Origin of the sequence: Nocardiopsis sp. NPDC006198, assembly GCF_040613895.1 — a bacterium.
GTDB lineage: Bacteria > Actinomycetota > Actinomycetes > Streptosporangiales > Streptosporangiaceae > Nocardiopsis > Nocardiopsis tropica.
The window spans coordinates 55143-166913 of record NZ_JBEXSY010000001.1 but is presented as its reverse complement, the minus strand read 5'-3'; the positions used below and the strand labels follow the sequence as shown (position 1 = coordinate 166913).

Genomic DNA, 111771 nt, shown 5'->3' with positions numbered 1-111771 from the left:
AACGATCACGGGCCCCTACAACGAGGACGGGCTGCCCGCCGCGGCGCTGGCCATCCTGCAGGCACTGCCGCTGACGGGGGCGCTGGGCGTGCTGATGGTGCTCGTGGCGCTGATCTTCCTGGCCTCCACGCTCGACTCGATGTCCTACGCCATCTCGGTCTCCAGCATGCACGCGGGCGAGCCCTCCGGCCTGGTCCGGGCGTTCTGGTGCGTGGGCATGGGCCTGGCCGCGGTCGCGCTGCTCCTGGTGGGGGACGGCGGCATCCAGGCCCTGCAGTCCTTCATCGTGGTGACCGCGGTCCCCGTGGGCCTGGTCATGCTGCCGACGCTGTGGACCACGCACCCGCTGCTGCGCGAGATGGCGGTCGAGCAGGGCATCGTCGCCCCGAGCCGCCCCCCGGGCAAGGACGGGGACGGCGCCGTCCGGGAGCGCGACGAGGAGCCGGTGGCCTGACCGGTCCCGGGTTCGCGGGGGCAGGGGGTGCGCCCCTCCCCCGCGGGCCCGACACGCCGCCCGTGGCCCGTTCCCTGCCGGGGGGGACACCGCGACCGCACCGCGGCACGCCCCCGGAGCGGGCGGGTACTCCGATACGGCGTCCGCCGTCCTTCGCACGCCCGCCCTCGCAGGCCCGGCGCCGTCACCGGCGGGGCGGTGTGCCGGACCGGACCAGGGCTCGCGCGAGGTCGACGGTCTGCGCCAGGGCGTCGATCGGGAGCGGCTGTACGGCGAGGGCGCCCTCGTGCAGCACGAGCAGCCGGGTGGCGAGGGCGGCGGGGTCGGGGCGATCGGCCGCGGCGGCGAGTTCCTCGAACAGGCTCAGCAGCCACAGCTTCTGGTCCGCGGCGATGCGGTGCGCGGGATGCGCGGGATCGGGGAGTTCGGCCAGTGCGTTGATGAACGCGCATCCGCGCGTGTTGGCCCCGCTCCAGGTCCGCAGGGCCTCGAAGGGCGCCGTGACGGCTTCGAGGGGGTCCTCGCGGGCGTCGACGGCGGCGCGGACGAGGGAGCGCCAGCGCCGGTCGCGTTCTGCGAGGTAGACCGCCACGAGGCGGTCCTTCGAGCCGAACTGGTTGTACAGGGTCCGCTTGGTCACACCCGAGCGCTCGGCGATCAGGTCCACCCCGACCGCCGTGATCCCGCGGTTGTAGAACAGCTCCTCTGCCGCCGCAGCGATACGGCGGCCCGCCGGTGACATGGGTTGTGCTTCCTGCATCGGACACCCTCTCTGTTCGGTACGCCGTGACAGGAGTTTACAGATCGGTGTACCGTGGTAGAAGTTCACCGATCGGTATACCCACGAGGAGGTTCAGACGATGGACGTGTCCGAGACCATGCGCGCGGTACGGATCACGGAGCACGGAGGGCCGGAGGTCCTCGAGCTGGCGGAGGTGGCCGTGCCCGCCCCGCGGGAGGGAGAGGTGCTGGTCCGGGTCGGCTCGGTGGCACTGAACAACACCGACCTGTGGACCCGGGAGGGCGCCTACGGCCGCCCGGGGAACCCGGAGGCGCTGTCGGGCTGGCGGGGCCCGATCGGCTTCCCGCGCATCCAGGGAGCCGACGTGGCCGGCCGGGTCGCGGCGGTGGGCGCCGGCGTGGACGAGGCCCTCGTCGGCCGCCGGGTGGTCGTCGATCCGGCGATCTACGACACCGGGGGGCCGGACGCGAACCCGGTCGGCCTGATGGGGAGCGAGCGCGACGGGGGCTACGCCGAGTACGTGACCGCACCTGCGGAGCAGGCCCACGACGTGACGGAGTCCCCGCTCACGGACGACCAGCTCGCGGCGCTGCCGACCGCCTACGGCACGGCCCTGGGCATGATCGAGCGGGGCCGGATGCGGAAGGGGGAGACCGTCCTGGTGTCGGGGGCCTCCGGCGGCGTCGGTCTCGCACTGATCCAGATCGCCCGGGCGCGCGGCGCGAGGGTGGTCGCCGTCAGCAGCGGGTCCAAGATCGACGCGGTGCGCGAGGCGGGCGCGCACGAGGTCGTCGACCGCGCCCGGGACGTCGTCGGGCAGGTCCGCACCGCCGCCCCGGAGGGCATCGACGTCGCACTCGACGTGGTCGCCGGGGACCTGCTGAACGAGGGGCTTCCTCTGCTGCGCGAGGGCGGCCGGTGGGTCGTCGCCGGGGCGCTCGGCGGGTACCACGCGTCCTTCGACGTGCGCCGCCTCTACCTGCACAACGCGCAGCTGATCGGCTCGGCCATGCATACGCCCACGCACTTCGACCTCCTCATGGACCTGGCCCGCCGGGCCGCGATCCGACCCGTGATCGCCGCGGCGTTCCCGCTGGATCAGGCCGCCCGCGCCCAGGAGGAACTCGCCCGCCGGGGGCACGTGGGGAAGATCGTCCTGCACCCCTGAGGGGGCGCCCGCCCCGGCCGGCCAGGCGTTCCGGGCCCACCGGCCGGCGCTTCTGCGGCGTCTGCGCCCGCCTCGGAAGGCGCCGGAACCGGCCCCGGGGCGAACCGGGAGACCACCACGCCGACCACACGCCGGGACGACGGAACCCCTCCCGGGGACCCGCGCCCCGGCGCCCTTCCGGGCGTGACGCGCCGGGAGTGTCCCGTTGCAGCCCTCGGCCGCGTGGCCGGGGGCTGCCGTCGTCCGGAGGTGCCCGTGGAGCTGTTCGACGATCCGGCGACCGGGTCCACCCCGCGTGGGCGCACGGTCCCTCCCCCGCCGGAGCGGAAGGGTTTCTCGCCGTGTGCCGGAAGGGACGTGTTTGCTCCCTGGTTCTCGTGGCAGGGGATGAGGGACGGCGCGCGACGCCGTCGCCGGGAGCGGGAAGCCGCCGACGTGCCCTCGCAGGCCCGGGGGAGCGCCTCGGGCGCGTCGGCCACCCGCCCCTAGGACCTCTGCGCCAAATGTCTTATTTATGGCAATTTAACGCTAAAAGTTACCTCTATGCATTTTAGTCACCTTCCTGAGGGAAGGATGGAGACGGCACTCGAAATGCCGGTGCTCTGCCGTCGTGGCAGTGACATACAAGGCGAACTTTCAGGGGGACCCTCTTGTCCGTCACCGATACCGACGCGCTCCCAGCCCGCTCCTCCTCCGACAACAGACCCCTGATCCCGGCGCCGCGCCGACCGGGACCGGGCGAACAGGACCCGGGCGAAGCCCTCCTGCGACAGCTCAAGGCCCTCGACGAGGACGACCCCGGGGCGTGCGCGCTCAGGGAGCGGGTCGTGTCCCACTACGCGCCGGCCATGAAGCGGATCGCACACCGCTACGGGGGCCGCGGGGAACCGGTGGAGGACCTGTACCAGACCGCGATGGTGGGGCTGTGCAAGGCCATCCGCGGCTTCGACCCAGCACGGGGCGTGCCCTTTCTGGGCTACCTGATGCCGACCGCTTCCGGCGAGGTCAAGCGCCACTTCCGCGACCACACCTGGGCCGTGCGGGTGCCCCGGTCGGCCCAGGAGAACCGGATCCGCCTGCACCAGGCCCGGCAGGAGATGACCCAGGCACTGGGGCGCACGCCCACCGGCGACGAACTCGGGCACAAGCTCGGCATGACCCGCGAGCAGCTGGACGAGGTCCGCCAGGTCTCCGACCTCTACCGGGCCCTGTCGCTGGACGCCCCCGACGGCTCCGAGTCCGACGGGGAGGTCACGCCCTCCCTGGAGGAGCACCTGGGCTGCGAGGACCACCTCCTGGACCTGGTGGTGGACCGCGAGGCCCTCAAACCGGCCCTGGCACGCCTTCCCGAGCGCGAACGACACATCCTCATGCTGCGCTACTTCCACGACCACACCCAGACCGAGATCGCCGAACGGCTGGGCTACTCCCAGATGCACATCTCCCGCCTCCTGCGGACGACCCTGGACCAGCTGCGCAAGGACCTGGGCATGGACACGGCCGCCTGAGGACCGACACGGGAAGAGGCGGGGCGGGACCCACAGCGCCCGCGCCTCCCGGCCGGGAGGCACCGCTGCACAGGACACGCCTCCCCCGACGGGAGACACACGCCGGGAAACCCCGGCGATCGTCTCCGACCCCGTCGGCGTGGAGACGGAGCCGCCACGACGGGAACCGACCCGGCGCGGTTCCGGGGCCGCCGTTCGGCTGCCGCCCCTCATCGGCTCCGCCTTCGAGGGGGTTTCCGCAGCCGCGTCCGGACCTGTACGCACCGAAGCAGGGCGGGGGCGGGGTTCCGCGGTCGTCGCGCACGGCGGTGTGTACCTCCCGGGGGGCCAGGGCAGTGGGGTCCTGGCCGAAGAAACCGCGAGACCGAGGAGGTTGTCATGGCCGAGCCGGAGAGCCCGCTCAAGGACAAGAACTACAACCTGGTCTGGGCCGTGCACCAGTCGCTGGAGAACGTGTGGCGCCTGGACGGCTACATCAAGGACGCCGAGCGCCAGGGCGACGAGGAGCTCGCCCGCTGGTTCCGGAGGATCCAGGAGAACAACCAGAAGGCCGGCGACCAGGGCAAGAGGTTGCTCGTCGAACGCATCACCAAGGAGAACGGCTGAGCCTTCGCCCACGGCCGCACCCGGACACGGGAGGGCGCCCCCGGTCCCGACCGGGGGCGCCCTCCCCTCTTCTGCGTCCCGGCTCCACGGAACCTGGAGCGCCAGGTTCCGTGGAGCCGGACACGTGGCTCGCGGCCCGAGGTGACCGGTCGCCCCTTTCCGGGCTCCACGGGCGCCGGCCCCTCGATCGCAGGCCGGGCAGCCGTCAGGACAGGCCGGGCCCCGAACACGACCGCGAGGCCGCCCACGCCGCTCCGTACTGCCGGGGTGAACCCCGACCCCTTTTCTTGAACGTACGATCCAGATAGGTTACGGTGAGGCCATGGCAAGAACCCGTGAGTTCGACACCGAGGCGGTCGTGGGCCGCGCCATGGAGCTGTTCTGGACGCGCGGCTACGAGGCGACCTCGGTACGCGACCTGACCCGGCACCTGGGGGTCGGCCAGGGATCCCTGTACGCCGCGTTCGGCGACAAGCACGGCCTGTACCGGGCCGCACTGGAGCACTACCGCTCCACCCTCGCGGCGGCCGCCCTGCGCAGCCTGGAGGAGGGGTCGGACGTCCGCTCGGCGGTCCGGGGGCTGCTGGCGGAACGGGTGCGCATCGCCGTGGAGCACGACGGCAGGGGCTGCCTGATGGTCAACGCCGCCTGCGAGCGCCTGCCCGAGGAGCCGTCCGTCCGGCGCATCGTGCGGGACGTGCAGGACGCGAGCCGGGAGGCGCTGGCCGAGGTGCTGGCGGTCGCGGCGGAGCGGGGCGAGATCTCGGCGCGGCACGACCCGCACACCCTCGCCGCCTTCCTCATCACCTTCCTCAACGGACTGCTGGTCTCCGCCAAGGTCACGCCGGACGCCGGCGCCCTCGAGCCCCTCGTGGAGGTCGCACTGGCCTCCCTCGACTGACTGCTTCATGCCCTGAATCTGTATCGGACGGTCAAGAAAGGCGCCGGAGGCCGCGAGCGCGCGACCGCCGATCCCGCGCCACCGACAACCGAGGAGGACCCATGTCCCCTGCCCCCACCCCGAGCGTTCCCCCTCTCGGCGGCAGCCGCTGGAACACCTTTCCCGCGGACGGCGCCGCCCTAACCGCCCGTGACTTCCTCACCGCCACCGAACCGCTGCTGCAGGGCGTCATCGACGCTGGCGACCTCACCGGAGCCGACCGCCCGGTCCTGGAGGCCCAGATCCGTGCGACGCTCGCCCTCGGCACCAGAGAGGCCTCCCTACCGCTGGTCGTCGGCCCGGACAGCGCCCCGGCAGTACGTGAACTGGGAGCCCAGGCCGAGACGATCGGCCGGGAGCTGGCCTCCTGGTCCGCCGCGGCCCTGGAGAGGCTGCTCACCGACCCGGTACCGCTGCCCGCCGGACCGCTGGTCGTGCGCAGCCACTGCTACGGCCACCTGCTCACCGCTCCCGCGGCCGACCTCCTGCTCCGCGGCCCGCGCGGCGGGCCCGTCGCCATGCAGCTCTACAACGAGTGGCTGCACCAGGTCGTCCTGCTCCGCGACGCCCTCCTGTCCTTCACCAACTGGCAGGACGTACCGCTCCTGACCACCCCGACCGGACTGCGGCACACCGAACCGGCCCGCGACGCCTTCCTCACCGAACTGCTGGTCCGGCAGATCCGGCACTCCGGCATCGTGGCCTTCGCCCGCCATGCCGTCACCGGCACCGGCGGCCCCGCCGGCTACGGCTTCGAGGCGGGCGGCGGCACCGCCCTGCCCGCCGTCCTCGACCGTCCGCCCCTGACCGCGCCCCGGCACCTGCTGACCTGGCGCTCCTCCCCCGCCGCCGACGAACCCGTCACGTACGTCGCCGAGGAACAGGACTACTACGCCGCACCCCGCACCCTCGTCGAGGACCTGCCGCCCGCAGCCCCCGCGCCGGGGCCGCTCACCGCACGCACCGTCACCGAGCTGCCCGTCGACGGGACCCGCACCGCCCGCATCGAGGTCACCGGCGAAGGCGCCACCGTCCGCGTCGATCTCGGCCAGGCCCTGCGCGGCCACCGCTACGCCCACCGGCCGGCCCCCGCGGCGGGCGACGCGCACCCCGGCACCGGGACCCGCGCCACGGCCGTGTGGTCGGCGCTGAGCGCACCGGGGCTGGTGTGGACGCGAACGGGCGAGACGACCCTGGACGCCGCCGGGCAGAACGACCTCGTCGCCCTGGCACTGCTCGGCCGGCTCTACCCGGAGAACGTCACCCTGCGACCGGTCGTCGGCTCCGCTGCCCGGGGAGCCGGGGTCGGCCCGGGCCGCCTGGTGGTCCTCACCGGCCCTCCCCGGACCAGCTGACACCCGCACCGCGCAGTACACACAGAGAAGGGGAAGAACACGATGTTCGACCATGACGGAACGCACCTGCGCACCGGCCGTGCCGCCGTCAACGGAACGAGCCTGCACTACCGGACGGCCGGGACCGGCCCCGCGGTGGTTCTGCTGCACGGCGTGCCCAAGACGGGCTACCACTGGCGCCACCTCGTCCCGAAACTGACGCCCCACCACACCGTCGTCGTGCCCGACCTGCGCGGTCTCGGCGACTCCGCCCGCCCGGCGGACGGCTACGACTCCGCGACGATGAGCGACGACATCGCCGGACTGATGACCCACCTCGGACACGAGACATACGCGGTGGTGGGAGAGGACTGGGGTGCGGTGATCGGCTACCAGCTCGCCGCGCGCCACCGCGACCGCGTCACCGCTCTGGTGTTCGCCGAGGCCCTGTTCCCCGGCTTCGGCTTCGAGGACCACACAGCGCTCACGCCAGAGAACGTCTCCAGCGGCATGCACCTGTGGCACCTGGGCTTCTACTTCCAGCCCGACGTGCCGGAGATGCTGATCAGCGGGCACGAGCGCGAGCTGATCACCTACATGATCAAGTCCGAGCGCAGCCGCCCCGACACCGCCACCCCCGACGCGGTCGATGAATACGTGCGCTGCTACTCCATGCCCGGCGGCATCCGCGCGATGCTCTCGATCTACCGGGCGATGCTCGTCGACGCCGAACAGAACCGGCAGACCGCACAGAAGAAACTGGACATCCCGGTCCTGGCGCTGGGCGGATCCGCGTTCATCGGCGATCGCAACGAGTCACAGATGCGGCTCATGGCCCACGACGTCACCGGACACGTCTTCGACGCCGGCCACGATCTGGCGGAGGAAGTACCCGACGAAATGGCCGATGTCGTCCTTCCGTTCCTGAGCGCACACGTGTGACCGCGCCCGACCGACGAGCGGCCCTGTCGGCTCCGTGGTCCGTGCCGGCCCGCGCCGGGCGATGGAGAGGAATCAGAAAAAGTTCGGAAGACCGTGTCGAGAACACGTGGCCCGCTCCGTCCCCGTGGTGAACGCGACCACAATGGGTCGCACCAGCACCGAGGAGAAGCACGATGGCCAAGTACCTGCTGCTCAAGCACTACCGTGGCGCCCCGCCCGCGGTCAACGACGTGCCCATGGACCGGTGGACGCCCGAGGAGATCTCGGCCCACATGCAGTACATGCAGGACTTCGCGGACCGGCTCGAGGAGAGCGGCGAGTTCGTGGACGGGCAGGCGCTCGCCCCCGAGGGGACGTTCGTCCGCTACGACGGCGAGGGGCGCCCGCCCGTCACCGACGGCCCGTTCGCGGAGACCAAGGACCTCATCGCCGGCTGGATGGTGATCGACGTCGACAGCTACGAGCGCGCCGTCGAACTGGCCGGGGAGCTGTCGGCCGCCCCCGGGGCGGGCGGGGAGCCGATCCACGAGTGGCTCGAGGTGCGCCCGTTCCTGACCGCCCCGCCCACCATCACGGAGTGACCCTGTGGACGAGCTCCTTCTCCGGAGCCTGACGCCGGGCGTGCTCGGGATCCTCGTCCGCCGCGGAGCCGACTTCGCGGCGGCCGAGGACGCCGTCCAGGACGCGCTGGTCGAGGCGGTCCGCACCTGGCCGTCCGACCCGCCGCGCGACCCCAAGGGGTGGATGGTCACCGTGGCCTGGCGCAGGTTCCTCGACGCGACCCGGACCGACACCGCCCGCCGGAGGCGCGAGGCCCTCCTCGACGAGGAACCGGCCCCGGGACCCGCGCCCGCGGTGGACGACACCCTCCAGCTCTACTTCCTGTGCGCCCACCCGTCGCTGACGCAGGCGTCCGCCGTCGCGCTCACCCTGCGCGCCGTCGGCGGGCTGACCACCCGTCAGATCGCCCGGGCCTACCTGGTGCCGGAGGCGACCATGGCCCAGCGCATCAGCCGGGCCAAGCGCACCGTCTCCGACGTGCGCCTCGACCGCCCCGGCGACGTCGCCACGGTCCTGCGCGTCCTCTACCTGGTCTTCAACGAGGGCTACTCCGGCGACGTCGACCTCGCCGCCGAGGCCATCCGCCTCACACGCCGGCTCGCGGCGGCCGTCGACCACCCGGAGGCGGCGGGACTGCTCGCCCTCATGCTGCTCCACCACGCCCGGCGCGCCGCCCGGACCGCGCCCGACGGCAGTCTGGTGCCGCTCGCCGAGCAGGACCGCGGTTCGTGGGACACCGCCTCGATCACCGAGGGCGTCCGGATCCTGCAGGCGGCCCTGGCCCGCGACCGGCTGGGCGAGTTCCAGGCCCAGGCCGCCATCGCGGCGCTGCACGCCGACGCGCCCACCGCTCAGGAGACCGACTGGGTGCAGATCGTCGAGTGGTACGACGAACTCGTACGTCTGACCGACAGCCCGATCGTGCGGCTCAACCGCGCGGTGGCCGTGGGCGAGGCCGACGGTCCGCGCGCCGGCCTGGCGGCGCTCGCGGACCTGGACGACTCACTGCCCCGCCACGGCGCGGTGGCCGCCTACCTCCACGAGCGAGACGGCGACCCGGCGACAGCGGCACGGCTGTACGCCGAGGCCGCCCTCAAGGCACCCAACCTCGCCGAACGCGACCACCTCATCCGCCGGGCCGCCGGGCTCAACGCCCGAGGGGACGCTGAGGTCGGGCCCGGACCGGGCGCGACGAGCGGTCTGTAGGGTCGCGGTCATGGCTCCCACGGGAAGCGAGCACACACGCCTGGTGGTGATCCGGGGCAACTCCGGCTCGGGCAAGAGCACGATCGCCCGCGGGCTGCGCGCGGCGTACGGTCACGGTTTGGCGCTCATCGAGCAGGACTACGTGCGCCGCACCGTCCTGCGGGAGAAGGACGTCCCCGGGGCGGCCGCCATCGGGCTCGTCGACCTGATGGCCCGCCACGCCCTGGACGCGGGCTTCCACGTGGTGGTCGAGGGGATCCTGTACGCCGACCGCTACGGGCCCGCGCTCACCCGCCTGGTCGACGAGCACCGGGGGCTCTCGCGCTGCTACTACCTGGACGTTCCCTTCGCCACCACGCTGCGGCGGCACGCGACCCGGCCCACGGCTGCCGAGTTCGGAGAGAGCGAGATGCGTGCCTGGTGGCGCCCGCGCGACCTGCTGCCCGGCGGGACGGAGGCGGTGATCGGCGAGCACAGCACCCTCCGGCAGAGCCTGGACCGGATCCTCGCCGAGAGCGGTCCCGGGGAGGGACGGCCGGCAGGCGGGGACGGTCCGGTGTCCCGAAGTTGACACTCTCTCCGGCAGGGATCACGGGCCGGGGTCGGCGGGCCAGTCCAGGCCGTGGTTCTCCTCCGCCTGGTCCCACAGGGCCAGCAGGCGGGTGTGGCGGGTGCGGACCACCCCGTCGGCGGGTGGAAGGGCCGGGTGGGCCAGGAACCGGGGGCCGGGCCCGCCGCGGTGCCCGCGCTCCCACCGGCGGGCATGGTCGGCCAGAAGGGTCACCATGTCGGCGGCGCCGGGCCCGTGGCCGCAGGCGACGAACTCGCACAGAGAGGGGTCCTGGGGCATGGCCGGAGACAACAAGTAGGCGAGAGAAGCGCCGTCCCACATCGCCGGGGTCAGGTCGCGGGTCATGGGCTTGTGGGGGAAGTCGTCGACGGTGCCGGCCAGGGTGGCGAAGTGGGGCAGTCCGGTCGCCATCCACATCTGCAGGGTGCTGAAGGGCTCCGTGCCGCCGATGCGGACCCCGGTGAACCGCTCGTGTGCGGGCAGGGCGAACACCCCGGGCAGGTTCTCCGGCGCGGGCACGGGGTCGGCGTCGGTGGTCAGTTCGACCGTGTCGGTGACCGGCACGGTGGCGGAGGCGGGAGCGCCCAGGCCCTGCATGGGGACGAACCCCGCGTGGTTGCCGGTCTCGCCCAGGAGCAGTCGGCCGTGGCGGGTGAAGGCGTAGATGCGCTGGAAGCCCCGCACCCCCAGCGGGAGTACGATCCGTCCGCCCTCGACGAGCTGGTGGATCCAGGCCGGGGGCAGGTCGGTGGCGGCGACGGTGACGACGATCCGATCGTAGGGAGCGCCGTCGGAGCAGCCGTGTTCGGCGTCCCCGACGACCAGCTCCACCCGGTCCGCGTATCCGGTCCGGGTCAGGTGGGTTCGGGCCCGGTCGATGACCGCGGGGTCGATGTCGATGGAGGTCACCGCCCCGGTGGGGCCGACCATCTCGGCGATGAGCGCGGCGTTGTAGCCGCCGCTGCCCACCTCCAGGACCCGCATGCCGGGCCGGATGGCGGCGCGCTCCAGCATCAGGGTCTGCACCCAGGTCGCCGAGACGGAGCTGGTCGCGGCCCCGTCGTCGGTGAAGCGGGTGCGCAGCACCGTCCTCAGGTCGTACACCTCCCCCAGTGGGAATTCGGGGGCGAACAGGTGGCGTGGCACGGTGCGCACCGCCCGGACCACCGGCTCGGTGCGCAGGGCCTTGACGGCTTGCAGCCGGGTGATCAACCGCTCGCGCATCTCGTCGGCGCGGTCGGTGTCCGGGGCGGGGGCGGAGGTGTCGGAAGTCGTCACACCGGCAGGCTAACCAGCGGTGATCCCCCGCGCGGGGTTTTGGCGATCTTGCGCGTGCGGCACCCGGGAACTCGCGTGCGGGTCCGCCCCCTGCCCCCGGCCGGTTCCGGTCGACGCCCACGGGCCGGGTGGCCGGCGCGCGCGGTGGGGACGATGACGTCATGGATTCTTCATCGGAACACCCGGTGTGGTCGCGGAACCTGCACACCGCCCGCACCGTCCGCGGGTGGAACCCGCTGCGTCTGGCCCAGGAGACGGCGTACGCGGTCGGCCGGGGAGCCGCCGAGACCCCCCGGAGCCTGGTGCGGCGCATCCGCGACTGGGAGGCGGGCCGGTACGGGCCCGGTGAGCGCCACCTGCTGCCGCTGGCCCGGGTGCTGGACGTGCATCCGGAGGATCTGGCCGTCGGCGCACGGGCGAAGCGCGTCGAGGCGGACCGTATCCGGGCGACCAGCGCCCACCTGGTGTCCCTGGACGGGACCCAGGGCGGAACGGACCTGGTCCCCGCAGCGGTGCGCGCGGCGCGCACCGCCCGCACCGCTGCCCGGTCCGGCGCCTCACCGGACGTGGTCTCGGCCGCCGCGGAGGCGTTGCAGGTGGCCGGGTGGCTGGCCTTCGACGCCGAGGAACACGTGCTGGCCCGTAGGTTGACCAGCGCTTCGGTCGTGACCGCACGGGCGGGCGGTGACCGTGGCGGCGAGCTGTTCGCCCTGTCCCAGCTCGCGATGCACGACGCCCACGAACACCGGCCATCCCAGGCGCACCAGGTGTGCGAGCACGTCCTGGACCAGAAGCTCTCCCCTCGGCTGGCCTGCCTGTTCGAGCTGCGTCTGGCGCGGGCCCACGGGCAGAGCAACACACCGGTCCGTGCCCTGGCCACTCTGCGCCGGGCCCGCTCCCGCTTCCAGGAGGGCGCCGGCGACCACGACCCGCCCTGGACATGGTGGATCGTCGACAGTGAGCTGACCTGCCACGAGGCCATGATCCACGTCGACGACGGCCGGTGGGACAGGGCGCAGGAACTGTTCGCGTCGGCTCGGGAGCACTGTCCGCCCCACCATCCGCGGGGACCGCTGATCTACGCGGTCCACCAACTGCACGCCCTGGTGCGCCTGAGGGCATGGGCGGCCGCCCAGGAGGTACTGACCACAGCGGTGGTCCCCCTGGTGGGACAGGTCCGTTCAGGACGTGTCGACGCCGTGCTGGCCCGCACCGCGCGCCTGGGCGCAGAAGCCTCGGCGCCCGCACCGTTCCGGGAGCTGATGCGGGCGGCGGTCGCCGCGGCGCGGTAGAGGTCTCTACGGCACGGACAGGGATCGGGCCAGGTCGACCCAGTCCCGCAGCAGCGTGCCGGCGGCGCCGGAGTCCACGGCCTGGGCGACCGTCGCCAGGGCGTCGGCGAACGCCGCGTCCAGACCGTGCTCCCATCCCCGGTCGGCGGCCAGGGCGCCGGCGGCGTTGGCCAGGACGACGTCCCGGACCGGACCCCGTTCCCCCTCCAGGACCCGCCGCACCACACCGGCGTTGAAGACGGCGTCCCCTCCCCGCAGGGCATCGGGGCCGCAGCGGGCCAGGCCGTGCCCGGCCGTGTCCAGCCGCATCCGCTCCACCCGACCGCTGGCGACCGCCCACACCCGGGTGGTCGCCGCGGTGGTGATCTCGTCCACCCCGTCGTCACCGCGCACCACCAGGGCGGTGGCGCCCCGGTCGGCCAGGACCCGGGCCAGCACGGGGGCCAGGCGGGTGTCGGAGCAGCCCACCAGGGAGGTGGAGGGGAGGGCCGGGTTGGTGAGCGGGGCCAGGTGGTTGACGGCCGTGGGCACCCCCAGCCTCCTGCGCACCGGGGCCGCGTGGTGCAGGCCCCGATGGAAGACGGGGGCGAAGGTGAACCCGATGCCGACCCCGTCGACGCACCGGGCGACCTGGTCGGGGCCCAGGTCCAGCGGGATGCCCAGCGCTTCGAGCACGTCCGCGGAACCCGCCCGGGAGGAGACCGAACGGCCGCCGTGCTTGACCACGCGGACACCGGTCGCGGCGAGCACGATCGCGGCCATGGTGGACACGTTCACGGTGTGGGCCCCGTCGCCGCCGGTGCCGACGATGTCGACGACCGTGGTGCCGTCCACCGGCAGGGGCACGGCACGTTCCATGAGGGCGTCGAGCAGGCCCGCCATCTCGGCGGCGGACTCGCCCTTCGCCCGGAGCGCGACCAGGAACCCGGCCAGCTCGACGGGGTCGGCCGCCTCGTCCATGACCCTGCCCATCGCCCACCGGGTGTCGGCCGCGCTCAGGTCCTGTCCGCGCAGCAGCGCGGACAACAGCTCCGGCCAGGATCGGCTCACGGAATGCTCCCCGGGGCGTGTCGTTCTTCCCCGAGCGCGGTCACCGTCCAGGCCCCGGCGCACCGGCGGTTCGGGGAAGCCGCCCGGAGCACCGCGTGCGCGGGCCCCGCCGCCGGGAGGCGGCGGCCCGTGACGCTCACGGGTGGAACCTCCCCTGGCCGGGCCCGCGGTGGACGCCACCGTCCCCGGGCGCACGAGCCGCTGCGGGCACGCACCCGGCTCACGCCACGGGGCTGACGCCGAGGTCGAGCACCCAGCGTTCGGCCGCCACGCGGGCCAGGTGTGCGACCTGGGGAAGGACCGAAGGCCCCCAGTCGAGCAGCTCCAACGCCTTGTCCAGAGGGAGCAGGTGGCGTTCGTGGATCCGGTTCTTGGCGGGGTCGGGATCGGGTGCGCGCTCGGCCAGGCGGTGCAGGCGGGCGGCCATCCTCACCTGCGCGAAGGGCGCACCGGGCCCGTGCACGCTCTGGTAGCCGAGATAGACCGGGTCGGCCAGGGTGACCTGGACCTCTTCCCACACCTCCCGGCGCAGCGTCGCGGCCAGGTCGCCGCCGTCGCGGAGTTCGGGCTTTCCCCCTGGCAGGTTCCATCTGCCGAGGTCGCGCAGGAGCACCACGCGGGCGCGGGCGTCGAGCACCCATCCGTAGACCTGTCGAACGGGCAGGTCAGCAGGCGGTCGCTCGTCGGAGTGCCAGGTCAGGGACACCTCGTCCGGGCTGTTCATGGGAGAACCTTAGAGGGCTTCGGCCCGCCGGTCCGGTCGTTTCCGCATATTGCCCATGACTCCGGCGCCGGCGTGGGACCGGGAGCGTACCGGAGGCTCCGTCAGTCGATCCGACCCGACGGACCCGCAGCACGTGCGACGCGGGGCCCGACGAGACGTTCGGCCAGTGGGAGGGGGTACCAGTCCGCACCGGTGACCTCGGACTCCTGGACGCGCCCGATCTCGGCACGGGCGGTCGTGAACGCGAAGCCGAAGTCGAGGTGGCAGTGGTCCGGCTCGTCCCTGTCCGGCCGTGCCGGAACCCGGCCGAACTCGACGTAGGCCGGGACCCGCGAGGAGAGGGACACCGTGCCGGCCTCGACGCCGGTCTCCTCCACCAGTTCGCGCAGGGCCGCGCCGGCCAGGGCGGTGTCCCCGGGCTCGAGGTGTCCTCCGGGTTGCAGCAGCAGCCCGTACGCCCGGTGCCGGACGAGCAGGATCCCGGCCTCCCGGTGGACCAGGAGCGCGCCCACGGTGACGTGCATGGGGAAGGTGCGCCGCGAGGCGAAATCCCTGCCCCGGCGCAGCAACCGCACCGGTTCGGCGAGCGTCCCGGCCTCGTCGGGGCGCTGCCCGAGGTAGACGGCCAGCGTGGTCGAGATGAGTTCGTCGGGGATCGTCACCGGTCGGCTCCAGAGAGGGCGCGCGGTTCGCCAGGGGTGTCCGCAGTCTACGAGTCGCACCTGGTCGGTACACACGTATCGCGGGGAAGGGCCGGGGCTTCCACGTCCTCGGTCTCCGGGGACCGCGCGGGCGGCCGGACCGCTGCCCGTCTCCGGGCGGGAGGGGCCGGTTCCCCCACGGCGCACACACCGCGGACCGGCCGCCCAGGACGGTGCGCGAAGGAGGGTTGACGCTGCGGGGGCGCCATCTTACGATGACCGAACAATTACGAAGCGTGTTCGTAACAGCGAACCACATCCACCGACGCCCCCACCGAACCGCCGCCCCCTGCCCGGTGGACCACCGGACCGGGACGGCAGAACCGGATCGGGGTGTGCGGTGTCCGGCGGTCCCCCGCCTCCCGCCCCCACTGACGGACCCCCCATGCACGACGCTTTCGCCATCCGCATTGTTAGCGCTCACATTGTGAACGCTCACATCCTCGGCCCCCCGGGCTCCACCCCTGCGCCCGGGCAGCCGTCCCCCTCCGCGACCTGCGGCGGGCACGGCTCCGCCGCAGCGCGGGCGGGCGACCGCGTCGGCGCCCCCTCCACCCATGTCGGCCAGGACAGGCACCGACACCGAGGAGTCTCCCCCATGAAGGAAAACCCGCTCACCCCTTCCCCGTTCCCCTCCCGCCGCAGAATGCTGGGCACCGCCCTGGCCACGGGAGCGCTGGCAGCGGTCCCGGGCATCGCCGACGCGGCCCTCCCCCGACACGCCGCGGCCGCCGACTACCCCGGTCCCGGCCTCGTGACCGGCGACGTCAGGGTGCACGACCCGTCCTTCGTCAAGCGGCCCGGCGGCGGCTACCTGGTCGCCCACACCGCCCACGGCGTGGGCCTGAAGACCTCGACCGACCGGACCGCCTTCAGCAACGCCGGCGTGGTCTTCCCCTCGGGCGCACCGTGGACCACCCCCTACACGGGCGGCGACCGCAACCTGTGGGCCCCGCACCTGTCCTACGCCAACGGGCGCTACTACCTCTACTACTCCGCCTCGACCTTCGGCTCCAACCGGTCGGCGATCTTCCTGGCGACCAGCACCAGCGGAAACTCCGGAACCTGGAACAACGAGGGCCTGGTCGTGGAGTCGTTCACCTCCGACGACTTCAACGCCATCGACCCCCACCTGCAGGTGGACGCCCAGGGACGCTGGTGGATGGCGTTCGGCTCGTTCTGGTCGGGGCTCAAGATGGTGCGCATCGACCCGGCGACCGGCAAGCGCCACGACGGCACCCTGTACTCGATCGCCGGACGCGGCGGGGGCGCCATCGAGGCCCCGACCATCTTCTACCGCGGCGGCCGGTACTACCTGTTCGTCTCCTTCGACACGTGCTGCCAGGGGGCCGCGAGCACCTACCGGATCATGGTCGGCCGTTCCAGCAGCATCACGGGCCCCTACGTCGACCGCAACGGCACCGCCATGCTCGCGGGCGGGGGCACGGAGGTCCTGTCCGGCCACGGCAGCATCCACGGACCCGGCCACCAGGACGTCTTCGCCGACACCGACAGCGACATCCTGGCCTACCACTACTACGACGACGGCGGCACGGCGCTGCTGGGGCTGAACTGGCTCGGCTGGGACTCCTCCGGATGGCCCTACGTGCACTGATCCGGTCCTCGCGGGGCCCGGCCCCCACGGGCCCCGCACCGGGCGGACCCGGCGCACGCGCGCCGGGTCCGTGTGCGTGGGGAACCGGTGGGACGGGCGCGCGACGGCACGGGTGGAGGGAATGCCGAGGAACCGTGGATCCTGCGTCAACGACAGCCGGCAGCGCAATCGTTGAAGGGAGCCGGACGCCGGGCGCGCAGGGTGCCCGACACACGGACGTCCGCCCGACGACCCCCTGGAGTTCGGGGTGTGGGACCGGGTCCCCCGCTCCGGCGGCCCGGGCGCCGTCCCGTCCCTGACACCGCGTACCGTGGCCCGGGCCCACCACATCTCGGTCGCCTACCTGCACCGGCTCTTCAGCGACGAGGGCGCCGGCGTCGGCGCGTGGATCCGGGAACAGCGCCTGGCGAACGCCCGTGCCGACCTGGAGAACCCGGACCTGGACCCGGTGCCGATCCACCGCATCGCCGAGAAGTGGGGGTTCTCCAGCGCGTCCGTCTTCAGCCGGGCCTACCGTGAGAGCTACGGGGCCTCTCCCCGTGACACCCGTGGCGAACGCCGGACGGTACGGCCCCGGGCTCGCTGAACCCTTCCGGGTCCCTCCTGCTGTTCCCGGACCGGGTGGTCCACCACGTGAAGCCGCGCGGCCGGGGCCGTGCCCGACCGCTGCGTCCCCTCCGGGCCGTGGGGCGGAGGCACAGTGCCGGGACGCCCGTCCTCCGTCGCGTGCCCGCCGCGCCGACCGGGCCGCGCCTGCAAGCGGTAGTCACGCGGGGGAATCCCGTAGGCGGCTCGGAAGGTCCGGCTGAACGCGGCGGCGTGGTCGAAACCCCAGCGCGCCGCGATGCTGTGGATCGGGACCGCCGCCAGGGCGGGGTCGGCCAGGTCCCGGCAGGCGCGTTCCAGGCGCTGTTCCCGGATCCAGGCGGCGACGGTGGTGTCGCCCTCCTGGAAGAGGCGGTGCAGGTAGCTGGTGGAGATGTGGTGCGCGGCGGCGATCGCCGCCGGTGTCAGCCCCGGGTCGTGGAGGTGCTCCAGGACGAAGGCCCGGATGCGCAGCAGCAGGCTCCGGCCGCGGCTCTCCGGGACCAGGGTGTCCTCCGCCTCCAGGGTGTGCGCGAACAGGGCCGACACGAGGTCGCCCAGGATCAGGGCCAATCGGGGATCGTCGCCCGGGGAGTAGGTTCCGGGGTTCTCGGTCAGCTGGTGGACGAAGCCGGTGAGCAGGGCTCCGAACCCCTCCCGTCCCGAGAGCCGGAGCCCGGTGACCCGGTCGGCCCTGCTCCGGGGCAGGGTCAGCAGGTGCTTGGGGATGTCGACGCCCGCGCTCACGACGAGCCCCTTGTCGCCCGGCGCCTGGATGTCGTACGGCGTGGAGGAGTCGTTCACGTGGATCTCGTCGGGGCCGTACGCGGCCCTGCGCCGGTCCCAGTCGCGTTCCATCGTGCCGCTCCGCACCAGGCAGATGTTGTACGCCTCCGGGTCGGAGATCCGGATCAACCGTGCCGTCCTCCGCGCGGTCAGGGCCCGGAACCCCATCTTCCACACGCGTGCGTCCTCCAGGTGCAGGTCCCGCTGGTGGACCCGGAAGTCCGCGATCCGGTCGCTCGTGGCATCCATGGGTGTCGGGGCCGTGGCCATGATCCGGCGCCACGCCTCGAAGCGGTCCGCGTCGGGCAGTTCGTCGGTGTTGAACTCCGACTCGATCACCGTGTCCGTCCTTCGCTCGGCTCCGCCACCGGCCCCGTCAGCCGGTGGCTCCACGTACCTCCAGGGTCACCGACGGTGCTTTCAGCGGGCCTTCACCGCACGTCGCCCCGGGGCCGCCCTTCGGACGCGAACGCCCGGGACGGCCGGCGGACCGGTCGACGCGGAGGCTGCTCACGGCGCGGGCCGTCCGGCAGCGGAGTATTCCGCGGCTCCGTGGCCGACCGTCCCGGCGCCGGGGAACCTGGAATGACCGGGTCCGGTCATCGCCGGGGACCCACGGCGCCCGGCGGGCTACTGTCCTTCGAGGACGCGCGCGAGGAGGTATCACTCGGGCCGCCACTTCGAGCCGGACGGCGAGGGCGGGCGCCCCGTCCCGAAGCGGCGGCAGGCCCTCGGAAGCCCGGCCCCACGGCCACAGGCCCGTGTCCGCCCGTCCGTCCCCCGCCGTTCCGACAGCGAAGGTGAACCGTGACCTCCTCCCCTTCCCCTTCCGGCCCCTACCAGGGGCTCGTCCTGGACTTCGTCGGCGTGCTCACCGCGAACGTGCGCGCGTCCGTGCAGGGCTGGTGCGTGGCCCAGGGGCTGCATCCCCGTGCGTGGGGAACGACGCTGACCCATCACCCCGAGGGCCGTCGGCTCTACCTGGACCTGGAGGCCGGCCGGCTCTCCCAGCACGAGTGGAACCGGCGCACCGCGGCGCTCCTGGGCGTCGCCGATCACGAGGACCTCATGGGACGGGCCTGGGCCGGGGTCGGTTCCGACGCCGCCATGATCGCCCTGGCCCGCACCGCCCGCCGCGCGGGGCTGAAGGTCGCCCTGCTGTCCAACAGCTTCGGTCTGGACCCGTACGACCCCTACGAGACGCTCGGGGTGAACGGGCTGTTCGACGTGACGGTGCTGTCGGAGGTCGAGGGGGTCGCCAAGCCCGACCCCGAGATCTACCGGCGCACGTTGGAGCGCCTGGGCCTGGACGGCAGCGCGTGCGTGTTCGTGGACGACAACCCCGACAACCTGCCTCCGGCCCGGGAGCTGGGCATCACGACGGTCCACGCCGACGGCGGGCCGGACCTCGCCGCCAGGGTCGCCGCCCTGCTGGGCCTCCCCCTCCGGGAAGCGGACGGGATGAGCCGGGAGGGGGCGACGGAGGTCTTCACGCGGAGCCCGGGAGCGGTCTGACGCACTGCTCACCGGTTTCGCCGACTCGCGTGGGGCGTCCTGACCTCGCGGCGCCTGCACCGGCCCGGCCCGGGTCGGCCCGGGCCTGGCCGGACGAGGGGAACCGCGACCGGGAGCGGGACCGGCGGGCCCCGGGCCGGCCCCTTCCCGACACCCCCGGTCCCGGTTCGGCGACCTCCGGCACCGTTCCGGCGAGGAAAGCGCCTCGCCCTCCCCCGGACCCGTCCCGGAACAGTCGACCGAGGATCAAGAAGACGGCGACTCGGGGCCAACGACAGTTCCGGGGAGGCTTGCCATGCTCGAAGGGACCTGTTGACCCGTCCTGGGAGACACACATGATCCGCCGACTGATCGCCACCGCAGCCCTCGCCGCCGCCACCGCCCTCGTGCTCGGAGCCCCCGCGCACGCCGACGACCACCACGCCAGCAGTGTCGTGGCGGGCGACCACTTCGCCAGCTGACCCGGCCCCTCCACCAGCGGTGACCCCCCTCGCACGCGTGCCACGTCGCACCGGCGTCACGCGTGCGAGGAGGACCGGCCCTCCCGAAGCCGCTCAGGAGGCGGACAGAGCCTGCGGTCCCGCGTCCATCCGGTCCCGCAGCCGCCGCTGGAGCGCTTCGAGCCGGCTGTCGTCCGCCCGGACGGCGGCGTGGAGTTCGAGGGTCTCGCCCTCGTACCGGGGAATGACGTGGAAGTGCAGATGGAACACGGTCTGTCCGGCCGCGGCCTCGTTGAACTGGATGATCTGGATGCCGTCGGGTTCGAGCTCGTCGGCGATCGCCCGCGCGACCCGCTGCACCTTCTGGATGAGCGTGGCGAGTTGTGCCGGCGTGGCGTCCAGGAGGGTCCGGGGCTGCCCGGTCTTCGGGATCACGAGGGCGTGGCCGTAGGACTGGGGGAACACGTCGAGGAAGGCGAGGACTTCGTCGTCCTCATGGATCGTGTAGGCGGGCGCCTCGCCGCGGATGATCTTCGCGAAGACGTTCTGGGGATCGTACGGGTCGGTCATCGTGCGTCAGGCTCTCCGTCGCGTCCTTCTGAGGCAGCCTCGATCGGCTCTGGTCCGACCGCCACGATAGCGGTGGGGTCGAACGGACACAGGGGTCACGGCCCCGCGTTCCCGGCCGTGCCGGGTCGGTCGCCGTGCCGGGTGCTGTAGTCGCGGCGGTACTCCGAGGGTGTCATCCCGAAGGAGGTCCGGAAGTGCTTCCGGAACGTGGCCGCGTTGCGCAGTCCGCACTTGGCGGCGGCTTGTTCGACCGGCAGGTCGGTGGTCTCCAGAAGACGGCGGGCTTCGTTGAGGCGTTGTTCCCGGAGCCAGGCGGCCGGGGTCGTGCCATTGGCGGCGGTGAAGGCGCGGATGAAGGTGCGCCTGCTCATACGTGCGACGCCGGCGAGGGTGTTGACGTCGATCGGTTCCGCGAGGTGTTCGAGCGCCCATTCGAGGACCTGGGAGATCGGTTCGGCAGCGGTCCGCGAAGGGCGGGGGCCGTCGATGTACTGCGCCTGGCCACCGCTGCGGTGAGGGGCCACGACGAGTTCCTTGGCGACCTGGCCTGCGGTGTGCGATCCGAGTCGGGTCCGGACCAGGTGGAGGCAGGCGTCCAGGCCCGCGGCGGTGCCGGCGGAGGTGAGGACGTCACCGTGGTCGATGTACAGCACGGTCTTGTCCAGGGCGACACCCGGGTGCCGCGTGCGAAAGGTCTCGAACGCCTTCCAGTGCGTGACCGCAGCCCGCCCGTCCAGCAACCCGGCGTCCGCCACGGCGATCGCCCCCAGGCAGAGGCCGACCACGGTCGCTCCCCGCTCGTGCGCGCGGCGGAGCGCGGCGACCAGGGCCGGGCTCGGCCTTCGGAAGTCCGTGTGCCACGAGGGGATCACCACCGCGTCGGCGTCCTCGAGGGCGGTGAGATCCGCGAGCCCGCCGAGCTGGTACCCCTCCGTCGTGCGTACACGACCCCTCGCCTCGGAGAACAGCGTCGACGACCAGTCCGCGAACCCCTGCCGGGCGACTTCGTCGAAGACGAGTGTCGGCGTGGACAGGTGGAACATCGTGACGTCGTCGAACGCATAGACCGCGATCCGCACCATCCTCCCACTATGGCACGCATGCATCGAAGGATTGCACTCGTGCCACTGGTGGCCGTTCGCCGTGTTCGCCAGGCTTGTCCCAGCGGCGCTGCACGCGGGCGAGGATGCCCGCGGTGGTCAGGAGCGCCGCCACCGACCCGAGGAGGAACCCATGGCACAGTCGCGTGCACTGGTGGTTGTCGATGTCCAGCAGGAGTACTTCACCGGTCTGCTGCCGATTCAGTACCCGCCGCGTGACGAGTCCGTGCTGAAGGTCGCGAACGCGATCGACGCCGCCGCCGGAGCCGGGATCCCGGTGGTCGTGGTCCAGCACTCGGCCGGGGACCGGTCCCCCGTGTTCAACCCGACGCTGCCGACCTACGAGCTCCACCCCGCCGTCGAGGAGCGCCGCAGCGACGCGTGGAAGCCCCTGGTCAAGCAGCACGGTTCGGTGTTCGCCGGCACCGACCTGGAGGACTGGCTGCGCGGTCGGGGCATCGACACCGTCACGCTGGTGGGATACATGACGAATAACTGCATCCTCGCCTCCTCCGTGGAGGCGGAGGCCCGCGGGCTCCGGGCGGAGGTGCTCTCCGACGCGACCGGCGCCGTCGACATCGCCAACGCGGCCGGTTCGGTTCGCGCGAAGACCGTGCACGAGACCCTGATGGCGATGCTCAACTCGAACTTCGCCGCCGTGGCGACGACCGACGAGTGGGTCGGGGCCGTGGCCTCCGGAGCCGGGCTGCCCAAGAGCAATCTCGTCGAGTCGGCCGCCGCCGGCCGGGACCGGTGACACCTGCCGGTGTCCCGTCCGTGGCGGGGAGCCTGCCGAAGCGCCCCGGCGGGCGCGGCGGCCCCCACCGGTTCCGTCACCCGGCGGGCGGGTGGACGGAACCGGTGGGACGGGGCGTCACGCGGTCGTCCAGGCCTCCAGCTCCCGACCGCGGGGGTCCTCCACGCGGGACCACTCGGCGTCGATGCGCATGGTGACCCGGTTCCCGTCGTCGTACGGGTCCCATCCGGGGTCGCCGGTCCTGGCGAACCGGACCCAGGCCCCGTGCATGCGCGCGGCGAGACGGGCGGGCGGCTCCTCGGGGCCGAGCAGGGCGGCCGGACCCCGCAGCCGGGAGAGGTGGGCCAGGTCGAAGACGAAGGGCAGCTCCACCCCGTGGGCGGCGCCGAGCTCTCCGCCCAGGGCGCGGGAGCGCCAGGCGAACTCGTAGCCGTAGGTGGCGGCCCGCGGCAGGGCAGCATGGGCGTCGGCCAGGGCCCGGGTGCCCGCACCGAACAGCGCGTCGCCCATGACCGCGGAGCGCAGTTCACCGAAGGACGCCCTGGGGCGTGACGTGCGGTAGGCCGCGACGAGACGGGCGGGATCCGGGTGAGAGCGCGCCGCGGCGCCGTCGACGTCCTCGGCGGTCGAGGCGGAGTACCGGTCCACGGGGACCAGGTAGAGGTTGCCCTCCTCGGTGTTGGTCCCGATGAGCAGGTCGGCGTCGGCTCCGGGGCCGGCGGCGAGGGATGCGGCGGGCTGGGTGTCGAGGACCAGGCTGAAGGGGCTGAGCCCGATCAGCGGGTCGCGGTGCGTCCCGGTCCGCAGGTCGATGCCCGAGAGCCGGGAGGACGTCTCGACCAGGCGGTCGTCGGAGAGGCCGGCGAAGGCGTCGGCGTGGGGCTCGACCCCCAGGTCCCGTGCCGCCGCCTCGGTGACGCGTGCGGCCTGCTCGGGCGTGAACGCGCCCAGGCCGCTGCCGCTCTGGACGATCGCCCGGCGCAGGAGGCCCACGGCCCCGGGGGAGGCGAGGACGCCGCCGACGACGGTCGCCCCGGCCGACTGGCCGAAGAGGGTGACGTTGCGCGGGTCGCCGCCGAAGGCGGCGATGTTCTCGCGGACCCAGCGCAGCGCGGCGACGACGTCGAGCAGGCCGCGGTTGGCGGGCGCCCCGGGCAGGTCCAGGAACCCGGCGATGCCGAGCCGGTAGTTGAGGGTGACGAGGACGACTCCGTCGCGGGCGAAGGCCGAGCCGTCGTAGAGCGCGGACCGCGTCGAGCCGGCGACGAACCCGCCGCCGTGGACGAACACCATGACGGGCAGGCCGTCGCCGCCTCCGGCGGGCGCCCAGACGTTGACGGTGAGGTAGTCCTCCCCTCGGCTCCAGCCGGTTCCGAAGTAGGGGGACATGTCCACGCTGCCGAGCCTGCGCTCGGCCTGGGGCGCGTTGGGGCCCGGCGCGGTGGCGTCCCGGACGCCGTCCCAGGACTCGTGCGGCCGGGGCGGGGCGAAGCGGCCGGCGCCGCGGGGCGGCGCCGCGTAGGGGATGTTCAGGTAGGCGTCGGTGTCGCCCCGGCGCAGGCCGCGGACCGCGCCCCGGGCGGTGGTGACGACGGGTCCGGTGTGGTGGTTCATGGTGATGCCTTTCCGCGGGCCTCAGCCCTGCTCGGTGTACGGGGCGAAGGGGGCCCAGCCCTTGACGGCGAACTTGTCCCCCGCGCGCGACACCTCGGCGGCGCCGTGGCCGCCCAGGTGCGCGGGGACGACGAGCGCGTTGTTGTCGGCCGCCCAGCCCAGGACCTTGCGGCGGGTGGCGCGGGCGCCCGCGGGGTCCTCGCAGAAGCAGCTGTTGGAGTCGGGTTCGAGGATCTGCACCGGGCTGTGCAGCATGTCGCCGACGAACACCGCGCGGTCCGTCCCGGAGGTGAGGGTCAGCACGGAGGAGCCGGGGGTGTGTCCGGGAGCCGCGTCCAGGCGCAGGCCGGCGTCGATCCGGTGGCTGTTCTCCCACAGCAGTGTCAGACCGGCCCGGTGGACCGGGGCCACGCTGTCCTCGAAGACGTTCTGGTTGCCCCGGCCGAGGTTCGGCTCGTGCCCGTTCTCGGGGTTCCAGAAGTCGAAGTCGTCCTTGGGCATGAGATAGGTGGCGTTGGGAAACGTGGGTACCCAGTTCCGCCCGTCCAGGTAGGTGTTCCAGCCGACATGGTCGACGTGCAGGTGCGTGTTGATCACGATGTCCACGTCCTCGGGCTCGACGCCGGCGCGCGCGAGATTGGCGAGGAAGTCTGTTTCGAGGCGGCTCCAGACCGGCGAGTACGGGCGCTCCTTGTGGTTGCCCACACCGGTGTCGACGAGGATGGTCCTGCCCTCGCTGCGCAGCAGCCAGGTCTGGATCGCGGAATTCACGGTATTGGTCCCGGAATCCAGGAAATGCGGGTCCAGCCAGGAGGCGCCGTCGTTCCAGGCCTCCTTCGGGGTCTCCGGGAAGAAGGCGTCGGTCGTCATGTCGACGGTTCCGTAGTATTCCCGGACCCGGTCGATGGTGACGTTTCCGAGCGTGATCTGTTCCATGGGGCGTCCTCGTGTGTTCGGCGGGTTCTGGGGAACCGTACGGGCGGCCCGGGCGGGCCCGGTATCCGTCACGTGACTGCACCTGCGCGCGGGGCCGGGCGGCTTGTAGCCTGCCGGGGCCGGGGCAGGACGGCACCGGGTCGAAGAGCCATGTTTGCGGGGGGGCTTCCGTGGGTGAGCACACAGGCGGCGTCGGCGCGGCCGCGGGGCCGGAACCGGAGGCCGGGGGGCCGTTCGTCGGCCGGGAAGCGGAGTGGACGCGCCTCCTGCGTGCGGTGGAGCCGGAATCGGCGGACCCGGTGGTGGTGCTGCTGGGGGACGCGGGCACGGGGAAGAGCGCGCTCCTGGACCGCGCTGCGCGCCGGGCCGGGGCCGACGGCGCGCGCGTGCTGCGCGCCGCGGGGAGCGAGTCGGAGTCCGGGCTGGCGTTCTCCTCCCTGCACCAGCTGCTGCGGCCGTTGCACGACGAGGTGGACGAACTGCCGGACGGACAGCGCGCCGCCCTGCGGGAGGCCTTCGGCGCGGGGCGCGCCGTCGCTCGCGAGGGAGCGCCCGACCCCCTCCTGCTCGGGATCGCCGTCCTGGGCCTGCTGTCGGCCATGGGCGAGCGGCAGCCCGTGCTCGTGGCACTGGACGACGCGCAGTGGTTCGACCGCGCCTCCCTGGACGCCCTGGCCTTCGCCGCCAGGCGGCTGGCGGGGGAACCGGTCACCGTGCTGGTCGCGGCCCGCGAGGGCCACCGCCTCCCGGGGTTCGACCGCCACGTGCCCACGCTCACCCTGGGCCCGCTCGACGGCGCCGCGGCCGGCCGGCTCCTGGACCTGCAGCCGGCGGCTCCCACCGGACGCACCAGGGCGCGGATCACCGAGCAGGCCGCCGGCAACCCGCTGGCGCTGGTGGAACTGGCGAGGGCGGCCGCCTCCCGCGACACGGCCGCGGGGCTGCCCGACGCGGGCCCGCTCCCGCTCACCGGGCACCTGGAGCGGGTCTTCGCCGCACGCCTGGACGGCCTTCCCGCGGCGACGGGGCGGGCCCTGCTGCTCCTGGCCGCCATGGACAGCGCCGACTCCGACGTCGCCGCCGCGGCCGGACTGCCCGGCGCCGGGGACGCCGTCTGGCCGCCCGCGGAGGAGGCCGGGCTGGTCCGGCGGACCGGCCCGGTCCCCCGGTTCGGCCACCCGCTCGTGCGGTCCGCCGTGTACCACGCCGCACCCCCGGAGGCACGGCGCGAGGCCCACCTCGCGCTCGCCGGACTGCTGCGGGACGAACCGGACCGGCGCGCCTGGCACCTGGCCGCCGCCTGCACGCGCCCCGACGCGGCCGTGTCCGCGGAGCTGGAGCGGACCGCCGACCGGGCCCTCCGGCGCGGCAGCCACGCGGCGGCGGCCGAGGCCCTCCGGCGCGCCGCGGAGCTGGCGCCGCGGCGCGAGGACGGCGCCCGGCTGCTGGTCGGGGCCGCTTCTGCGGCCGTGTTCACCGGGGACCTCGCCCGGGTCGAGGAGCTGGCCGCCGCGGCACGCGCGCGCACGGACGACGCGTCGCTGCTGGCGTCCGTCGCCGTGCAGGCCGGACGGCTGGCGGTTTTGACCGGGCGCCACACCGCGGTCTTCTCCCGGCTGGCCGACGCCGCCGAGGGCTCGGCGGCCTCCCGGCCCGCCGCCGCCCTGGACCTTCTGGCCGAGGCCGCCGTGGTGCGGTTCTACTCCGGGGAGGACGCCCAGCGCCACCGCGTCCACGACCTCCTGGGGCGCCTCCCCGAGGGGGCCGCGGACGCCGCCCTGCGCGCCTGGGTGAGGACCGTGTCGGACCCCCTCGCCGCCAGGGACGAGGTCCTCCCCCTGCTCCCGCGGCTGGCCGCCGAGGCGCGGGACCGGCCGGAGCGGCTCACCGCCGTCGGGATCTTGGCGTGGCTCCTGGACGAGACCCCGCGGGCCGTCCGCGCCTTCGACGAGGCGTTCGACCGCTGGCAGGTGCGGGGAACCCTGCCGGAGGGGCTGGGCGGCGCCGTCGCCTGGGCCTATGTGGACCGGGGAAGGTGGGACCAGGCCCGGGAGGCCTGCGCCCGCACCACGGCGGTCGGCCGGCTGGTCGGCCTCGACCACGCCGTGGCCTGCGCGGCAGCCGTGGACGCCGTCGTGCTGGCCCACCGGGGTGACGCGGTCGCGGCCCGCGGCCGGGCCGAGGAGGCGCTCGCCCTGGTGGATCCGCTGGAAAGCCGCTCGGTCGGCGTCTACGCCCGCCGTGCGCTCGGGGCCGCGGCGGCCGTCGAAGGCGCGTACGGGACCGCCTACGAGCACCTCCGCGCGGTCTTCACCGCGGACGGCGAGCCCGTGCACTACCACGCCTCCCACCCGGCCCTCGCCGACCTGGCCGCGGCCGCCGTGCGCAGCGGTCACCGCGAGGAGGCCGCCGCGATCGTCGAGCGTTGCGCACACCTGCTCGCGAAGGGCGCCTCACCCCGCCTGCGCGCGCTGGTCGACCGGGCCCGAGGCCTGCTGGCGGACCCCGGGGACGCCGAACCGCACCTGCGGGCCGCCCTGGCGGACCCGGTCCTGGAGCACTGGCCCTTCGAGCGGGCGCAGGCCCTGCTCGACCTCGCCGAGCGGCTGCGGCGCCGACGGCGCATCGCGGAGGCCCGGGCGCCGCTCGCCGAGGCCCTGGAGGTCTTCCGCCGTCTGGGCGCACGGCCGTGGATCGAGCGCGCCCGGGCCGAGGCGCGCGCCGCCGGCCTCGACGTCGTGGACGCCGCCCCGGACGCGCTCGCCGAACTCAGCCCGCAACAGCAGCAGATCGTCAGGCTCGCCTCCCGGGGGCTGACCAACCGCGAGATCGGTGAGAAGCTCTTCCTCTCCCCGCGCACGGTGGGCTCGCACCTGTACCGCAGCTTCCCCAAGCTGGGCGTCACCGCCCGGTCCCAGCTGCGCGACCTCGTCGGGGGCGCGCCCGCGTCGGTCGGACACCGGGACCGGTGGAGCCCCGCCACCGGGTAGCGGCGGGGTGCGGGTGGCGCGGTGCGGGGCGGGCAGCGACTCCCCGGTCCTCACCGGGGCCGGCCGGGTCCCTCCCCCTTCTCCGGGGCGGTGATCCGCCGCGTGGCCCCCGACGCGAGGAAGGCCGGCACCAGCGCGGCACAGACGACCGGTATCGCCTGCTGGATGCCGTAGAGCCCTCCGAGCAGCCCCAGCAGCGGCGGACCCCCCAGGAAGGCCGCATAGCCCAGCGAACTGATGACGGACACCCTCGCCGCCGCCCTTTCGGGGTCGTCCGCCGCCGCGGCGATGCCGACCGGGAACCCCATCGCGGCCCCCAGGCCCCACAGAAGCGCTCCCACCAGAGCCCACGCGACCGCGTTGCCGAGAGCCACGACGAGTACGCCGCCGAGGGCCAGTCCGACCGAGAGGCGCAGCACTCCGGCCCGGCCGATACGGGCGACGAGAGCGCCTCCGGTGAGGCGCCCCGCCGTCATGGCCGCCACGAAGGCGGCGAACGCCAGGGCCCCCGTGTGCTCGGCGGCCCCGTAACCGTCGACCAGGACATAGGCGATCCATTCGTTGGCCGTGCCTTCGGCGAAGGCGAAACCCAGGACGCACAGGCCGATGAGAAGGGTTCGCCGTTCACGCCAGGAGGCCAGAAGAACACCCCCGGGCGCGCGCCCGGCACCGACATTCCCGCGCATTTCCCCGCCCCGCGCAAACCGCCTGAGCAGAAAGGCCGTCAGCACCAGCAGGCCTGCCATGCCCGTGTTCTGGAGCGACAGCGGCACCGACATTCCCGCCAGAAGTGCGCCGAGAAGGGCCCCGGCCACGGTTCCCAGACTGAGCGCGGCGTGAAGTCGCGGCAACAGGCTCTCACTGCCGATGAGGTGGGCCGTACGTGAGCCGACGACGTTCATGCCGACTTCCCACAGCCCCATTCCCAACCCGACGGAAAAGAGCGCGGCCGCCGTGAGGGGCCACGAGGCGGTTCCCAGGCCGACGGCGAGCGCCAGCAGCCCTGCCGCCGCGAGGGAGATGCCGGCGGTGATCCCCCGGCCCCCGCCGAGGCGTTGGACCAGGAGGCCTGCGGCGGGGAGCCCGGACACGGCCCCGGCGGACAGCCACAGCAGAAGCAGCCCGAGTTCCGCCGTGGACAGGCCCAGCTCCGTTCCCAGGGCCGGCACCCGGCTCACCAGCGCCGCGTACATGACTCCGTTCGCCGCGAAAGCACCGTAGACGGCCGTCTTCCCACTGTTCGCAGTCGTGCCGGGCACAGCGGTCCCTCCTGTCGGGCCACGATGGCTCCGGTCGACCGGATGTGCGCGCTTCCGCCGTTGCCCGGCACACCCGGCCGCCCCCTGCGGGCCACCGGCGCGACGGCGTATTCGCGCCGAGCCCCCCTCGTCCGATCAGTGCGGTGCGGCCTCCGTTTGCGTTTTCCGCAGACACGCCAGAAACACCGAAAAATGTGTCAGAATTCAACATCGGCACAGCGGGACAGACCGAGGAGATAAAAGCTCGGAGGGGAATCCCTCACACAGTCGGCCCGTACAATTCAGGGGCATTCTGTCCGCCCGTGCAGCCCGCGCCGATCCCATTCCTCCGATCGCCCTGCATTCACTTCACCGGGCATTGGACGTCGGTCACGTTACCCGTTTCGCCGTAATAGCGGAAGGGGGGCGCAGGACCGACGGCTGCGACCGGGCGCGCGGGGCGGTGGGGGCACGGGGAACCGCGTTCGGCCGGGGCCGCCGGTGGTCGGTCCGGCCCCGGCCGTGAGCGTTCCGGCTACTCGGACGCCGCGGTGTAGTAGTAGGGCTCCTCGTCCTCGTCGTACTCCTCGTCATCGTCGTCCCTTCCGGCGTCCAGGTCGAGTTCGACCCCGGATCCGGCGAACGCGGCCCGCACACGCTCCACCGTCTCCTCGCCCAGGAAGTGGTGGTGCAGGTCGAGCCGGCGCAGACCGGCGAAGGCCCCGGCCCGGTCGACGAGCTCCCGTGCGCCCTGGTCCGTGAGGATGCCCAGGGACAGGTCGAGCACCTCCAGGCCCGCGAGGACGGGCGCCTCGGCGAGCACCGGGACCCACTCGGCCCACTTCTCGGCGTTGCGCACCCCCAGGTACCGCAGCCGGGGGAACGCCTCGCCCGAGAGCACCGGCGCCAGGTCCTGCGGGGAGGTGCTGCCGCCGTAGTCCTCCATCCCCAGCCACAGCTCCAGGTGCTCCAGCGCCGACAGACCCGAGGACGCCACCTCGCGCACGACCCGGCCGGGCAGGCCACCGCTCTGCAGGGTGAGGGAACGCAGCGAGGCGTGCGAGGGCACGTGCAGCCCGAGCCGGCCGTCCATGCCGTCGGCGCCCTTCACGGTCAGCGCCTCCAGCCGGGGAAAGGCGGCCACGAGCGGCGCCAGGTCGGGCTGGGAGATCCAGGAGAGCTCGCACTCGTCGAAGGTGATGTCGCCGAAGAAGACCGAGCGCAGGTTCGGCAGCGCGTCGGCGTGCTCGACCAGCAGGTCCGCGGCCTGGTACATGCCTCCCTCATTGGCATAGGACCATTCGCCGACGACCAGGGCCGTCAGCCGCTCGGTGTCCACCTCGGACAGGAACCGGGCGAGGTAGTCGGTGCACTCGTCCTCGGGGGGTGTCCGCACGCCCGCGCTGGTCCGCAGCCGCCAGGCCGTGGCGGCGGGGTCGCGCGGGTCGCCGCCCTGCTCCCGGATGCGGGCGAACCGCTCCTCCCACGTGCCGCTGGCGGGGAACTCGACCACGGGCAGGCCCGCGTACTCGGTGAGGTCGGACATGGGGGCTCTCTTCTCAGGCTTCAGGGGGTGAAATGTCCCCCATGCCTAGCAGTTCCGGAGGACAGACGGGGGGTCGGGAGCCTTCCGGTGCGGGGCGGTCCGAAGCGCACCCCCGCTCCCCGGCACGGTCACAGCGCGTGCCCCCCGGCGACCTGCAGGACCTGTCCGGTGACCCATCGGGCTTGGTGGGAGGCCAGGTAGACCACGGCGTCGGCGATGTCGTCCGGCTCTCCGACCCTGCCCATCGGCACGGCCTCCCCCGCCCGGGCGACGAGCTCCTCGTCCATCCAGCCGGTCTGGACGGGCCCCGGGGCGACGGCGTTCACCCGGATGCCGCGCGCCGCCAGGTCCAGCGCGGTGGACCTGGTCAGCGCCTCCAGCGCGCCCTTGGACGTCCCGTAGCCGGTCTGGCCGGGAAAGGCCCGCGCGGCGTCGGTGGTGATGTTGACGATGCACAGCGGCTCGCCCCCGCGGCGCAACCGTGCCGCCTCGGCGGTGAGGACCGCTGGGGCCACGGCGTTCACCCGGTAGTGGCGCTCCAGGGACGCGTGGGTCAGGGTGTCGACGGTGTCCGGCGTCTCGCAGTGGGCGGCGTTGTTGACCAGGACGTTGACCGGTCCGGCCCGGTCCGCGACCTCGCGCACGAGCCGGACGGGCCCATCCGGCTCGGACAGGTCGGCGCCGACGGCGAAGGAGCCGTTGCCGAGTTCCTCCGCGAGCTCGTCCGCGGTCCCCGCGGCGGGGGTGACGTGGGCCCACTCGGCCCCGGCCGGCGCCGGGGGGTCGCGGTCGAGGTGGTGGACCGCCACGCGCGCCCCCTGGGCGGCGAACGCGCGGCTGATCGCCGCGCCGATGTTCCCGGATCCGCCGGTGACCAGGACGGTCTGTCCGGCGAGGCGGGTGTCGATCATCGTTGCCCCTTCGGTGGTTCCTCGGTCGGCCCGGTGCGGGGGCCGGCGTGCCCACACCCCGCGTCCCGGCCGCGGCCCGACCCGCTGCGGGGGCCGGTACGCCCAGGGTTGCCCCACCCGCCCGCAGCCGCAACCCGTTTGTCCGGGCACCGCACCCCCCGCGGACCCGATCTCCGGGGCTCCGCGGCCGCCTCAGCCCGGGGAGCGGGGGCGCAGCAGGTCGGGTTCGATGTAGATGATCTTCGCGATGGGCACGGCCTCGCGGATCCTGCGCTCGGCCTCGTCGATCGCGCGGGTGACACGCCGGGCGTCGTCCTCGGCGTCCACGGCGACCTTGGCCGCGACCAGCAGTTCCTCGGGCCCCAGGTGCATCGTGCGCATGTGGATGACGGCGTCGATGTCCGCGCAGTCCAGGATGGCCCCGCGGATGAGGCGGATGTTCTCCTCGCTGGCGGACTCCCCGATGAGCAGGCTCTTGACCTCCACGGCCAGGAGCACGGCGAACACCACGAGCAGCAGACCGATGGCCCCCGAACCCAGGCCGTCCCAGACGCCGTTGCCGGTGATCAGGGTCAGACCGACCCCGACCAGGGCGAAGGCCAGGCCGATGAGGGCGCCGGTGTCCTCCAGCAGGATCACCGGCAGCTCGGGGGACTTGGTGCGGCGGATGAACCCGAACCACCCCACCCGGGCGCGCGCCGACCTGGACTGGCGCAGCGCGGTGCGCAGCGCCGTCGCCTCCATCACGGCGGCCAGCAGCAGCACCACGATGGGCACCCACTGCCAGGAGGTGATCGGGTGGGGGTCGCGGATCTTCTCCCATGCCCCGTACAGGGCGAACAGCCCGCCGAGGGTGAACAGCACGATCGCCACGAGGAAGGCGTAGACGTAGCGCTCGTGGCCGAAGCCGAAGGGGTGCTCCGGCGTGGCGGTGCGCACCGACCGACGTCCGCCGATGAGCAGCAGGATCTGGTTTCCGGAGTCGGCCACCGAGTGCACCGACTCCGCGAGCATGGCCGAGGACGCCGTCAGGAGATAGGCCACGAACTTGGTCACGGCGATCCCGAGGTTGGCCGCCAGCGCCATGACCACGGCCTTCGTGCTGTCCTCGGTACTCACCGCGTCGCCTCCTCGTCAGCTGCGGACCGCCGGCCGGGCCGCGGCGGTCGCACCGCCGGCCTCCCGGGGCGCGGTGTCCGGAAGGCCCGCCCCGGACTTTCCCAGGTTCCGTGGCGGGCGGTGCACGTGCAAGCACCCCGCTGCCGTGTCGGACCGGGCTTTCCCCGGCCTGTGCTTCCGGTCCTCCGGGGTGGACGGGACCGGCCGGGAAGCCACGGAACTGTGCGGGGGGTCACACGGGCACCCCCGGGGTCACGACCAGCTGTTCTACCGGTGTACTGGTCTTACAGATGTATGTGTCAGGGTCTCGGCTGTGGCACGATGAGTACGTGAATCGACAGGCCAACTTCACCCTCGCACCCTCGTCCCTGACCGACGCGCTCTACCAATCGCTGCGTCGCCGCATCGTCAACGGAGAGATCGCCGCCGGTGAGAAGCTCACCGAGCACCGCATCGCCAGTGAGTACGACGTGGCGCGTCCGACCGCCAAGGCGTGCCTCGAACGGCTCACGGTGCTCGGCCTGCTCCGCCGTTCCGCCCACAAGACGGCGGTCGTCCCCGACTTCCACGCGGACGAGATCCACGACCTCTTCTTCAGCCGGGGCACCGTCGAGAGCGCGGCGGTCACCGTACTGGCGTCCGAGGGGGCGGTTCCCGCCGAGGCGGCGGAGGCCCAGGTGCTCATCGAGGCCGCGGCCCGGGACGGCAACTTCGAGCGGCAGGTCGACGCGGACATCGCCTTCCACACCGCGCTGGTGTCCGGCGCCGGCAGTGAGCGGCTGAGCCGGATGCACGAGCTGATCATGGGGGAGGTGCACCTGACCATGGGCCGCTTCCAGGCGCACCGGGCCACGCAGGGCTCCACCGTGGCCCACGAGCACGCCACCATCCTCGCCGGCATCGAGGCCCGGGATCCCGACACGGCGCGCCTGCGCCTGTCCGAGCACCTCGACCACGCGCGCGACCGCCTCCTGGCAGGGCTGGAGACCGGTGCGCAGGAGGCGGCCGGGGCCGGGGGCGAGTAGTACGTCGACGGGACGGAGCCGGCCCGGGCGCGCCGGACCGGCTTTTCCGTCCCTCCTACTTGAGGCCGCTGGTGACCATGCCGCGGATCAGGTAGCGCTGCGCGAAGACGAAGAACAGGATGACCGGCAGCAGGGAGACCAGGGACATCGCGAACAGCATCCCGATCCCCTGCTGGCTCTCCGAGCTCACCATCGCGCTGAGCGCGACCGGCACGGTGTACATGTCCGTCGACGTCAGGTAGATGAGCGGCGTGAAGAAGTCGTTCCACGTCCAGATGAACGTGAAGATGGTCGTCGTCACCAGGGCCGGGCGCATGAGCGGGAAGACCACGTGCCAGAAGATCCGGAAGGGGCCCGCCCCGTCGATCGCCGCGGCGCGGTCGAGGTCGCGCGGGATGCCCCTGATGAACTGCACCATCAGGAAGATGAAGAACGCGTCGGTGGCGAGCAGCTTGGGGATCAGCAGCGGCAGATAGGTGTCCACCCATCCCAGCTGGGCGAAGAAGATGTACTGCGGGATGATCAGCACGTGCATCGGCAGCATGACCGAGACGAGGGTGATCCCGAAGAAGAGGCGGCGCGACCTGAACTCCAGCCTGGCGAGCGCGTAGGCCGCGAGTGAGCAGGAGAAAAGGTTGCCGAGGATCGATCCCACGGTCACGACGAGGGAGTTGAGGAAGAACACCGAGAAGGGGCGGTTGAGGGCGTGCCAGCCCTCCCGGAAGTTCTCGAAGGTGACCTCGGTGGGGACGAGCCCCGGTTCGGTCAGGATGAGGTGCGCGGGCTTGAAGGCGCTGACGATCATCCAGACCAGCGGGTAGATCATCACGATCAGGAAGAGCAGCAGGGCGCCGTGCTTGAGCATGGCGCTCCGCGTGCGTCGGCGGCTCCGGGGGCCGCGTGCGCCCGCGACCGGTGCGGCGTCGATCATCAGTCGTCTCCGTAGAAGACCCAGTACTTGGACAGGAAGAAGTGGACCGCGGTCACGGCGCCGATGACCAGCAGCAGGACCCAGGCCAGCGCGGAGGCGTAGCCCATGTCGAAGGCCTTGAAGCCCTGTTGATAGACGTAGAGCGTGTAGAAGAGGGTGGAGTCGACCGGGCCGCCGGTACCGCCGCTGATCACGTGTGCCTGGGTGAAGGTCTGGAAGGCGCCGATGGTCTGCAGGATGAGGTTGAAGAAGATGATCGGTGTGAGAATCGGGACGGTGATGTGCCAGAACTGCCGTACACGCGAGGCCCCGTCCACGCGGGCCGCCTCGTAGTACTCCTCGGGGATCTGCCGCAGGCCGGCGAGGAAGATGACCATCGGCGATCCGAAGGTCCACACGTTGAGCACGATGAGGGTCGAGAGCGCCGTGGACGGGTTCTGGAGCCAGCTCTGCCCCTCGATCCCGATCAGCGCGAGGAAGTCGTTGACCAGGCCGTGGTGTCCGAACACCTCCCGCCAGAGGACGGCGATCGCGACGCTCGCCCCCAGGAGCGAGGGAAGGTAGAAGGCGCCGCGGTAGAACGCGAGCCCCCGCACCCCGCGGTCCAGCAGGACCGCGAGGAGGAGCGCGAACATCAGCTGGAGCGGGACCGAGACGAGCACGTACCGTGCGGTGACGGACGTGGACGCCCAGAACCGCTCGTCGCCGAACATGCGCTCGAAGTTGGCGAGCCCGGTGAAGTTCGGTGTGCTGAGGATGTTGTAGTCGGTGAAGGCCAGGTAGAGGGAGGCTCCGAGCGGGACGGCCGTCACCAGGCACAGTCCCAGCAGCCAGGGGGTGAGGAAGACGTAGGCGGCACGCCCCTGCTGCCTGACGGCGGGACGGCGCTTCACTGAGGGGGCCACGCCCTACGCCCCCTGGTCGATGCCGGACCGGATCTCTTCGATGAGCGACTCCGCCACCTCCGAGACGGCGCCGTTGCCCAGGGCGACGTTCTCCGACGCCCTGGACAGTGCCTCCCGCCAGGTGCCCGTCCCAGGGGGAGCCTCGTACCGCGGCCGCTGTTCCTCGGCCCGCTCCGCCTCCACCACGGTCAGCATCTCCGTCTCGTCCTCCGAGGCGAACTCGTAGGAGGCGGCGAGGACGCGGGGGTTGGGGGGAGCCCCCATGGTGAGACCCACGGTCCGCAGGAAGTCCGCGTTGTTGACGCTGAAGTCGATGAGCCTCCCGGCCGCCTCGACCTTGTCGTCGTCGATGCCCTGGTAGACGGCCAGGCGGGGGTAGTAGAGGAAGCGGTGGCCGTCGGCCGCGCCGTCGACGACCGGCACGGACCGGAGCCGGTACTTCCAGTCGGGGAACATCGTGGCTTCGTCGATGATGTGGTTGGAGCTTCCGAAGTTGAGCAGGACACTGTCCCCGACCGTGGAGAAGTCGGGCTGCATGCCCTCCTGCTCGCCCAGGCTCAGGACCGCCCCCTCGTCGAGGAGCTTGCGCCACCACTCGAACCAGTCGCCGAGCGCCTCGGCGTCGAAGCCGACGTCGCCGCCCTCGGTCCACAGGTCCTGGTCGCGCTGGCGCAGCCAGGCCTCGAGGCCCATGTCCTGGTCGGGGGTGTAGCTCGCCCCCTTGCGTCCCGCCGCGTTGTTGGCGCTGTAGTCGACGAGGAACTCGGCAAGGTCGTCCCACGTCCAGTCCTCCCCCGGCATCTCCGCTCCCTCCTCCTCCAGGAAGGTCTCGTTGTGGCGGACGACGGGGACGAAGACGCCGTGGGGCATGGTGACGAGCTCGCCGCCCAGGGAGAAGGACGCGATGTCCTCTTCGCCGTAGTCGGACAGGTCCAGGGTGGGGATGTCGTCGAGCCTGCGGTACAGCCCGTTCGCCTCGTACGTCATGACCTGGGGGGAGGCGATCCAGAAGATGTCGGCGACGTTGCGGGCCGCCATCTGCGTGGTCATGCGCTCCTGGAAGGCGGTGTATTCCGCGAACTCCGGATCGACCGTGATGTCGGGGTTGGCCTCCTGGAACTCCTCCAGTGCCCGGGTGTAGGTCTGCTGGCGGACGGTGTTCCCCCACCAGGCGTAGCGGAGCGCAGAACTGGAACCGCTGCCGCCGCAGCCGGACAGGAGCGTGGACGCCCCCATCGCGCCCAGGCCGGTCAACGCGAGAAAAGCGCGCCGATCGAAGTCTCTCATCACATTCCCTTCACTGCGGGGGAAGTCACACAGGTGCGTGTGCAGCCTCATAGGACATGTTTCCGACCCAGATCTGGTCTGTCAATAATCCATGAATACTTGTTTGACAATGTTACCGGGCCTTGATGGGTCAAGGCCTGACCAGCACCTCGAAGAGGTCGATACGGGGCAGTACGACCTCGCCGTCCCCTGCCAGCCCGGTGTCGGCACACAGGGCGAACGACGGCTGCTCCGGCCACCACGGCACCCTCAGACGGCGTCCCTCCACCGGCAGGGGCGTCCGGAACCCTTGGGGCACATCGCCCGAGTGGTTGATCAGGTGGACCACTCCCCCGGCCGCCGAGGCACCCAGGACCACCTCGACCTGCTCGGGGAGGTCGGTGTCGACCTGGACGGGCCCCCTCGCCGTGCGCAGCGCCGTTTCGACGAACACGTCCCTGTGCCCGCTCAGACCCGCCTGCCGGTACGCGCGGCCCGGGGTCCAGGGCAGGACGGCGATCCGGCCCCGTCCGTGGTCGCGCCACAGTGCGCCGGGCAGGTCGAGGGCCAGGTGGCCGTGGCACTTCTCGGGAGGGCCGTAGGGGGCGCGGGACAGCATCGGCAGGTCCGTCCCCGCGTCCGGCAGGGGCTCGACCACGTGGAAGGCGCCCAAGACGGGGAGGTCGCCCCCGCGGCGCGCGTCCTCCCGGCCGGGACGGCGCAGGTGGAGCGAGCGCACGGACTCGACGGTGTCCCGGACGGCCGTCCGGCGCAGCACCGGGGAGCCCTCCAACTGGAAGGCGTCTCCCTCGAACCCGCTCCCGCCTGTGGCGAGCACGCCTCCCCCTCCGGCGACGAAGCGGTCCAGGGCCCCGACCCCCTCGGGTTCCAGCGGCCCGAGGTCGGGGAGGACGACCAGGCCGTAGTCGCCCAGGCGGCCCTGGTCGCCGACGTCCGGAAGGCGCGGCTCCGGCAGGACGTCGAACGGGATGTGCCTTTCGAGGAGCGCCGTGTACAGTCCCCGGAACTCGTGCGTGGCCTCCTCCAGCCGCGCGGGGGAGAGCTTCAGCGGATCCGGCCGCACCAGGAGGGCTCGGGCGGCCGGTGCGAGGTCGCGATAGACCTCGCCGTGGTCGCGGTGGAAACGGGTCATCTCGCCGGCCACGCCGAGGCACTCGTAGGTGACGTCCTCGGGGGTGCCCATGATGTAGGTGGAGGGGTTGGCGCCGCGCGAGACGGCCTGGACCAGGTACTGGGCGAAGTGGTGGGGCTCCTCCCCTGCCAGACGGTAGGGCATGTCGACGAAGCCCACGGCGTTGGTGAGCACCGGAACACGCGGCCGATACGTCCTGGCCGCGCTGACGTGTTCGGCGGTCCGGTGGTGCCACAGGGGACGGCCGACGGCGTTGTTGGCCTCGTGGAAGACGATGTCGGCGCGATCCCCGAGGATGAGCGGCGCCTCCGGGCGGCGCGCACTGACGTGGGCGCGCACGCGTGCGGTCAGCTCGTCGAGCACGGTCGCCGTGAACCTCTTCCACACGGGGTAGGTCGGGGAGTGCGGCCCTGCGGGCAGTTCGGTGCCGGGGGCGAAGTCGGCGAAGGCCCTTCGGCAGGGCAGGCAGTGGCAGGTGCCCCGGTGGACGCCGCTGTAGTCGACCTCGTTGAACGACATCCAGTTGAAGAAGAAACCGTCGACGGCGTACCGGTCCAGCACTTCGTCGACCACGTCGAAGAGGCGGTGCTGGTAGTAGTCCCCGCTCGGACACACACTGGTCAGGCCGTTGTACACCTGCTGAGCGCCGTCGGCGCCGGTGAAGCACCACTCCGGGTGGCGTTCGGCGCGGCGGTGATCGACCTTGGAGAAGTCCATCCGGGCCAGGACCCGTATCCCCCGCTCCCCCGCGGCCGCCACCGCGTCACCGACCAGGTCGCCGGACGGGCGTTCGGCCAGTGCAGGGTTGCGGGTCTGGAAGTCCAGATCCGTGGGGTGGTTGGAGACGATGCCGCCGACACTGAGGAGCCAGGCACTCGCGCCGAAGCCCTCCAGGTAGTCGAGGACCCTGCCGACGTCCAGGCCGGCGTCGACCTCCCTCAGGTTCGTCTGGAACATCTGGAACGGCCGCTGCCACCAGAGGTCGTGTCCCGTCACGCCCCCTCACCCCCGATCCAGGTGAACCGGACGGTCTCGAGGAGGTCAGCGGAGTCGACGGTGACCTCGGCGCGGCCCTCCCGGAAGCGGACCGGGACATCGGCGCCCGCGACGAGGAGCCGGGCGCGCGCACCGACCGCCCCCTCGGGCAGGGCGATCGAGACCTCCTGCGGAGGGAGTGGAAGGATCTCCCGCATGGGCCCCTTGAGTGCCATGGGGTTGGTGAGGTTCACGATGACCACGGCGACCGACTCGGGGTTCTCCCACACCGCGAGGTCGACCAGGCCGCGCCCCCGCACCCGGACCCGCTCCGGTACGCCGAGTGCCCAGCGGACGGCATTGGCCACGAGGGTCCCGTGGTCGGGCTGGAGGGCCTCCCAGAACAGGGCCCCGAGGTTGAAGGGGACGTAGACCGAGCGTCCTCCGCCGGGAAGCTCCCGGGCGATGAGTGCGGGGCTACCGGGCTGCTCCCTCGGATACACCTCCTCCATCGGCAGGTCGGGGTAGTCGGGCACGAAGCGGAAGGGCACCTCGGTCCCGGCGCGGGCGGTCACCCCGACGAGCTCGGTCCCTCCGATGATGCGCTCCGCGCCGTCGAACCCGGCGTTGGTGGGGTGGTCCCCGGTGAGCGCGATGTAGTTGTTCTTCACGGGGCCGCGCACAGGCATGCTCAGGTCGGCGCCGAAGACGTCGGCGAGTCCGAAGTTGGCGCGGGGGGTGCCGTACTCGTCGTCCAGGGAGGACCTGTGGGCGGCGACGACGCTCCCCCCGGACTCGGCGAACGCCTGGACGGTCCGGCACTGCTCCTGGCTCAGCCGCTCCGCGTCGGGGAGGACGAGCACCTTGAACCGGTGGAGCTCCTCCACCGTCAAATTCGGCTCCGCGACGATCTCGAAGGGGATGCGGGCCTCGACCAGGGCGTGGTAGAAGCCGTCCTCGTGGGCCCGCGTCCCGGTCCCCGCGGGGCCCGAGCCCGTCTCCAGGAGCGCCACGTCCGCCGTGACCGCACGGGCCGCCAGTTCGGGCTCGAGCAGTTCGTGGAGCGCGAAGGCGTCGGCGACGGGCCGTACCCAGCGGCGGTCGGGGACCATGCCGTTGAACTTGGTGAACCAGGGGAAGGCCCCCTGGGCGAAGCCGTCGACGATCCACATGGTGGTCTCGGCGCCCGGCGACACCGAATCCTTCCAGCGGTGCTGGTGGTCCTCGGGGCCGATGGAGGTGATGAGGCCGACCGGCCTGTCCCGGAACACCGCCCTGCTCCGCTTGCCGTTGCGGCCGGCCGACCAGGGCGCCTCGACCCCGGAGCGGCCCTGCTTGTCGATGAGGAAGAAGGGGAAATGCCTGGCCAGCATGTCGCGGTCGAGGTCGCGGGCGGCGATGCTGCCCAGGTTGGGGATGAACCGGGCGTGCGGGCGAATGTCGCGCACGGCCCGGTCCCACAGGCTCACCAGTTCGCTCAGCTTGCGCCGGCGCCACACCACGTACGCGCGCCAGGCGGGGTCGGAGGAGTCGCCCTCGCGGCGCGGCAGGTCGAACCCGGTCTCGTCGCGGAAGCTGCGCAGTGCCGCTTCGCTGTAGGAGATGCCGTGGCCCTGCCAACGGTTGGCGAACACGGCGTCCACGTCGTACCGGGTGACGATCTCCCTGGCCACCTCGGTGATGAACTCGCGGTTGTAGGGACCGAACGGACAGGTCAACCAGATGTCGGGGTAGCCCCAGTGCTCCACCGGCCGACCGTCGGCGGTGCGCGCCAGCCACTCGGGGTGCGCGCGTGCGGCGTCGGAGTGGACGGCGTGGGGGTCCACCCGTGCCATGACGTGCATGTCGAGGCTGCGGGCCCCGTCGACGAGGGTGCCGAAGGGGTCGGTGTCACCGAGGTGGGCGCTGCGGTAGTGGTACGGGATGTCGGTCGGGTAGAACGCGACGTAGCCGCCGGCGCTGATGCAGGCCGCGTTGGACCTGGTCTCGCGCATGACGTCGATCCAGAAGCCGGGATCGAAGCGTCCGGGGTCGTTCTCCGTCAGTGTGAGCTGTGTCCACCGTGTCGCGCCCAGGTGCCAGTCGGACGTGCGTGGCGCGCTGGCCGCGGTCCCGGGCCCGCTCTCCGTCACACCCTGTGCCATGTGGCTGGTCCTCTCGTCGGCGTGGCCGCCGCGGGCCCGGCGTCTTCCGCGCCGGTGGTGCTCCGCGACGGCGGCAGCCAGTATAGGCACATTGTCAGTCAAGATTTCAAGACTGACAATGCGCCCGAGAGGGTGGACGGATCAGCCGGAGGCCTCCGCTTCACGGCCGGACAACTTCTCCACCTGCAACAACAGGGCGGAGTGGTCGAGAGATCCGTGGCCTTGGGCGCTCAGCGCACCCATCAGGGTCGCTGTCAGTGCTCCGAGGGGGATCGCCACGCCGGCCTCGCGCGCTGCGGCCGTCACGATCCCCAGGTCCTTGTGGTGCAGGTCGACCCTGAACCCCGGTGCGAAGTCGCGCGCGAGCATCGACGCGGCCTTGCGGTCCAGGACCGTGCTCCCCGCCAGTCCGCCCGCGAGCACGCGCACCGCACGCTCGCGGTCGACGCCGTGCGCGTCGAGGAAGACCAGCGCCTCGGAGACGAGTTCGATCACCCCCGCGACGATCAGCTGGTTGGAGGCCTTGACGGTCTGGCCGGCACCGGCCGCCCCGACGTGGACCACCGTCGCGCCGAGCGCGTTCAGCACGGGCTCCGCCAGGGTGAAGGCCTCCGGCTCGCCCCCGACCATGATCGAGAGCTTCGCCTCGACGGCCCCCTGCTCTCCCCCGCTGACGGGCGCGTCCAGGACCGGCACCCCCCGGGCCTCCCCCGCCTCTGCCAGGGAACGGGCCACGTCGGGCCTGATGGTGCTCATGTCGATGAGCAGCGCACCGGGCCGCATGTGCGCCAGGGCCCCGTCCTCACCGAGGACCACGGCTTCCACGTCCGGCGAGTCGGGCAGCATCGTGACGACGGCGTCGGCTCCCGCCACCGCCTCGGCCACCGAGGGTGCGGCGCGCCCGCCGGCGTCCACCAGCGCCTCCCTCTTCCCGGCGCTGCGGTTGTACCCCACCACGTCGAATCCGGCGCGGACGAGGTTGGCCGCCATGGGGGCTCCCATGACGCCGAGGCCGATGAACGCGATCGTTCGTACACTCACTGCACAAGCTCCTGGGTCGTTTCGTCGGTGCCGGCGAGCCGTCCGGCCCACCGGAATGCTGTGCTCCGGCCGGGACTGGTCCTCACGCCTCAGGGCCCCCGGGGAGACCGGGCAGGTCGGAGGAGCGCGTCCAGGCGAAGGGGGAGGGTCCCCCGCCCGCGTGCTCCAGGGCGACCCATCCGCCGTAACCGCTGCCGGCGAGGTCGAGCACCCAGTCGCCCAGCGGGAGCCCGCCCGTTCCGGGGGCGCCCCGGCCGGGCGCGTCGGCCAGCTGAACATGGCTCACCCGGTCCCGGTGACGGGCGAGGGCGGCCGGGACGTCGTCGCCGTTGACGGCCAGGTGGTAGACATCCAGGAGGAGGCCGAGATTGTCCGCGCCCGTCTCCTCTCCGACACGGTCGATCACCGCCACCGCCTCGTCCGCCGTGAGCAGCGGGTAGTCCGGGGCTCCGCTGACCGGCTCGACGAGGATCGTGCCACCGATCTCGGCGAGTTCGCCTGCGGCCTCCCCCAGTGCGCGGACGGCGGCGGCGTCCTGCTCGTTGTCGGGGACATCGGCGCGGCGGTTGCCGTACAGGGCGTTGAACGACCGGCAGCCCAGGGCCTCCGCGATACGGCGCACCACGGCCGTGTGGGCCCGCAGTTCGTCGGCGTGGTCGGGCCAGGAGACCACGCCCCGGTCGCCGCCGGGCATGTCACCGGCGTAGAGGTTGAGTCCGACCAGGCTCAGTCCCGAAGCGCGGACGGTGTCGACGAAGCCCTCGACCTCGTGCTCCGGAGGTGTCGGCCCGGCGAAGGGCCACCAGAACTCGACCGCCTCGAAGCCGGCCTCCCGGACCGCCGCGAGCCTCTGCTCGGGCGGCCGGTCCTTCATCATGATGGAACAGTTCACGGCGTAGCGCGGTGTCTGCACGGTGCTTTCCCCTCGGGCGTCGTTACGGGTCGGACCGGGGCAACTGGTCCGACCACCTGACCGATGGCGAAGCTAAGCGGGCACCACACGCCGTGTCAAGCGCTCAGGGACGCTCCGCACGCCCCTCGTCCCGCGAGGAGCCCAGCTCACCCAGCAGACCCGTCTCGATCTCGCTCATGTGCACGGCCATCAGCTGTCGCGCCCGGCGGTGGTCGCGCCGTTCGATGGCGCGGAGGACCTGCCGGTGGTGTTCGAGGTAGTGCTCCGCCTGGTTCTCCCTACTGCGGGAGCGGTCCTTGAGCTCGCTCCACATGCGCTCGCGCATGAGCCCGACCAGGGTCTGCTCCAGGGCGAGGAGCACGCTGTTGTGCGAGGCCGCCGCCACCGCCAGGTGGAAGTCGGCGTCGACCGCGGACGGGTCCTCCCCCGCGCGGACCACGCGCTCCTGCTCGAGCACCAGATCCTCCAGTACCCGCAGGTCGTTGGAGGTCCGCGCGGTCGCTGCGTGCTCAGCGCACACCGGTTCGAGCGAGGCCCTGGCGACGATGAGGTCCAACGGGCTGTGCTCCCCGGCGACCGCGGCGCGGGCCCGCAGGACGTTCGCCTCGGAACCCCCGTCGCCCATCACGTAGGTACCGCTGCCCACCCGCACGTCGAGCACCCCCGCGTGCTCCAGGACGCGGATGGCCTCGCGGACCGAACCGCGTCCGACCTCGAACGTCTCGGCCAGCACGCGCTCGGAGGGCAGCGGTGATCCGGGGGGAAAAGCACCCGACCGCACCCCGGCGAGGATCTGGTCGGCGACCGAGGAGTAGACCTTGGACCGCTCCACGGCCCGGAGGACCGGACGCCCCTCCTGTGGCATCTGACACACACCTTCCCTATACTCACCGGACCGGTCGGACCAATCTCGGCCAAAATTACCAGAGCGAGCGAAGGACGTGATGTGCGTGCCCGAGTACGGACCAGTACTCGTGAGCGGGCGGTTCGACCCCGGAGAGAAGGTGCGGATCCGCGCGGCCGCGGCGGGCGCCCCGGTGGAGTTCGTGGAAAGGCCCGGGGACCGCCCCGACCTCCTGGCCTCGGCGACCGTCGTCGCCGGGACCCTCAGCGGGGAGGAACTGGCCGCGGCGTCCGCCGTGCGCTGGGTCCACAGCTGGGCGGCGGGCGTCAACGCCGACCTCGCGGGCGGGATGGCCGGGCACCCGGCGACCCTCACCTCCTCCGCGGGCAACGGCGCGATACCCCTGGCCGAACACGCGATGATGCTGATGCTGATGTTGAACCGCGACGCCGCACGATGGGCCCGGGCCCAGGCCGACCATCGATGGGAGCGCTTCGAGCACGGCGAGCTCAACGGCCTCACCTGCGGAATCGTCGGCCTGGGGCGCTCCGGTCTCGACCTGGCCGCCAAGGCCGCGGCCTTCCACATGCGGGTGGTGGGAGTACGGCGGCGAACCGACCGGCCCTCCCCCGGCGTGGACGCCGTCTTCGCCCCGCAGGACCTGCACCGGATGCTGGGCGAGTGCGACTTCGTGGTGGTCACGGCCCCCGACACTCCGGCCACCGAGCACCTGGTCGGCGAGGCCGAGCTCAGGGCGATGAAGGAGTCCGCGTTCCTCGTCGTGGTCTCGCGCGGCGGGATCGTGGACGACCAAGCCCTGTTGCGGGCCCTCACCGAGGGATGGATCGCCGGGGCCGGACTCGACGCCCACACCGAGGAGCCGCTCCCGGAGGCCAGTCCCTTCTGGGACCTTCCCAACGTCGTCGTCACCCCGCACAACGGAGCGACGACCGCCGCGACGCGGCGCCGCGGGGTGGACATCTTCGTCGACAACCTGGAGCGCCACGTCCAGGGCCGGCCCCTGGCGAACGTCGTCGACAAGTCCGCCGGCTACTGACCCCGCCCCTCTCCCCCACCCCGGCCATGACGCCGCTCCACGCACACAGCCATCGGAGACACACCATGACCACGCCAGAGCTGCCCGCCCTTCCGCCCGGCTTCGTCTTCGGGGCCGCGACGGCGGCCTACCAGATCGAGGGCGCCGCCGACGTGGGCGGGCGCGGCCCGTCCATCTGGGACACCTACTGCCGGACGCCCGGCCGCGTCGCCCGCGGCGAGAGCGGTGACGTCGCCTGCGACCACTACCACCGGTACCCGGAGGACGTGGCACTCCTCCGGGAACTGGGAGTGGACGCCTACCGGTTCTCGATCGCCTGGCCCCGGGTCGTGCCGACCGGGAAGGGAGCGGTCAACCCCGAGGGACTGGCCTTCTACGACCGCCTCGTCGACGCCGTCCGCGAGGCCGGGATCGAGCCCGTGGCCACCCTCTACCACTGGGACCTCCCGCAGGCGCTGGAGGACGAGGGGGGCTGGCGCGTGCGCGCCACCGCCGAGCGCTTCGCCGAGTACGCGCGGGTGGTGGCGGACCGGCTGGGCGACCGGGTGCAGCGCTGGATCACCCTGAACGAGCCGCACTGCTCGGCGTTCGTCGGCCACGCGGTGGGACGCCACGCACCGGGGACCCGGGAGGGCACACCCGCCCTGGCCGCCGCGCACCACCTGCTGCTGGCCCACGGTCTCGCGGCGCGGGAACTGCGTGCCTCCGCTGCACGGCACGGCCGCGCGGCGGAGGTCGGTATCACCCTCAACCCAGACCGGTTCATCCCTGCCACGGACTCGCCCGAGGACGCGGAGGCCGTGGACCGCGCCGAGACGCTGCACAACCGGGTGTGGCTGGACCCGCTGCTGCGCGGACACTACCCCCGGAACGAGACGGCCACCTGGGGATCCATGGCCGACGGGAGCTACCGGTCCCCCGGGGACGCGGCGACCATCGCGCAGCCCCTGGACTTCGTCGGACTGAACTACTACCGCCCCGTACGGGTGCGCCACGCGCCCCTGCCCGAGGCCGCCACGCGCACGGCCGTCGACATCGGGGTGGAGCAGGTCCCGGTCGAGGGTGTGCGCCACACGACCATGGGGTGGCCCGTGGTCCCGGAGTCCTTCACCGACCTCCTGCTCGACCTGCACCGCCGGTATCCGGAGCTGCCTCCGGTCTACATCACCGAGAACGGCTCGGCGGAGCCGGACGTGCCCGCCGCGGACGGGCGCGTGCACGACGAGGACCGGGTCGCCTACCTGCGGGACCACCTGTCGGCCCTCGCCGACGCCGTCGCGGCCGGAGTCGACGTGCGGGGCTACTTCGTCTGGTCCCTGCTCGACAACTTCGAGTGGGCCTACGGGTACGACCGCAGGTTCGGCATCGTGTCGGTCGACTACGAGACGCTGACACGCACGCCCAAGGACAGCTACCACTGGTACCGGGAGGTCGTGCGGGCGCACCGGGAGCGCCGGACGGGGTGAGGCCACCGGGCGGGACGGGCTCCCAGGAGCGGTCCTGTGAGTCCGTGCCGTCCCGGGCGCCTCCGGGTCGGCGACCGCTCAGTCGGTCCGCGGCCCGCCTCCGGAGGTGCGGAGTTCCTCGTTGATCCGCTGCGCCTCCTCCAGCTGGTCCTCCAGGATGATGATCCTGCAGGCGGCTTCGATCGGGGTGCCCTCGTCCACGAGTTCGCGGGCGCGGGAGGCGATCCTGAGCTGGTAGCGGGAGTAGCGGCGGTGTCCGCCCGCCGAGCGCAGGGGCTCGATCAGCCGGGCCTCGCCCAGAGCGCGCAGGAAGGCCGGCGTGGTGCCGATCATCTCCGCGGCGCGGCCCATGGTGTAGGCGGGGTAGTCGTCATCGTCGAACCGGTTGGTTCCGGAACTGGTCAAGCGTTTCTCTTTCTCTCCTCATCGCACGCCGAGGACCCCAGCGCCGAACGGCGCTGGGGTCCGAGAGTTCAATACCATCTACCGGCTGCTGCCGGTCTTCCGCTTCCCGAGGTGGAACTGGAACGGGAACGCGGGGATCGCGGTTGTGTGACCGTGGACCACCTTCTTCCGAACCGGGGCCTGCGGTACCCGAGCGGAACAACCCACACCCGGGCGATCCTCGATGGCATCTACTCCTCTCGATCTCACTGCGTGCACTTCACTCCTGCTGCGGCGCCCCCGTACAAGGGGGCGCCGGTACTGCCACTGCGGTCCTACCGGCCCCCGGTGCCGTCCAACGTCTCTGCACCGGTCGAGCCCTACCGCGTCCTTCTTCACCGCCACGGCGTCCCCCGCGAAGACGGGACGCCGGTCCAACCGGCTGCCGGTGCCCTGATGCACGTGCGCACCGGTCGAGCCGACCTGCTTCGTTACTGCGCGGTCCCCCACGGGCGGGACACCGGTACTGCCACTGCGGTCCTGCCGGCCCCCGGTACTGTCCGACATCTCCGTACCGGTCGAGCCCTACCGCGTCCTTCCCCACTACCCCGGCGTCTCCCGTGTCGGCGGGACGCCGATCCTGCTCTCCACCGGCGTTTCCGGTGGTCCACCTCGTGGATCCCTGTGGCTACGACAGGAAATGTATCAGCGGTTCCGGCGCATGTCTACTCTGGCCGATGGAGATTTTGGCTCGCCCTGTGGGCAGGTTTTCTGGAGCCGGCGCCTCAGCCCGCCCCCGCGTAGGCCGGGGCCTCCAGGAACGTCCGCAGCTGCTCGGCCAGCGGTTCGTCGAGGCTGTGCGGCGCGCCCCGGTGACGGGGGTCCCGGAACGCGCGCCGGAAGGCCTCGGGGTCGCCGGTGAGGTCGGCGGTGGCGCTCCTGAGGTCCTCCAGCGCCCGGCGGAGCCGTCCCGGCGTGCTCCCCCAGGCGGACTCGTAGGCCCGGAGCGCGCGGAAGAAGCGGACGCACGCCAGGTGGGTCGACTCTCGGTGGTCGTGGCGCTGGATGTGCTCGGCCATCGCGCGCGTCCTGCGGAGTGTGGAAGGCATTCGGTTCACTGCTTCCTGAGAAGAGGGGAACGGACACTGCTCAGGGGGCGGCCCGGCCGAAGCCGGGCCGCCGGGGGTTCAGGCGTCGATGCTGCGAGGCTCGCCGTCGCCCTGGCTGATGCTGATCTTGCGCGGCTTGGCCTGCTCGGCCACCGGGATGCGCAGGGTCAGGACACCGTCGGCGTAGTCGGCCCGGATGGCGTCGGTCCGCAGCGTCTCGCCGAGGAACAGCTGCCGCGAGAAGGTGCCGGAGGGGCGTTCGGCGACCACCACCGCCTCGCGGTCGCGCACGGCGTCGGGGCGCTCGGCGGTCACGGTGAGCACGTTGCGCTCGACCTCCAGGTCGATGGAGTCGGCGCGCACCCCCGGCAGGTCGAAGCAGACGACGAAGTCATCGCCCTCGCGGTAGGCGTCGATCGGCATGGTGGCCGGTCGTGACGCCTCCCCCAGGATCCGCTGCGTGAGGCGGTCGATGTCCCGGAAGGGGTCGGTACGCATCAGCATCATGGAAACCTCCTCTGTCCCTACTAGAAAACCTGATGCGATGTGACGCAAGTTTTATACCTCAGGACACGGGAGATAAACAACTGTGACCGATAAAGGTTTTCTCAAGCCCGGAGGTAGGGTCGGAGGGCGCACCGATGGCTCGGCGAGGAAGGACGTGCTGATGGCAGAACCGCGGCCGGGTACCGCACGCGGCCTGTACACGATCTCCGTGGCCGCCCGGATGGCGGGGGTCGCACCACCGAGCCTGCGCTCCTACGAGGAGCGGGGCCTGGTCGCCCCGGCGCGCACCGAGGGCGGCACGCGCATGTACAGCGACGACGACATCGCCCGGCTGCGACGGGTCGTCGAGCTGGCGGCCCAGGGGGTGAACCTGACGGGGATCGGTCGGATCCTGGAGCTGGAGGAGGAGAACACCCGCCTGCGCGACGGCCCTCCCGGGGACGGTTGAGGAGGCCTGCCCCCGGCCCCGCCGCGGCCGGTCCGCGGCGGCGCCCCCTCCGGGGAGCCCGGGGCCGCGACGCGCACCAGTGGGCCCGCTACCTCACCGAGGCCGTCCAGCTCTTCTGCCACCGCACCGACGTCGCCTTCGCCACCCACCACCGGCCGACCCGGGGCGCGGACCGGATCGCGGGGTTCCTGACCGGGCAGCACGACCTCTACGCCTACCTGCACGACCGGACGGTGCCCCTGATCAACCGGGGCCTCACCCCCCGGAAGATCGCGGAGGAGCTCACGCTTCCTCCCGCCCTGGACCGGCAGTGCGCCGGCCGCGGCTACTGCGGGTCGCTGAGCCACAACGTCAAGAGCGACCACCAGCACTGCCTCGGCTGGCTCGACGGAAACCCCGCCCACCTGTGGGAGCACCCGCCGATCGAGGAGTCGAGGCTCTGGGTGGACCTGCTCGGCGGCATCGGCGGGACCCTCGCACGCGGACGACCTCGTCGGCGAGGGCGACCTGCGCTTCGCCGCCACCCTGCTCAACCACGCGGTCTTCGCCGAGCCGGACCACGAGGGGGCGCGCCTGGCACCCACCATGACGAGGCAGCAGCTGGTCGGCGCCATCACCCGCCGGGACCTCCGGGGCATCGGGCACGAGGGGGGCCTCGGGGTGCTCCGCTCGCTGTTCGGCGTCCTGGAGGCGCCGGACCCCGCCTTCGCCGTGGTTCGGCCCTGAAAGGGCGTCGCCCGGAGCCCCGTCCCCGCCCCGGACCGTCGCCGCCCGGGGCGGCACGACCGCGGGCGTACGGGGAGGGGCGCGGGCTCAGGTACGGTCCCGTGCCCCGGAACCGCTCCCGGCCGGTCCGACCGCGTCCACGGGGACTCGGCGGCCGTCCCCCGCCGACGCGGGGGCGGTCCCCGCGGCCCCCTGTCGGCGGGCCGCGGACCTCAGCACGCGCTGGACGATGAAGTACTCCGCCACGAGGACGTTCACCAGGAAGGACGCCCACGCGCTCGCGTGGTAGACGTCGTCGAAGGTCAGGGACGGGAAGTAGTTCGCCTGGAGCGCCAGCCCGAGACCGAGGTAGATCCGCAGGCTCACGGAGGCGAAGGTGAGCGCGTAGTTGCGGATCATCCAGACCCGGTGGAGCCGGACCTCCCCGCGGCGGATGGTCCGGAAGGCCTGGACGAGCGTGTAGAGCCAGGCCGCCGTCAGGATGAAGAAGGCGACCTGCACCGAGAACCCGCTGACGGAGAAGGCGGCGGCGAACAGGGCCGCCATCGACCCCAGCACCACGCAGACCATGTAGACCCGGCCCGCGACGCGGTGCGCACGCGGGTACCGGGCGCGGAGCCGGGTGAGGAACTGGAACGGCCCGATGAGCAGCGCCAGGGAGCTGGGGATCGCGTGCACGGCGATGGAGAGGTAGTGGGAGGCGACCCCGGGATCGAGCGGGATCCTGTTGCGCTCCACGTCCCCGACAGCGTAGGGCTCCGCCGAGTAGAGGGCGACAGCGGCGGCCGACACGGCCAGCAGGCCCCAGAGCGTCCACCACCAGTGGCGGCGGGTCGACTTCGTCAGGTCTTTCACGGGCATCTCCACTGAGGACGGAAGGAAGGTGCCCCGGCCGCGTCGGGGGCGGGATCCGGCGCCGGAACGGCGCCCGCCGTGGCACAGGGCGTGTCACAGACACAGTCGCGTCCCCATGGGGTCGTTCGCGTCGGTGAGAACCACCGAGTTCCCTCCCGGGCCGTCGGCGGGCGGCCGCGGAGCGGGACCCGCCCCTGAGGCGATCGACCGGACGGGGTGTCCCGTACGCGAAGCCCTCCCCTCCCCTCCGCCGCCTGCGCGCGGATCCGGGCGCCCCGGGGGCTTGCATCTCAAGCTGCTCGAGGTACCACAGTGGCTCCCATGAACGACAACGAGCTTTACCCCATCGGAGACGCCGCGCGCCGCAGCGGCCTGAGCGTCAGCGCCGTCCGCTTCTACGCCGACGCCGGGATCGTCGAGCCCGCACACCTGTCCGGGGCGGGCCACCGCCTGTACGACGTCGACGCCATCGCCCGCCTGGAACTCGTCCGCACCCTGCGTGATCTGGACACCGACCTGGACGAGATCCGCCGCCTGCTCGAAGGCGACACGACCCTGCACGACCTGCTCACCACCCACCTGGAGATCGTCGAGCGCCAGGAGCGCACCCTGCGGGCCAGGAGGGCGGTGCTGCGGACCCTGATCAGGCAGGGCGGCACGACCGCGCAGGCCGACCTGATGCACAAGCTCGTCTCGATGACCGACGAGGAACGCGAGCAGACCATCGACGACTTCTGGAACGACGTCGGGGAGGGCCTCGACGTCCCCGACGGCTTCGTCGACCGGCTGCGCGCGATGCGGCCGATCCTGCCGGCCGACCCCACGGCCGCCCAGCTGGAGGCGTGGATCGAACTCGCCGACCTGGTGCGGGACCCGGCGTTCCGCGACGCGGTCCGCACCTACCTGCACGAGACCTACACCACGGACGAGTGGCAGGCCATGGCGACCGAGCCGATGCAGGAGTTCATCTACGAGAGCGGAGGACCGCTCGTGGAGGCGGTCCTCGCCGCCTACCGCGCCGGTGAGTCCCCCCGATCCCCCTGGGCGCAGGCGGTGGTCACGCGCTTCATGGAGGCGGTCACGGCGGTGTCCGCCGACACAGCGCTCACCCCCGAGATCCGCAACCGGATGGCCGACGCCTACCGGCGGCTCCCCGACATCGAGCGCCAGATCGCCGAGGAGGACGCCGCCTCCGAGGACCCCGTCTACGACGACACCCACGGCCGGTACCTGTCCCTGGTGACAGTGGTCAACGGTACCGGGCCCGAGGAGGACACGCTGCCCTACGCCTGGATCGCCGACGCCATGCGCGCCCCGGACGACGGCGCCTGAGGGGACCCCGTGCGCTCACTCCAGGACGGGTGAGGCACCGGCGGTGTGCCGGGGAACGGCACACCGCCGGGGCGGGGCCGCGAACGGCGGCTCCTTCCCCCGCCCCGTCCGCGTCACCCGGCGGACGGCCGGAGCGCAGGACCGGGAGCCGCGGGAGCGGAACCGTCCCGGGGCGCCGTGCCGCCCCCGCCTCGACACGCCCCGCCCATCGCGCTGGGTGATTCTCCCGTCACCGATGGCTATGGTCGTGGAGTGCTCCAGCCCCGTTCGCCCTCCCATGAGCCCGGTCGCACCGGCCGGCCCCCGGCGCAGCCCACCGCCCCCGTCCTGGCCCTGGTGGCGGTCCTCCTGCTCCTGGTCGCCGGCTGCACGGCCCCGACCCCGACCGCCGGCTCCTACCGGGACGCCGCCGAGCAGACCGTCACGGACCTCCTCTCGGCCGTCGGGACGGGCGTCCTGCTCGTCGAGATCCACCGGGGCGACAGGGCGTTCTCCCCCTACGCGGAGACCACCGCCGAGGACGCCGAGGACGCCGCCCGCTCGATCGCCGACACCTTCGGGACGCGCCAGCCGCCCACCGCCGGGTCCGACGCCCTGCGGGCGGAGCTCTCCCCCCTCTGCGACACCGCGGTGAACGCGCTCGCCGACCTGCGCATCGCCCTGAAGAGGGACGACAGCGCCGCGGTCGAAGCCGCCGGGCAGACCCTCCTTGCCGTTTCGTCCGGGCTCTCCGACCTCGAGGAGTCCCTCTCGTGAGGTGGCTGGCGGCCTTCACCCTGGGCCTGCTCACCGCCATCGGCGGCTTCCTGGACATCGGCGACCTGGTCGCCAACTCCGTGGTCGGCTCCCGCTTCGGGATGACCCTGGCCTGGGTCGTCCCCGTCGGCGTGGTCGGGCTGATGGTGTTCACCGAGATGTCCGCCCGCGTGGTCACCGCCACCGGGCGCGGGACCTTCGACCTGGTGCGCGAACGGCTCGGCGCCCGGGTCGGCCTCGTCAACCTCCTGGCCTCCTACCTCATCACCCTGCTCACCCTGTCCGCGCAGATGGGGGGTATCGCGCTGGCCCTGGAGCTCGCCAGCGGCATCCACTACCTGCTGTGGGTGCCGGTCGTCGGGTTCCTCGTCTGGATCGTGCTGTGGCGGCTGCCCTTCGCGTACATGGAGAAGACCTACGGCCTCCTGGGCCTGGCCCTCGTCGTGTTCGGCGTGGCCCTGTGGAGGATGGGCCCGGACCTGGGGGCGCTCCTCACGGAGGCGGTGTCCTTCTCCCCGCCGCCGAACGAGGGGACGGCCGTGTGGTGGTACTACGCCATCACCCTGTTCGGTGCCGCGATGACCCCCTACACCGTCCTCTTCTTCTCCTCGGGCGGGGTCGAGGAGAAGTGGACCTCCGAGGATCTGGCCACCGCGCGCCTCAACGTCTTCTTCGGCCTCCCCCTGGGAGGGCTGCTGTCCCTCGCCATCATGGGCTGCGCCGCCGTCCTGCTCATGCCCGCCGGGGTCCAGGTGTCCGACCTGGGACAGGTCGCGCTCCCCGTCGTCTCGACCCTGGGCAGGCTGGGACTGATCGTGGTGATACTCGGGTTCTTCGCCGCCACCTTCGGCGCCGCCCTGGAGTCGGGCCTGGCGGCGGGGTACGGCGTCGCCCAGTACTTCGGCTGGCACTGGGGGAAGACACTGCCGCCGGCGAGCGCCCCCTACTTCCACCTCGTCATCATGGTGAGCCTGCTGAGCGGCACCCTCTTCGTCCTCACCGGGGTCGACCCCATCACCGTCACCGAGTACAGCCTGGTGTTCTCGGCCGCGGCCCTGCCCCTGACCTACCTGCCGATCCTCGTCGTGGCCAACGACCGCGGCTACCTCGGCGACCAGGTCAACTCGCGCTTCACCAACGTCCTGGCCTCGGTCTACCTGGTGCTGCTGTGCGTGGTGTCGGTGGCCGCCATCCCCCTCATGCTCTACACGAAAGCGGGGCAGTGAGATGTCCGACGAGGCGGACGGAACGATCTTCCGGATCGGGTTCACCGTCCTGGACCGCCAGGTGGTCGACCGCCGGGGCGAGAACCTGGGCAAGGTCGACGACGTTGAGTTCACCTGGCGGGAGGGGGAGGCGCCGGCCATGACGGCCCTGATCATCGACGCGGCCTCCCTCGGCGGACGGATCGCCGGGCGGTTCGGCCGGTTCTGGGAGACGGTCCTGGAACGGATGCGCCCGCCGGAGGAGGCGCCCACCAGGGTCCCGCTCACCGACGTCGAGGAGTTCGCCCCCACCACGGTGCTGTCCACGGACGCCCCGCCGGGGATGCGCCCCCTGGAGGCGTGGGTGGCGCGCCACCTCATCGGCCGCATCCCCGGGGGGCGGCGGTGAGCCGGCTGCGCGCGGGCGCGCTCCTGGGGCTGCGGATCGTCGACTGCACCGGGAAGGACGCGGGTTCGGTCCAGGACATCGTCGTCCGACACAGCGGGGGCGCGTACACCGTCCTGGGGCTGGTCGCGGGGCGTTCCGCGCTCGCCGGACGCTTCGGGTTCGGGGACTCCCTGGAGGCTCCCACCCCCTGGAGGCATCTGCTGGGGTGGTTGCGGCGCCACGAGCGCTACGTCCGGTGGGAGGACGTCGTGGTCGTGGAGAAGGACAGGGTCGAGATCGCGGTGGAGCGCGGGGCACTGCCCCGCGGGTGGCGCGGACGGCCCTGACCGGTGTCGCGGCACCGGCCCCGTGCTTCTCCGGGGAGGCCCGGGCCCCGGTCAGCGCCGTGCTTCCCCGGATGCGCCGCTCCGCCGGTCGTGGTGCTCCAGCAGCCGGGCCAGCAGCCCGGTCAGCACCTGCCGTTCCTCGGGCCCCAGCGGGGCCAGCAGTTCCTCCTGGGTCCGGGCCAGCTGCCCCTCCAGCACCCGCAGCTGCCTCCTGCCGGCGGCGGTCAGCGAGACGATGTTGCGCCGCCGGTCGGAGGGGTCCAGTGCCCGCTCGACCAGCCGGCGGTCGGAGAGCTCGTTGACCGTCGCGACCATGTCGCTGACGTGGATGCCGCTGCGGCGTCCCAGTTCGGCCTGGCTGGCCGCGCCGGACTCCTCCAGCGTGGCCAGCAGGCGGTAGTGGTAGCCGCGGGCGCGCACGGACGAGAACCCGTCGGCCACCAGGCGGTGCGCGTGGTGGGCGGTCTGGGTGAGCAGCCAGCTGGGCGTGCCCTCCCAGGCCGCGGGCGTCTTCTCCGGTGGGTTCTCCATGCCTGGAGTCTAACGAACCGTTGGTGGCTCCAATGATTGTGCTACCGTTCGTGGCCCAAACGTTTGGTGGCCAAACATTCATGTCGCCAATGAACCCCCGGAGCCAGGACCATGATCAAGCCGTTCCGCATCGACATCCCCCAGGCCGACCTCGACGACCTGGCCGACCGGCTCTCCCGCACCCGCTGGCCCGACGAGGTCGCCGACGCCGGGTGGGACTACGGCTTCCCGCTGGCACGGCTCCGGGAACTGGCCGAGTACTGGCGCACCGGCTACGACTGGCGCGAGCACGAGGCCGGGCTCAACGAGCTCCCGCACTTCACCACCGAGATCGAGGACCAGACCGTCCACTTCGTCCACGTCCGTTCCCCGAGACCGGACGCGCTCGCGCTGGTCCTCACCCACGGCTGGCCCGGCTCGTTCCTGGAGTTCCTCGACGTCGTCGAACCGCTCTCACGCGACTTCCACCTGGTGATCCCCTCCATCCCGGGGTACGGCTTCTCCGGGCCGACCCGCGAGCGCGGCTGGGACACGGTCCGGATCGCGCGGGCCTGGGCCGAGCTGATGCGCCGCCTGGGGTACGAGCGCTACGGGGCGCAGGGCGGCGACTTCGGGTCGGGCATCTCCACCGCGCTCGGCGCGGTGGCGCCCGAACAGGTCGTCGGGGTGCACGTCAACTACCTGCCGACCAGGCCGGACCCGGACGCCGGCATCGAGCTGTCCGAGGAGGACGAGGCCCGGCTGGACAAGGTCAGGCACCTGATGGCGAACCGCCCGCCGTACCAGGCCCTGCAGGCCGCGACCCCGCAGACCATCGGCTACGCGCTGACCGACTCGCCGGTCGGCCAGCTGGCCTGGATCGCCGAGCGCTTCGCCCAGTGGACCGACCCCCGCTCGCCCGTCGACGACGAGCGGATGCTCACCGGCGTCTCGCTGTACTGGCTGACTGCCACCGCGGCCTCCTCGGCGCGGCTGCACCGCGACGCCCGGCGGCGGACCGAGCCGTGCCCGGTACCGGTCGGCGTGGCGGTCTTCGCCCACGACATCACACAGTCGGTGCGACCGCTGGCCGAGCGGCTGTACGACATCAGGCACTGGTCGGAGTTCGAGCGCGGCGGCCACTTCGCCGCGATGGAGGTGCCGGACCTGCTCGCCCGGGACGTCCGGGAGTTCTTCCTGGCCCTCCCCGGGAAGGACTGACACCGGCCGCCGCGCCGGGCCCGCGCGCCCTCCGGGGGCGCCTGTGCGTTTCGCTGTGCCGCGTCCTCCTCCCGCCGCCGCGCCCCGACAGCGGCGCGGGCCCTAACCCTCCTCGTCCATGGCCGGACCGTGCTCCAGGAGGTGGTGGACGAACGCCGCCGTGCCCTCGGTGAGGGTGGAGAAGTCCGCCGCGACGAGGACGGCGTGCCGCGGCGCCCACGGTTCGTCCAACTCGTACAGGGACGCGGGAGAGACACCGTGGCGCCGGGCCGCCCCCCGCGGCACCACGGCGTACCCCACACCGGTGCAGGCCACGGCGCAGACGGCCCCGAGCGAGGGCAGTCGGACCCGGTAGGCGGGCTCCGTCCCCACCGCGTGCGCCTGCCGGTCGACGAGGTCCTGCAGAGGACTCCCCCGCAGGAGGCCGACCACGGGTTCGCGGAGCAGGTCCGCCAGACGGAGCGGCCTCCGGGGCGGGGAGGAGGCCGGGCCGACGGCGACGAGGTCGTCGTCCCACAGCCGGCGGGTCTGGCAGGCCGCGCCCGCGGGCACCGAGGAGACGACCGCGATGTCGGAGAGCCCGTCGAGGACGTGGGCGACGGCCGCCTCGCTGCTCAGCTCGACCAGGGTGACCGCGGTGTTGGGCAGGCGGTTGAGCGTGGCGGCGAGGAACTCGGTGAGGGCGTCGGCGGCGGAGCTGTTGGTCGCCAGCCTGACGCTGTTCTCCAGCCCCCGGGCGCGGGCGGCCATGCCCGCCTCCAGGTCCCGGGCGCCGTCGAGCAGGACCAGGCCCCTCGCTGCCAGGACCTCGCCGGCCGGGGTCGGCGTCACCCCCCGGTGGCGGCGGTCGAGCAGCCGCAGCCCGTAGTGCCGTTCGAGCGCGGTGATGCGGACGCTGGCGGCCGACAGCGATATCCCGCACCGCTGGGCCCCGTCCGTGATGGAGCCCGCCTCGATCACCTCCACGAGCAGCGCGAGGTCGCTCAGGTCGGCCACCCCCATCGGTCCTGCCTTCATCTTCTGGGCACCCCTCTTCGTCCGGCCTCAACGCAAGCTCCGGGCCCGTGGGCGAGAATCCCCGGGAGCCGCTGCCCCGGGCGGCTCCGGGCGAGCACGGAGGGAGAGGTCCATGGTGGTCACACGGGACGGCCGGTGGCGGTGGCCGCGGTCAGCGGCGCGCCGTCCGGGCGGGCTACGGGCCATGCTAGAGGCGTGGCGGCGGCCGTCGGCCGGGTCCGCGGAAACCGCCTACCGGGAGCAGCTCCACGTGATCGTGTGGCTGTTGGAGGACGGTCGGCCCGAGGAGGCGTCGAGGGTGGCGTGCGAGGGGCCCTGGGCGCCCGGCGGAGGGCGGGGCCGCCCCCGCCGCTGAGGGGGCCGGGGCGCGCACGGCCGCCGGCCCCGGCTGTCGCCCTCCGCTCCGCGCGGGCCTAGGATCGGCCGACCGGGCGCCTCCCGCGCCCCGGTCGCGGGAGGCGCGCCGAGCGCCCCGCCGAACCAGTGGTGCGGAAAGGACCCCCCATGCCGTCCGAACCGGTGACCGTGCTCAACCCGGTCCTTCCGGGGTCGCACCCGGACCCCTGCGTCCTGCGGGTCGGCGGGGACTTCTACCTCGCCACCTCCACCTTCGAGTGGTACCCGGGCGTGCGCCTGCACCACTCCACCGACCTCGCGCGGTGGCGCCCCCTGGGCGGGGCCCTGCCCGGCCCGCCGTGGCTCGACCTGGCGGGCCGCCCGGACTCGGGGGGCGTGTGGGCCCCCGACCTCAGCCACGCCGACGGGTTGTTCCACCTCGTCTACAGCAACGTCACGTCCTACGCCGGCGGCTTCACCGACAGCCCCAACCTCCTCGTGACCGCGCCGACGATCCACGGGCCCTGGTCGGACCCGGTCCCCCTGCACGCACGCGGGTTCGACGCGGCCCTCCTGCACGACGGCGACGAGAGCTGGCTGGTGAGCCTGGCGCACGACTGGCGCCCCGGCCACGGGGGCTCCTCGGGGCTGGAGGCCGTCCGCTACGACCGCCGCGCACGGACGCTGGCGGGGCCGCCGGTCCGGATCGCGCTCCCGGAGGGGGAGCACTGGGTCGAGGGCCCCCGGATCCGCCGCATCGGCTCCTGGTACTACCTGCTCACCGCGGACGGGGGCACCGGTTACGGGCACCGCGTCACCGCCGCCCGCTCCAGGAACCTGGCCGGGCCGTACGAACGCGATCCCGAGGGCCCGCTGATCACCGCCCACGACCGGCCCGACCTGCCCCTGCAGAAGGCCGGGCACGGCTGCCTGGTGGACACCCCCGCCGGGGAGACCTACCTCGCCTACCTCGTCGCCCGCCCCCTGGGGCGGCGCGGCCCGTGCGTCCTGGGCCGCGAGACCGCGCTGGCGCCCGTCACCTGGACCGCTCAGGGCTGGCCCCGGGTACCCGGCGGGCGGCCGGAAACGCGGATCCCCGCGCCCGCCGTCCCCCGGGCCGCCGGAGAGGCAGGCGGCGGCGACCCGGTCCCGGACGTCCACGGGGAGGGCACCGACCACTTCGACGGCACCGTGCTCGGGCCGCACTGGTCCACGCTGCGCCGCCCCGCGACCCGGGACTGGGTCACCACGGCCGCGCGGCGCTCGCACCTGCGGGTGCGGGGCGGGCGCTCACCGCAGAGCCTCGTCGGCACGAGCCTGGTCGCCCGGCGGATGAGCTCCCCGCACTGCTCGTTCGAGACCACCATGGAGTACCGGCCGGCGGACACCCGCCACCTGGCCGGGCTCACCGCCTACTACAACACCCGGAACTGGTTCTTCGCGTACCGAAGCGCCGACGACGCGGGACGGCAGGTGCTGGGGGTGGCGGCCTGCGACCGGGGGCGGGTGACCCTGGAGGGGACCGAGGTCCTCGCCCCCGGAACGGGCGGGCGGACGCGGCTGGGCGTGGACGTGGACGGTCCCCGCCTGCGCTTCCGCCGCGACATCGGCGGGGGGTGGAACCCCCTGGGACCGTGGCTGGACGCCACCGTGCTCTCGGACGAGCACGCCCAGGAGATCGAGGACGGAGGGCTCCGGACCATGGGGTTCACGGGCGCCTTCGTCGGCCTGTGGGTCTGGGACCTGGGCGGGCAGGGCCTGCACGCCGACTTCGACGAGGCGACCTACCGGCTGCGGCCCCCGGCGCGACCGGACGGGGGGCGCTGACGCCTCCTCGCGGCGTCGGCGCTCCCGCGGAGGACGCGGCGCGGGTCAGCCGAGCCGCTCGGCGACGGCGGTCACCGTCGCCGAGACCAGGGCGCGGTCCGGGCCCCCGCCGTCCCGCTCGAAGTGCCGGTGCAGGGACCACCCCTCGACCAGGGCGTCCAGCGCCCGGCAGGCCTCCGGGGAGAAGTGCGCGGACAGGAAGCCGCGGCTGACGCCCATCCACGCGCGCGCGGCCTCCCGGACCGCGTCGTTGTGGTTGGCGTAGGAGTACATCTCGAAGAGCAGCACGAACTGCCCGGGGGTGGCGTACCCGGGGCCGCAGATGAGGTCGACCACGGCCTCGCACGCCTCGGCCCGGCTGTTCGCCGCGGCCATCCTGTCGCCGTAGTAGCGCGCCATGGTCCGGGCCAGGTGCGCGAAGGCCTGCTCCAGGATCTCCGTCAGGCCGTCGAAGTGGTAGGTGAGCGACCCCAGGGGTACCGAGGCCCGCTGGGCGATCGCGCGGTGGGTGGTCCTGTGCACGCCGCGTTCGGCGATCACCTCCAGGGCCGCCGCGAGGATGCGCTCCTTGCGCTGCGGGTCGTTGCCCACCCGCCGTGATCCGCCCATGCCTCCCCCTTCCCGCCACCATTGTGGCGGGCCCGCACCCCTGTCCGGGCCCCGTGGTGACCCTCGGATAAAGTGTGTACTTTTGTACACTCTTCTGCCCGGCCCACCGCTAGGAACCCCCTTCGTGGACACCGCCATGAGACGCCGGCGCTTCGCGCTGTGCACACTCTTCCTCCTCCCCGGCCTGGGGATCTCGTCCTGGGTCACCCGAACCCCCGCCATCCGCGACGCGCTGGGGGCCTCCACCGCCGAGATGGGGCTGGTCCTGTTCGGCCTCTCGGCCGGATCGATGCTCGGCATCCTCGCCACGGGGCCGCTCGTCGCCCGCCTGGGCGCCCGGCCGATCATCGTCTTCGGCACCGCCGCCCTGGTCCTGAGCATGCCCGTCATCGGAGCGGGCGCGGCCCTGTCGGCCCCGGTGCTGGTCGCGCTCGGCCTGTTCCTCTTCGGCCTGGGCATGGGCGGCGGGGAGATCGCCCTGAACGTCGAGGGCGCCGAGGTGGAGAAGGCCCTGTCCGAGCCCCTGCTGCCGCGCCTGCACGGCTTCTTCAGTCTCGGCACCGTGGTGGGCGCGGTCGCCGGCATCGCGTTCACCGCGACCGGTTTCCCCGTCGCGTGGCACCTGGGGATCGTCGGCCTCCTGGCCCTGGCCGCCTCGGCCGCGGTCCTCGGCTCCGTCCCCGCCGGCACCGGCAGGGCGCACCCTCGCGCCGACGACCGCGGCACCGGCCCGGGACGCGCCCTGTGGAAGGACACGGGCCTGGTCCTGATCGGCGTCATCGTGCTCGCGATGGCCCTGGCAGAGGGCACCGCCAACGACTGGCTGCCCCTGATCATGGTCGACGGCCACGGCTTCGACCCGGCGGCGGGGTCGATGGTCTATGCCGTGTTCGCCGCCTCGATGACGGTCGGACGCTTCGCCGGCGGGTACTTCCTGGCGCGTTTCGGCCGGGCCGCGGTGCTCGCCGCCAGCGCTGTGGCCGGGGTCGTGGGGATGGGGCTGGTGGCCGGCGCGGACAGCCAGGTCCTGGCCGCGGCGGCCGTGGTCCTGTGGGGGCTGGGGGCGTCGCTGGGCTTCCCCGTGGCCCTGTCCGCGGCCGGCGACTCCGGGCCCGACTCCGCGGCCCGGGTCGCGCTGGTGGCGACCCTCGGCTACGTGGCGTTCCTGGTGGGCCCGCCCGTGCTCGGATTCCTGGGCGAGGCGTACGGCCTGCGCGGGGCCCTGATCGTGCCCCTGGTCTTCGTCGCCGTCGCCGGCCTCCTCTCCTCGGCCGCCCGGCCCCGCGAGGCGGCGGGCGCCGACGCACAACGGGACGGGGCCGGTACGGGGGCCGGGGAGCACCGGGACGACCTCCCGCGCTGAGGCGCTCCGCCCGTGCCGCCGGGCGTGTTCCCCGGGGCTCGGGCCCTCCGTGTCGGGGGCCGCCGCCCACTGTTATAACGTTCGTTATAAGCCCAGGCTCTCCCCTGCCGCCCCGGAGGCGTCCATGCACCACAGCCCTGCCCGCGAGACCACCGTGCGGGAGCTGCTCTTCCGCCGTTCAGGGGTGCTTGAGTGGGGCGAGCGCCCGGCCCCGGCACTGAGCGGGGGGACCGACGCGATCGTGCGGCCCTTCCTGGCCGGCCGCTGCGACGGCGACACCCTGCCCGTCCACCGGCCCGTCTCCCGCGCCATGCAGGCCGGGATGGCCCTGGGCGCCGTCGACCCCGTGGTGGGGAGCATCTGCGGGCGGGTCCCCTTCCAGGGGCCCTTCGGGATCGGCCACGAATGCGTCGCCGAGGTCCTGGAAACGGGCCCGGACGTGCGGGCCGTGCGTCCGGGCGACCGGGTCGTCGTGCCCTGGTCGGTCTCCTGCGGCACCTGCGAGCGGTGCCGCCGCGGGCTGACCTCCAAATGCGCCACCACCGCCCGCTCCACCCTCGCCGCCTACGGGTTCGGCCCCGCCAGCGGGGAGTGGGGCGGCATGGTCGCCGACGCCTTCCGGGTCCCCTTCGCCGACCACATGCTGGTCCCCGTCCCGGACGGCGTGCCCTCCGCGCGCGTGGCCGCGGCGAGCGACAACCTCGCCGACGCCTGGCGCACGGTCGCCGGTCCCCTGGCGGCGCGCCCCGGCGGGACGGTGCTGGTCCTGGGCGGGGGCGCCAGGAGCATCGGCCTGTACGCGGCCGGGCTCGCCGTGGCCCTGGGCGCCGGTGAGGTCGACTACTTCGACGACTCCCCCGGCCGACGCGCCATCGCCGAGTCCTTCGGCGCCCGGACCCGACCACTGAACGATCCCGGAACCCGGCCCCGCTGCGGCGGCTACGACGTCACGGTGGAGGCCACCTCGAACTCGCGCGGCCTGCAGCGGGCCGTGCGCGCCCTGGCCCCGGGCGGGGTGTGCACGGCCGTGGGCTACTACGTCGCCCCGGCCACCCGGGTGCCGCTCATGCAGATGTACGCCAACGACTCCACCCTGCGCCTGGGGGTCTCCCACCCCCGCGCGGTGCTGCGGGAACTGCTGGACTTCGTCGAGCGCACCGGTTTCGAGGCCGAACGGGTCACCACGCTCACCGCCGACTGGGAGCAGGCCCCGCAGGCCTACGCGCGGCGCACCACCAAGCTCGTGCTGCGCCGCGACCCGCTCCTGGCCTCCGAACCCGCACCGTAGGAGGTCCCGGGGCGCTCCGGCGGAGCGGAGCGCCCCGCGAGGGAGGCGGAGTAGGCTGTGACGGCTGCCGTGACGAGCCGGGAGGTTTCCCACGTGAGCACGAACGATCTTTCCCCGAGGGAGCGGATCGTGGCCGGCGCCGCCGAGATGCTCGGCCGCCGCGGACTCAACGCCACGAGCATCCGGGAGACCGCCAAGCACGCCGGTGCGCCGCTGGGTTCGACCTACCACTACTTTCCCGGCGGCAAGGGCCAGCTGGCGGCCGAGGCCGTGCGCCACGCCGGCGACACCGTCGCCGCGGGCCTGCGGCGCGCCCTGCGCCAGGGGCCCGTGGCCGGGCTGCGCTCCTACCTGGACCTGTGGCGCACACTCCTCCGCGACAGCGACCACCGGACGGGCTGCCCCGTCCTGGCCGTGTCCGTCGAGGAGCCGCCCGCCGGGGAGCGGCCCGCGGCCCTGGAGGCGGCGGCCGAGGCCTTCGACTCCTGGCAGAGCCTGCTGTCGGCCTCGCTCCGCGAGCACGGAGCACAGCCCGAGCAGGCCGAGCAACTGGCGGCGCTCACCGTCGCCGCGGCGGAGGGAGCCGTCGCGATGTGCCGGGCCCGGCGCACCACCGCCGCTCTGGACGCCGTCGAGGCACAGCTGGTCCCCCTCGTCCGGGCCGCGACCGGCCAGGGGGCCGGGGAGCGCCCCGGGGACCGGAGCTCCCGGTAGCGTCCCGCTCCCGGGAAGGCCGGCTCCGGCTGCGGGGGCGCCCCGCTGTACGGCGTCCCGCGCCCGGGAGCCGGAGCCGCCCCGGGACCCTCAGCCCTCGGCGGGGACCCGCCCCTGGGCCCCCAGCTGGTGCGACAGCTCGGCCGCCGCCTCGCGGACGGCCGCGATGACGCCGACCAGGCCCGTGCCCCGGAAGTGCGTGGCCGGGCCGCCCAGGCTCACCGTGGCCGCCAGGTCCCCGGAGGAGTCGAACACGGGGGCGGCCACGGCGCCCACGTCCTGGAGGAAGTCCTCGTCGCTGACGGTGTAGCCCTCGGACGCGATCTTCTTCAGCTCACCCCGCAGGACCTCCGCGTCGGTCAGGGTGTGCGGGGTGTACCTGCGCAGCGGCCGGGACAGCCACCGCTCCCGCAGCGCGGAGGAGTGGGCCAGCATCGTCATCGGCCCCGCCGCCGTGTGGAAGGGCAGCACACTGCCGACGGTGATCTGCTTGACGGTCAGCGGCCCGGCGCCCTCGACGAGGTCGATGCAGACCGCCCCGTCCTCGGAGGGCACCATCAGGTAGGCGGTGTGGCCGAAGCGCGCGGACAGGTCCCGCAGCAGCGGTGCGGCCTCGTCGCGCAGATTGAGCTCGGCCAGCGCCACGGACCCCACCGCGAACAGCCTCATATTGACCTTGTAGGCGCCGTCCGCGCGCTGGCTGACCCAGCCGGCCTGCACCAGCGTGGCCAGGAGGCGGTGCGTGGTGGCCTTGTTCAGGCCGGTCCGCTCCGCCAGCTCACCGAGCGTGAGCGCGGGCCGTTCGTGGGTGAAGCACTCCAGGAGCCGGCAGGCACGGAGCACCGCGTTGACCGTGCCCTTGGAATCAGCGGCCGATTCACCGTCGATCATCGCCACTGAGGAGACCTCCTAGCACGCTCGGTCGTCGATGACAGGGTAACGGCCGGTTCGCGGCACTCCCGCCACCGTGTGCGGGCCCCGGGGGCGGGGCCTCCCGCCGGTTCAGCGCCCATGGCCGTACTCCGCGCGCATCCGCTTCTTGTCGAACTTGCCCACGCCGGTCTTGGGCACCTCGTCCACCACCACGAACCGGTCGGGCAGCTGCCAGCGCGGGACCTGCGCCCCGAGGAAGCTCCGCAGCTCGTCGGGGTCGATCGGTTCACCGTCCGTGCTCGAGAGGACGGCGACGGGCCGCTCTCCCCAGACCTCGTCGGGGACCGCGATGACGGCGGTCTCGTTCACCCGCGGGTGGGCGGCCAGCCTGTTCTCCAGGTCGACCGAGGAGATCCACTCCCCTCCGGACTTGACCATGTCCTTGGCGCGGTCCACCAGGGTCACGTATCCCCGGGCGTCGACCGTGACCATGTCCCCCGTGCGCAGCCAGCGGCGCCCGTCGGGGGAAGCGGCGAAGGACGCGCTGTCGTCCTTCTCCGGGGCGTGGTAGTGGTCGACGACGAAGGGGCCGCTGATCTCCAGCTCCCCCACCGCGGCGCCGTCGCGGGCGGCCTCGCGCCCCTCCGCCGACGAGCGCACGGCCAGGCCCGGCAGGGGTCGGCCCTGCGTGCGCCGGGCGGCCGAACGCACCGCCCCGTCGGGGGTGCACGGCTCCGACGCGACCAATCCGACCGGCGAGCACTCGGTCATGCCCCAGGCGTGGACGGGCCGGATCCCGAGACCGGTGAGCGCGTCGAGCAGGCTCTCCGGGGCGGAGGAGCCGCCGATGACGATCCGGTCCATGGTCGCCAGCGCGTCTCCTGGCGCCCGCCCCTCCTGGAGCGCCCTGACCACGGCGGCCCACACGGTGGGGACGCCGGCGGCGAACGTCGCCCGGGAGTCCCGGATGAACCCGGTGAGGCCGAGCGGGTCCAGGTGGCGTCCGGGGAACGCCAGCCCGGCCCCCGCCACCAGGCCGGCGTAGGGCAGGTTCCACGCGTTCGCGTGGAACATCGGCACGACCGGCAGCACCACGTCGTGGTGGCCGATGGCGAACGCGTCGGTCCCGCACAGCGTGAGCGCGTGCAGGTAGACCGACCGGTGGCTGTAGACGACCGCCTTGGGTCGGCCGGTGGTGCCGGACGTGTAGCAGATGCCCACGGCCTCGTTCTCGTCGCGCGGGCGCCACCAGCCCCGCCGCTCGGGGACCGGCCGGGTCTCCAGCCGGTGCACGGCCGCGCCGCCCTGGACGGCGGGGAGTTCGGGGGCCTCCCCCATGACGAGCACGTGCTCGACCGTGTCGGGGAGGTCGACGGCGGACCAGGCCTCCCACAGGGAGCCGTCCACGAGCACCGCGCGGTCTCCGGCGTGCGCGAGCGTGTAGGCGACCTCGTCGGCGCCGAGGCGGATGTTCACCGTGTGCATGACCATGCCCGCCCCGGGGATCGCGATGTAGGCGCGCATGTGGTCCAGCGTGTTCCAGGCGTAGGTGGCGACCCGGTCGCCGGGTCGGAGTCCGAGCCCCTCCAGGTCCTCGGCGAGCCCGCGGGCCCCGGCGAAGAGCTCGGCGTAGTCCAGTCCGCGGACTCCTCCGGGTTCCCGACCGGTGACCTCGCGGTCGGCGAAGACCGCCTCGGCCCGCTCGAAGACGTGGTGCAACCCCAGGGGTTCGGTCTGCATCGCGGAGATCATGGAGGCTTCCCCTCTTCGTGGTGGACCGGAATGCGTTCCATTTTTTGCTGATCCAGTCGGCGTCGTGATCGGAGCAGATCGCCGACACAGACCGTTTCAGCACGTAGATCACTTCCGTGTCTGCTGGGTTACAGACCATAGTGACTCTTGACACAAGATCCTAGCGCTCCCTAGTGTCCTTTTGAAACGCGTTCCGCAATACGAAAGGGGTTGGGATGAGTTCCCGACGACTGCGCGAGCTGATGGGCGAGGGGGTCGTCCACGCGCCCGGCGTGTGGGACGGGCTCACCGCCCGCCTCGCCGAGCAGGCCGGCTTCTCCGCACTGTGCGCCTCGGGCTTCGCGGTCTCCGCGTCCCTCGGCTATCCCGACGCCGAGCTCTACACCATGACGGAGAACCTGGAGGCCACCCGCCGCATCCGCGAGTCCAGCGGCCTCCCGCTGATCGCCGACATCGACACCGGGTACGGCAACGCCGTCAACGCCGTCCGGACGGCCCGGCGCTTCCGCGACGCGGGGGTCGCCGCGGTCTTCATGGAGGACCAGGAGTCGCCCAAGCGCTGCCCCCTCTGCGTCGGAGACCCCGTGCCGCTGGTCCCGCCGGAGGAGGCGGCCATGAAGGTGCGCGCCGTCAAGGACGCCGTCGGCGACGACGTCCTCGTCATCGCGCGCACCGACGCCCGGGGCGAGGAGGCGCTGCACCGGGCGAAGTCCTACGCCGGGGCCGGGGCCGACATGGTCATGCCGGTCACCAGGACCTTCTCCACCGTCGACGAATGGGCCCGGTGCAGGGAGGCCGCCGGCGTCCCCCTCGTGGCCACGCTCACCGCGTCCGCCTGGACCGAGCGCGAGTTCACCCCCCGGGTCCTGGAGGAGGTCGGGGTCGCGATCGCGCTCCTGCCCACCCAGGTCCTGATGGCGGCCACCGGGGCCATGCGACAGGCCCTGGGCCGGCTCGCGGCGGGCGAGCCCCCCGCGGACGTGAGCGCCGACGCCCTGCCGCACCACGAGTTCGTCGACCTGATCGGGTTCGCCGAGGTGGAGGCCGCACAGAAGGCCTACCTGCCCGCGGCCCGGGGAGGAGCCTGACCATGGGCCGCACCATCACCGAGAAGATCCTCGGCCGGACGGCCGAGGGCCCACCGGTCCGCGCCCGCGACAACCGCGCCTTCCGCCCCGACCACATGATCGCCTACGACTTCCCCGGGTACACCGACGTGATGTTCCGCCAGATGCACGACGACTTCGGCATCACGGAGCTGGACGACCCAGAGCGCTACCTGGTCTTCATCGACCACATGCTCACCCGGGGCGACGCCAAGGAGGAGGCGGTCCACCAGGTCACCCGGGACTGGTGCGACTTCTACGGGATCACCCTGCACGAGGCCGAGGGGATCGGCCACCAGGTCGCCGCCGAGCTCGGGTACGCGCTCCCCGGCAGGTTCCTCATCCACTTCGACGGCCACATCAGCGGGCTGGGAGCCTTCGGGGCCCTCGGCTGGGGGGTGCGGCGCGACCTCCTGGAGGCGTGGGTCACCGGACGGATCCACCTGGACGTGCCGGAGTCGGTGCGGTTCGAGCTCACCGGCAGCTTCCCCGAGGGGGTGGACAACCGCGACCTGATCCACACCATCATCGCCCGGCTCGGCGCCGACGGCTGCGCCCACCAGGTCATGGAGTTCACCGGGCCCGGCGCGCGCTCCATGAGCATCGACCGCAGGCAGGGCCTGTGCGGCATGGCGATGTTCACCGGCGCGGTGTCGGCGATCTTCAACCCGGACGAGCTCTCCCTGGACTACGCCCGCCAGGTGTCCGGCACTGTCCCCGAACCGCTCTACAGCGATCCCGACGCGGTCTACGCCGGCGTGCACGAGATCGACCTCTCGGAGCTGGAACCGCAGGTCGTGCTCCCCGGCTCCGCGCGGGGCGCGAACACGAGGGGGGTCTCGGCCCTGAAGGGCACCCCCGTCACCAAGGCGTTCATCGGCTCCTGCGCCAGCGGGAGGCTGGAGGACATCCGCGCCGCAGCGCAGGTGCTGCGGGGCCGCAGGGTCGCCGACGGCGTGCAGCTCAACGTCGTCCCCACCTCGGCCGCGATCCACCGGCGGGCGGAGGAGGAGGGGCTGCTCGACGTCCTGCGCGACGCGGGGGCGGCCGTGGCCACGTCCAGCTGCGACTTCTGCTTCGGCTACCAGAAACCGCTGAAGGCCGGGGAGAACTGCGTGTCCACGGGCGTGCTCAACATCTCCGGGCGCATGGGCGACACGGGCGCCCACATCTACATGGGGTCCGCCTACACCGTCGCCGCCAGCGCCGTGACCGGGGAGATCTCCGACGTACGGGAGGTGACGGGCCCGTGAGTGCGCTGCCCCCGCCCGACACCATCGAGGGCCGTGTCGCCTGGATCTTCGGGGACGACTTCGACATCGACCTCGTCATCGGCGTGGAGAACATCAAGCACTACGACCCCGACGTGCTCCGCAGCGTGTGCATGCGGCACTACGACCCGGCGTTCGCCGACGAGGTGCGCCCCGGCGACGTCGTCGTCGGGGGCCGCAACTTCGGCTACGGGCACCCGCACTACCCGCCGATGGTCGCGCTGCGCAACCTGGGGATCGCGGCCGTCGTCGCCGAGTCCTTCTCCCCCGGCTTCTGGCGCGGGGAGACCTACAACGGCATGCCGCTGCTGACCGTCCCGGGCATCACCCGCGCCGTCCGCCGGTGGGACCGCGTCTCCATCGACTGGCGGCGCCCCGCCGTCCGCCTCGCCCGCCAGGACGCCGAGCTGACCGGGGAACCGCTCAGCGAGCGCGTGGTCAAGGTCATCGAGGCCGGCGGGAGCCTGAACCTGCTCCTCGCCGAGCACCGACGGGCACGCGCCGCCGGCTGACCGGCACTCCCGGTCCGCCTCACCGACGGGCGCGAACACCACGCCGGCGCCCTGCCGCCCCGCACACACGGGGAGGCACCATCCCCCCGAGAGCCCGTGACGGGCGCTCGAGCTCCATCCCCACCAGGAGGTATCGCCTTGTCCTCTTCAGAGAGCGCCGGGAGCCCCCCGGCCGTCGCCGCACCCGGCGCACCCGTGCGCGACCGGCGCACCGCGCTGCGGGCCGCGGTCGCCGGCGGGGTGGGAACCCTGATCGAGTACTACGCGTTCAGCGTCTACGGGTTCCTGGCCGTCGTCATCGCCCCGCTGTTCTTCCCCAGCTCCAACCCCGCCACGTCGATCCTGGCCACCCTGGCCGTGTTCGGGTCCGGCTACCTGATGCGTCCGCTCGGCGGGATCTTCTTCGGCCGCCTCGGCGACCGCAGCGGGCGCAAGGTCGCCCTGGTGTCCACCGTCGTCAGCATGGGCCTGTGCTGTGCCCTGATGGGCGTGCTGCCCACCTACCCGCAGGTCGGCATCACCGCTCCGATCCTGCTGGTGATCGTCCGCATGGCGGAGGGGTTCTCGGCCGGGGGCGAGATCGGCGGATCGGCCACCTACATCGCGGAGTCCTCGCCGTCCGGGCTGCGCGGCTTCTTCGGGGCCTTCACCCCGACCGGGTCCACCCTGGGCTTCGCGGTCGCCGCCGCCGTGGCCGGGATCGTCGTCGGGCTCCTCTCCCCCGACCAGATGTCGGCCTGGGGATGGCGCGTCCCGTTCCTGCTGTGTATCCCGCTGACCCTCCTGTGCCTGTGGGCGCGGCTCAAGCTGGAGGACACCCCCGACTTCAGGGAGATGGAGGCCCGGTCGGAGGTGACCCGCAGCCCCTTCGTCGACGTGCTGCGGAGCAACTCGGGCTCGGTCCTCAAGGTCATCGGCCTGGCCGTCGCCACCAACGGCACGGGGTACGTCGGGCTGACCTACATGAACGTCTACCTGATCAACGACCTGGGCCACGACTCCCAGCACGTGTACTGGCTCTCGGCGGCGGTCATCGGCCTGGCCTGCCTGTCCATGCCGTTCATGGGCATGCTCACCGACCGCTTCGGGCGCCTGACCGTGCTCACCACGGGGTGCGTCGGGTACGTCCTGCTGGCCTACCCCATCCTGCTGGCCATGTCCGAGGCCTCGGGGCTCCTGGTCGTGGGGCTGGTGTACCTGGTGTTCATGATCCTCAACGCGGCACTGCAGGTTCCCGCGTTCCCGCTGTTCACCGAGCTCTTCCCGCGGGCGGTCCGCTACACCGGCGTCTCCCTCGGCTTCAACATCGGGACCATCGTCGCCGGCGGGACGGCCCCCTACATCGCGGCCCAGCTGGTCGCGTCCACGGGCAACCCGGTCTCCCCGGCGTACTGGGTGATGGGGGTGGCGGTGGTGGGCCTGCTCACCGCGCTGACCCTGCGCTCCACCCGCTCGGGCGAGCTCCCCGGCTGAGTCCGCCTCCGGCCCGGCCGGACGCGCGGTGGCGGAGCCCCCGCACGACGAGGCGTCGCGCGGGGGCTCCGTTCTCTCCCGGGCCGGGCGTGAACGGGGCTCGGGCCGGGGCGGCGTTCATGCGCCGGCCGGGTCCTCCGGCGCCGTCACGGCCCCTTCTGTCCCGGAGACCAGCTCCTCCCAGAGCCGCCGCCACGGTTCGACGGGGAAGTGGGAGTCCATCCTCGCCCGGTTGCGCCGCATGGCCTCGGCGAACCAGGGCTCGCCGCCCACCCTGGCGCGCATGAGCCCGAGCATCTCCTCGGCGGTCCTCCGCAGGTCGCCGTCCCGGTGCAGGCGGGCGCACAGGAACGCGTCGCCGTAGATGTCGGAGAAGGCGTGGAAGTCCCCGACCGCGCTGGGCAGGCCTGCGACGGTGGCGAGCGCGGGCCCCAGTCCCACGCTCTCCACGTCCGGGCGGTTGGGCGTGAACAGCACCCCGCCGCCCGTGGCGGCGCCCACCCGCAGGAGGTCGACCTCGTCGAGGCGCCAGCGCAGGTCCGTCCCCCGGTGGCTCTGCAGCGGCACCCCGTCCAGGAACCTCACGTGGTCCAGCACCCCCTCCTGCGAGGCCTCGTCGAGCACCTCCTTGGTGTAGTCCGGATCCTCGCCGAGGTCCCCGAAGACCAGGAGGAGGGGTTCGGGCCGCCCCTGTTCCCGGCTCACCTGCCGCATGCGGGAGAAGAGCCGGACCGAGATCTCCACGCCCTTGACCCTGAAGACGCGGACGGGGACCAGCAGCAGGGGCTGGTCGGGCGCGGCCCCGATCTGCTCCAGGAACTCCGTGTGCCGGTCCTCCAGCCCCTCGGGAGGAGCTTCGGGGAGCACGTTGGGGACCGTGACCGGTTCCAGCGGGGTGGGGTATCCGCGGGCCTCGGCACGCAGTGCCTCCGAGACCACCGCCCAGCGGTGCGCGGGGTGCCCGCCCGGCAGCGGGGTGAACTCGTTGGGGGCCGGGGGGTAGACCCGTTCGTCGCCCTCGTGCACGGCGTAGCTGCCGAACAGGTCGTGGTCCCAGAAGAGGACTCCGCCGGGGCGTCCGCCGCCCCAGCGCTCCTCCGCGGCTCGGTGGAGGGCCAGGGTCACCGGGACCGCGTCGGAGAGGGTCATGTTGACCGCCACCACCCAGTCCACGTCGTGCTCGTGGAGCCACTCCGAGAAGTAGGACCGGTAGGGGCCGGCCAGGGCCTCGACGCGCCGGTGCAGGCGTGCCCTCTCCCCGGGGCCGAGGGCGTCCGCCCGGGCTACCTGCCGCCGCACGTCGAGGAGTTCCCCCGCCAGGTCCGGTCCCGCGCAGGGCCGGGCCCGGCTCACCCGGAGCCAGGGCGGATAGCAGTCCGCTCCGGCGCCGTCGGGGAAGAAGGCCGGCTTGTCGGGGCGCCACGAGTAGCCGAGGTCGGCCGGGACGGGCTCGTGCGGGTCCGGTCGCCCGTGGAAGCGGGTCACGACGTTGCGGAAGACGGTGAGCAGGCCGCTGACGGGGAGCCCGTCTCCGCAGACCAGTGCGATCTTGACCAACGTCCCGCCTTTCCCAGGGTGTCCCCCGAGACCTACCACACCGCATGGCCGCCGCGTGGCCGAAACGGTCCGATCGCCGCCGGGGCGGTGTCCGGTACCGGCGGTGGTGTCGGTTTTTCCGGGCGCCCGGTCGACCGGGGACGGTACCGCACCGGCGGCCGGGCCCGCCCGGGGAGCCCCCGGACGGGCCCGGTGGCGCCGACGGGCTTGGGGTCAGCAGCGGTAGGTGGTGCCGTTGGCGGCCCTGCCCCAGTTGCAGGAGCTGATGGACCCGCTCGAGGAGTTGTTGTCCGCGCTTCCGGGCCTCTTCAGGCGCAGGTCGGGGCTGCGGCCGGTGGCGTCGTTGGGCAGCACGTGGCGGGCGTAGCCGCGGTAGACCTGGTGGTTGCCGCTCGCGTCGCGGCGGTTGGTGCCGCTGCCGGTGCGCACGTAGGCCACCGCTCCCGCGGGCAGGTTGTAGGAGGGCAGGACCCGGCCGTAGGTGTTGCTGGTGATGTCGGGGACGTACCCCCTCAGGTTCACCGTCCTGGTGCTGGTGTTCTTGATGACGAAGTACTCGCCGTTGAGGTTGCTCTTGGTGTCCGTGCCCGCCGCGTTGGCGCGCACGTGGGTCACCGTCAGCGCCCCGGTCGAGGAGGCGGCCTGCGCGGGGGCCGACAGCAGGGACAGGGCGGTGACGGCTGCCGCGGCGATGGCGGTGACGCGCGAGGCGGGTCGTGGCATGGGCGCTCCAGGGGTGAGTGCTTGTCGGAAGCGTCATCCTGGCAGGCCACAGGACCTGGATGAGATGTTTTCGCAGGCTATGGCCAGGTTTGGCCAGCATGTACACCTACCCGGCCGTACGGCGTCGCGGAGGGGCGTCGCTGCGCGGCGGGCCGTGCCGCCGGACCTGTCCGGCGGCGTCCGGGAGGAACCCCGCGATCCCCTTCAGCCCACCCTCTCCACCCGGGTCGCACCCGCGGTGAGAGGAGCGCCGTCCTGGCCCCGGGGGCGGAGCTCGGCGAGCGGACGCCCCTCGGCGTCGGTGAGGCGAGAACGGGGCTCGCCGTCGGCGAAGGCGTGGCGCTCCCCCCACTGCCTCAGCGCCACCACGACGGTGAACAGGTCCCTTCCGGCCCCGGTCAGCTCGTAGACGTGCCGTCCGCCGCTGGGACTGATGACCAGGACGCCGTGGTCGACGAGCTTGCGGAGCCGGTCGCTGAGGATGTTGCGGGCGATGCCCAGCCGCCGGCGGAACTCGGTGAAGGACGCCGGGCCCTCCATCGCGTCGCGGACGATGAGCAGGCTCCACCGGTCACCGACGAGGTCGACCGTTCGGGCGACCGGGCACGTGGGATCGGTCCAGCCACGACCGGTTTCCGCCTCCGCCATGGAAGCCCTCCTTCGCTGGTTGCACTTTGAAACCATTATGCCCTAGCCTCCAATGGTTGCACTTTGAAACCAAAGGAGTCGGGCGGTGACAGGGGTGACAAGCGCTCAGCGCATCGTCCTAGCGGTGGTGTGCGCCGTGGCGGTGTCCACCGTGTACGCGATCCAACCGGTCCTGGAAGCCGCGGGCGCCGACCTCGGGGTGGCGCCCGCGTCACTCGGGCAGCTGGCCGCCGCAGGCCAGCTCGGCTACTTCGCGGGCCTGATCCTGCTGGTCCCCCTCGGCGACGTGGTGGACCGGCGGCGGCTCCTCACCCTGCTCCTGGCGCTCGTCGCCGCGGGCGCCGGAACCACGGCCCTCGCCCCCAACGGCGCGGTGGCGACGGCGGGGCTGGCGACCGCCGGCTTCTTCGCGGTCGTGGTCCAGGTCGCCGTGGCCCATGTCGCCTCCGTCTCCGCGCCCGGCGAACGGGGACGCAACATCGGCGCGGTCACGTCGGGGGTGGTGGTCGGCATCCTCGGGGTCCGCGTCCTGGCGGGCGCACTGGGCGACACGGTGGGCTGGCGCGCCGTCTACCTCGTGCTCGCACTACTGTGCGCCGTGCTCGCCGCGGCCGTGCGCGCGGGCCTGCACCCGGACCCCCGCACCTCCCGCGAGCCGTACGCGCGTGCGGTCGGCGCGATGGCGCGGCTGGCCGTCACCGACCGCCTGCTCCTCGGCCGGGGCCTCATCGCCTTCTTCCTCTTCGCGTCCTTCGGCACCCTCTGGAGCGGGCTCGCCCTCCCGCTCGGCGCCGAACCGTGGTCGTTCGACACCGCGGCGATCGGTCTCTTCGGGCTGGCGGGCCTCGCCGGGGCCCTCGGGGCCTCCCGGGCGGGGAGGTGGGCCGACGGCGGCCGCGCCCAGCCGGTCAGCGGGTGGTCCCTCGTGCTGCTGGCCGCCTCCTGGGCCCTCATCGCCCGGACGGAGCCGACCCTGTGGCCCCTCGTCGCCGGGATCGTCCTGCTGGACTTCGCCGTCCAGGCCGTCCACGTCGGCAACCAGCACCTGCTGACCTCGGCGCACGCGGACCGCGCCAGTGGCGTCATCGGCGCCTACATGGCCTTCTACTCCCTGGGCTCCGCCCTGGGAGCCGTCACCTCCGCCTGGGCGTACACCACCTGGGGCTGGGGGGCCTCCTGCCTGTTCGGCGCCTCCTACGCCCTCGCCGGCCTCCTCGCCTGGGCACGCGCGCGGCCCGGCGCGACCGCCCGACCCGGCGGTGCGGCCCGCCGGGAACGGGGATGACGCCGCCGACCGTGCCCGGGCGCGTCCCCGTGAGCGACCGCCCGCGGCCCCGGTCCGGGCTCAGCCCTCACACAGGCGGGCCAGCGCGGGGATCATCCGCTCCCCGATGTCGTCGGGGCCGGGGAAAACGCGGGTGACGGACCGCTGGTGCGCGAGCCCGTGCAGGCCGAGCCACAGCGCGTAGGAGTCGGCGCCGGGATCAGTGCTCGTGGAGAGTCCGGCCTCGGCGCACGCGGCCAGGACCCCGGACAGGATCCGCAGGTTGGAGTCGCCGAGCGCCACGAGGTCCTCCTCGGTGACCGCGGTGTCGGCGAGCGTGGGCATCCACAGGCCGCCGAACATGGTGCGGTACCGCTCGGGGTGCACACGGGAGAAGTCCAGGTAGGCGTGGCACACGGCGTACAGGCGCGCCCGGGGGTCCTCCCCCGCCCCCTCCAGTGCCGTGCGCAGCGCCGCTTCGAGCTCGTCGAAGGCCCGCCGGACCACGGCCAGCATGATGGAGGGCTGGTCGGAGAAGTGCGGGTAGATGGAGGGCGCGGCGATGCCGACCCGGCGCGCGATGGAGCGCAGGGTGATGGTGCGCTCGTCGCCCGTCTCGTCCAGCAGGGCGACCGCCGCGTCGACGATGTCCTCGCGGAGGCGTCCGCCCTGGCCGCGGCGGTTGCGGGTGCGCGGAGCAGGTGTGTCCTTCGTGGCCTTCATGGTGTCACCTTACAGCTGTGAGTTTTTACGGTGGCCACCTTGCACCACCAGGGTTACATGCGTAAGGTTACAGCCGTTAGCCCAAATGTTCCGGAGGAGCCCGCATGAACCCCGCCAGCGACGCCACCGTCACCGCCACCCAGATCCTTCTGCCGGGCAAGGTGGAGCCCGCCGGCCTGCAGGTGCGCACGCAGCGGCTGGCCGCTCCGGGCCCCGGCCGGGTCGTGCTCCGCATGGAGGCGACCGGGGTGTCGTTCGCCGAGCAGCAGATGCGCCGGGGCAAGTACTTCGACCAGCCCCCGTTCCCGTTCGTGCCCGGCTACGACGTCGTCGGCACCGTCACCGACGTCGGGCCCGGCGTGGACCCCGCACTCCTCGGAGGCAGGTTCGCCGCCGTCACGAAGACCGGCGCCTGGACCAGCCACCTGCACCTCGACGCCCTCGATCTCGTCCCCGTGCCGGAGGACGCGGACCCCGCGGCCGTCGAGACACTGCTCGTCAACGGCATCACCGCGTGGCAGATGCTGCACCGCACGGCCGCAGTGCCGCGCGGCGGCACGGTCGTCGTCCTCGGTGCCAACAGCGGGGTCGGCACCACGCTGCTCCAGCTCGCCCGGCACTCCGGGATCACCGTGATCGGCACCGCCGCGCGGCGCCACCACGAGGCCGTGCGCGAGCTCGGCGCCACCCCCGTCGACTCCCGCGCCGAGGGGATGTACGACAAGATCCGTTCCCTGGCGCCCCACGGCGTGGACGCGGTGTTCGACCACGTCGGCGGCGAGGGCATCGTCCGGTCCTGGCGCCTGCTGCGGCGCGGCGGCACCCTCGTCTCCTACGGGACCGCCGCGACCAAGGACGTCGAGGGCGGCTCCCGGCTGCCCGTGCTCAAGCTCTTCGGCCGCCTCGGCGTGTGGAACGCGCTGCCCAACGGCCGCAGCGCCGGCTTCTACAACTTCTGGGCCGGGAGCCGCCGCGCCGACGCCTTCCGCGCCCGGCTGCGCGAGGACCTGACCCAGGTGCTCGGCCTGCTCACCGAAGGCGTCCTGACGCCGCAGGTCGGCGCCCGCATCCCCCTCTCGGACGCCGCGGCGGCGCTGGCCCTCGCCGAGTCCCGCACCGTCATCGGCAAGGTCGTGCTCGTCCCCGACGCGTAGGGGCCGCGTCCCTCCGCCCGCAAGGAACGGGCCTACGCGCCCTGTCGGCGAGTGGGCGCCCCGGCCGTGGAGGCGCCGGTCCAGCTGGCGAGGATGTCGAGGGCCTCCGCGGAGGGGGAAGCCGGTTCGGGGGTGTAGACGACCAGGGTCTGGTCGGGGTCGCCCTCGACGGCCAGGACCACGTAGTCGAGGCTGAGTTCGCCCACGAGCGGGTGGTGGAAACGCTTGGTGCCGTTGGTGTGCGCCCGCACGTCGTGGTCGGCCCACATGCGGCGGAAGGTGTCGCTGTGCACGGACAGCTCCCCGACCAGATCGGTGAGCTGGGGGTCGTCGGGGTGGCGTCCGGCGTACAGGCGCAGTGAGGCCACGCAGTTCCCGGCGATCGCCTCCCAGTCCGCGTACAGGGTGCGGGCGGCCTCGTCCAGGAAGACGAAGCGCGCGAAGTTGCGTTCGCGGCGGGGCCGGGCCTCGAAGTCGGTGTAGAGCGCGCAGGCGAGCCGGTTGGCGGCCAACACGTCCGTGCGTCGCCCTTCGACCACCGCGGGAACGGTGAGGGCCTCCAACGCCTGGTACAGGGCCGGACGGACCCTTTGCGGGGCGAGCAGGCGTTTGCGGCGGGCCCGGGTCGTCGTGGGCTGGGTGAGGTCGAACAGGTGGGCGCGTTCGGTCTCGTCCAGGTGCAGGGCGCGGGCCACGGCCTCCAGAACGCTGGTGGAGACGCCCTTGGCCTGTCCCCGCTCCAGGCGGATGTAGTAGTCGACGCTGACCCCGGCGAGCTGGGCGACCTCCTCGCGGCGCAGCCCCGGCACCCGGCGGGCGCCGGTGTGCGGGGCGAGTCCGGCCTGATCGGGTGTGATCCGGGCCCGGCGGGTGCGGAGGAACTCACGGATCTCGGCGCTGCGGTCCATACGTCCACCGTATGTGCCGCCCCCGCTCATGTGCGGCACGTAAAGGGGTACTGGCGGACCCCTGGACGAACCGTGCCCTCCAGGGCCCCTCGGGCGGGGCCGGCCGGTGGTTGTCTGAATGGCAGGGCTTACCGCCCTGGTCAGGGCCCGTGCCGCGGGTCTGCGGAACGGATCCGTCCGTCCCGTCCGGGTGTCCACCGGGTGGGTGTCGCCGAGGAGGCGGCCCGCTTCCCCGGGGACGCCGCGCGACCTGACCGCACACCGCCGAGCGCCCATACGGCGCCCGGAGAGGGAAGGGAAAACCGTCATGAGCAAGGTCGTCCTCGTCACCGGCGCCGGGCGCGGTCTGGGCACCGACATCGTCCGCCAGGCCCTGGACGCCGGCCACCAGGTCGTCGCCACCGGCCGCCGCCCCGAGGCCGTGGAGGAGACTCTGGGCGGACCGCAGGAGAACCTGCTGGTCACCCGGTTGGACATCACCGACCTGGAGCAGGCCGAGGAAGCCGCGCAGGCCGCCGTCGACCGCTTCGGCCGCATCGACGTCCTGGTCAACAACGCCGGCCTGTTCTACGCCGGGTTCTTCGAGGAGATCAGCCCCGCGCAGTTCCGCGCCCAGATCGAGACCAACGTCTTCGGCCCGATGAACGTCACCCGCGCGGTCCTGCCCGTCATGCGCCGACAGCGCAGCGGACACGTGATCACCCTCAGCTCGGTGGCCGGCCTGGTGGGCCAGGAGTTCGTCACCGCCTACTGCGCGTCGAAGTTCGCGGTCGAGGGCTGGATGGAGTCCCTGCGGTTCGACCTCGAACCCTTCGGGATCGACACGACCATCGTCGAACCCGGCTTCTTCCGCACCGAACTGCTCGTCGAGGGCGCCTCCACGATCTGGCCGGAGCTGTCCATCGACGACTACGCCGAGCGCACCGCCGCCACGATCGAGACATGGAAGGGCATGAACGGCCGGCAGAGCGGCGATCCCGCCAAGCTCGCCCGAGCCCTGTTGACCATCGCCGGACAGGAGCGGCCGCCGCTGCGCTTCGTCGCCGGCGCGGACGCCATCGAGGGCGCCCAGGCCAAGGCCGGGGAACTGTCGGCGCAGGCCCAGGCCTCCCGCGCGCTGGGCGGGGACCTCGCCCACGACGACTGACGGTCCCCGCCACGCCCCGCGGTCGCAAGAACCGCGTAACTCACACGCTCATGCCCCCATACGAACGAACCGGGAACACGTCATGACCGAGAAACTCACCGGCACCGTCGCGATCGTCACCGGCGCCAGCAGCGGCATCGGCCGCTCCACCGCCCTGGACCTGGCTGAACAGGGTGCGTCCGTGGCCCTGCTCGCCCGCCGTCGGGACCGCCTGGACGCGCTCGTGGCCGAGATCGACAAGGCCGGCGGCACCGCCCTGGCCGTCCCGGCCGACATCTCCGACCGGGCCCAGGCAGAGGCCGCCGTCGACGCGACCGTCGAGCACTTCGGGCGCCTGGACATCCTCGTCAACAACGCCGGACTCATGATCCTCGGGCCGTTCGAGGACGCCGACGTCGAGGACGTCGACCGGATGATCGCGATCAACCAGCAGGGCCTGCTGTACATGACCGGGGCAGCCCTCCCGCACCTGCGCAAGGCCGCCGAACGGGGACCCCGCGACGTCGCCGACATCGTCAACATCTCCTCCATCGCCGGCCGCGTCTCCTGGGCGGGGTTCGGCGCCTACAACATGACCAAGTTCGGCGTGAACGGGTTCACCGAGGCCCTGCGCCAGGAGGTCACGCAGAGCCACGTGCGCGTGGGCGTCATCGAGCCCGGCGCCGTGGACACCGAACTCCAGTCGCACAACACCGAGGAGATCCGGAACGGTATCGCCGCGTTCCCCGCGGACAAGGAGATGCTGGAGGCCGGGGACATCTCCGACGGCGTCGTCTACATGGTCACCCGGCGCCGCCGCGCCTCCATCGGCGAGTTGTGGATCATGCCCACCGACCAGGTGTGATGGCGTGACCCGCGTCCATCAGCGGGACGATGGCGGCCGGGACTCGCACTCTCGGCCGCCGTCCGGCCGTTCGGAGCCACACCGGCTACAACGACCCCGTCCACCTCGTGCCCACCGGCCCGGAGGCGGCGGCGGGCCTCCGCGATGCCGCCGAGGGCACCCGCCGCGCGACCACGCGGACGAGCGGGCGCCGTGCGCGGCGTAGCGGTCCACCCGCCCGGCACCGGGCACCGGGCGCCGCCGGGGCCGCTCCGGCCGCCGAAACCTGTGGCGCCGCCGTCCGCCGTGCGGCAGACTCCCGGCATGATCGTCGTGCATCCCGTGGTGGAACTCCACTTCCGCGGCGGATTCTCGCTGTGGCCCGTCGGCGAACCCGCCACCTTCGACTTCCTGCGGCTGCACGGCGGGATGTCCCCCGTCGACATCGGTACGGCGGTGATGCTCATCGTCGCCTGCAACGACGTCGAAGGGTTGTTCCCCGGGGAGGGTCCTCCGCGCCCCGCGGAACCGCTCGACGGCTTCCTCCACCCCCTGTTCACGACGGACGAGCTCTTCGTGGCCGGCGGGATGCGCATCACCGACACCACGACCGGCGTCGCCCTGCTGCCCGGATGCTGCAGCGACCTCAACGAGTGGCGTGACTGGCTCGACTACCTCGACGAACGCAGTCTTCGGCTCGACCTCGGCCACGACCCCTTCCCGCTCGTGGAGGTCTCGGGAGGAACCGTGCGCCTGACGCCCGACCAGGAACAGCGGGACAGCCCGGTCATCGAGACCTCCGCCCCCGGGCTCCGCCGGCTGGTGGCCGGCGCCGAGGAGGACCTGGCCGGTTTCCTGCGGTCGGCCGGGGCGTGGGCCGAACAGCACCTCCCCGGGCGTTCCGCGCGACTGACCGCCGCTCTCGGCCGCGCCCTGGACGTGGTTCCGCCTCAGGCGTCGTGACCCTCACCGCGCTCCCGCCTGTCGCACGCCGTCCTCCCGTGTATCCGCGACACCGGTCCGCCCGGGACGGCCGCGGCGGCGCGGAGAGGGCCTGCCCCGCCGGGGCCGCCGTTTTCCGTGCCCCCCGTCGGGGCAGGAGCCCCGTATGGAAGACGACCTGCCGAACGAAGGCCCTTCCGCCCCGGAGGTCTCGGTGACCGCCTGCCCGGACGGACCGCTGCTGCTGCGCGGCCCCTTCCGGCTGTTGGACGCGGAGGGCGCCCCCATCCCCAAGGGCCGCCGGACGGTGGCGCTGTGCCGCTGCGGCGCGTCATCCATCCGCCCCTTCTGCGACGGCACGCACAAGGAGATCGGGTTCACCGCCCCCGGCGGGGCGGAGGGAGAGCGTCCCCGCCCGGCTCCGCCTGAGCAGACGGGGTGAGTGGGCGGCGGTCGTGAGCCTCGAACCCGCGTAGGGAACACCTCTCCCCGTCAGCCAGGCGGCGAACGAGGGCCACGCGCACACCGCCCGTTCGAGGACCCAGAACGGCGCGCCCAGCGAGGCGCGCGCCGGGAAGACGTCGCGTCCCCCCGCCCTCCTCCTGCCCGCTTCGGCGAGCAGGACGACGGCCCCGGCCCCGGCCGCCACGAGCCCGGGAGAGCGCAGGGCGGCGACGCCCGTGAGGGGCAGCAGTGACAGGAAGAGCGCCATGCGCGCGGGCTGGGCCGTGTCGTCGTACGCCTGGCGCGGCCTCTGCGACCAGAAACGGGACGCCCGGGGCGGCAGACGGCGGACGTACAGGCCGGTCGCCAGCACCTCGGTCCCTCCCGCAGCCCGAACCGTGCGCACCAGTTCGAGGTTCTCGAAGAGCGTGTTCCCGTCGTAGCCTCCGATGCCCAGCAGCGCCGACCGCCGCAGCCCGAAGGTCCCCGGATAGTCCTGGCCCACGGACCTGTTCAGCAGGGTGCGCCCGGTGTCCCACACCGCGTGCCAGGGCGCCGGGTCGAAGTAGTTCTGGGGTCTGACCAGGTGGGCGCCGTCCAGGAGCCGGGAGACGTGCCCCAGCGAGGGCTCGTCGTACCTCACGTCGTCGTCCGCGATCACGACCTTCTCGCGGGTCGCCGCCGTCACACCGGTGCGGATGCCCGCCACCTTGCCGTTCGCGCACGCTGCGGCCCGGTCCGGGGGGATGTGGCGTACCCCCGTTCCGCGCCAGAGTTCTGCGTGCCCGTCGAAGAGGGCCTTCGGGGAACCGTCGACGACGACCACCTCGTGGACCACGCCCGCGAGGAACCGCAGGTAGGCGGTCAGGTCCTCCGCCTCCCCGTCGTCCTCCCACTTCAGCGGGACGACCACGCTGAGTTCGGCCGGGGCGCTCATGTGGCCGCGGCCTCCCGGGCGTCCGCCGACGACAGCGACGACTCCCCCTCCTGCCAGCGGCCCAGGACGTGCTCCGCCCACAGGCGGTCCAGGGTCAGGCAGGCGGCGGCGCCGAACAGCACGTCGGGCACCAGGTCGGGGTGGTCCGCCGCGAAGGAGCCGCACATGTCGCGGGCGGCGATCTGCTCGTGCGCGGCGTCGGCCTCCACGTGCTCGTCGAAGTAGCGGCGCACCTGGACCGCCACGCCCAGCCGCCGCAGCCCCAGGGAGAGGTCGCGGTTGGGGCCGGTCGAGGTCATCTCGAAGGCCGCCAGGTGTCCCAGGAGCGCTCCGCGCAGGCGCCGGTGGAGGCCGAGGAGCGACATCGTGTTGTTCAGGGCCAGCGTCACCGCGGGGACCGACTCCAGGTAGGCGCCGTAGGCGGTGTCCAGGCCGAGGCCGCGCATGGTGTTCCGGAAGAGCTCGGAGTGCATCCTTGCGGCCTGCCCCTGCCCGTACTCGTCGGCCTGGATCTCGATGAGTGCGGCCTTGGCCCTGCCCTGTACGCGCGGGATCGCCCAGGTGTGGGGGTCGGCCTCGCGCAGGTGGTACAGGGAGCGGTGCTTGACGAACTCGCGGTACTGGCCGAAGGTGGCGTGGCGCCGCATGAAGGCCGACAGGGACGGCCCCCCGGCGGCACGGATCATCCCCGTGAGCCTGGTCGGCACCTCGCACGGCAGCGTGTCCTCCTGCCCCTGCCGCCCGTGCCCCAGGGTGGCCTCGCGCAGGGCGCGTTCCAGCTCGCCCTCCAGCTCCGCGCGCAGGGCGAGCAGTGCGGGGTTCCACTCCCACGTGCCGTCCACCCCCTCCAGATCCGAGTAGTGGAGCTGGTAGCAGGTGAACAGGGACAGCTGCAGGTCCTCGTCCTGGAGCGGGTCGGCGACCGCCGGCACGCCTCGGGGAAGCGTCGCCTCCCCCTCCAGGGGCGGACGGGTCAGGGAGAGGAGCAGTCGCTCACTCAGCGGGCCTCGGGGCTCGGGAAGGATCATGGGCGGCCTTTCACGGTTGGGGAGCGCTCTTCGCGGGGTCGGCGTCCGGGACGACCGGGGCCGGGCCGGGTACGCGCCGTGGGGCGCCGGCCCGGCCGCGCGGGGGGTGCGGACACCCGTCCCGCTGACGGCGCGGCGGTGTCCACACCCCTCTCGGAAGTCTCACTCCAGGGCGTCCTTGACCTTGTCGGCCAGGCCCTTGCCGCCCTTGGTGGCCTTGGAGGCCCCCTTCGCCGAGCCCTGGCCGCCGGGACCGGCGAAGGTCCCGTAGAGTTTGGGATCGGGCGGGGGCACGGAGGCCGGTCCGCCGAGCGGGTCGGGCTGGTCCAGGTAGCGCAGTTCGTGCTCGCCGTCGGGGGCGGGCCGGGAGGCCCAGCGGCCCTGGGCGGCGGCCGTTCCGTCCGACAGGCCCCAGATGGTGTTGGCGTGCTCCTGGTTCTCCACGTCCATGAGTGCGTTGGGGGCGATCTCGCCCTCCAGTCCGTCCTCCTGGAGCTCCTCGATGGCGGCCAGCCACATGTTCTGGTGGACGGTGTCCCGGGCGAGGTTGAACTGGAGCATCTCCTTGACCCCGGGGTCGTCGGTCATGTTGTACAGCCGAGCGGTCTGCAGCCTGCCCTGCGCCTCGGCGGCCACGTTGGCGCGGAAGTCCGCGAGCAGGTTCCCGCTGGCGACGATGTACTTGCCGTTCCACGGGGTGCCGGCGGAGTCCGTGGGCACGGCCCCGCCCCCGGCGATGATGGCCTGCTGCGGGTTCATCCCGCCCACGACGGCGGCGACGGCCGGATCCTTCACGGCCTCGGCGACGGTGTCCGCGGGCGCCCCCTCCAGCAGGCGTCCGACCATGGTCGCCAGCATCTCCACGTGGCCGATCTCCTCGGTCGCCACGTCCATGATGAGGTCCTTGTACTTGCCCTCCATCCGGCAGTTCCACCCCTGGAACAGGTACTGCATGGTGACGGTCATCTCGCCGTAGGCGCCACCGATGAGCTCCTGGAGCTTCATGGCGTACAGGGCGTCCGGAGCCTCGGGTTTGGCTTCGCACTGGAGGTGCTTGGTGTGTCGGAACATGCTCTGACCTGCCTCCTCGTCACCGTTCCGCTCAGGAACGTGCGACCCCACTACCCGGGGTCCGCGAATCGGACACCCTTGTCCGCACGATTGCCGTCCCCCGCCCCGGCAGGCGCGGAGGGGCGGGCGGGTGCTCCCGGGCGGAGGACCCCGTCCCGAATCCGCACCCGCGCCGCCGTGGCCCCGCTTCGTCTCCTCAGGGGGCGGCGTGGGCGCCCGGCAGCGCACGGACACCCCTGTCAGCGCCTCTACCAGGTAGAAGTCCACGCGGACGGGAACGGTGGTGGTGTGGAGAAGGTTTCGAGGAACCGACAACCGAGGAGCACCCATGCGAGCCGTCGTCATGCACGGTCCCGGGGACGTCCGCGTCGAGGACGTCGAGAACCCCGCGATCATCGAACCGACCGATGCCGTCATCCGCGTCACCGCCACCTGTGTCTGCGGTTCCGACCTGTGGCCCTACCGCGGCGTCGAACAGCAGGACGGCCCCGCGCGGATGGGCCACGAGTACATCGGCGTCGTCGAGCAGGTGGGGGCCGGTGTCCGCTACGTCGGGGCGGGCGACCTCGTCGTGGGCTCCTTCGTGGCCTCCGACAACACCTGCGAGATCTGCCGGTCCGGCTTCCAGTCCCGCTGCGTCCACCAGGTCATGATGGGCGCGATCGGCACGCAGGCCGAGTACGCCCGCATCCCCCTCGCCGACGGCACCCTTGTGAAGGTGCCCGGCGATCCGACCCCCGAGCAGGCCCGAAGCCTCCTGGCCGCCTCCGACGTTCTCGGCACCGGCTGGTTCGGGGCGGTCGCCGCGGACGCCGGGCTCGGCAAGTCGGTCGCCGTGGTCGGCGACGGCGCGGTCGGGCTGCTCGCGGTCATGGCCGCCGAGCGCCTCGGTTCGGAGCGGATCATCGCCATGTCCCGCCACCCCGACCGGCAGGCGCTCGCCCGGCGGTTCGGCGCCACCGACATCGTCGAGGAGCGCGGCGCCGAGGGCGTCGCGAGGATCAGGGAGCTCACCGACGGGTACGGCGCGCACTCCACGGTCGAGGCCGTCGGCACCCAGGAGTCCATGACGCAGGCCATCGGCGCCACCCGCCCCGGCGGGCACGTCGGCTACGTGGGCGTCTCGCACGGGGTCGAACTGGACGGCCTGGAGCTGTTCTTCGCCACGGTGAGCCTCCTCGGCGGCCCGGCCCCCGTGCGCCGGTTCCTGCCGGAGCTGGTCGACCTCATCATGAGCGGCCGGATCGACCCCGGCGTGGTCTTCGACCTCGCCCTCCCGCTCGAGGAGGCCGCCGAGGGCTACCGGGCGATGGACGAGCGCCGCGCCACCAAGGCGCTCCTCACGCCCTGACGGGCTCGTGCGCCATGGACGATCCTGCGCGCGAGCCGGGGGATCGTCACCGCCTCGATCGAGACCACGTCCTGGCACTCGTGCCCGGCCGACTCCGTCAGCCGGGAAGGGCTCGGTCCGACTGCTCCACGTCCTCGCGGTCAGCTCTGGATCAGGCGGCTGTCGAACCCTGAGGCGACAAGGGACTTGTAGGCCTCGCCTACTGGGCCGGGAACGTCCTGTTCGACGGCGAAGCCCAGCTTGGGATACTCCATCACCCGCTGGAGGTCGCGGACCATCATGTCGATGACGAGCCCGGCGTCCCCGATCTCCTCGACGTAGTCGCCCAGGCTCAGCGGCGCGGAGGCGCACACCACCTCGACCTCGGGCCACAGCTTGCGGGCGGTCGCGAAGGCGCGCCGCTCCATGTAGGGGTGGTTCTCCCGAACGCCCGCCAACAGGACAAGTAACCCGCGAGTAGCTACGGCGTTGGGATGGGGCCCGGCCGCCCGACAACTCGGGCACGTGCTTGTACAGCGTCGACCGGCTCACCCCGAGCAGGCGGGCGATCGAGAAGCCACAGTGGCGTCCGGCTGCGTCAGCAGGGCCCGCGCGTGGCGCACCTGCTCAGGGGGCAGCGCCGGGGGCCGCCCCAGCCGCGTGCCGCCGACGCGCGCGGCCTCCAGGCCCTCACGGGTACCCTCCACGATCAGCTCCCGGATGAACTCCGCAAGCGCGGCGAACACGTGGAACACCAACCTGCCGCCCGGCGTGGTGGTGTCGAGCGACTCGTGCGGGGAGCGTGGGCGGGTTGCTGCTGGAGTACTTCTCCTGGCACTCGGCGTTCCTGGTCAACGTGCCCTGCATGGCCCTGGCCGTGGCGGCGGGTCTGCTGCTGCCCGAGGCCCGCAACCCCCGGCCCGGCCGGTGGGACGCGCTGGCCACCGTGCTGTCGATCGCGGGGATGGTTGCCCTGGTCTGGTCCGTCAAACGACTGGCCGAGGAGGGGCTGGCCGACGTGCCCGCCCTGGCCGCGCTGGCGGTGGCGGCGGGCGCCCTCACCTGGTTCGTCCTGCGGTGCCTGCGTCGTGACGAGCCGCTGCTGCGGGTGCGTCCGTTCGCCTCGCCCACCTTCACCGCCGGTGTGCTCGCCGCGCTGTTCACCACGCTGGCCTTGGGCTCCACCCTGCTGCTGGCGGCGCAGTGGCTCCAGCTCGTCCAGGGCCTGACCCCGCTGCAGGCGGGTCTGCGGCTGCTGCCGATGGCCGTCGCAGCGACCGTGGTCTCCCCACTCGCACCCGCCCTGGCTCAGCAGGTCGGAGCCCGCACCGTGCTGGTGGGCGGCCTGGTGCTGTTCGCCCTGGGATTCGCGGTACTGACTCTGGCACCCACGCCGCTGACCTGCACGCCGGTGGCCATCGCCCAGGTGCTGTTCGGCGCGGGCATGGGGTCCTTGGCCATCGCCTCGGCGATCATCATGTCGGGCAGCCCCGCCGAGCACGCGGGCAGCGCGGCGGCCATCGAGGAGACCGCTTATGAGCTGGGCAGTGTGCTGGGCGTGGCGGTCCTGGGCAGCGTCGCCGCCGCCCTCTACCGCGCCGAGCTGCCGACGCCGGTGCTCACCGGGGCGGGGCTGGACGCGCAGGGGGTAGCCGTGGCGCAGGAGTCCCTGGCCGGGGCCCTGCAGGTGCTCGCCGCCCTCGGACATCAGGGGGCGCAGGCCGCGGCCCTGGCGCAGGAGGCCTTCGTGCACGGCCTGATGCTCGTCAGCGGTGTGGGCGGGGTGACCATGCTCGTCGCGGCGACCGTGGTGTTCTTCCTGACTCCTCGCACGCTGGATGTGACCAAGGGGCACTGACCTCCTGCCGCCGGCTGGTGGCTCCCCCCGGCGGTTCCGGCGCCGACGGCCGGTCGACGGTCGTGTGGGGCTGCCCGGGCTCCACCGGCCGGCGGGGCACTCCTCCTGCTGGCGTGGACACCAAGGGGCGGCGTCCATGAGGGATGCCGGACGGCGCAGGAGGCAGAAGGCTTGCCCGAGGGAAGAGGTGCCGCCCGCGCGTCCGCTCCCGGATCCGCCCGGGGCGCACCACCGCCAGGGGGTCCGCGCTGCGAGCGCGTGCTCAACAGCCGCTGATCGCAGTCGTGGATGTGTGATCCGGGATGTGACGAGACGGCTCAGGTGGTGAAACACGGTCGGACCGGGCGAGGGGTGGCATCGTCGTCCTCGAACCCCCGTGGAGGGACGGCTGCGAGGGCTCCCGACCGTTCCCGGGTGCTCGGGCAGCCGCCCCCTGTCCGTCCAGGGCCCGCCTCCCGCCGGCTCCATGCCCTGAAGCCGATCGGGTGCGGTGGGGCGGACAGGGGGCGTTGCGGGCCGAAGGCAGAGTCGGGGCCGTTACCGGTCGGCGTGCAGTCGTTCGGCCACTTCGGTCGCCGCCCGCCGACCCGACAGGATCGCGCCGTTCATGGTGCCGGAGGTCTCGTCTGCGGTCTCGGTACCCGCCCAGTGCACGCGCCCGACCGGCTCACGCAGGTACCGCCCGAAGGACGTCCACGCCTTCGGCGCGACCGCCGGGTTCGGTCCGCCGGGCGCGAACGTGTCGTTGGCCCAGGAGAAGTCGGTGTAGTCGGTGCTGTAGCGCGCCGCCTCCCCGTACAGGTGGACGAGGTGCTCCATGACGCGGCGGCGGCGCTCACCCTCGTCGTAGGCGTCGAAGCCGCGTCCGTCGCAGAAGGCCATGAGGATGCCGGGGCCATCGGCGTTGGGACTGACGTCGAAGGTCAGGAAGACGGTCTCGTCGTCGGACATTGCCTCCCCGGACAGGCCCCGGTCCCGCCAGAAGGGACGCTCGTAGGCGACGAAGGCCTTGCTGAGCGATCCCAGCCGCCAACTGCGGGAGAGGCCGGAGTGGGGCTCGGGGAGCGCGGGGGTGAACTCGATGGTCGAGCGGTGTACCGGCGAGGCCGTCACGACGACGTACCGGGCCTGGATCGTGTGCTCGCCGGCCTCGACAGTGACGCGTTCACCGGCCGTGGTGATGCGCTCCACCGGGGAGCCGACGATCACCTCCGCCTCCAGGGTCTCGGCGAACCTGCTGACCAGGGAGTACATCGATGCCAGCATCCTGTCCTGCTGGTCGCCGCCCTCGACGGAGAGCATGTGCTCGATGCCTCCCAGGGTCTTGATGTACCGCATCACGTTGAACAGGGACACGTCGTCGACGGGTGCTCCCCAGTGCACCAGGCTGAACATGTTCATGAACTTGCGGGTGTCCTGCAGGGCGTGCTTGGAGGTCAGCCATTCGCCGAAGGACATCGAGTCGAGCTGGTCGGCCCGGGGGTGGACCCAGGGGGAGGAGAAGGGAAGGCCGTCGACCGTCTTCTGCAGCACGCCCATGATCCGCGCGAGGTCGAGCATCGACCAGGGGGCCAGTGCGGTGAGGCTCTCGACCCTGCGCCTGCCTCCGAAGGAGATGACCCCCTTGCCCTGGTGGAACTGGGGGGTGAACTCGTAGCCGAGTCGGCTCGCGAGATCGCGTACCGCCGTGTGGCCCGGCGCCACCCAGGTCGCTCCGGCGTCGACGGGGACGCCGGCGATCTCGGCCCCGCGGACCCGGCCGCCGACACGGTCCCGGCCTTCGACGACGACGGTGTCGTACCCCTCGCGGGCGAGGTGGTCCGCCGCCGTGAGGCCGGCGAGTCCGGCACCGACGACGACGACGTCGACTGATCGGGTGCTGGCACTGTTCATGGTCGTGCTCCGTTCGTGTTCGTTCTGGCTTGTCATATGCCAATTACTATACTGACGCGTCAGTACAGTTCCAATGGTGTGGGTCATCCCGGGTAAGTGCCATGGGGAGGACCCGTGACGAAGATCCCTCCAACGGCCGCCACTCCTCGGAGGAACACCCGGTTCGGGCCTCATCCGGGGCCCACCGGTGGCAGTGGACCGCGAACGTGCACCCCCGGTCCCTGCCGGGGCGCTCGTGTCCTTCCCGGTCGCCGGGACGCGAGCGCATCCCGGCGTCCGTACACCGCCACCGACTGTGGCAGGGATCGCCTCCTCGGCCCGCACACTCCTGTCCCCCAGCGGACGGTGTCCACACCGTCCGGGCGGTCACCGGGCCGCCCCGCGCGTGACCACCTCCCGATGAGGAGCCACGGCAGGTTCACCCGGCACTCGGGCGGCACCGAGCCGGAGCCGCCGACGCGTACGGCGCGGTGCTAGGAGCCGGAGACGGTGAGGTTCTCCAGCTCGGTACGCAGGGCGTCCAGCTCGGCGCGATCGGGCTTGAGCCCCCATCCGGTCATCATGCCGACCCCGTCGACGGCACTGAGGATGACGGCGCGGGCCCCCAGGGAGATTCCGTCCTCGGCCATCTCGGCCTTCCAACGGGCCCCGTCCTCCGTCAGGATCTCGGAGATCCCGGGAGTGACGGAGAGGGCGGCCAGCAGGAACAACCGCTCGCCGACGGCATCGATCCTGTCGCCCTCCAGCGAGGCGCGGATGAAGGCGCGTGCCAGGCGCCCGGGCGCCCTGCCGTCCTCCAGCTGCTCGTGGACCGTGCGGTGGAACTGGGTGAGCACGTCGTGGGCCAGGGCCGTCCACAGGGCGTTCTTCGAGCTGTAGTGGTAGATCACAGCCCCGCGACTCAGCCCCGCCATGGCGCCCACGTCATCAAGGGTCGCCCGGGCCCCCTGCTTGGCGACGACGCCTCGCGCGGCATCCAGGATCAAGCGCTTGGTGTCCTCGGGCTCTCGTCCTGCTGTGCGTCCCATCGATTCCTCTCTCACGTACGGTGGCGGCCTCGTCAGATGACCGGGGGGCGACCTCATGACCGCCGTCGGTCCGCCGGGGCGGGGCCTCAAACCCGACGCACGGCACTCCTGCGGCTGTTGAATCTTGCCAGCCTCGCCCCGAGGGTGCCCACAAGGTCTCCGGCACCTCCGAGCAGGGTGGCCGCCCGGCCGCCTCCCGGTACCCCGGTGCTGTACTCGACCGCCCGAGCCGTGATGCTCTGCGCCGTCTGGGCGAAGGGCCTCATCTCCGCCTCGAACCGGGCAAAGGCGACCGTGAGGTCATCCGTGCTCCGCAGGGCCTCGGCCAGCGCCTTGGCCCCCGGCAGGGACGCGTGCGCACCCATCCCGGACACCGGATCGATGCAGTGCGCGGAGTCGCCCAGAAGCACCACCCGGCGTGTGTACCAGCGCGGCAACCGCACCTGCGAGAACCTGGTCAGCTTGACGTCCTCGGACTTGCGCGCCGCCACCGCGATCGCGCGCATGTCCGGCCCCAGCCGCTCGATCACGTCACAGACCCGATCGACCAGCATCCGCGTGTCGGGCACGGTCGAGCCCGGAACGGGAACGACAGCCATAACCGACGTCTGGTCGGTGTCCAGGAACGGGTAGACCATCGACAGCATCCCCTCGCGGGAGCCGATCACCGCGCGACCCTCGGGCATGGGCACGTCAGCGTTGATCCATACGTGGCTCCGGCCGTTGAGGTACACACTCTCCGTTTCGGACGCCAAGGTCAGCCTGCGCACCGTCGAATGCACGCCGTCCGCCCCGACCACCATGTCGAACGCCTCGGCAGAACCATCGCCGAACCGGGCCAGGACATCCTCGTCACGGTGCTCCAGGGCCTCTACCCCGACGCCCATGCGTGTCTCGACGGTGGCCGGCACGTGGGCGAACACCCTCTTCAGCAGCGCCGCGCGGCGAGCGATCCGCCAGTCCTTCCCGCCGTCGACCTTGAACTCGCGAACCCCGCGGGAGCCCCAGCGCACCGACATCTCCGGTGCCGGGAAGGTCACCTCGTTGATGATCTCCTCGCCGCCCATCAGCCGCAGGACCCTGACCGCCTCTGCGTCCAGCTGCAGCAGGTAGCTGCTGGGGTAGGGCTCGATCTCCTTGTCGACGAGCACGACCTCCCATCCTTCGTGCTCCAACCACCACGCCGCCGCGCACCCGGCCATCCCGGCGCCCACCACGAGCGCCCGCCGCTGCACCGAACACGGTGCGTTGTCCGTCTTGTCGGATCCCATGCCCACCCCAAACTAGTCTGACGAGTCAGTACAGTTTAAGGAGTGGGGCGATGCTCCTGTCAAGACGGATGTCCTGCCCCAAACCAGCACGAGGAGGCGATCCTCATCGGAAACGAGGTCGGAGGAGCGGCGGCTCGCGCTGAAGGCCGGGAGGGCGGTCGGAGTATGCCGCACTGACACCGTGGGCAACACAGGCACAGCAGCAGGCGCCGGTGCAGCGCCGCTTTGGGGATCGCCTGGCGGGTGGCCACCGACGCGAACTCCTCGCAGAACCCGGTGAGCAGTGCGGAGTCCTTGAGGATGTCGAGCAGGTCCAGGGTGCCCCACCGCTTGAGCACCTCGCCCTTGAGCGCGCGCAGGTTCTGGGGATCGGGCAGCGCCTCCAGCTTCGGGACGCCGATCCAGGGCCGGCCCTTGCGGGTCACCACCCGCACCCCGCCGGTGGTGTCCTTGGCCATCGCCCCACCGAGCCGGTCCAGGGCCTGGCGCATCCGGGTGCGGACCCCGTACACGAAGGTGTTCGGCTCCACCGGCTTGTTCAGGGCGGCGTAGTGCACGTCGCGGTTCTCGGCGAAGTCGGAGGGGTGCATCCGGGCCGCCCGTGAGCGCCGGGCGGCCACGATCTTGTCCGAGACCCCGGCGAAGGGCTCGTCCGGCAGCCCCAGGGCCTGCACGGTCCTGAGCTTGTCGATCTCGGTGAGCAGGGTCTCCAGCCCCAGCGGGCCGGGGTCGGACTTCACGGCCAGCAGGACGCCCTCGGTGCCCAGCACCCGGCTCTGGAGCCGTTCGCACACCCCCGGGCCCAGGTGGGCGGTGACCTGGGTGGTGAAGGCTTCCTCGAAGCGGCGCCCGGCCGAGGCCACGATCCGCTCGATCTGTCCCGGGCGCGGGGGTTCGATCTCGAGGGTGTGGCACCGGTTGACCACGGCCTGGGCGAGTTCGGTGCGGTCGACCTGCACCGGGCACACCTGGTCGGCCAGCCACTGGGCGAGCTGGTCCCCTTCGTGCTCGGTGGCGGCGTGGGTGCCGTACTCCTGCCGGATCTGGTGCCGGTGCCGTCCCGGAACCCGGGTGTTCCACGGGTGCTTGCCGAACAGCGCCGGGTCCACACCGATCTGCTGGGCGACGAAGCCCACCGCAGCCGACGGGATCTCCTCGACCTAGGAGGGGAAACGGCCCTGGAGCTGGAAGAACTTCAGCTTGAGTGCGAATCCGAGCCGGGTGGCACCGCTCTTGTCCCCGATCAGGACACGGTCGCCCTCTTCGAGGGTCCAGTGGTCAACGAGCTGTTCGGGGGTCCGGTCCTGGCGTGAGGGGGCGCTCCCAGATCGTGGCGGTCGAGGTCGACAGCGCACACGATCGCGGAGCGGGGCACGGTTACCGGCAGGTTCGGCTGATCCGTGGCCTTGGGCCGACCCTGAAGTTACTCACGGGTTACTTGTCCTGTTGCCGGGCGTTCGGAAGAACCACCCCGAGTTTCTGGTGGGCTCCTGCCCAGTCGCCCGGCTCGGCCAGGTCCTCGGATTTCCGGATCGCGGACTGGACGACATACGCGGCGTGGCCGTACTCGCCGAGTTTGCTCAGCGCGGTGCCCACCCACAGGCGGGCACGGGCCCGATCACGGTGGTCGAGCCTCTCGTCCCCAGCCAGGGTCTCGTACCGGCGGGCAGCCGCATCCAGCTCGCCGGACATCTCCGCGACCACCGCGAGGGACAGCTCGAGGCGGCCGACACGGCGCGGGATGCCGAGCTGGTTGAAGAGTGCTCGCGCTTCGGAGCAGGAACGCCGAGCCGAGAGCGGCCCTGTCACGGCACCCTGGTCCCTCCGGATGTCCCCGAGCAGAGTCGTGGAGCGAGCCGACAAGTACAGGCCCCTGTCGTCCGACTCCCCGGGTAGGGATCGGGAGGACCAGCGTCCCAGAAGGGCCTCGGCGAACGCGAAGTCCTGCCGGGACAGGGCCATGACGACGCGGTCCAGGTCGTCCACCCACGACTCGTACTGATCGCCCCGTGTACCGATCGACGGCCGGGGCCGCCCCGTCTCCGCCAGCGGGTGCGCAGCCTGGGACTGGTTCGCTTCGAAACGCAGACAGGTTGCGTCGTCCGCTCGCGCGAGAACGGTGTCCAAGATGGCCTGGGTGTCAGGGCGGGGAACCGTCGCCGCCGGGAGAGCCGCGGGAGAGGCCCGGGCCTCCGGGACGTGGAAGGGGTCGGAGAACCCCTCCCTCAGCGCCCGCAACGGCTCTCGGAATCCGCGCCGGCGGCGCCGCGGTCCCGGTCGTCCTCGTCGGTGGCGGCGAGGGTGCCCAGCAGGGCGAGGGCGTCGGCCGAGGGGGTGCCCGGCTCGACGGTGTAGGTGACGATCCACAACCTGTCCTGCCCGGTCGGCTCGAACACGTCGAAGTCGACCTCGACGGGGCCGACGTCGGGGTGGCGGAAGGACTTGGTGCCGGTGCGGTGGCTGTGGACGTTGTGGCGGGCCCAGTCCCCGGCGAAGTGGCTGCTGTGCGCCGACAGCTCCCCGATCAGCGCGGTCAGCTCCCTGTCGAGGGGGTTGCGGCCGGCTTCCAGGCGCATCGTCGCCGCGGTGGTGTGGCGGGCCAGGGGCCAGTCGGCGTAGTAGTCGCGGGCGCGGGGGTCCAGGAAGATGAACCGCGCCATGTTGGGCGGCCGCTGGTCAGTGTCGAAGTGCGGCGCGTACAGGGCCCGGCCCAGCCGGTTGGCGGCCACCAGGTCCTGGCGGGCGTTGTGGACGATGGCCGGGGTGTCCATCGCGTCCAGCATCCGCTGCACCGAGGCCCGCACCCCGCCGGGGGGAGGCGAGGCCGCGCGGGTACGGCTTCCGGACGCGGCGCGGGCGAGGTCGAACAGGTGGGCCCGTTCGACCTCGTCCAGCATCAGCGCCCGGGCGATCGCGTCCAGGACGCCCTCGGAGGCGCCGCCGATGTTGCCGCGCTCCAGGCGGGTGTAGTAGTCGAGGCTGACGTCGGCGAGCATCGCGACCTCCTCGCGGCGCAGCCCCGGCACCCGGCGGTCGCTCCCGTAGGCGGGGATCCCGGCCTGTTCCGGTGTCACGCGGGCGCGCCTGCTGACCAGGAACTCGCGGACGGTGTTCTTGTCCATGCCCCCAGGCTAGGCGGAGCGTGCACGGGGTGGCAGGCCCTGGCGGACCCCCTCACCGCCGGGTGCGGCAGGGCCCGCCCCCGCGGCCGTTCCTCACATCGTCCGGCGGCTCCCCCGGACCGGGGTCAGGACCCGCCCAGGGTGGAGGCGTCGATGACGAACCGGTACCGCACGTCCGAGGCCAGCACCCGCTCCCAGGCGTCGTTGACCGCCTCGGCGGCGATGACCTCGACCTCCGGGGCGATGCCGTGCTCGGCGCAGAAGTCCAGCATCTCCTGCGTCTGGGCGATGCCGCCGATCTTCGACCCGGCGAAGGAGCGGCGGTTCTCGAACAGCGTGAACAGGGTCACCGACACCGGCTCGGGCGGGGCCCCCACGCTCACGATCGTGCCGTCCAGCGCCAGCAGGTTCAGGTAGGCGTCCAGGTCGATGGGCGCGCTGACGGTGTTGACGATCAGGTCGAAGGCGCCGGCCAGCTGCTCGAAGGTGGCCGGGTCCGCGGTGGCGTGGTAGTGGTCGGCGCCGAACCGCAGCCCGTCCTCGCGCTTCTTCAGGCTCTGGGAGAGCACCGTCACCTCGGCGCCCAGGGCGTGGGCGATCTTGACGGCCATGTGCCCCAGGCCGCCCAGCCCCACCACGGCGACCTTCGTGCCGGGTCCGGCGTTCCAGTTGCGCAGCGGCGAGTACGTGGTGATCCCCGCGCACAGCAGCGGGGCGGCCTTCTCGAAGGGGATCGTGTCGGGGATGCGCAGGACGAAGTGCTCGTCGACCACGATGCCGGTCGAGTAGCCGCCCTGGGTGGTGGTGCCGTCCCGGTCGGTGCCGTTGTAGGTGTCGGTGAACCCGCGCAGGCAGTACTGCTCGGCCCCCGCCACGCAGTTGGCGCACTCGCGGCAGGAGTCCACCATGCACCCCACGCCGACCCGGTCGCCGACCTTGTGGGCGGTGACCTCCTCGCCGACCCGGGCGACCACGCCGGCGATCTCGTGCCCGACGGTCAGCGGGTAGGGGACCTCGCCCCAGTCGCCGCGGACGGTGTGGATGTCGGAGTGGCAGATCCCGGCGTAGGCGATGTCGATCAGGACGTCCTTGGGGCCGACCTCTCGGCGCTCGACCGTGCCCGGGGTCAGGGGCGCGGTCGGCGAGGTGGCCGTGTAGGCGGCAACGGTGGGCATGCTTCTCCTCAGCGGTGTTCTTCGGAACCGCCTCGTCGACGCCCGGGCGCGGCGGAGCCGCCGTGCGCGGGCGGGGCGAGGCGGGGGCCGTGACTTCCGGCCTCCTGTCGCAGTGAAACATCCGCGGGAACCCGTGTGGGAGGCCCTGCCAGGACCCGTCACCACCGCGCGGAGCCCCGTGGCCCGCGGGTCCTCTCCGCGCGGAAGGGGGGGCGGCCCCCCGGGCGGGGGGCGCCCCCCCCGGCAGGGGGCCGCCGCGCGGCGGGGGTCAGGCGGCGCCGCTCTCCCGGATCCGGTCGCGGATCCACTCGCCCGCGGGCTTGAGGGAGTCGGTGCCGGTCCAGGGCCCTCCGGCGGCGCAGGTGCCGGTCTCGAAGACCGCGCCGGAGCGGAAGTCGTCGGAGAAGTTCCAGTTCACCCAGCTGATCTGCTCCTCCTCCATGAGGTCGAGGTAGGCCTGGGCCGACGCGAAGTCGTTGGGGCCGTCGCCCGTGGCCTGCTGGGTGCCGAACTCGGTGACGAACAGCGGGAGCTCCTGGGCGGCGGCCCGGAACGCCTCCCGGTAGGAGCCGTGGGTGGCGGCGTAGAAGTGGAAGACGTACATGATGTTGTCGGCGTCGACCGGGTCGGCGGTGATCTCGGTGTGGTCCGAGCCCTCGGACATGCCCAGGGAGGACCAGGCGCGGGTGCCGACGAGCACGACGGCCTCGGGGTCCTCGGCGCGGATGACCGGGATGATCTCCTCGGCGTAGCCCTTGATCGCGTCCCAGGAGACCCCGTTGGGCTCGTTGGCGATCTCGTACAGGACGTTGTCCTTGTCGGCGTGCACCGAGGCGATCTCGGAGAAGAAGGTGCGGGCGCGCTCGGTGTTGTGGTTGGGGTCGCCGGGGGTGAGCATGTGCCAGTCGACGATGACGTACATGCCGCGGGCGGTGGCCTCCTCGATCAGCTCGTGGACCCGGTCGGTGAACCCGCGCGGGTCGGTCTCGTAGCCGCCCTCCTGGATGTACATGGACACGCGCAGCACGTCGGCGTTCCAGTCGTGGGCGAGCGCGTCCAGCGATCCGTCGGTGAGGCAGTCGCTGTACCACTGGAGGCCGTGCGAGCTCATCCCGGTGAGCTGGACGGGGTCGCCGTTGCTGTCGCAGAGCTTGACGCCGCAGACGGCGAGCTGCCCGTGGGTGTCCGCGGGGCCCGCGGCGGACTCGGGGCCGGAGGGCGCCCGGGTCTGCCCGGTCGAGGCCAGGGCCGCCCCCGTGGGGCCGTGCGCCCCCGCGAGGACGAGGAGCGCCACGGCGAGCAGGAGCGCTCCCACGAGTGCGGCGCCGGCGGGGGTCCGGCGTGTGCGGGCGGGGGACGGGGGGTGGTGCGCCACGGGCTTCCTCCAGCGGGGTGGCGGCCCGGCGCGGTCCGGGGAAGGACGTCGCACCGAACCGGAAGGAGTCTTTTCTTTTCTCGCAACCTAGACTTCGGTCACGGAGCGGTCAATCCCCCTTACGCGACGAATACGCACCCTTCCCGTGCGCCCCACCGCCCGGGCCCGCCGCGCTCCCCGCGACCGGCCGCGGCGACGGACCGCGGACAGCGCGGAGCCCGCGGGCGCGCCGGGAGCGGCGCGTCCGCGGGCTCGGCCACCGGGCCCCGGCCCCTCCCGGGACCGGCCCGTCATCAGGCGGGTTCGGGCTCGGGTTCCGGGCCGGGCGGCTCGGGTGTGGGCGCGGGCCCCGGGGGCTCCGGCAGCGGATCCGGCGGGGACGGGGGGTCCGGCATCGGGGTCGGGGGGAACGGGTCCGGCGGCATCGGCGGCATCGGGTCCGGGTAGCGCACGGCAGGGGCCGGAGTGCCGTCACGGGTGCGTGCGTTCATGTCTCCTCCTCACTGGTCGTCCTTGCGGGCCCGACGCGCGGGCGGGCCGCCCGCGCGTCGGGCCGGCTCAGCCCCCGGCCCTGAGCCGGGGCAGGACCTCCTTCCGGTAGAACTCGAAGAAGCCCTCCTGGTCGTCGCCGACCTGGCAGACATACACCTCGTCCACCCCGGACTCCAGGTACGGCCTGATCGCGGCGAGGTGCGCCTCGGGGTCGGGCCCGCAGGTCACCTGCTCCGCCGCCATCTGCTCCGTGACCAGCCCCTCGGTGAGCTGCCGGAAGTGGCGGGGCAGGGGGAGGATCTGGGCCGCCTCCCCCTGGAGGGCCTCGTTGGGCCACCGCTCGTGGACCAGGCGCCGGGCCCGGGCCTCGTCGCGGTCCCAGCAGACCTTGAGCCCGCCCTGGACGGGTTTGCCCGCACCCCCCTCGGAGCGGAACCTCTCGACGGTCTCCGGGCTGGGGGCGACCTGGATCAGGCCGTCCGCCTCCCGCGCGGCCAGCGCGGTCGCCTTGGGGCCGAACGCGGACATGTAGACCTTCGGCGGCTCCTCGGGCAGCGTGTACAGGCGCGCGGTGTCCACGTCGTAGTACTCGCCCCGGTGGGTGACGAGCTTGCCCGTCCAGAGCTTGCGCATCACCTCGACGGCCTCCTCCAGCATGGCGATGCGCTGGGCGGCGGGCGGCCAGGGCAGTCCGAGGATGTGCTCGTTGAGCGCCTCCCCCGTGCCGACCCCCAGCGTGAACCCGCCCCTGACCAGGGCCGCCGAGGTGGCGGCGGCGTGCGCCACCACCGCCGGGTGCATACGCGTGGTCGGGCAGGTCACCGCCGTGGTGACCGGCAGCGACGTGGCCTGGCCGATCGCGCCGACGACCGACCACACGAACGGGCTCTCCCCCTGGGAGTCCAGCCACGGGTGGAAGTGGTCGGAGATCCACAGTGCGTCGAACCCGGCCTCCTCGGCCCCCTGCGCCTGGCGGACCAGGCTCGCGGGACCGTGTTCCTCGCTGGCGAGAAAGTATCCGAAACGCGTCACGTCGCCATCCCCCGATCGCCGTCGCGGCGGGCCGGGCCCGAGCGCCGTCTGCGGCGCGGGCCCGCACCCGGCCGCCTACTCCCGTTTCTGGTTGAGTCTCCTGGTCGCGCGCTCGTTGAGCGCGGTGGGCGCCTTGAGCGCCTGGTTGACGAGGCCGTGGTCGGCCTCCCTGCCGGGCCGCTCCTCGACATGCTCGGGCGGGGCGGGCAGGAGCCGCGCCATGATCCCCATGGCCCGCTGGACGAGGGCCGGGGAGAGCCCGCGGGCGACGATGACCGCGCGGGCCAGCGGGGTGAGCACGAGGTGGCTGCGGCCCCGGGCGGTCGCCTCGGCGATCCGGGCGGCCGCGCGCTCGCCGCTCACCGAGACCAGCGGAAGGCCCGCGCCCAAGGAGAACCACGAGTACTCGCGCTCGGGGTCGCCGGTGAACACCGCGGCCTTGTGGGACCCGGTGCGCATGAGCCCGGGCACCACCGTGGTGACCTTCACGCCCCGGCCCGCCACCTCGGCGCCCAGCCCCTCGGAGAGGGCGACCTCGGCGAACTTGGCGCACGAGTAGGGCAGCAGGTGCGGGACGCTGAGGTGGCCGCCGATCGAGGTGATGGTGACGAGGCGTCCCCCGGTCCTCTCCAGCGGGCCGAGCGCGGCACGGGAGATGTGCAGGGGCGCCCAGAACATCGTCTCCATGGCGTCGCGGAAGTGGTCCTCGGTCAGCACCGACTGCGGCCCGACCTGGATGATGCCCGCGTTGTTGACGACGATGTCGAGGCGGCCGAAGCGCGCCGCCGCCTCCTCGACCATCCTCTCGGCCTGCCCGGCGTCGCGGACGTCGCACCGGACGCCGTGCGCCGTGACCCCCCTGCGCACCAGGTCGGCGACGGCGCGGTCGAGCTCGTCGCGGTCGCGCGCGCACACGACGACGGACGCGCCGCGGGAGCCGAACTCCCGGGCCATCTGGAGGCCGAGTCCGCGGGACCCGCCGGTGACCAGCACGACGCGTCCGGTCAGGAGCGTGGTGCGGTTCCGGCTCACGGCGGCGGCGGTCAGGCCGACCGCGGCCCCGGCCACCGCCCACGGCACGACCCCCCGGCGGCGGCGCGGCCGGGGCTCGTGCCCGCTCCGGAGCCGGGACACCGCCCACCGGGTTCCGGCCAGGGCCAGAACGGGCTTCCAGCGGATCACCGGGCCCTCCCCCCGGGGTCGCCGGTCTCCGTGGGTGTACGTGGCACCACCGTCATGTCACTCCCCGTGTTCGCTGTACGCCGGTCGGGGGATGTGGGTATACGGCTACCCGCCGCCCCTCGGACGAAAACCGCAGGTGGGAACCCATGGGAAAAACCGGGCTCTCGCCTTGCGGGCGCGGGTGCGGGCCCGGGGGCGCCCCCGCGTCCCCCGGACCCGGGCCTCTCGCGACCGCCTACTGGTTGCCGGGCTGGTAGTCGCCCTTGGGCTTGGCGGGCTGGGCGGGCACGCCGTGCGGCGGCGGGCTCGCCTGGGGCGCGACCGTGTCCGTGTTCACGGGAGACCCCCCGGCGGCCGGCCCCGGCCGCTCCGGCTGGAACTGCTGCGACCCCCCGGACGGCTCGGCGCCCTCCTCCAGGCCGTGGAGCCGGTTCTTGAGGATCTCCAGTACGCCGGTCCGGTCGGCGTGGGCCTCCTCGTAGGCGATGAGCCGTCGCATCTGCTCCGCGTCCAGCGATCGGACCCTGTGCTGGAGCGTGGCGATCGGCAGTCCCTCGTAGCCCTCGATCGGGGGTGTGTCCTCGTTCACCGCGTTCACTCCCCTTCTGCTCGACGATGGGGTGTAGGGGTTCGGCTACCCGGGTCGGGGCGCGTGAAACCGGTGGGAGGGCCGCGGAAAGGCGCCGGAGGACGGGGACGGGCGGGCCCCCGACCTGGGGAAGCGGCGCCCGGGGCGGGACGGGGCGCCCCCTCGCGGAGGGGCCCTTACGGGCCGCGGCGCACGCCGCGGCCCGGCCGGTCAGCGCAGCACGAACTCCCCCCGCGGACCGCGCAGGACCGCCTCCAAGAGCGGCGCGGGACCGGTCGCGACCTCCAGGTCCGCGCCCAGGGCCCGCAGTGCCGGCTCCAGCGAGCCGGGGTCGGGGTGCTCCGCGCGCAGGGAGACCAGTTCGAGGGCGGGAAGGTCGCCCAGACCGGGCTGCGGGGTCCGCCCCCAGTCGATGAGGAACGGCACCGGTGCGGGATAGGCCGGCAGTTCGCGTCTGGCGAGCAGCCAGCGCAGGACCGTTCCCCCGGGAGTGGCGCGCGACCACGGCTCGATCCCTCCGGGGTCGTGCCCGACCGCGCGGGCCCGCTCCACCGCCGCCTCCAGGCCGGCGTCCACGCGGACCGCGAAGGCGGCGAGGCGGGGCCCCTCCAGGCCGGCGATGCCGAACACGCGGACCGGGCCGGGGTCGTCGCGCTCGGGGTCGGGTCCGATGATCTCCAGGTAGTACGGCGCGCGGGCCCCGTCCACGGTCAGCGCGACGAGCGCGTTCGCCGTCCCGACCGGGTGGGAGCCGCCGCGCGCGGGGGCCACGCCGGTGCGCGCCTCGAACGCGGCCGCTCCCCCGGCCAGGTCGGGCACGGTGTACACGAGGTGGTCGAGCGTGGGTGGAAAGCTCATCCGCTGGTCCTTCGTCGTCGTCGGCCGGGTGTTCCGGCCCCCAAGGACACCACGGCCCGCGGGAACGGGGTGCGGGCGGCACCGGGATGTGCGCGGTCGACACGGTCCCGTGCCCGCCGGGGCCGCCCGCGCGGTCCCGGGCCGACCGCGCTCCCCGCACACCGAAGACCGGCCCCGCCTCCGGGGAGGCGGGGCCGGCCGTCATCGGGACGGCCCGGCCGGGAAGCCTCCGCTCCGGCACGGGCGCGCCCCCGGTGTCACCTGGCGCCGCTGCGGACGCCGGAGACCCCGGCGCCCTTGGGACCGGCGGTGTAGGTCACCTTCTCGTAGGAGACCCTGCCGTCGTCGGTGACCACACTGCGGACCACGGTGATACTGGCCCCCTTCGGCCCGGCGAAGGCGTCCTGGCTGTGGAATCGGGCGTCGGCCGAGGCCACCGCGGGCGCGCCCAGGGCGATGCCCAGGGCGAGGGCGGTCGTGACCAGGGCGCGGGACGAACGAAGCATCGTTCCTGCCAATCATGTTCTGAGACGGAAAAAGGCTCCGGCGCGGCGCTCTCTCGTCGCCGCGCCGGAGTTCACCCGGGTCCGGCCGCGGGCCCGAGGGCCCGCGGCCGGGGCGCCCTAACCGGCAGCGCTGACCACGCCGCCCTCGGAGGCTCCGTGGGGGCCGGCCTCATTCCACTTCTTGATGTAGAAGCTGCCGCCCTTGCCGCCCTTGCCGTCCTCGTGGTCGCCCCCGTGGCCGCTCGTGGCCCCGGCGATGACGCCCGCCTGGGAGGCCCCGTGGGGGCCGGCCTCGCTCATGCCGGCAGCGAAGAAGCTGTCCGCCATGGCCGCCGCCGGGGCGCCGAAGGCGAGGGCGGGGGCCACGATGGCGGCGAAGGCGAGGCGGGTCACGGTCTTGCGGTTCATACGAGTTCCCTCTCGTTGTGGCCTGGCGCTCCGACATGTCGGCGGAGCGTCGCAGGAGCCGGATGCGAGGGCCGGATTCGGTGAACGGCCCCCGCGGAATAGATGTCCACGACGCCCGACTGGTAACCGTATGCACTCACAAAATCACTCAAAGTAGTCTTGGGGGTGTTTTGGCGTCTCTTGGCCCGCGCGGACGCGCTGCGCGCTTGCCTCGGACCCGCTCGCGGACACCCGTCCGCCGGCGTTCGAGCCGCACCGGCGCCACCACGGCCCCGGGCCGGCCCTCCCGGACGGCGCCGGACCCGCCACGCGGGGGGGCGCTCGCGCCCGGACCCGCGTCCGCGCTGTAGCCTCCGCACGCCGGACGAGCGGCGTCCGGCCACGAGAACGGGGAATGACCCATGACCTACGTCGCCGCCCCCACGCGGTACGACTCCATGCCCTACCGGCGGGTGGGGCGCAGCGGTCTGCGCCTGCCCGCCCTCTCCCTGGGCCTGTGGCACAACTTCGGACACGACCGCGACCTCGCTCGGCAGAAGGAGATCGTGCTGCGGGCGTTCGACCTGGGCGTGACCCACTTCGACCTCGCCAACAACTACGGACCGCCGCCGGGGGCAGCCGAGGAGAACTTCGGACGGATCCTCGCCGGGGACCTGGGCCGGTACCGGGACGAGATCGTCGTCTCCACCAAGGCCGGGTATCTGATGTGGCCCGGCCCGTACGGCGAGTGGGGCTCGCGCAAGTCCGTGCTGGCCAGCCTGGACCAGAGCCTGGGACGCATGGGCCTGGACCACGTGGACGTGTTCTACTCCCACCGCCCCGACCCGGACACGCCCCTGGAGGAGACCATGGGCGCGCTCGACACGGCGGTACGCCAGGGCAAGGCCCTGTACGCGGGGGTGTCCAACTACTCCCCCGAGCAGACCCGCGAGGCCGCCGCGATCCTGCGGGACCTGGGCACGCCGATGCTGATCCACCAGCCGTCGTACTCGATGTTCAACCGCTGGGTGGAGGACGGCCTGCTCGACGTGCTGGACGAGGTGGGCGCCGGTTCGATCGCCTACTCCCCGCTCGCCCAGGGCCTGCTGACCGACCGGTACCTGAACGGCGTCCCGGAGGGCTCGCGCGCCGCCGGGAGCAGTCCGTTCCTCAACGCCGAGGGGGTCACCGGGGACGTCCTGGAGCGGGTGCGCGCCCTCGACGCGATCGCCGGGCGGCGGGGCCAGACGCTGGCGCAGACGGCGCTGGCGTGGGTGCTGCGCGGCGGGCGGGTGACGTCGGCGGTGATCGGCGCGAGCAGCATCGGGCAGCTGGAGGACAACGTGGCCGCGGTCGGGAACCTGGACTTCGACGCCTCCGAACTGGCCGAGATCGACCGGTACGCAACCGCCGTCTGAAGAGCGCCTCGTCACATTTCGGGTTTGTAACGGTTCACACGGGTAGGCGCACCACCAGCATCATTTCCCTGATGAGAAAAGGTGGTGCGCCCCGTGAAGAACGTCTTCGTCGTCGGACTGGACGAGCGGAACCACGAGATCCTGCGCCGGACCCCCACCGGACGCGACTGCCGTTTCCACCAGCTGCTGAGCCTGGACGAGCTCCAGTCCGGACAGGTCGACATCGACCAGCTGATCGACAAGGCCGAGAAGGTCCTCGACGACTTCCCCGACACCGTCGACGCCATCTGCGGCTACTGGGACTTCCCCGTGACACTGCTCGTGCCGATCCTGTGCGAGCGCCGCGGCCTCCCCTCCGCGAGCCTGGAGTCGGTGGTCAAGTGCGAGCACAAGTACTGGAGCCGCCTGGAGCAGCGCAAGGTCATCGACGAGTACCCGCCCTTCGCCCTCGTCGAGCTGAACGGCGACCCCACGGTGCCGGACCCTCCCGGCTACCCCATGTGGCTCAAGCCCGTGAAGTCGGCCTCCTCCGAGCTCGCCTTCCACGTGCTCGACGAGAAGGACTTCGGCGAGGCGGTCTCCGAACTGCGCGAGGGCATCGACCGCATCGGCCGCCCCTTCGAGCAGATCCTCTCCCGGGTGGACCTGCCCCCGGAGATCTCGGAGGTGGGCGGACGCACCTGTCTGGCCGAGGGGGCCCTGCACGGCGTGCAGGCCGCCGTCGAGGGCTTCGTGTACCGGGGCGACGTCGTCGTCTACGCGTCCCTCGACTCGGTCGACTACCCCGGCAGCCCCGCCTTCCTGCGCCACCAGTACCCCTCGGGGCTCTCCGAGGAGGTCCGCGGGCGCATGGCCGACGTCTCCGAGCGGGTCATCCGCCAGGTCGGGCTGGACAACTCCACGTTCAGCGTCGAGTTCTTCTACGACCCCGTCGAGGACGGCCTCAACCTCCTGGAGGTCAACCCCCGGCACTCCCAGTCCCACGCCGAGCTGTTCGAGCTGGTGGACGGGGTCTCCAACCACGAGCGCATGCTGCTGCTGAGCCTGGGCAGGGACCCCCGGATGACCGCCGAGGCCGGGGGCGAGTTCGCCGTGGCGGCGGAGTGGTACCACCGGCGCTTCGGCGACGACGGCGTCCCCGTGCGCGTGCCCACCGAGGAGGAGGTGGCGGAGCTGGAGCGCTCCCTGCCGGGTGTGAGCATCGAGATCGTTCCGGAGGAGGGCCGGCGGCTCTCCGACATGGGCGCCCAGGACAGCTACACCTACGAACTCGCCAAGATCGCCATCGGCGCCGAGGACGAGACCGCGATGCGCGCCAAGTACGAGCGCTGCGTCGAGGCGCTGAGGTTCGAGTTCGCGGAAGAGGACATGACGCCCGGGCGGGGCACCGACCAGGGCACCGATCGCTGAGGAGGACCGTACATGCACGTGGTGAGTTCCCTGCCGCACGCGGTCCGCTCCGACGAGCACTTCTGGATCCCCATGTCGGACGGGGTCCGGCTGGCCGCGAGGATGTGGCGCCCCACCTCCTCCGACGCGACCCCGGTACCGGCGGTCCTGGAGTACATCCCCTACCGCAGGCGCGACCTGACGGCCGTGCGCGACTCCCAGCACCACCCCTACATCGCGGGGCACGGCTACGCCTGCGTCCGCGTCGACCTGAGGGGCACGGGCGACTCCGAGGGGGTGCTCGTCGACGAGTACCTCGAACGCGAGCAGCAGGACGCGGAGGAGGTCCTGGCCTGGCTGGCCGAACAGCCCTGGTGCGACGGCAGCACGAGCATGCTGGGGCTGTCCTGGGGCGGGTTCGCCGCCCTCCAGGTCGCGGCCCGGCAGCCGCCGAGCCTGGGCACGATCGTGATCAGCTCCTTCACCGACGACCGGTACGGCGACGACTTCCACTACATGGGCGGGTGCCTGCTCTCGGACAACCTGGCGGAGGCCGGGACCATGTTCGCGTTCGGCACCTGCCCGCCCGACCCCGCCGTCGTGGGGGAGAGCTGGCGCGACATGTGGCGCGAGCGCCTGGAGGCCACCGAGCCGTGGGTCCTGGAGTGGCTGCGGCACCAGCGCCGCGACGACTACTGGCGGCACGCCTCGGTGTGCGACGACTACACGGACGTGCGCTGCCCGGTCCTCGCCTCCAGCGGGTGGGCCGACGGCTACTCCAACGCCGTCCTGCGCGTCCTGGAGAACCTCGACGTGCCCAGCCGCGGCCTGATCGGCCCCTGGTCGCACCGCTACCCGCACATGGGCGTGCCCGGCCCCGCCATCGGCTACCTCCAGGAGGTCGTGCGCTGGCTGGACCACTGGCTCAAGGGCGAGGAGAACGGCATCGACGAGGGCCCCTCCCTGTGGGCGTGGATGCAGGACAGCGTCCCGCCCTCCACCTCCTACCAGGAGCGCCCCGGCCGGTGGGTGCGCGAGGAAGCGTGGCCCTCCCCCGGCGTCGAGCGGACCGGGCTGCCGCTGGCCAGGTACCGCATCGGCGCCCCCGGGGAGAAGGTCAGCGCCGAGTCGCTGACCCTGCGGTCACCGCTGACCACCGGGCAGTTCGCCGGCAAGTGGGCCTCGTACAACGCCCCGCCGGACCTGCCCTACGACCAGCGCGAGGAGGACGGCGGCTCCCTGGTCTTCGACAGCGACGTCCTCACCGAGGACGTCGAGATCCTCGGTGAGGCAGAGGTCGAACTCGAGCTCTCCGTCACCGAGCCGGTGGCCATGGTCGCCGCCCGCCTGTGCGACGTGGCGCCCGACGGCAGCGCCACCCGGGTGACCTTCGGCCTGCTCAACCTCACCCACCGGGACGGGCACGAGACGCCGCGGGCGATGGAGCCGGGCGAGCGCTGCCGGGTGAAGGTCACCCTCAACGGTGTCGCCCAGGTCTTCCCGGCGGGCCACCGCATACGGCTGTCGCTGTCCACGTCGTACTGGCCCCTGGCCTGGCCCCCGCCGCGCCCGGTGCTGATGACCGTCCACCCCGAGGGGAGCACGCTGCACCTGCCGGTGCGGCCCGTGCCCGAGGACGAGGAACTGCACCCGCAGCCCTTCGGCGAGCCCGAGGGGACACCGCAGATCGAGACCACGCGGCGGGAGACCCCGGACCACCGCTGGACCGTCCAGCGGGACATGGTCGACACCCGCTCGTCCCTGGAGATCGTCAAGGACGGCGGGATCCTCCACTTCGAGGACATCGACCTGGACGTCGGACGGCGCGCCTACGAGCTGTACGAGTCGGTGGCGGACGACTTCACGTCCACCCGGGGCCGGTCCACGTGGACGATGCGGTTCGCCCGCGGGGACTGGAGCACCCGTACCGAGACCCATACCTCCCTTGAGTGCACCGAGACGGAGTTCCGGGTATACGCGACCCTGGACGCGTTCGAGGGGGACGAGCGGATCTTCTCCAGGGAGTGGAGCGAGAGCGTGCCCAGGGACCACATCTGACGGGGATCCGGGTCCGGAACGAGGGGAGGGCCATGACGCCGGGGAGCGACCGCGCGGAAACGCACACCGCAGGGGGCGAAGTGACAGGGTCAGGGGGCTCGCGGGACCGCGGCACCGGGGAGGACGCGCAGGGCGGCGCCGGAACGGCGCAGGCACTCGCGGCAGAGGCGGGGACGGCGAAGGGCGCCGTCGAAGCGGAGTTGGGCGGCCCCGACGCCGCCGAGACCGCGCGCGTCCTGTCGACGGTGCTGCTCCCCACCCTGGCGCGGGGCGTGCTCGTACGGCGCCCCCTGATGGAGGGCCTGGTCAGCGCACTGGAGGCGGACCGGGGGATCGTCTCCACCCTGCGGGGCCTGCGCGAGAGGCACGGCGACGGGCCGCTGCCGCTGCGCCTGGCCGGCAGGGACGCCGCCCTGGTGCTGGCCGCCGACGACGTGCGGACGCTGCTGGAGGGCACCCCGGACCCGTTCTCGTCCGGCGGGCGCGAGAAGCGCGGCGCGCTGTCGCACTTCGAGCCGCACGCGGTCCTGGTCTCCGAGCCCGAGGAGCGGCCGCACCGGCGGACCTCCAACGAGCAGGCCCTGGCCACCGGCCGCGTACTCCACCCCGACGGGGACGTGATCGCGGCCCAGGCCGACGAGGAGGCGCGGGCCCTGCTGGCCGCTCTGGGGGACGGCGGCGTCCTCGACTGGAACCGGTTCTCCGCGTCCTTCGACGCGCTGGCCCGGCGGGTGGTGTTCGGCGCCTCCGCGGCGGGGGACGTCCGGACCACCGAGCTGCTGCGCCGGCTGCGGGCCCGGGGCAACTGGTCGTACGCGGCGCCGGTGCAGCGGACCGTGAGGGCGGAGTTCCTCGACCGGGTGGGCCGCGCCGTCGACCGGGCCGAGCCCGGCAGCCTCGCTGCGGGCCTGTCCCGGGAGGCCGGGTCCCACCCGGAGGACCAGGCGGCCCACTGGCTGTTCGCGTTCGACGCCGCGGCGATCGCCGCGTTCCGCTCCCTGGCGCTCCTGACGTCGTACAGCCCGGGGGCGCACGCGGCCCGGGAGGAGATCCGGGAGACCGAGGGGCTGGACCTGCCGCTGCTGCGCGCGACGGTGCTGGAGTCCGTACGGCTGTGGCCGACGACGCTGGCGGTGCTGCGGGAGAGCAACCGCGAGACCGTGTGGCGGGACCGCGTGTTCCCCGCCGGGACGGCGTTCGTGGTCATGAGCGCCTACTTCCACCGCGACCCGTCCCGCCTGCCGTACGCCGACGAGTTCGCGCCGGAGGTGTGGATCGACGGCCGGGCCGAGGAGGACCCGGGGATCCTGCCCTTCAGCTACGGCCCGGCCGGGTGCGCGGGGCGCGAGGTGGTGCCGCTGACCCTGTCGCTGTTCCTGCGCTCCCTCGTGCGGGACCGCGACCTCACCCGTGTCGACGCGCGCGGCCCGCTGCCCGCGTCGGGCCTCCCCGCCTCGCTGAACCACTTCGCCCTGCGCTTCACCCTGCCCGGGCGCGGCGTCTGAGCTGACGACGCACCCGGACGGGCCCCTCCTCACCCGGTTCCGAGCACGACCGAGACCGAACCCGCCCGGGCGCCGAGCCCGGGCGGACCACCGAGGAGGGGCCATGAGCACCGTCGGACAGATCCTGTACACCCACCCGGAGGACCCCGAGGGGGTCGGCGTGAAGATCACCGCGTGCGTCGAGGCCTGCGGGGAGTGCGCGCAGGTGTGCACGGTGTGCGCGGACGCCTGCCTGGGCGAGGAGACGGTGGCCGACCTGGTCGCCTGTGTCCGCACCGACCTGGACTGCGCGGACATGTGCGCCGTGACCGGCCGCGCGGTCTCCCGCCGGACCGGCGAGGAGGACGACGTCCTGCGGCTCCTGCTGGAGGCCTGCGCGGAGGCGTGCCGCAAGTGCGCCGAGGAGTGCGAGAGGCACGCCGGGGAGCACGAGCACTGCCGCCTGTGCGCGGAGGCGTGCCGCCGCTGCGAGCAGGCGTGCCGGGAGCTGCTGGCCGCTCTCTGAGGCCGCGGACGCTCCGACGGAAGGGGAGGCGATGGACGGGCCGATGCCGACAGGGGTGGCCGTGGTCGCGGTGGTCGCGGCCCTGCCGGTCGTGGTGTTCTTCTTCGTGCTGTGGGTCATCCGCTGGGACACGATCCGCAAGCAGCGGGCCGTACGCTCGCCCGACTACTGGAAGGAGCGGCCGGACGGCCGGCGCTACCCGACCGGTTGGGGCGAGTCCCGGGAAGGGGGTCCTCCGGAGGAGGGCGGCGGGGCCGACACCCCACCTGGGAGCGGCCCGCCGGGACGGGACCCGGGTGAGGGCGGGGAGCCGCCGGGAGGGACCGGGGGGACGGAAGGACCTGAGGGTTCCGGGCGCGGAGGCGGGCCGGAAGGCCCCGAGGGGCCCGGTCGGGAGGGCGGACCGCCGGAACGGTAGCGGTCCGACACGAGGGGCCTGGGCCGCCGGGTCAAGGCACGGAGGGCCGCGCGGACACCGTTCCGCGCGGCCCTTCGCCGTGTCAGACGCGGTCGGCGGGGAACCCGCCGGTGGCGACCGGGCCCCAGCGCCTCGGGGTGATCCGGACCAGGGCCTTGCCCTGTCGGCGCATCGCCTCGCGGTACTCGTCCCAGTCCGGGTGCTCACCGGAGATCACCCGGAAGTACTCGACCAGGGGCTCCACCGCCTCCTCCCCGTCGATGACCTCGGCGTCGCCGTCGATCTGGACCCACGGGCCGTCGAAGTCCTCGGAGAGCACCACGATGCTCACCTTCGGGTCGCGGCCGGCGTTGCGGGCCTTGGCGCGCTCGGGGTAGGTGGAGACCACGATGCGGCCCTCGGTGTCGACCCCGCAGGTGACCGGCGAGGCCTGGGGGCCGCCGTCGGCCCGGCGGGTGATGAGGAGCCCCCGGTGGCGGGGGCGGGCGAACTCCAGCAGACCGTCGAGGTCGACCTTGGTGTTGGTGGCGATCGAAGGGCTCATCTTCTCGCTTTCGCTGCTCAGGGTGTCCGCGTTCCGCTCACGAACCGGGTCAGCCTAGTGCTCCGCCGAGGGGCGAACCAGGCCCTGACAGGCCGTGTCACGGGGCTGTCCGTCCGGGGCGCGGTCCCTCACGTGGCGGCGGCAGCGGTTCCGACCGACCCCCTAGGCACGGAGGAACCAGTTGTAGATCCGCCTGTCCTCGTCGCTGATGAAGAGGTACATACGCAGATCACCGCCGTCCCGGTCCAGCCCGAAGCCCCACGAGTACGATTCCGAGGGGCCTGTACGCCAGCGCTCCCTCGTGGGCACCCGGTAGGGCGAGTCCTCCGGAGCCTCATCGGTCGCGGTGGTCTCCACCAGGGTGAGCATGACCCGGGGGCCGATGTGATCGGTCTCGTAGACTTCCCACTCCCCCGTGCCCGTGACACGCCACCCCTCATCGAAGTCCATGCCCCCACCGTCGAGCCTGTGGAGTTCGGCCTCCCCACCCTCGTGGAGGGTGACACTGCTCCCCTCCCAGCCCAGCCACGTACCAACCAGCTCCTCCTGGGTGACCTCGCGTACCTGAGGCACCGGGAAGTAGCGGTAGACGAGCGTGCACCCGGTCGTTCCGAGGGACAGGGCCGCCATAAGCACGGCCGCCATCGTCACCCTGCGTGATACACGTGGCATGGCCCGATCCTCCGCGTCGACTCACCGTCCCCCTCATCCTTCACCAGGGTTCCGGAGCCGGACATCCGGGGTGGTAGGAGTTGTGGCCCACGACTCCGGGCCCGGCGCGGTCGGCCGGGCACACTCAAGCCGGGCAGGCGGAAACGGCACCGACCCCCGAAACGGCTACCCCGAGTCAACTCCAGGACCTCTCCGTGCCGCCGGGCCGCAGAGCGCGCGGAAACGGAGCCGGGCGCCCCGCGTGCGGGGCTCCGGCGGCCGGTGGCGCGGCCGGAAATCAGCCCCGGACGCGCCAGTCCCGGCCCATCCGGTCGACCAGCTCCCCCGCCGCCTTGCGGAGCGGGCTGCCGCGCAGCCACACCAGCTGCACCGGCATGGCCAGGCCGTTCCTGAGGTTCTCGAACTCCATCACGCGCACCGCCCCGGCCGCGGCCCTGCCCCGCACCACCGGCAGCGGCAGGTTGGCCCAGCCGACCCCGCGCTCCACCAGGCCGAGCGCGGTCTCCACCGAGTTCGCGCGCCAGTAGGCGTCCGAGACGACGAGCCGCCGCTCCGTCAGCTGCCGCTCCAGGCTGGACACCACGATCTGACGGGCCCCGGCGAGGTCCTCCAGGCGCCGCAGGTCGGCGGGGATCCCGAAGGTCTCCACGGAGGCGGACGCCACCGCCACGAACGTCTCCTCCGCCACGTTGAGGAACACCTCCTCCCGGTCGTTGCGGGTGCGGGCGAACATCAACGCCAGGTCCACGGTTCCGGAGTGCAGCTGCTCCCGGACGTCGTCCTGCGGGGCGTCGGCGATCTCCACGGAGAGCAGGGGGTGGCGCGCCGCGATCTCCGCCACCGCGTCCAGGAGGGGCCGGTGGTCGACCCCCGCCGACACCCCGACCGTGAGCGTGCTCTCCAGGTCGTCGGAGAGCTCGACCGCGTGGGCCTGGAGCAGGCGCAGCCTGCTCGCGACCAGCCGGGCGTGCGGCATGAGGGCCTGCGCCCGCGCCGTGGGGACGGGCTCGCGCCTGGAGCGGTCGAACAGCGGATAGCCGAGTTCGGCCTCGATGTTAGCGATGCCCATGCTCACCGCCGAGGGAACCCGGTTCAGCGCGCGTGCGGCGGCCGAGAAGGAGCCGTGGTCGACCACGGCGAGGAAGAGGTCGATGTTGTCGCTGGAGAGGCCCACGTTCTGTCAACCGATCTGAAAGAAGCTGACTTTTTCCATCACCGTAGCTGACGTTAGCGTCGGACCCTGTTGCATCCGGAAGATCCCGAAAAGAGTGCGAAGTGCAAGGTCTGAAGCGCAAGCTGGTGTACGTGGGCGGCTACGAGGTCATCGGCTTCGCCGTCGGCACCGCC

At 72.9% G+C, this 111771-nt stretch carries 110 protein-coding genes and 3 pseudogenes (2 of these 113 running past the window's edge); 53 read left to right on the top strand and 60 right to left on the bottom strand.

Features of this window, described 5'->3' with window-relative positions; genetic code table 11:
* Positions 1–454 carry the final stretch of a BCCT family transporter gene (locus ABZ234_RS00825; RefSeq protein WP_355010421.1) on the top strand. Its footprint begins 1151 nt before the window's first position, so 454 of the gene's 1605 nt are visible here — the last part of the coding sequence; its start codon lies beyond the left edge, outside the window; the stop codon is at positions 452–454.
* Positions 455–638: 184 nt separating this feature from the next.
* Here ABZ234_RS00825 and ABZ234_RS00820 read toward each other — a convergent pair whose 3' ends face one another.
* Positions 639–1214: a TetR/AcrR family transcriptional regulator gene (locus tag ABZ234_RS00820; protein WP_355010420.1), complete on the bottom strand. Its 576-nt coding sequence runs from the start codon at positions 1212–1214 to the stop codon at positions 639–641.
* Between the two features lie 100 nt (positions 1215–1314).
* Between ABZ234_RS00820 and ABZ234_RS00815 the strand changes: the two genes are divergently transcribed.
* The 9 genes from ABZ234_RS00815 to ABZ234_RS00775 all read left to right on the top strand — a co-directional run bounded on the left by ABZ234_RS00815 (position 1315) and on the right by ABZ234_RS00775 (position 10032).
* Positions 1315–2364 (top strand): zinc-binding dehydrogenase, encoded by a 1050-nt coding sequence (locus tag ABZ234_RS00815; RefSeq protein ID WP_355010419.1) that lies wholly within the window; start codon positions 1315–1317, stop codon positions 2362–2364.
* Between the two features lie 650 nt (positions 2365–3014).
* A complete protein-coding gene (locus ABZ234_RS00810) occupies positions 3015–3872 on the top strand; it encodes a SigB/SigF/SigG family RNA polymerase sigma factor (protein WP_355010418.1) in 858 nt (285 codons plus the stop codon).
* Positions 3873–4250: 378 nt separating this feature from the next.
* A complete protein-coding gene (locus ABZ234_RS00805) occupies positions 4251–4478 on the top strand; it encodes a hypothetical protein (RefSeq protein WP_330158267.1) in 228 nt (75 codons plus the stop codon).
* A gap of 322 nt (positions 4479–4800) precedes the next feature.
* Positions 4801–5379, top strand: a complete 579-nt coding sequence (locus ABZ234_RS00800) for a helix-turn-helix domain-containing protein (protein ID WP_355010417.1) — start codon at positions 4801–4803, stop codon at positions 5377–5379.
* A gap of 101 nt (positions 5380–5480) precedes the next feature.
* Complete coding sequence (locus ABZ234_RS00795) at positions 5481–6773, top strand: hypothetical protein (RefSeq protein ID WP_355010416.1); 1293 nt, start codon at positions 5481–5483, stop codon at positions 6771–6773.
* Between the two features lie 42 nt (positions 6774–6815).
* The gene (locus ABZ234_RS00790; protein ID WP_355010415.1) at positions 6816–7694 is read left to right on the top strand and encodes an alpha/beta fold hydrolase; all 879 of its coding nucleotides are present in this window, start codon (positions 6816–6818) and stop codon (positions 7692–7694) included.
* 173 nt (positions 7695–7867) lie between these two features.
* Entirely contained in the window at positions 7868–8275 is a 408-nt protein-coding gene (locus ABZ234_RS00785; protein ID WP_267945101.1) for a YciI family protein, read from the top strand.
* A 4-nt stretch (positions 8276–8279) separates the two neighbouring features.
* Positions 8280–9461 (top strand): DUF6596 domain-containing protein, encoded by a 1182-nt coding sequence (locus ABZ234_RS00780; protein ID WP_355010414.1) that lies wholly within the window; start codon positions 8280–8282, stop codon positions 9459–9461.
* 10 nt (positions 9462–9471) lie between these two features.
* Entirely contained in the window at positions 9472–10032 is a 561-nt protein-coding gene (locus ABZ234_RS00775; RefSeq protein ID WP_355010413.1) for a kinase, read from the top strand.
* 18 nt (positions 10033–10050) lie between these two features.
* Here the strand turns inward: ABZ234_RS00775 and fxlM are convergent, their stop codons facing one another.
* Positions 10051–11310, bottom strand: coding sequence for a methyltransferase, FxLD system (gene fxlM / locus ABZ234_RS00770; protein ID WP_355010412.1), 1260 nt, complete (start codon positions 11308–11310; stop codon positions 10051–10053).
* 161 nt (positions 11311–11471) lie between these two features.
* Between fxlM and ABZ234_RS00765 the strand changes: the two genes are divergently transcribed.
* Positions 11472–12602 (top strand): helix-turn-helix transcriptional regulator, encoded by a 1131-nt coding sequence (locus ABZ234_RS00765; protein WP_355010411.1) that lies wholly within the window; start codon positions 11472–11474, stop codon positions 12600–12602.
* Positions 12603–12608: 6 nt separating this feature from the next.
* Here ABZ234_RS00765 and trpD read toward each other — a convergent pair whose 3' ends face one another.
* From trpD to ABZ234_RS00750, 3 genes are all read right to left on the bottom strand, one after another.
* On the bottom strand, positions 12609–13652 hold the full coding sequence (gene trpD, locus ABZ234_RS00760; protein ID WP_355010410.1) for an anthranilate phosphoribosyltransferase: 1044 nt from the start codon (positions 13650–13652) through the stop codon (positions 12609–12611).
* Between the two features lie 220 nt (positions 13653–13872).
* Positions 13873–14376: an NUDIX hydrolase gene (locus ABZ234_RS00755; protein ID WP_355010409.1), complete on the bottom strand. Its 504-nt coding sequence runs from the start codon at positions 14374–14376 to the stop codon at positions 13873–13875.
* 101 nt (positions 14377–14477) lie between these two features.
* The gene (locus ABZ234_RS00750; RefSeq protein WP_355010408.1) at positions 14478–15038 is read right to left on the bottom strand and encodes an NUDIX domain-containing protein; all 561 of its coding nucleotides are present in this window, start codon (positions 15036–15038) and stop codon (positions 14478–14480) included.
* Positions 15039–15675: 637 nt separating this feature from the next.
* On the opposite strand from ABZ234_RS00750, the gene ABZ234_RS00745 reads away from it, so the two are divergent.
* On the top strand, positions 15676–16692 hold the full coding sequence (locus ABZ234_RS00745; protein ID WP_355010407.1) for an arabinan endo-1,5-alpha-L-arabinosidase: 1017 nt from the start codon (positions 15676–15678) through the stop codon (positions 16690–16692).
* Positions 16693–16939: 247 nt separating this feature from the next.
* Complete coding sequence (locus tag ABZ234_RS00740; RefSeq protein ID WP_355010406.1) at positions 16940–17278, top strand: helix-turn-helix transcriptional regulator; 339 nt, start codon at positions 16940–16942, stop codon at positions 17276–17278.
* On the opposite strand, the gene ABZ234_RS00735 is transcribed toward ABZ234_RS00740, so the two are convergent.
* Positions 17215–18402 carry a helix-turn-helix domain-containing protein gene (locus ABZ234_RS00735; RefSeq protein WP_355010405.1) on the bottom strand — a complete coding sequence of 396 codons (1188 nt, stop codon included), beginning with the start codon at positions 18400–18402 and terminating at the stop codon, positions 17215–17217. The two genes, ABZ234_RS00740 and ABZ234_RS00735, sit on opposite strands and share 64 nt — an antisense overlap.
* A 468-nt stretch (positions 18403–18870) precedes the next feature.
* Here ABZ234_RS00735 and ABZ234_RS00730 point away from each other — a divergent pair, with 468 nt between their 5' ends.
* On the top strand, positions 18871–19578 hold the full coding sequence (locus tag ABZ234_RS00730) for an HAD family phosphatase (RefSeq protein WP_355010404.1): 708 nt from the start codon (positions 18871–18873) through the stop codon (positions 19576–19578).
* A gap of 335 nt (positions 19579–19913) precedes the next feature.
* A complete protein-coding gene (locus tag ABZ234_RS00725; protein ID WP_355010403.1) occupies positions 19914–20039 on the top strand; it encodes a hypothetical protein in 126 nt (41 codons plus the stop codon).
* A gap of 93 nt (positions 20040–20132) precedes the next feature.
* Here the strand turns inward: ABZ234_RS00725 and ABZ234_RS00720 are convergent, their stop codons facing one another.
* Positions 20133–20588 carry an HIT family protein gene (locus ABZ234_RS00720; protein WP_355010402.1) on the bottom strand — a complete coding sequence of 152 codons (456 nt, stop codon included), beginning with the start codon at positions 20586–20588 and terminating at the stop codon, positions 20133–20135.
* 95 nt (positions 20589–20683) lie between these two features.
* Positions 20684–21670 (bottom strand): helix-turn-helix domain-containing protein, encoded by a 987-nt coding sequence (locus ABZ234_RS00715; protein ID WP_355010401.1) that lies wholly within the window; start codon positions 21668–21670, stop codon positions 20684–20686.
* A 151-nt stretch (positions 21671–21821) separates the two neighbouring features.
* Between ABZ234_RS00715 and ABZ234_RS00710 the strand changes: the two genes are divergently transcribed.
* Positions 21822–22445 (top strand): isochorismatase family protein, encoded by a 624-nt coding sequence (locus ABZ234_RS00710; RefSeq protein WP_355010400.1) that lies wholly within the window; start codon positions 21822–21824, stop codon positions 22443–22445.
* A 117-nt stretch (positions 22446–22562) separates the two neighbouring features.
* Here the strand turns inward: ABZ234_RS00710 and ABZ234_RS00705 are convergent, their stop codons facing one another.
* Together ABZ234_RS00705 and ABZ234_RS00700 are read right to left on the bottom strand one after the other, a co-directional pair.
* Positions 22563–24059, bottom strand: coding sequence for a carboxylesterase family protein (locus ABZ234_RS00705; RefSeq protein WP_355010399.1), 1497 nt, complete (start codon positions 24057–24059; stop codon positions 22563–22565).
* Between the two features lie 21 nt (positions 24060–24080).
* The gene (locus ABZ234_RS00700) at positions 24081–24995 is read right to left on the bottom strand and encodes an MBL fold metallo-hydrolase (protein ID WP_355010398.1); all 915 of its coding nucleotides are present in this window, start codon (positions 24993–24995) and stop codon (positions 24081–24083) included.
* A gap of 170 nt (positions 24996–25165) precedes the next feature.
* Between ABZ234_RS00700 and ABZ234_RS00695 the strand changes: the two genes are divergently transcribed.
* Complete coding sequence (locus ABZ234_RS00695; RefSeq protein WP_355010397.1) at positions 25166–27985, top strand: AAA family ATPase; 2820 nt, start codon at positions 25166–25168, stop codon at positions 27983–27985.
* A 50-nt stretch (positions 27986–28035) separates the two neighbouring features.
* Here ABZ234_RS00695 and ABZ234_RS00690 read toward each other — a convergent pair whose 3' ends face one another.
* From ABZ234_RS00690 to ABZ234_RS00675, 4 genes are all read right to left on the bottom strand, one after another.
* Positions 28036–29244, bottom strand: coding sequence for an MFS transporter (locus ABZ234_RS00690; RefSeq protein ID WP_355010396.1), 1209 nt, complete (start codon positions 29242–29244; stop codon positions 28036–28038).
* Between the two features lie 514 nt (positions 29245–29758).
* Entirely contained in the window at positions 29759–30769 is a 1011-nt protein-coding gene (locus ABZ234_RS00685; protein ID WP_355010395.1) for an STM4015 family protein, read from the bottom strand.
* A gap of 128 nt (positions 30770–30897) precedes the next feature.
* On the bottom strand, positions 30898–31680 hold the full coding sequence (locus ABZ234_RS00680; protein ID WP_355010394.1) for an SDR family oxidoreductase: 783 nt from the start codon (positions 31678–31680) through the stop codon (positions 30898–30900).
* Positions 31681–31872: 192 nt separating this feature from the next.
* The gene (locus ABZ234_RS00675) at positions 31873–32799 is read right to left on the bottom strand and encodes a cation diffusion facilitator family transporter (protein ID WP_355010393.1); all 927 of its coding nucleotides are present in this window, start codon (positions 32797–32799) and stop codon (positions 31873–31875) included.
* Between the two features lie 329 nt (positions 32800–33128).
* Here ABZ234_RS00675 and ABZ234_RS00670 point away from each other — a divergent pair, with 329 nt between their 5' ends.
* On the top strand, positions 33129–33824 hold the full coding sequence (locus ABZ234_RS00670) for a GntR family transcriptional regulator (RefSeq protein ID WP_355010392.1): 696 nt from the start codon (positions 33129–33131) through the stop codon (positions 33822–33824).
* Between the two features lie 55 nt (positions 33825–33879).
* Here ABZ234_RS00670 and ABZ234_RS00665 read toward each other — a convergent pair whose 3' ends face one another.
* The 8 genes from ABZ234_RS00665 to ABZ234_RS00630 form a co-directional block, all read right to left on the bottom strand.
* Positions 33880–34755 carry a carbohydrate ABC transporter permease gene (locus ABZ234_RS00665; protein WP_352985780.1) on the bottom strand — a complete coding sequence of 292 codons (876 nt, stop codon included), beginning with the start codon at positions 34753–34755 and terminating at the stop codon, positions 33880–33882.
* On the bottom strand, positions 34755–35660 hold the full coding sequence (locus ABZ234_RS00660) for a sugar ABC transporter permease (RefSeq protein WP_355010391.1): 906 nt from the start codon (positions 35658–35660) through the stop codon (positions 34755–34757). The genes ABZ234_RS00665 and ABZ234_RS00660 overlap by 1 nt, the downstream gene beginning before the upstream one ends.
* Positions 35661–35663: 3 nt before the next feature.
* Positions 35664–36947: an ABC transporter substrate-binding protein gene (locus ABZ234_RS00655; protein ID WP_355010390.1), complete on the bottom strand. Its 1284-nt coding sequence runs from the start codon at positions 36945–36947 to the stop codon at positions 35664–35666.
* A 130-nt stretch (positions 36948–37077) separates the two neighbouring features.
* On the bottom strand, positions 37078–39075 hold the full coding sequence (locus ABZ234_RS00650) for an alpha-amylase family protein (RefSeq protein WP_355010389.1): 1998 nt from the start codon (positions 39073–39075) through the stop codon (positions 37078–37080).
* Complete coding sequence (locus tag ABZ234_RS00645) at positions 39072–41198, bottom strand: alpha-amylase family protein (protein ID WP_355010388.1); 2127 nt, start codon at positions 41196–41198, stop codon at positions 39072–39074. Before ABZ234_RS00645 ends, ABZ234_RS00650 begins: the two co-directional genes overlap by 4 nt.
* Positions 41199–41339: 141 nt before the next feature.
* Positions 41340–42290: a 2-hydroxy-3-oxopropionate reductase gene (locus ABZ234_RS00640; protein WP_355010387.1), complete on the bottom strand. Its 951-nt coding sequence runs from the start codon at positions 42288–42290 to the stop codon at positions 41340–41342.
* 31 nt (positions 42291–42321) lie between these two features.
* Positions 42322–43152 carry a TIM barrel protein gene (locus ABZ234_RS00635; RefSeq protein WP_355010386.1) on the bottom strand — a complete coding sequence of 277 codons (831 nt, stop codon included), beginning with the start codon at positions 43150–43152 and terminating at the stop codon, positions 42322–42324.
* Between the two features lie 103 nt (positions 43153–43255).
* Positions 43256–44017: a FadR/GntR family transcriptional regulator gene (locus ABZ234_RS00630; RefSeq protein ID WP_355010385.1), complete on the bottom strand. Its 762-nt coding sequence runs from the start codon at positions 44015–44017 to the stop codon at positions 43256–43258.
* 79 nt (positions 44018–44096) lie between these two features.
* On the opposite strand from ABZ234_RS00630, the gene ABZ234_RS00625 reads away from it, so the two are divergent.
* Together ABZ234_RS00625 and ABZ234_RS00620 are read left to right on the top strand one after the other, a co-directional pair.
* A complete protein-coding gene (locus tag ABZ234_RS00625) occupies positions 44097–45053 on the top strand; it encodes a D-2-hydroxyacid dehydrogenase (protein WP_355010384.1) in 957 nt (318 codons plus the stop codon).
* Positions 45054–45118: 65 nt separating this feature from the next.
* A complete protein-coding gene (locus ABZ234_RS00620) occupies positions 45119–46519 on the top strand; it encodes a GH1 family beta-glucosidase (protein ID WP_355010383.1) in 1401 nt (466 codons plus the stop codon).
* Positions 46520–46597: 78 nt separating this feature from the next.
* On the opposite strand, the gene ABZ234_RS00615 is transcribed toward ABZ234_RS00620, so the two are convergent.
* From ABZ234_RS00615 to ABZ234_RS00605, 3 genes are all read right to left on the bottom strand, one after another.
* Positions 46598–46870, bottom strand: a complete 273-nt coding sequence (locus ABZ234_RS00615; protein ID WP_267950419.1) for a MerR family transcriptional regulator — start codon at positions 46868–46870, stop codon at positions 46598–46600.
* Positions 46871–47688: 818 nt separating this feature from the next.
* Positions 47689–48012: a hypothetical protein gene (locus ABZ234_RS00610; protein ID WP_355010382.1), complete on the bottom strand. Its 324-nt coding sequence runs from the start codon at positions 48010–48012 to the stop codon at positions 47689–47691.
* A gap of 78 nt (positions 48013–48090) precedes the next feature.
* The gene (locus ABZ234_RS00605; protein WP_355010381.1) at positions 48091–48519 is read right to left on the bottom strand and encodes an Hsp20/alpha crystallin family protein; all 429 of its coding nucleotides are present in this window, start codon (positions 48517–48519) and stop codon (positions 48091–48093) included.
* 160 nt (positions 48520–48679) lie between these two features.
* Between ABZ234_RS00605 and ABZ234_RS00600 the strand changes: the two genes are divergently transcribed.
* From ABZ234_RS00600 to ABZ234_RS00590, 3 genes and pseudogenes are all read left to right on the top strand, one after another.
* Positions 48680–48967: a MerR family transcriptional regulator gene (locus ABZ234_RS00600; protein WP_355010380.1), complete on the top strand. Its 288-nt coding sequence runs from the start codon at positions 48680–48682 to the stop codon at positions 48965–48967.
* A 233-nt stretch (positions 48968–49200) separates the two neighbouring features.
* Positions 49201–49510 (top strand): annotated as a pseudogene (locus ABZ234_RS00595) (alkyl sulfatase dimerization domain-containing protein); the annotation flags it as partial.
* A gap of 42 nt (positions 49511–49552) precedes the next feature.
* Complete coding sequence (locus ABZ234_RS00590) at positions 49553–49693, top strand: hypothetical protein (protein ID WP_355010608.1); 141 nt, start codon at positions 49553–49555, stop codon at positions 49691–49693.
* A gap of 87 nt (positions 49694–49780) precedes the next feature.
* Here ABZ234_RS00590 and ABZ234_RS00585 read toward each other — a convergent pair whose 3' ends face one another.
* The gene (locus ABZ234_RS00585) at positions 49781–50548 is read right to left on the bottom strand and encodes a DUF2306 domain-containing protein (protein ID WP_355010379.1); all 768 of its coding nucleotides are present in this window, start codon (positions 50546–50548) and stop codon (positions 49781–49783) included.
* A 321-nt stretch (positions 50549–50869) separates the two neighbouring features.
* Between ABZ234_RS00585 and ABZ234_RS00580 the strand changes: the two genes are divergently transcribed.
* The 5 genes from ABZ234_RS00580 (at position 50870) to ABZ234_RS00560 (ending at position 54576) form a co-directional block, all read left to right on the top strand.
* Positions 50870–51880 (top strand): MerR family transcriptional regulator, encoded by a 1011-nt coding sequence (locus ABZ234_RS00580; protein ID WP_330158124.1) that lies wholly within the window; start codon positions 50870–50872, stop codon positions 51878–51880.
* A gap of 252 nt (positions 51881–52132) precedes the next feature.
* Positions 52133–52636 (top strand): hypothetical protein, encoded by a 504-nt coding sequence (locus tag ABZ234_RS00575; RefSeq protein ID WP_355010378.1) that lies wholly within the window; start codon positions 52133–52135, stop codon positions 52634–52636.
* Positions 52633–53862, top strand: a complete 1230-nt coding sequence (locus ABZ234_RS00570) for a divalent metal cation transporter (protein ID WP_352985806.1) — start codon at positions 52633–52635, stop codon at positions 53860–53862. Before ABZ234_RS00575 ends, ABZ234_RS00570 begins: the two co-directional genes overlap by 4 nt.
* 1 nt (position 53863) lies before the next feature.
* The gene (locus ABZ234_RS00565) at positions 53864–54250 is read left to right on the top strand and encodes a hypothetical protein (protein ID WP_355010377.1); all 387 of its coding nucleotides are present in this window, start codon (positions 53864–53866) and stop codon (positions 54248–54250) included.
* Positions 54247–54576, top strand: a complete 330-nt coding sequence (locus tag ABZ234_RS00560) for a PRC-barrel domain-containing protein (protein WP_355010376.1) — start codon at positions 54247–54249, stop codon at positions 54574–54576. Before ABZ234_RS00565 ends, ABZ234_RS00560 begins: the two co-directional genes overlap by 4 nt.
* A gap of 51 nt (positions 54577–54627) precedes the next feature.
* Here the strand turns inward: ABZ234_RS00560 and ABZ234_RS00555 are convergent, their stop codons facing one another.
* Complete coding sequence (locus tag ABZ234_RS00555) at positions 54628–55107, bottom strand: MarR family winged helix-turn-helix transcriptional regulator (protein ID WP_352985809.1); 480 nt, start codon at positions 55105–55107, stop codon at positions 54628–54630.
* A gap of 111 nt (positions 55108–55218) precedes the next feature.
* Between ABZ234_RS00555 and ABZ234_RS00550 the strand changes: the two genes are divergently transcribed.
* Positions 55219–56307, top strand: coding sequence for an epoxide hydrolase family protein (locus tag ABZ234_RS00550; RefSeq protein ID WP_355010375.1), 1089 nt, complete (start codon positions 55219–55221; stop codon positions 56305–56307).
* Positions 56308–56409: 102 nt separating this feature from the next.
* Here the strand turns inward: ABZ234_RS00550 and ABZ234_RS00545 are convergent, their stop codons facing one another.
* On the bottom strand, positions 56410–57324 hold the full coding sequence (locus ABZ234_RS00545) for a LysR family transcriptional regulator (RefSeq protein ID WP_355010374.1): 915 nt from the start codon (positions 57322–57324) through the stop codon (positions 56410–56412).
* Positions 57325–57828: 504 nt separating this feature from the next.
* Between ABZ234_RS00545 and ABZ234_RS00540 the strand changes: the two genes are divergently transcribed.
* Complete coding sequence (locus tag ABZ234_RS00540) at positions 57829–59487, top strand: family 43 glycosylhydrolase (RefSeq protein WP_355010373.1); 1659 nt, start codon at positions 57829–57831, stop codon at positions 59485–59487.
* A gap of 45 nt (positions 59488–59532) precedes the next feature.
* Here ABZ234_RS00540 and ABZ234_RS00535 read toward each other — a convergent pair whose 3' ends face one another.
* Positions 59533–60096, bottom strand: a complete 564-nt coding sequence (locus ABZ234_RS00535; protein ID WP_344180957.1) for a TetR family transcriptional regulator — start codon at positions 60094–60096, stop codon at positions 59533–59535.
* Between ABZ234_RS00535 and ABZ234_RS00530 the strand changes: the two genes are divergently transcribed.
* From ABZ234_RS00530 to ABZ234_RS00520, 3 genes are all read left to right on the top strand, one after another.
* Positions 60047–61459, top strand: coding sequence for an MFS transporter (locus ABZ234_RS00530; protein ID WP_355010372.1), 1413 nt, complete (start codon positions 60047–60049; stop codon positions 61457–61459). The two genes, ABZ234_RS00535 and ABZ234_RS00530, sit on opposite strands and share 50 nt — an antisense overlap.
* 124 nt (positions 61460–61583) lie before the next feature.
* On the top strand, positions 61584–62747 hold the full coding sequence (locus ABZ234_RS00525; RefSeq protein ID WP_355010371.1) for an alcohol dehydrogenase catalytic domain-containing protein: 1164 nt from the start codon (positions 61584–61586) through the stop codon (positions 62745–62747).
* Between the two features lie 93 nt (positions 62748–62840).
* On the top strand, positions 62841–63461 hold the full coding sequence (locus tag ABZ234_RS00520) for a TetR/AcrR family transcriptional regulator (protein WP_344180963.1): 621 nt from the start codon (positions 62841–62843) through the stop codon (positions 63459–63461).
* A 90-nt stretch (positions 63462–63551) separates the two neighbouring features.
* Here the strand turns inward: ABZ234_RS00520 and ABZ234_RS00515 are convergent, their stop codons facing one another.
* Together ABZ234_RS00515 and ABZ234_RS00510 are read right to left on the bottom strand one after the other, a co-directional pair.
* The gene (locus ABZ234_RS00515) at positions 63552–64352 is read right to left on the bottom strand and encodes an IclR family transcriptional regulator (protein ID WP_355010606.1); all 801 of its coding nucleotides are present in this window, start codon (positions 64350–64352) and stop codon (positions 63552–63554) included.
* 111 nt (positions 64353–64463) lie between these two features.
* The gene (locus ABZ234_RS00510; protein WP_355010370.1) at positions 64464–66074 is read right to left on the bottom strand and encodes an AMP-binding protein; all 1611 of its coding nucleotides are present in this window, start codon (positions 66072–66074) and stop codon (positions 64464–64466) included.
* Between the two features lie 227 nt (positions 66075–66301).
* Here ABZ234_RS00510 and ABZ234_RS00505 point away from each other — a divergent pair, with 227 nt between their 5' ends.
* From ABZ234_RS00505 to ABZ234_RS00490, 4 genes are all read left to right on the top strand, one after another.
* Positions 66302–67174 carry an isocitrate lyase/PEP mutase family protein gene (locus ABZ234_RS00505; protein ID WP_355010369.1) on the top strand — a complete coding sequence of 291 codons (873 nt, stop codon included), beginning with the start codon at positions 66302–66304 and terminating at the stop codon, positions 67172–67174.
* Between the two features lie 2 nt (positions 67175–67176).
* Positions 67177–68445 (top strand): aconitase family protein, encoded by a 1269-nt coding sequence (locus ABZ234_RS00500; RefSeq protein ID WP_355010368.1) that lies wholly within the window; start codon positions 67177–67179, stop codon positions 68443–68445.
* Positions 68442–68975 carry a 3-isopropylmalate dehydratase gene (locus ABZ234_RS00495; RefSeq protein ID WP_355010367.1) on the top strand — a complete coding sequence of 178 codons (534 nt, stop codon included), beginning with the start codon at positions 68442–68444 and terminating at the stop codon, positions 68973–68975. The genes ABZ234_RS00500 and ABZ234_RS00495 overlap by 4 nt, the downstream gene beginning before the upstream one ends.
* Positions 68976–69113: 138 nt before the next feature.
* Positions 69114–70448 (top strand): MFS transporter, encoded by a 1335-nt coding sequence (locus ABZ234_RS00490; RefSeq protein WP_355010366.1) that lies wholly within the window; start codon positions 69114–69116, stop codon positions 70446–70448.
* Between the two features lie 117 nt (positions 70449–70565).
* Here the strand turns inward: ABZ234_RS00490 and ABZ234_RS00485 are convergent, their stop codons facing one another.
* The 3 genes from ABZ234_RS00485 to ABZ234_RS00475 all read right to left on the bottom strand — a co-directional run bounded on the left by ABZ234_RS00485 (position 70566) and on the right by ABZ234_RS00475 (position 73376).
* Positions 70566–72005: a hypothetical protein gene (locus tag ABZ234_RS00485; protein WP_355010365.1), complete on the bottom strand. Its 1440-nt coding sequence runs from the start codon at positions 72003–72005 to the stop codon at positions 70566–70568.
* 213 nt (positions 72006–72218) lie between these two features.
* Positions 72219–72728 (bottom strand): hypothetical protein, encoded by a 510-nt coding sequence (locus tag ABZ234_RS00480; protein ID WP_355010364.1) that lies wholly within the window; start codon positions 72726–72728, stop codon positions 72219–72221.
* Between the two features lie 204 nt (positions 72729–72932).
* Complete coding sequence (locus ABZ234_RS00475; protein ID WP_355010363.1) at positions 72933–73376, bottom strand: helix-turn-helix domain-containing protein; 444 nt, start codon at positions 73374–73376, stop codon at positions 72933–72935.
* A gap of 85 nt (positions 73377–73461) precedes the next feature.
* Between ABZ234_RS00475 and ABZ234_RS00470 the strand changes: the two genes are divergently transcribed.
* The gene (locus ABZ234_RS00470) at positions 73462–74661 is read left to right on the top strand and encodes an MFS transporter (RefSeq protein ID WP_355010362.1); all 1200 of its coding nucleotides are present in this window, start codon (positions 73462–73464) and stop codon (positions 74659–74661) included.
* Between the two features lie 60 nt (positions 74662–74721).
* Here ABZ234_RS00470 and ABZ234_RS00465 read toward each other — a convergent pair whose 3' ends face one another.
* Positions 74722–75363, bottom strand: coding sequence for a TetR/AcrR family transcriptional regulator (locus ABZ234_RS00465; protein ID WP_355010361.1), 642 nt, complete (start codon positions 75361–75363; stop codon positions 74722–74724).
* Between the two features lie 104 nt (positions 75364–75467).
* Between ABZ234_RS00465 and ABZ234_RS00460 the strand changes: the two are divergent.
* Positions 75468–75746 (top strand): annotated as a pseudogene (locus ABZ234_RS00460) (alcohol dehydrogenase catalytic domain-containing protein); the annotation flags it as partial.
* Here the strand turns inward: ABZ234_RS00460 and ABZ234_RS00455 are convergent.
* Complete coding sequence (locus ABZ234_RS00455) at positions 75683–75898, bottom strand: hypothetical protein (protein WP_355010605.1); 216 nt, start codon at positions 75896–75898, stop codon at positions 75683–75685. The pseudogene ABZ234_RS00460 and the gene ABZ234_RS00455 overlap by 64 nt on opposite strands.
* On the opposite strand from ABZ234_RS00455, the gene ABZ234_RS00450 reads away from it, so the two are divergent.
* Positions 75885–76517 carry a zinc-binding dehydrogenase gene (locus ABZ234_RS00450; protein WP_355010604.1) on the top strand — a complete coding sequence of 211 codons (633 nt, stop codon included), beginning with the start codon at positions 75885–75887 and terminating at the stop codon, positions 76515–76517. The two genes, ABZ234_RS00455 and ABZ234_RS00450, sit on opposite strands and share 14 nt — an antisense overlap.
* A gap of 32 nt (positions 76518–76549) precedes the next feature.
* Here ABZ234_RS00450 and ABZ234_RS00445 read toward each other — a convergent pair whose 3' ends face one another.
* Positions 76550–77425, bottom strand: coding sequence for a helix-turn-helix transcriptional regulator (locus ABZ234_RS00445; RefSeq protein WP_355010360.1), 876 nt, complete (start codon positions 77423–77425; stop codon positions 76550–76552).
* Positions 77426–77732: 307 nt separating this feature from the next.
* On the opposite strand from ABZ234_RS00445, the gene ABZ234_RS00440 reads away from it, so the two are divergent.
* From ABZ234_RS00440 to ABZ234_RS00425, 4 genes are all read left to right on the top strand, one after another.
* A complete protein-coding gene (locus ABZ234_RS00440) occupies positions 77733–78572 on the top strand; it encodes an SDR family oxidoreductase (RefSeq protein WP_355010359.1) in 840 nt (279 codons plus the stop codon).
* A gap of 82 nt (positions 78573–78654) precedes the next feature.
* Positions 78655–79416: an SDR family NAD(P)-dependent oxidoreductase gene (locus ABZ234_RS00435; RefSeq protein WP_355010358.1), complete on the top strand. Its 762-nt coding sequence runs from the start codon at positions 78655–78657 to the stop codon at positions 79414–79416.
* Between the two features lie 303 nt (positions 79417–79719).
* Complete coding sequence (locus ABZ234_RS00430) at positions 79720–80358, top strand: hypothetical protein (RefSeq protein ID WP_355010357.1); 639 nt, start codon at positions 79720–79722, stop codon at positions 80356–80358.
* A gap of 145 nt (positions 80359–80503) precedes the next feature.
* Positions 80504–80779 carry a CDGSH iron-sulfur domain-containing protein gene (locus ABZ234_RS00425; RefSeq protein ID WP_355010356.1) on the top strand — a complete coding sequence of 92 codons (276 nt, stop codon included), beginning with the start codon at positions 80504–80506 and terminating at the stop codon, positions 80777–80779.
* Here the strand turns inward: ABZ234_RS00425 and ABZ234_RS00420 are convergent.
* From ABZ234_RS00420 to ABZ234_RS00410, 3 genes are all read right to left on the bottom strand, one after another.
* The gene (locus ABZ234_RS00420; RefSeq protein ID WP_355010355.1) at positions 80669–81718 is read right to left on the bottom strand and encodes a glycosyltransferase family 2 protein; all 1050 of its coding nucleotides are present in this window, start codon (positions 81716–81718) and stop codon (positions 80669–80671) included. The two genes, ABZ234_RS00425 and ABZ234_RS00420, sit on opposite strands and share 111 nt — an antisense overlap.
* On the bottom strand, positions 81715–82746 hold the full coding sequence (locus ABZ234_RS00415) for an iron-containing redox enzyme family protein (RefSeq protein WP_355010354.1): 1032 nt from the start codon (positions 82744–82746) through the stop codon (positions 81715–81717). Before ABZ234_RS00415 ends, ABZ234_RS00420 begins: the two co-directional genes overlap by 4 nt.
* Before the next feature lie 162 nt (positions 82747–82908).
* A complete protein-coding gene (locus ABZ234_RS00410; RefSeq protein ID WP_355010353.1) occupies positions 82909–83817 on the bottom strand; it encodes a manganese catalase family protein in 909 nt (302 codons plus the stop codon).
* Between the two features lie 328 nt (positions 83818–84145).
* Between ABZ234_RS00410 and ABZ234_RS00405 the strand changes: the two genes are divergently transcribed.
* Entirely contained in the window at positions 84146–85168 is a 1023-nt protein-coding gene (locus ABZ234_RS00405) for a zinc-dependent alcohol dehydrogenase family protein (protein WP_355010352.1), read from the top strand.
* A 140-nt stretch (positions 85169–85308) separates the two neighbouring features.
* Here the strand turns inward: ABZ234_RS00405 and ABZ234_RS00400 are convergent, their stop codons facing one another.
* Complete coding sequence (locus ABZ234_RS00400) at positions 85309–85605, bottom strand: hypothetical protein (protein WP_355010351.1); 297 nt, start codon at positions 85603–85605, stop codon at positions 85309–85311.
* A gap of 90 nt (positions 85606–85695) precedes the next feature.
* Positions 85696–85893 (bottom strand): hypothetical protein, encoded by a 198-nt coding sequence (locus ABZ234_RS00395; RefSeq protein WP_355010350.1) that lies wholly within the window; start codon positions 85891–85893, stop codon positions 85696–85698.
* Positions 85894–85949: 56 nt separating this feature from the next.
* Between ABZ234_RS00395 and ABZ234_RS00390 the strand changes: the two genes are divergently transcribed.
* Positions 85950–87005, top strand: coding sequence for an MFS transporter (locus ABZ234_RS00390; RefSeq protein ID WP_355010349.1), 1056 nt, complete (start codon positions 85950–85952; stop codon positions 87003–87005).
* A 537-nt stretch (positions 87006–87542) separates the two neighbouring features.
* On the opposite strand, the gene ABZ234_RS00385 is transcribed toward ABZ234_RS00390, so the two are convergent.
* The 15 genes and pseudogenes from ABZ234_RS00385 to ABZ234_RS00315 all read right to left on the bottom strand — a co-directional run bounded on the left by ABZ234_RS00385 (position 87543) and on the right by ABZ234_RS00315 (position 101936).
* Complete coding sequence (locus ABZ234_RS00385; RefSeq protein ID WP_355010348.1) at positions 87543–88934, bottom strand: flavin monoamine oxidase family protein; 1392 nt, start codon at positions 88932–88934, stop codon at positions 87543–87545.
* Between the two features lie 437 nt (positions 88935–89371).
* Positions 89372–89926, bottom strand: coding sequence for a TetR family transcriptional regulator (locus ABZ234_RS00380; protein ID WP_355010347.1), 555 nt, complete (start codon positions 89924–89926; stop codon positions 89372–89374).
* Positions 89927–90012: 86 nt separating this feature from the next.
* Complete coding sequence (locus ABZ234_RS00375) at positions 90013–91197, bottom strand: FAD-dependent oxidoreductase (RefSeq protein WP_355010346.1); 1185 nt, start codon at positions 91195–91197, stop codon at positions 90013–90015.
* Positions 91198–91256: 59 nt separating this feature from the next.
* Positions 91257–92552, bottom strand: a pseudogene (locus ABZ234_RS00370) (DUF4158 domain-containing protein).
* A 79-nt stretch (positions 92553–92631) separates the two neighbouring features.
* Positions 92632–93183 (bottom strand): hypothetical protein, encoded by a 552-nt coding sequence (locus ABZ234_RS00365; RefSeq protein ID WP_355010345.1) that lies wholly within the window; start codon positions 93181–93183, stop codon positions 92632–92634.
* 239 nt (positions 93184–93422) lie between these two features.
* Positions 93423–94319 carry a helix-turn-helix transcriptional regulator gene (locus tag ABZ234_RS00360; RefSeq protein WP_355010344.1) on the bottom strand — a complete coding sequence of 299 codons (897 nt, stop codon included), beginning with the start codon at positions 94317–94319 and terminating at the stop codon, positions 93423–93425.
* Positions 94320–94444: 125 nt separating this feature from the next.
* Positions 94445–95494, bottom strand: coding sequence for an NAD(P)-dependent alcohol dehydrogenase (locus ABZ234_RS00355; RefSeq protein ID WP_355010343.1), 1050 nt, complete (start codon positions 95492–95494; stop codon positions 94445–94447).
* A gap of 268 nt (positions 95495–95762) precedes the next feature.
* The gene (locus tag ABZ234_RS00350) at positions 95763–96740 is read right to left on the bottom strand and encodes a glycoside hydrolase family 5 protein (RefSeq protein WP_355010603.1); all 978 of its coding nucleotides are present in this window, start codon (positions 96738–96740) and stop codon (positions 95763–95765) included.
* Positions 96741–97162: 422 nt separating this feature from the next.
* A complete protein-coding gene (locus ABZ234_RS00345) occupies positions 97163–97360 on the bottom strand; it encodes a hypothetical protein (protein WP_355010342.1) in 198 nt (65 codons plus the stop codon).
* Between the two features lie 67 nt (positions 97361–97427).
* A complete protein-coding gene (locus tag ABZ234_RS00340) occupies positions 97428–98393 on the bottom strand; it encodes a TIGR03557 family F420-dependent LLM class oxidoreductase (RefSeq protein WP_355010341.1) in 966 nt (321 codons plus the stop codon).
* 75 nt (positions 98394–98468) lie between these two features.
* Positions 98469–99575: an SDR family oxidoreductase gene (locus ABZ234_RS00335; RefSeq protein ID WP_355010340.1), complete on the bottom strand. Its 1107-nt coding sequence runs from the start codon at positions 99573–99575 to the stop codon at positions 98469–98471.
* A gap of 235 nt (positions 99576–99810) precedes the next feature.
* Positions 99811–100164 carry a hypothetical protein gene (locus ABZ234_RS00330; protein WP_344179320.1) on the bottom strand — a complete coding sequence of 118 codons (354 nt, stop codon included), beginning with the start codon at positions 100162–100164 and terminating at the stop codon, positions 99811–99813.
* 210 nt (positions 100165–100374) lie between these two features.
* On the bottom strand, positions 100375–101022 hold the full coding sequence (locus tag ABZ234_RS00325; RefSeq protein WP_355010339.1) for a VOC family protein: 648 nt from the start codon (positions 101020–101022) through the stop codon (positions 100375–100377).
* 257 nt (positions 101023–101279) lie between these two features.
* Positions 101280–101528 (bottom strand): hypothetical protein, encoded by a 249-nt coding sequence (locus tag ABZ234_RS00320; protein WP_355010338.1) that lies wholly within the window; start codon positions 101526–101528, stop codon positions 101280–101282.
* 117 nt (positions 101529–101645) lie between these two features.
* A complete protein-coding gene (locus ABZ234_RS00315) occupies positions 101646–101936 on the bottom strand; it encodes a hypothetical protein (RefSeq protein ID WP_355010337.1) in 291 nt (96 codons plus the stop codon).
* Between the two features lie 401 nt (positions 101937–102337).
* On the opposite strand from ABZ234_RS00315, the gene mgrA reads away from it, so the two are divergent.
* The 6 genes from mgrA to ABZ234_RS00285 all read left to right on the top strand — a co-directional run bounded on the left by mgrA (position 102338) and on the right by ABZ234_RS00285 (position 109208).
* Positions 102338–103333, top strand: a complete 996-nt coding sequence (mgrA, locus tag ABZ234_RS00310; protein WP_355010336.1) for an L-glyceraldehyde 3-phosphate reductase — start codon at positions 102338–102340, stop codon at positions 103331–103333.
* Between the two features lie 93 nt (positions 103334–103426).
* On the top strand, positions 103427–104743 hold the full coding sequence (locus ABZ234_RS00305; protein ID WP_355010335.1) for an ATP-grasp domain-containing protein: 1317 nt from the start codon (positions 103427–103429) through the stop codon (positions 104741–104743).
* 12 nt (positions 104744–104755) lie between these two features.
* Positions 104756–106780 carry a CocE/NonD family hydrolase gene (locus tag ABZ234_RS00300; RefSeq protein WP_355010334.1) on the top strand — a complete coding sequence of 675 codons (2025 nt, stop codon included), beginning with the start codon at positions 104756–104758 and terminating at the stop codon, positions 106778–106780.
* 80 nt (positions 106781–106860) lie between these two features.
* Positions 106861–108285 carry a cytochrome P450 gene (locus ABZ234_RS00295; protein WP_355010333.1) on the top strand — a complete coding sequence of 475 codons (1425 nt, stop codon included), beginning with the start codon at positions 106861–106863 and terminating at the stop codon, positions 108283–108285.
* A gap of 103 nt (positions 108286–108388) precedes the next feature.
* Positions 108389–108790, top strand: a complete 402-nt coding sequence (locus ABZ234_RS00290) for a four-helix bundle copper-binding protein (protein WP_355010332.1) — start codon at positions 108389–108391, stop codon at positions 108788–108790.
* Between the two features lie 31 nt (positions 108791–108821).
* Positions 108822–109208 carry a hypothetical protein gene (locus tag ABZ234_RS00285; RefSeq protein ID WP_355010331.1) on the top strand — a complete coding sequence of 129 codons (387 nt, stop codon included), beginning with the start codon at positions 108822–108824 and terminating at the stop codon, positions 109206–109208.
* Positions 109209–109290: 82 nt separating this feature from the next.
* Here the strand turns inward: ABZ234_RS00285 and ABZ234_RS00280 are convergent, their stop codons facing one another.
* From ABZ234_RS00280 to ABZ234_RS00270, 3 genes are all read right to left on the bottom strand, one after another.
* The gene (locus ABZ234_RS00280; RefSeq protein WP_267945504.1) at positions 109291–109752 is read right to left on the bottom strand and encodes a PPOX class F420-dependent oxidoreductase; all 462 of its coding nucleotides are present in this window, start codon (positions 109750–109752) and stop codon (positions 109291–109293) included.
* A 162-nt stretch (positions 109753–109914) separates the two neighbouring features.
* The gene (locus tag ABZ234_RS00275) at positions 109915–110424 is read right to left on the bottom strand and encodes a hypothetical protein (protein ID WP_355010330.1); all 510 of its coding nucleotides are present in this window, start codon (positions 110422–110424) and stop codon (positions 109915–109917) included.
* A gap of 277 nt (positions 110425–110701) precedes the next feature.
* Positions 110702–111598: a LysR family transcriptional regulator gene (locus ABZ234_RS00270; protein WP_355010329.1), complete on the bottom strand. Its 897-nt coding sequence runs from the start codon at positions 111596–111598 to the stop codon at positions 110702–110704.
* A gap of 101 nt (positions 111599–111699) precedes the next feature.
* Here ABZ234_RS00270 and ABZ234_RS00265 point away from each other — a divergent pair, with 101 nt between their 5' ends.
* Positions 111700–111771, top strand: the 5' end (the start) of a protein-coding gene (locus tag ABZ234_RS00265; RefSeq protein WP_355010328.1) for a PACE efflux transporter. It continues 441 nt past the right edge of the window; only the first 72 of its 513 coding nucleotides appear in the window; it begins with the start codon at positions 111700–111702; its stop codon lies off the right edge, out of view.

Excerpts from the sequence above, each read along its gene's own strand:
- ABZ234_RS00290 (WP_355010332.1), top strand. The coding sequence starts at position 108,389 with ATGAGCACCGTCGGACAGATCCTGTACACCCACCCGGAGGACCCCGAG.
- ABZ234_RS00680 (WP_355010394.1), bottom strand. The coding sequence starts at position 31,680 with ATGATCGACACCCGCCTCGCCGGACAGACCGTCCTGGTCACCGGCGGA.
- ABZ234_RS00420 (WP_355010355.1), bottom strand. The coding sequence starts at position 81,718 with ATGAGCGCCCCGGCCGAACTCAGCGTGGTCGTCCCGCTGAAGTGGGAG.
- ABZ234_RS00655 (WP_355010390.1), bottom strand. The coding sequence starts at position 36,947 with ATGAGAGACTTCGATCGGCGCGCTTTTCTCGCGTTGACCGGCCTGGGC.
- ABZ234_RS00620 (WP_355010383.1), top strand. The coding sequence starts at position 45,119 with ATGACCACGCCAGAGCTGCCCGCCCTTCCGCCCGGCTTCGTCTTCGGG.
- ABZ234_RS00625 (WP_355010384.1), top strand. The coding sequence starts at position 44,097 with ATGTGCGTGCCCGAGTACGGACCAGTACTCGTGAGCGGGCGGTTCGAC.
- ABZ234_RS00685 (WP_355010395.1), bottom strand. The coding sequence starts at position 30,769 with ATGTCCGACCTCACCGAGTACGCGGGCCTGCCCGTGGTCGAGTTCCCC.
- ABZ234_RS00380 (WP_355010347.1), bottom strand. The coding sequence starts at position 89,926 with ATGGGACGCACAGCAGGACGAGAGCCCGAGGACACCAAGCGCTTGATC.
- ABZ234_RS00555 (WP_352985809.1), bottom strand. The coding sequence starts at position 55,107 with ATGGAGAACCCACCGGAGAAGACGCCCGCGGCCTGGGAGGGCACGCCC.
- ABZ234_RS00505 (WP_355010369.1), top strand. The coding sequence starts at position 66,302 with ATGAGTTCCCGACGACTGCGCGAGCTGATGGGCGAGGGGGTCGTCCAC.
- ABZ234_RS00665 (WP_352985780.1), bottom strand. The coding sequence starts at position 34,755 with ATGATCGACGCCGCACCGGTCGCGGGCGCACGCGGCCCCCGGAGCCGC.
- ABZ234_RS00535 (WP_344180957.1), bottom strand. The coding sequence starts at position 60,096 with ATGGGCGGATCACGGCGGGTGGGCAACGACCCGCAGCGCAAGGAGCGC.
- ABZ234_RS00790 (WP_355010415.1), top strand. The coding sequence starts at position 6,816 with ATGTTCGACCATGACGGAACGCACCTGCGCACCGGCCGTGCCGCCGTC.
- ABZ234_RS00430 (WP_355010357.1), top strand. The coding sequence starts at position 79,720 with ATGATCGTCGTGCATCCCGTGGTGGAACTCCACTTCCGCGGCGGATTC.
- ABZ234_RS00385 (WP_355010348.1), bottom strand. The coding sequence starts at position 88,934 with ATGACAAGCCAGAACGAACACGAACGGAGCACGACCATGAACAGTGCC.
- ABZ234_RS00720 (WP_355010402.1), bottom strand. The coding sequence starts at position 20,588 with ATGACCGACCCGTACGATCCCCAGAACGTCTTCGCGAAGATCATCCGC.
- ABZ234_RS00820 (WP_355010420.1), bottom strand. The coding sequence starts at position 1,214 with ATGCAGGAAGCACAACCCATGTCACCGGCGGGCCGCCGTATCGCTGCG.
- ABZ234_RS00315 (WP_355010337.1), bottom strand. The coding sequence starts at position 101,936 with ATGAACCGCAAGACCGTGACCCGCCTCGCCTTCGCCGCCATCGTGGCC.
- ABZ234_RS00765 (WP_355010411.1), top strand. The coding sequence starts at position 11,472 with ATGGATTCTTCATCGGAACACCCGGTGTGGTCGCGGAACCTGCACACC.
- ABZ234_RS00500 (WP_355010368.1), top strand. The coding sequence starts at position 67,177 with ATGGGCCGCACCATCACCGAGAAGATCCTCGGCCGGACGGCCGAGGGC.
- ABZ234_RS00285 (WP_355010331.1), top strand. The coding sequence starts at position 108,822 with ATGGACGGGCCGATGCCGACAGGGGTGGCCGTGGTCGCGGTGGTCGCG.
- ABZ234_RS00465 (WP_355010361.1), bottom strand. The coding sequence starts at position 75,363 with ATGAAGGCCACGAAGGACACACCTGCTCCGCGCACCCGCAACCGCCGC.
- ABZ234_RS00445 (WP_355010360.1), bottom strand. The coding sequence starts at position 77,425 with ATGGACCGCAGCGCCGAGATCCGTGAGTTCCTCCGCACCCGCCGGGCC.
- ABZ234_RS00645 (WP_355010388.1), bottom strand. The coding sequence starts at position 41,198 with ATGGCACAGGGTGTGACGGAGAGCGGGCCCGGGACCGCGGCCAGCGCG.
- ABZ234_RS00525 (WP_355010371.1), top strand. The coding sequence starts at position 61,584 with ATGCACCACAGCCCTGCCCGCGAGACCACCGTGCGGGAGCTGCTCTTC.
- ABZ234_RS00450 (WP_355010604.1), top strand. The coding sequence starts at position 75,885 with ATGCTGCACCGCACGGCCGCAGTGCCGCGCGGCGGCACGGTCGTCGTC.
- ABZ234_RS00510 (WP_355010370.1), bottom strand. The coding sequence starts at position 66,074 with ATGCAGACCGAACCCCTGGGGTTGCACCACGTCTTCGAGCGGGCCGAG.
- ABZ234_RS00610 (WP_355010382.1), bottom strand. The coding sequence starts at position 48,012 with ATGCCTTCCACACTCCGCAGGACGCGCGCGATGGCCGAGCACATCCAG.
- ABZ234_RS00415 (WP_355010354.1), bottom strand. The coding sequence starts at position 82,746 with ATGATCCTTCCCGAGCCCCGAGGCCCGCTGAGTGAGCGACTGCTCCTC.
- ABZ234_RS00405 (WP_355010352.1), top strand. The coding sequence starts at position 84,146 with ATGCGAGCCGTCGTCATGCACGGTCCCGGGGACGTCCGCGTCGAGGAC.
- ABZ234_RS00630 (WP_355010385.1), bottom strand. The coding sequence starts at position 44,017 with ATGCCACAGGAGGGGCGTCCGGTCCTCCGGGCCGTGGAGCGGTCCAAG.
- ABZ234_RS00600 (WP_355010380.1), top strand. The coding sequence starts at position 48,680 with ATGGCAGAACCGCGGCCGGGTACCGCACGCGGCCTGTACACGATCTCC.
- ABZ234_RS00565 (WP_355010377.1), top strand. The coding sequence starts at position 53,864 with ATGTCCGACGAGGCGGACGGAACGATCTTCCGGATCGGGTTCACCGTC.
- ABZ234_RS00745 (WP_355010407.1), top strand. The coding sequence starts at position 15,676 with ATGAAGGAAAACCCGCTCACCCCTTCCCCGTTCCCCTCCCGCCGCAGA.
- ABZ234_RS00805 (WP_330158267.1), top strand. The coding sequence starts at position 4,251 with ATGGCCGAGCCGGAGAGCCCGCTCAAGGACAAGAACTACAACCTGGTC.
- ABZ234_RS00355 (WP_355010343.1), bottom strand. The coding sequence starts at position 95,494 with ATGCCCACCGTTGCCGCCTACACGGCCACCTCGCCGACCGCGCCCCTG.
- ABZ234_RS00545 (WP_355010374.1), bottom strand. The coding sequence starts at position 57,324 with ATGAAGGCAGGACCGATGGGGGTGGCCGACCTGAGCGACCTCGCGCTG.
- ABZ234_RS00755 (WP_355010409.1), bottom strand. The coding sequence starts at position 14,376 with ATGAACAGCCCGGACGAGGTGTCCCTGACCTGGCACTCCGACGAGCGA.
- ABZ234_RS00440 (WP_355010359.1), top strand. The coding sequence starts at position 77,733 with ATGAGCAAGGTCGTCCTCGTCACCGGCGCCGGGCGCGGTCTGGGCACC.
- ABZ234_RS00590 (WP_355010608.1), top strand. The coding sequence starts at position 49,553 with ATGACGAGGCAGCAGCTGGTCGGCGCCATCACCCGCCGGGACCTCCGG.
- ABZ234_RS00360 (WP_355010344.1), bottom strand. The coding sequence starts at position 94,319 with ATGGACAAGAACACCGTCCGCGAGTTCCTGGTCAGCAGGCGCGCCCGC.
- ABZ234_RS00710 (WP_355010400.1), top strand. The coding sequence starts at position 21,822 with ATGGCACAGTCGCGTGCACTGGTGGTTGTCGATGTCCAGCAGGAGTAC.
- ABZ234_RS00435 (WP_355010358.1), top strand. The coding sequence starts at position 78,655 with ATGACCGAGAAACTCACCGGCACCGTCGCGATCGTCACCGGCGCCAGC.
- ABZ234_RS00785 (WP_267945101.1), top strand. The coding sequence starts at position 7,868 with ATGGCCAAGTACCTGCTGCTCAAGCACTACCGTGGCGCCCCGCCCGCG.
- ABZ234_RS00795 (WP_355010416.1), top strand. The coding sequence starts at position 5,481 with ATGTCCCCTGCCCCCACCCCGAGCGTTCCCCCTCTCGGCGGCAGCCGC.
- ABZ234_RS00705 (WP_355010399.1), bottom strand. The coding sequence starts at position 24,059 with ATGAACCACCACACCGGACCCGTCGTCACCACCGCCCGGGGCGCGGTC.
- ABZ234_RS00615 (WP_267950419.1), bottom strand. The coding sequence starts at position 46,870 with ATGGGCCGCGCCGCGGAGATGATCGGCACCACGCCGGCCTTCCTGCGC.
- ABZ234_RS00275 (WP_355010330.1), bottom strand. The coding sequence starts at position 110,424 with ATGCCACGTGTATCACGCAGGGTGACGATGGCGGCCGTGCTTATGGCG.
- ABZ234_RS00815 (WP_355010419.1), top strand. The coding sequence starts at position 1,315 with ATGGACGTGTCCGAGACCATGCGCGCGGTACGGATCACGGAGCACGGA.
- ABZ234_RS00280 (WP_267945504.1), bottom strand. The coding sequence starts at position 109,752 with ATGAGCCCTTCGATCGCCACCAACACCAAGGTCGACCTCGACGGTCTG.
- ABZ234_RS00325 (WP_355010339.1), bottom strand. The coding sequence starts at position 101,022 with ATGAGCTTTCCACCCACGCTCGACCACCTCGTGTACACCGTGCCCGAC.
- mgrA (WP_355010336.1), top strand. The coding sequence starts at position 102,338 with ATGACCTACGTCGCCGCCCCCACGCGGTACGACTCCATGCCCTACCGG.
- ABZ234_RS00480 (WP_355010364.1), bottom strand. The coding sequence starts at position 72,728 with ATGCCACGACCCGCCTCGCGCGTCACCGCCATCGCCGCGGCAGCCGTC.
- ABZ234_RS00410 (WP_355010353.1), bottom strand. The coding sequence starts at position 83,817 with ATGTTCCGACACACCAAGCACCTCCAGTGCGAAGCCAAACCCGAGGCT.
- ABZ234_RS00715 (WP_355010401.1), bottom strand. The coding sequence starts at position 21,670 with ATGGTGCGGATCGCGGTCTATGCGTTCGACGACGTCACGATGTTCCAC.
- ABZ234_RS00475 (WP_355010363.1), bottom strand. The coding sequence starts at position 73,376 with ATGGCGGAGGCGGAAACCGGTCGTGGCTGGACCGATCCCACGTGCCCG.
- ABZ234_RS00775 (WP_355010413.1), top strand. The coding sequence starts at position 9,472 with ATGGCTCCCACGGGAAGCGAGCACACACGCCTGGTGGTGATCCGGGGC.
- ABZ234_RS00345 (WP_355010342.1), bottom strand. The coding sequence starts at position 97,360 with ATGAACGCACGCACCCGTGACGGCACTCCGGCCCCTGCCGTGCGCTAC.
- ABZ234_RS00800 (WP_355010417.1), top strand. The coding sequence starts at position 4,801 with ATGGCAAGAACCCGTGAGTTCGACACCGAGGCGGTCGTGGGCCGCGCC.
- ABZ234_RS00375 (WP_355010346.1), bottom strand. The coding sequence starts at position 91,197 with ATGGGATCCGACAAGACGGACAACGCACCGTGTTCGGTGCAGCGGCGG.
- ABZ234_RS00580 (WP_330158124.1), top strand. The coding sequence starts at position 50,870 with ATGAACGACAACGAGCTTTACCCCATCGGAGACGCCGCGCGCCGCAGC.
- ABZ234_RS00700 (WP_355010398.1), bottom strand. The coding sequence starts at position 24,995 with ATGGAACAGATCACGCTCGGAAACGTCACCATCGACCGGGTCCGGGAA.
- ABZ234_RS00605 (WP_355010381.1), bottom strand. The coding sequence starts at position 48,519 with ATGATGCTGATGCGTACCGACCCCTTCCGGGACATCGACCGCCTCACG.
- ABZ234_RS00530 (WP_355010372.1), top strand. The coding sequence starts at position 60,047 with ATGCGCTCCTTGCGCTGCGGGTCGTTGCCCACCCGCCGTGATCCGCCC.
- ABZ234_RS00725 (WP_355010403.1), top strand. The coding sequence starts at position 19,914 with ATGATCCGCCGACTGATCGCCACCGCAGCCCTCGCCGCCGCCACCGCC.
- ABZ234_RS00540 (WP_355010373.1), top strand. The coding sequence starts at position 57,829 with ATGCCGTCCGAACCGGTGACCGTGCTCAACCCGGTCCTTCCGGGGTCG.
- ABZ234_RS00550 (WP_355010375.1), top strand. The coding sequence starts at position 55,219 with ATGATCAAGCCGTTCCGCATCGACATCCCCCAGGCCGACCTCGACGAC.
- ABZ234_RS00425 (WP_355010356.1), top strand. The coding sequence starts at position 80,504 with ATGGAAGACGACCTGCCGAACGAAGGCCCTTCCGCCCCGGAGGTCTCG.
- ABZ234_RS00515 (WP_355010606.1), bottom strand. The coding sequence starts at position 64,352 with ATGATCGACGGTGAATCGGCCGCTGATTCCAAGGGCACGGTCAACGCG.
- ABZ234_RS00300 (WP_355010334.1), top strand. The coding sequence starts at position 104,756 with ATGCACGTGGTGAGTTCCCTGCCGCACGCGGTCCGCTCCGACGAGCAC.
- ABZ234_RS00320 (WP_355010338.1), bottom strand. The coding sequence starts at position 101,528 with ATGCTTCGTTCGTCCCGCGCCCTGGTCACGACCGCCCTCGCCCTGGGC.